We start from the raw sequence: 115,343 nt of genomic DNA on the forward strand, positions 1-115,343 counted from the left end.
CGTTTGAACAGGGGGGGCTTCGTCAATTTCCTGTGCTGTTTTAGTGTTCGTTTTTGTGCCTTGTAAAAGGGTCAAATCCACCAATCGGATAGAGATGACCATAAAGGCCATCGCCATCAAGGCGCCAGCAACAATCAATCTTGTTCGCCCGGTTTCGAGGGCCTGACGTAAACGACCATCCAGCGTAATCACTGCCTTGGGCGTTTTGGGATTGTTCAGGTTGGTCAGGCGACCTTGTTTGTTATCTTCTCGCCAATCGCTCATTCTGTCACCTCTGCACTGGCGGGGGTTGCTGAGCTTGGTAATTTGATGCTGGTACCGGGTGTCTCTTCTTGATCTTTATAAGGAATATCGGACAATGTAACGATCTGCGCCGGATCAAGCGGTTTGAGTTCTAGATATTGAGAAGACAGGCGGGCCAATCGCTCTGGGCGGTTCAAATAACTCCACTCTGCCTGCAGAATACGAATGGCTTCTTTATCTCTTTCGATCTGGGATTCTACCTGTGCCAATTGTCCTTCAAGGGCATTTACTTCCTCTTTGATTTGAAAAAGCACGATTGCACAGGCTGTGCCAACGACAATCCAGATAGTGAGACCGAGATTTTTCATGCGGCTTCTCCTTGTGTGCAAGGGGCATCCGTACGAATTGCTACGCGGAGTTTGGCTGAACGAGAACGAGGATTTTCGTTACATTCTTTATCGCTGGGTGCGATGGCTTTTTTTGTCGGCAGGGAGAAAGGGGCCTTACACAGAGCCGCGGGCTCAACCGTCGGAGAATGACGGGAGCCCTGCGGCGTCCCCCCACTGCGTTCGCGTAAGAAGTTTTTAACAATACGATCTTCGAGAGAATGAAAAGATACGATTGCCAATCGGCCGCCGGGATTTAGAAGCTGTTCTGCTGCTTCTAGCCCACGTTCCAGTTCACCCAATTCGTCATTAACGAAAATGCGCAAGGCCTGAAAAGAACGAGTTGCGGGATGGATGTTTTTGCCATCTTTTCTGGGTTTTTGCCTGATGATGCGACGAATGAGGTCTGCGAGCTGCAGTGTCGTTTCAAAAGGTTTCTCAACTCGATCGGTCACAATCGCACGTGCAATCAGACGAGATTTTTTTTCTTCGCCGTATTTATACAGAATATCCGCGATCTCTTTTTCGTCGTATGTGTTGACAATATGAGACGCTGGTGGCCGTTGATCAGAATTAGGGCCGTCCATGCGCATATCAAGCGGACCGTCTTCCTGAAAAGAAAAGCCGCGCTCTGCTTGATCCAGCTGCATGGAAGAAACACCAAGATCCAATGTTATGCCATCAACCTTGTTGATACCTGCTTGTTTTAATAACGATTGCATGTCGCCAAAACAGCCAGCAAGAGTTGATATTTGGCCAGTGATCACTTCGGGAAGATTTTTCGCATTCGCGTGTGCCGTAGGGTCCCGATCTATGCCGAAGACTTTACAATCGGCCTGTTGGGCAATTGCGCGACTATATCCGCCAGCACCAAAGGTGCCATCCACAAACACTTCGTTGTCCTGTGGGGTCAGGGCAGCGATGATTTCCGGCAACATGACAGAGTAATGTCCGTCTTGCTGGGCATTTAGGTCTGGGGCGGGTGAGGACGGGCCTTCGGAACCGAAAACAGGGTTTTTCATGGAGAGAGGGGAAAAAAGAGGAGTCATCCGTTTTCTCCTTCTCTATCAAGTGTAATCGTCAGTTTCTGGGCTTTTGCGCGATCGCGGGCTTCCTGTTTTTTCTGTTCCAGCGTGTCTGGGTTCCAGACTTGGAAAAGGTCACCTTTGCCGACAAAGGCGGCACGATCGCTGATTTGGGCATGGGCGATCAGTGCAGGCGGCAAAAGAATACGTCCATCACCATCAAATGAAAGTTGGTGAGAGTCCGCAAGAATTGCTGTGGCAAGGTCATCGTGCTCATCAGAGAACAGGTCTAGGTTGGAGCTCATGCTTTTATGGAGGCGACGCATGAAATCCATACCAGCTGCTTCTAGGGCATCAGCACGATAGGAACGGAAAATAACAATTCCTTGAAAGGGTTGGTCGGCGAGCATTTGGCGAAAGGTAGCGGGAACCGACACGCGGCCCTTTTTATCTACCTTGTTTTCAAATGTACCTATAAAAAAGGTCACTGATTCCGCCCCAAAATGAATTGACCAATATTGGTCTGTCTAGGAACGCACCCCTGCGTTCTTGACTTGCCCTGTTCCCGATTTGGTCTGAAATGGGTCGTTTCTAATCACAAATGGGATATTCTGGGATATCATGGGATAAGATGGGTGTCAATGGTTCTCCGGTATGTCAAGGTATAGTTAAAACATAGTTAATTACTTATTTTTTATAGCTAAATTTTGAAATATTTTTTATAAAAATTGAAATAATTTTTATAAAAAATAGTGTTTTGGATTGATTTTGTTAATAAATTTTTTTTCAAAAATGAGGTGAAGTATTATTCAGTGAATAGAGACTTGCTCGGGATCTTATCGTGAAGATCTGGCTGAAGAGAATATTCTGAGTTATTTATATAAAACTGGATCTGATTGTTTGTGCTTTTGTCGCTATCTGGGGCGATTCACTTGTTTTCTTTTGCTATTCTCGGATCGGTTCTTCTGATTAAATAAGTTTTTGAAAAAAACTTTTTATCTGAAATTGACGCCGCAATATTCTTAAACACTGGTATTAGCCTTATAGTACCAGCATTGGGTGAAAATAGATGAGTAAGATTGTTCTGGATGCCGCTGATATTCGTATTCTTGTGGCTGTACAACAAAATGGGCAGCTTAGTAAATCCAGACTTGCTGAAATTGTGAATCTCTCCCCAACGCCTTGCTGGATACGTTTGGCAAAGCTTAAAAAAGCTGGATTGATCAAAGGCTATTCCGCTGAGATTGCACTCGACAGTATTGTGAATCTGTCCAGGGTTATTGTGTCACTTTCATTAACAAGCCACCGCAAGCAAGATTTTGAACGCTTTGAAGCCTATATACGCGGTGAGGATTCTGTTGTGGAATGTATAGCAACGGGCGGCGGTACGGACTATGTGATGAAGGTGTTTTCCCAGGATCTCTCTTCTTTTCAAGCAATCATGGATGCAATGCTTTCTGCAGAGTTAGGTATTGATCGTTACATGACTTATATTGTTACGAGAGAGGTGAAATCTGTTTCACCAAACCTTAATCTGTTGCTTCCAGCTCAGAAATGCTGACATGACGATAAGCCGTAAAGAAGCCTGATATAATCCGATAAAAACTATAAGAGACCAAACGGTTTATATGGCCGGATAATAATGGTCTGTTTGGTCTTTTGTGCAGGAAAACTTAGCCCGTATTTTTCTGTAGTCGCTGCTAATGTCTGATAAATTCATTCAAGACGTGGCAGCCGTCAAAAGCTGCCCAAATAGAGGCAAGTAGCATGACGAACACAGATGATTTTGGTTTTGGTACACAAATTCGTAAATCCCCTTATTTTGACGCAACTGTTCGCTGGGGAGCGAAAGCATTTTCAGTATACAATCATATGTATATTCCCCGCGATTTTGGTGATCCGGAACAAAATTTTTGGAATCTGGTGAATGATGCGATCCTTTGTGATGTCGCAGTTGAACGACAGGTTGAAATCACAGGCCCCGATGCCGGGAAATTTGTCCAGCTGCTAACTCCCCGAAATTTATCAAATCTTGCGGTTGGGCAATGTAAGTATATTTTGATCACAAATGCTGATGGTGGGGTGCTGAATGATCCTATTTTGTTACGTTTGGGTGAAAATCGTTATTGGATATCTTTGGCCGATAGCGATATTTTACTTTGGGCGCAAGGCGTCGCAATTTATTCCGGCCTTAATGTCAAAATTGGTGAGCCTGATGTTTCTCCTTTGCAGTTGCAAGGGCCTAAATCTGGCGAAGTGATGAAGGCACTGTTTGGTGAAAGTATCATGGATCTTCGTTACTATTGGTTGCGCGAAATCAATCTTGATGGAATCCCGTTGATCGTTTCGCGCACTGGTTGGTCAAGCGAACTTGGGTATGAGCTTTATCTCTGCGATAGTGCGCAAGGTGATGCGTTGTGGGAAAAAATTATGGAGGTGGGCACACCTTTGGGGTTAAAGCCCGGTCATACCTCATCAATCCGACGGATAGAGGGTGGGATGCTATCTTATCACGCTGATATGGATATTATGACCAATCCTTACGAATTGGGGATGGATCGTTTGGTTGATCTGGAAATGGAGGCTGACTTTATTGGCAAGGATGCTTTGCAAGTGATTCATCAAAACGGAGTCTCTCGCAAACAGGTTGGACTTGTTATCGATGGTCAGAATTTTAAGGGTCCAAATACGACCTTTTGGAAGGTGAAGAAAGACAATAATATTGTCGGAAAAGTGACCTCTGCTGTTTATTCCCCGCGTCTTAATCAAAATATTGCTTTAGCGATGGTTTCGGTTGATGTGAGTGAGGTTGGCACTATTTTTGACATTGAAATTCAGTCAGAGATCTTACAGGCTAGAGTCGTTGAAAAGCCGTTTTTTGATCCACGGAAAAGGATCACTGTCGCTGCCTAACTACTTGATTTCCGAATTAAATATTCCGTGCCACAAATAATGGTTTTAAAATTATGTCTGAACTTTCTATCGAGCTAACTTGGCAACGTTCTGAATCTGAATTGCGTCCGGGTAAATATTCCAACGCTCACACTGTCCGTTATAATGACGATTATAAAGTACAGGTCGATGCTGCACCTGATTGGGGTGGAGATGGAGGAAATACGAACCCTGAACAGGCGTTAGGGGCAGCTTTATCAAGTTGCCATATGATGACATTTCTTGCTTTGGCGGCCAAAGCAGGGTGGCCTGTCGTTGGTTTTAAAGATCGTGCTGTTGCTTTTTTGGGTAAAAATTCTAATGGGAAAATGTCTGTTGTAAAAATTGATTTGCATCCAGTTGTTGAGTTTGATGCTAATTTTACGATTACAGCAGAAGAGCTGGATAAAATGCAACATCGTGCGCATCGTTATTGTTTTATTGCGAATACATTAGCTGATAGCGTTGAAATCAATATTTGCGCAACTTAGGGAGTAGGGACTGTGCCAGAGACTGGACTTGATCAGGGTATTTTGCTCAGTGAGAAAAATGCAGCGGGAATATTGAGGCTTACCTTGAACGATGACAAGCGACGTAATGCCCTGTCAGAAGAAATGTTGCGCAAGTTAAAAGATGTATTTTCTTCGGCTGCTGTTGACGCATCTGTGCGTGTCGTCGTTCTTGCTGCGAAAGGGCCTGTATTCAGCTCTGGACACAACCTCAAAGAAATGACGGCGGCGCGAGAGTATGATGATCGTGGTCGTGCTTACTTTGCAAAAATACTGGCGTTATGTTCCGAAGTAATGCAGAGAATGGTGGATTGCCCGAAACCGATTATTGCAGAAGTTTCAGGAATTGCTACAGCGGCAGGGTGTCAGTTGGTGGCAAGCTGTGATCTGGCCGTTGTGTCGGATACGGCACAATTCAGTACGCCGGGTGTTCATATAGGGCTTTTTTGCTCTACACCCATGGTTGCCTTGTCTCGTAATGTATCAAATAAGCATGCTATGGAAATGCTTTTGACCGGGGATATGATTTCTGCGGCACGGGCTGCTGAAATTGGCTTGGTTAATCGGGTTACTTCTGAAACAGAATTGGGCGATACTGTATTTGAGTTGGCACAGAAGATTGCATCAAAATCCAGTCTGACGCTCGCGACAGGGAAGCGTGCTTTTTATGAACAGCGTGAAATGAACTTGTCGAAAGCTTATGAATACGCATCGAATGTGATGGTTGAAAACATGCTGGCGTTTGATGCCGAAGAAGGCATTGGTGCTTTTGTTGAAAAGCGTGAGCCACAATGGCGAGATAAATAGGTCCGAAATGAGTAAGTTGGAGATGAGTAACCCTTATAACACTGGTCTTGATCGTAATCAGGCCAATTATCAGTCTTTAACGCCTTTGACTTTTCTCGAGCGTGCCGCGAGTGTTTTTCCGAATCACATTGCGATTATTCACGGAAAATTACGTCGTAATTATGCGGATTTTTACGAGCGTTCTCTGCGGTTGGCTTCTGCCTTGTCAACGCAGATTGTTGGGCAGAGCATTGGACGTGGTGATACTGTTTCAGCTCTTCTGGCCAATACGCCTGCAATGCTGGAATGTCATTATGGTGTACCTATGTGTGGGGCTGTTCTGCATTCAATAAATACAAGGCTAGATGCCGCTGTCATCGCATTTCAGCTAGATCATGCTGGTACTAAAGTGCTTATTGTTGACCGTGAGTTTATGCCATTGGCGCAACAAGCTTTGACCTTGGCAAAAGTTACTCCGACGCTTATTCAGTATGATGATCCTGAATATACAGGGCCAATAACCATAGTTGATGCGCTGGATTACGAAGAGGTCCTTTCGCAAGGAGATCCAGCGTTTAGCTGGATGATGCCCGAAGATGAGTGGGATGCGATTTCTATAAACTATACGTCGGGTACAACGGGTGACCCCAAAGGTGTTGTGTCTCATCATCGGGGGGCCTATCTCTTGGCGCAGGGAAATGCGTTGACGACCTCGATGGCGAAGCATTCTGTGTATCTTTGGACGTTACCAATGTTTCACTGTAATGGCTGGTGTTTTCCTTGGACCCTTTCGGCTGTCATCGGAACACATGTTTGTCTTAGGCAGGTGCGCGAGGATCAGATCTGGAATTCATTAGCTGATCATGGTGTGACGCATCTGTGTGGCGCCCCTATTGTCATGTCTTTGATGATTTCTGCGCCTGAGACGATAAAGCGTAATCTAAACCATACCGTACAGTTTTTAACTGCTGCGTCGCCTCCGCCCCAAAAATTGTTGGCGGATATGAAGTCTGCTGGATTCGATGTAACACATCTATATGGTCTTACGGAAACCTATGGGCCTGCTGTGGTGAATGATTGGCATCAAGAATGGTCAGATCTTCCGTCTGGGGAACAGGCCTGTCTCAAAGCCCGCCAAGGTGTGCGTTACTTACCTTTGGAGGGGTTGGATGTTATTGACCCGGAAACGATGATCCCAGTGCCTCGTGACGGGGAAACATTAGGAGAGGTTATGTTCCGGGGTAATGTTGTTATGAAGGGCTATTTTCGCAATCATAAAGCAACAAAAGAGGTCTTTGAGGGGGGCTGGTTTCACTCTGGTGATCTCGGGGTGATGCACCCAGATGGATATATAGAGCTCAAGGACAGATCAAAGGATATTATTATCTCCGGGGGAGAAAATATTTCGTCCATTGATATTGAGGAAATTCTTTATCGACATCCCGCAGTTGCTGTCGTCGCCGTCGTCGCTATGCCGCATGAAAAATGGGGAGAGACACCCTGTGCCTTTGTCGAATTGGCGTCTGATCAAGATGCTTGTTCTGAGGAGCTAAATGATTGGTGTCGAGAGCATCTGGCTTCTTACAAGGTTCCCAAAAAGTTTGTTTTCGCATCCATTCCCAGAACATCTACGGGCAAAATACAAAAGTTCTTCTTAAGAGAGCAAGCTGCTAAATTCGTTGATAAGTAGTAAGGTTGAAGTGAAAAGTGTCAGACGGTCATAAGCCGGGTTTTGTCGCTTGCCACAAAGCCGAAGCCCGTGACAACGGAAGGCTATTCATCTGGGATGCTCATCGCTGAGCACCTCTCGCAACTGACCCGGTCGACGGTGCGGAAAAACACCTGATTCCTCAAAACAAAGTTTTGTGAACCTGCCGACCCTATTTAGTTTTGCTCCCGGTGGGGTTTACCATGCCGCTTCCATTTCTGGCCGCGCGGTGTGCTCTTACCACACCCTTTCACCCTTACCTGCTTGTCACAATCCATAAAGGACTGCGCCCTACAGGTGGTTTGCTTTCTGTGGCACTTTCCCTAGGGTCGCCCCCGCCGGGCGTTACCCGGCACCGTATTCCCGTGGAGCCCGGACTTTCCTCCCTTTCCGGTTCAGGCAAAGCCTGCCAGAAAGAGCAGCCTGTCGGACCGTCTGACGCGCTACAGTTAGGCGGCTTCTCAGCTGTCGTCAAGTTGTGAATAAAGGTCTGCAAGAATTTGACAGCATTCCGGGTCAATTTCCCCGTTTAATTTACTTGGCCGAAAGTGTCTTTGGAAAGCGATAATGGCAGCTTTTGTGACTGATCCAGTTGGATTTTTCATATCCACTTGATAGCCATACTCGCTGAGTTTTAAAAGAAAATCATCTCCTGCAATGGGGGTGTTTTGTACTGTTTCATCAGGATAAGCGCCAATGCCTTGTTTTGTGAGGTATTTCCAATCAAACAATTCGCCGGGGTCTTCTTTGCGTTCAGGGGCGACGTCTGAGTGCGCCAATACTCTGTGTGAAGGAATAGAATGGCGCTCTATAATTTCCTTACTGAGGGCGGCAACAGCTTTCATTTGAGCCGTGGGAAAAGGTCTGTACCCCCATTCATGTCCGGGATTAACGATTTCTATGCCAATCGAGCAGCTATTGATGTCTGTCTCGTCATGCCAGTAGGCAAGTCCAGCGTGCCAGGCGCGATGTTCTTCTGGAACAAGCTGAAAGATCTTTCCATCTTCCTCTATTAAATAGTGGGCGCTGACCTGTGCTGCGCTATTACACAGACGCTCAAGGGCCTCCTTCCCAGTTTGCATGCCAGTATAGTGTAACAGGAGCATATTTATATCAGCAGTTTTCGGACGAGGACCGAAGTTAGGAGAGCGATAGGTATGATTAATTTTCATAGCGCACTTTCCGGTTCTGGCGTGTGCAGCCTGTTCGGGTGTGATTCCAGCTCTTTCAGGATTGGGTTGTTAGCAACGATATTTTCGGTGACAGAGAGCAGCCATTGCCTGAATTTTCTCAAGGCTGGTTTGTTGGCTTTATTATTGGGGCTGGCAATATAATAACGGCCAATAAGGGAAACGAGATCTGGAAACGGCATGACCAGTCGCCCAGAAGCCAAGTCATCCTCTATCATCATTAAATCACCTAACGCAACGCCGTATCCCATTGCTGCTGCTTGTAGGGCGCTGTCTGTGGTGTCAAAAGCCTCTCCGCTATTTGTGTTAAGTAATTTTGCTTGTGCTTCTTGCCCCCATTGAGCCCATTCCCGATATTCATTTTCAGAGGTTCCTTTTGCTTCACTTTTGGCGGTACTGCTACAGTGCAACAGCATGACTTCGTTAAGTGAATTCGGGTCTTTGGGATTAGAGAGCTTGTCTAGCAATAAAGGGGAACACACAGGTGTCATCCATTCGTTGGTAATTGCTGTCGTGTGAACGTCCGTTGGCATGCAGTGACTATGGACAATGCCTGCGTCAAAGGTTTCCCGATCAAAGTCTACGGCATGCCAGGCGGTGGTCAGGCGGATATTGATATCGGGTTCCTGTGTCTGAAATTGTGATAGTCGTGGGATAAGCCACCTTACTGCAAATGAAGGGAATACTTTGATGGTTAACTCTTCGGATGTGCCGGTAAGATCTTCGGATATTGCGTGAACGCGATCAAACACATCGCTTAAAACGGGAAGAAGTTTTTTACCGCTATCGGTTAAGGTTAACCCCCGATGTTGGCGTTCAAAAAGTTGGATTTGATAGTAATCTTCCAGTGTTTTTATTTGGCGGCTTATGGCGCCTTGCGTAACGTTCAACTCATCAGCGGCATCGGTAAAGCTCAGTCGTCGAGCTGCGGCTTCGAAAGCTTTGAGGGCATTAAGAGGGGGAAGTTGTCGTCGCATTAGTCTTCCTATGAGAAAATCTCATTCAAGTATGACAAATTCCAGTTTGAAAAACAATGCCTAGTAACCTTAACTGTTGAGAGAAATTAGGAAATTAGATTTTTGTCAGTCACGGAATTTTGTTACTATGAGAAAAAATCGACTGCTGTCTCCGTTTTTGCAATACGTCTCTATGGAAAAGAGTGACAGTAAACCCTATGATTTGGGCGGATTTCATTTCGATTTTGAAGCGGGCGGAAGAGATATCCTTGCAAAGCCTGTGCTGCCGGACACCAAAATCGATGCTTCTTTCTTAGGTGTTCAGTGTCAAAACCTTCTCGGCGATCGCCATAGAGGCGGTCAATCCCGGAGATTCAATTCCAAAAAGGTTTGTTAGGCCGAGAATACCATGCGTTTTTTTATCCTGAATGACAAAGTCAACGGCAGGATCACCCGGTGCCTGAAGCTTGGGCCGGATGCCAGAATAGTCTGGTGTTAAGGTTCCGTCTTTTAGGTCAGGCCAGTACCGCCGGATTGCCTCGTAAAAGGGTTTGGACCTGTCGGGTGATACTTCGTAGTCAAGGGTTTCAACCCATTCTACATCAGGGCCAAATCTGATTTGACCCTCCATGTCCAGGGTGACGTGAACGCCCAAACCAGCAGCTTCGGGAACAGGATATATCAGATTTGAAAAGGGTGCTTTGCCGCTAAGGCTGAAGTAGTTGCCTTTTGCATAAAAAAGAGCGGGAACACAGTCTTTTGGAAAATGGGTAAGGCTTCCAGCCAGTGCCGGGGCATGAAGCCCCGCAGCATTTATAACTGTTTTTGCCTGAAGCGTCATAGGGCTTTCGCCGCCTGTATGGAGGATAATCCCCTGATCATTGACCTCGCCACCAGTTACAGGTGTGTTAAAAGCAATCATGCCCCCGTGATTTTCCAGATCGCCTTGAAAAGCCAGAATAAGGTTATGAACGTCAATAATACCTGTCGAGGGGGAATAGAGAGCTTTGGTCGCATGAAGCTCGGGCTCTCGATCTTTTATTTCTGAAGCTGATAGATAGCATAAATCATCAACCCCGTTTCTGATCGCCCGTTGTTTGATGTCTTCCAGTGTTTTTTCTTCAGCAGCTGTCGTCGCAACAATCAGTTTGCCACAGTTGTTGTACGGTACGGCGTGGCCTTGACAATATTGATAGAGAAGTTCTTTGCCTTTGACACAGAGTTCAGCTTTTAAGCTGTTATGGGGGTAGTAAATACCAGCATGAATGACACCGCTGTTTCGGGCTGAAATCTCGGACCCGGGCATGGACTCTTTTTCGATGACGATAACTTCGCGTCCGGATAGTGCCAACGCACGTGCACAGGCCATGCCGACAACACCAGCGCCAATAACTACACAATCAACCTGTTCCATGACAGCTTTTTTATCCTTGATGATGATCCTCCTATATGGCTGGGGGACCCTAATAATTCTAAAGGTTTCCGGCCTTGAGGTTTTCTTGCTTTTCTTCCAGCTCTAACCAGCGTTCTTCGGATGCTTCCAGATCGTTTTGTGTTTTTTCCAGAAGCTTACTAGCTTCTTGAAAACGCTCGGGCTTTTTGCTGTAGAGTTCAGGGTCAGCCATTTCCGCTTGTAGCTTCTCGGATTGTTCAGTTAACTTTTCGATCAAGCTGGGCAGAGAGTCCAATTCGCGTTGCTCTTTGTATCCGAGCTTTGCTGAAGACTTTGCCCGTGAGGGGGCTTCTTTTTTGGAGGCTTTGGATTTTGCGGGTGCTGATTCTGGTGCGCCTGTCCCGCTATTACTCAATGCTTTTTGTGCACGATAGTCACTATAGCCCCCGGCATATTCGATAACGGTACCATCGCCTTCAACCGCATAAATGGCGGTGGCCAATCGGTCGAGAAAATCACGATCATGGCTTACAAGTAAAAGCGTGCCATCGTATTCATCAAGTACCTCAACCAATAGATCAAGAGTATCCATATCCAGATCGTTGGTTGGCTCATCAAGGATTAGTAAGTTACTTGCCTGGGCAAACATACGGGCAAGTAACAGGCGGTTCTTTTCACCACCCGAAAGTGTGTAAACTGGTTGGCGAACCTGGCCGTCATCAAACAGGAAGTCTTTCAGGTAGCTGACAACATGCTTTTGTTGCCCGCGTACCATGATGGAATCGCCTCCCCCGGGGGACATAGTTTCCCAAAGGGTGCTGTTCGGATCAAGATCTTCACGCTTTTGATCAAAATAGAGCATGGTCAGGTTTGTGCCCAGATCGACCTTGCCCGTATCTGGTTCTATCTTTTCAACCAGCATTTTGACGAGAGTGGATTTTCCGGCACCATTGGGGCCAACAATGCCGATCCGATCGCCGCGTTTAACTTTAGTACTAAAATCTTTGATAATTTCGCGGGTGCCGCCACCCGCTAGCGGATAGGATTTACTGATGTTTTCAGCGGTGATGACTTTGTCGCCGCCAGTATCAAGTGTTTCAACTTGAAGCTTGGCTGTGCCCGGACCTTTCATCCACTCTGCGCGTTTTTGGCGGAGATCCTGTAAATTCCGTAGGCGACCCATGTTGCGTTTGCGTCGTCCGGTCACGCCGCGCTGGAGCCAATGTTCTTCACGAACAATTTTACGTTTAAGGCGGTGGAATTCCTGTTCCTCGTTTTCGCGCATTTCTTCAGCCCAAGCTTCGTAATGTTCGAAGCCTTTGCCAAGACGGTGAATGGTGCCACGGTCCAACCAAAATGTTTGTCGGGTGAGATGGTTAAGGAAAGCCCTGTCATGGCTGATAACCATCAGGGCGCCGCGGAAGTTTTTAAGCTCTTCTTCCAGCCACTGTATCGTGGGGAGGTCGAGGTGGTTGGTTGGCTCATCCATCAAGAGGACTTCTGGATCGCTTATAAGGGCTCGCGCCAGTGCTGCGCGACGTCCTTCACCACCGGATAACCCTGTTAATTTTCTGTCACCGGGAAGTTTGACGTGATCAAGCATAGCATCGACAAGATAGTCTGCTTCCCCTACATCAGGGCGCAAGCCAGCTTTTACATGTTCAAAGACGGTTTCGTCCTGATTGAAAACCGGATCTTGTGGCAGATAAGCGACGGTTACGCCCGGCTGAATAAAACGTTGGCCTTCGTCGAGTTCTTGCTGGCCGGACATGATTTTCAGTAGTGTGGATTTACCTGTTCCGTTTCTACCAACCAAACAGGCTTTTTCACCACGGGCTAAGCCAAAGGTAAGGTCTTGAAAGAGCGTTTTTGTACCAAAACGCAATCCGGCGCTATTGAGAGCGACAAGATGAGAAGGAGGCGCCATTTTGTTTTAATTCTTAGTTTCTGAGTTGTTTGATTTGATCGTAAGCGGCATTGATCGCGGCAAGTTTTTCATTTGCGAGATCAACGAATTCCTGTGGCATACCCTGAGCAACAAGCTTGTCAGGATGGTTTTCGATAACAAGTTTGCGGTGTGCCGATTTTATATCTTGGTCACTGCTTTCGCGGGTAACGCCCAAAATTTTATAGGGATCTGATTTGTCCGCGCCAACGTTTGAGGCGTGCAAGCGATCCCATTGGGCCTCGCTAAAGCCAAAAATCTCCGCGACACGTTGAAGATAGGTGATTTCTTCGGGGGAAACATTGCCATCAGCTTTTGCAATGTGGAACAGTCCGTTCAAAAGCTCTTCCAAAACCGCCGGATTATCTTTGAAGGTCCGCCCAATCTGATTTGCGTAAGGTTCAAAACCTTCCGAATCTTGTCTGGCACGGTCAAAAAGGCGGCCAACATTTTTCATTTCTTCCGGGGGAATACGAAATACCTGTTTAAAGGCGGCAACCTCGTCTTTGGTGACAACCCCGTCGGCTTTGGCCATTTTAGCGCCGAGTACAATCACACCGATTGTAAAGGTGATTTGTTTTGTGCTGTTTGTGCCGTCTTCGTCAGTTTCCGACCGCATGCGGTCAACCGCGTGCCCAGCCATGGCACCCAGAAATGCACCGATAGGTCCACCAACTAGGAAGCCAGCTGCTCCACCAACAATCTTTCCCCAAATACTCATTGTATGCTTATTTTGCCTTTGTGTTTAGAAACGGCTTATCCTTACGCGAAGGATATCGGAAACTTACTATAATATATCTCTTTTGCACTAGCTTGCCAGTACTTGAGAGTCAATCCCCGACCCTAGGAAAGGAGACTAAAGCAGTGGCAAGCTAGTGCGAAGTGATAGCGTCTATTTCTTGGTCAGGTATTTGTAACAGGACTTTTTATCATTTTTGCGATGACGCAGCAGAGGAGCTTTCTATAAAGCCGACTTTACCGATCCCGGGCAAGCGCAGGGCGATATTATCAGGGTCTATGCCAAAGTTTAATCCCAATATGTTGATTTCTAGACCTTCCGCTTTGGCGAGTGTGATGCCGGCCATTCCGTAAAGGGAAAGCTGTAGTCCTGTATTGCTTGGTGCTGCAGCGTAGAAGTTATCATCTTCATCAAGATAATCCTTGCCGATTGCGGTTGGTGGCAGATCGACATTCAAAGCTGGAATTTGTCTGATAACATGGGCGGTAAAGGTATTGGAATTTGGCCCGGGCCAAGCTTCGTACCTATCGGGGAAACGGTATGTCTTGGCGGCTTTTTTAATTTCGGGGATAATTTCAGCGGCCTGTTTGCCGCGAAGGTCATAATAAATTTCTGGCTTGGACCCGAACCAATTTCTATCTGGCCAACCTGTTGATACAGAAGTAACAGGCATTCCCCTGTAATGACGCCAGCCGATCACTTCCAGGCGGGTGTACTCACGGGCATTTTCCTCTTTAAACGCAAGCCATGTGTGGACGGCAAATGCACCACGCCAGTTATAGGTGCGTGCGCCATAGACTTGCACGATAGCTTCCGAGGTGGAGTTGGGGTGGGGTGCTATGCCCGCTCTATCGCGATTTGCTTTGCTCCAGGGTGTGTCAAGGTCCACCTCACCTGTAAGAATAACAAGTCCGGGGCCAATAAGTAACAGCAATACGATGGCTGTAAGGCGTCGTAATGATCTTAAAAAATACTTCATGCCCCATTCCTATAGGGATAATAGGGCATTCGTGTGGCAAGTCATCCTTCTGATAACTTATCTGTGAAATTATGTCATGTACCCGCGAAGCATTGGTAAACAAGACTTGGTGATAAGAGGGGGCTTCATAGAAGAAAGTAAGGGGGTATGATTATTTTTTGAGACTTTTTATAATATCATCATATTCTGTAATGGCTTCATGGCCTTTGGGGGAAAGCTGGTATATCCCTCTTTCAACTCGCATGAACCAGCCATACACATCACGTTGTAGTATTGCAGCTGTTTTTTCGACGAGCGTATTTTTTTTGATGTCTGCGACCTTTGCTTTTTGCTGTTGATTCAGATAACTCGCGCAGCGAAGGGCATCTTGACGATAGGCTGTAATGATAGGGCGTTTGTTTGTTCCGCCTTCGTTAGGGTCGCCAACTCTGCGTTCGAATTCTTGAAGAAGTAATCCCTGTCTTCGTTTGTTTTTACGTGGTTGATAGGGGCCGGGATCAACGTGAACCTGAATGTCAGTTGGTTGATTTTCGCCCATGCGTACTGTGATAAGTCCCAACCCTAAGCGGCGACATAATTTGATGATATCTTTTTGCTGACGGAACCATGGATTGGTTCTCTTTAGCTTGTGGGGAATGGCAAAGGCCATATAGACGTCTTCACTCAAAGCTTGTCGAGCAATGCCCTGGAAAAGAAGTGTCATATTAAAGCTTGTTTTCAGCTCTACAATTACAGGTGCCTCAGTGCCGCGAACGGCGATGACATCGCATCCCTTAATTTCAGATTTTACTTCATATCCCTGATTTTCAAGGTATGACTTTATCGGTGGGTAAAGCTCGGTTTCTCGCAAGGGGGCTCTTAATCTTTCTGAACTACGCATAAATATTATTGACGGCTGGCTGGTTATTTTCATCCATGATAGGGTAGCTATCCCATAGTGTTAGTCCAGCGTGTTTATTTTTATGCTGGTACCCAAAAACTTAATTTTCATGATGTCGCAGGTGTTTGGATGAGGAATACAGTACGTCTCAACGACGGTTTGAGAGCTTCTTTAGTTGAAATATTAGGCGATCGACTAAATCTTTCAACTGCTATTTGTGAAAGGCATGGAAAAGGTGAATCTCACCATCCTGCAATGCCACCAGAGGCAGTTGCCTTCGTTCGGTCCACAGAAGAAGTCTCAGCCGTTATGAAACTCTGCTATGAGCACGAATGTCCTGTGGTGCCTTTTGGCGCGGGGACGTCTTTGGAAGGACATGTTGCTGCTGTGGCAGGTGGCGTTTGTATCGATCTTTCCGAAATGGCCAGTATTATCGATGTCAGTAACGAAGACTTGGATTGCCGTGTTCAAGCTGGCGTAACCCGCAAGAAAATTAATCATCATTTACGGGATATGGGGCTGTTTTTCCCAATTGATCCTGGTGCTGATGCGTCCTTGGGCGGAATGGCCGCAACGCGCGCGTCGGGTACGAATGCTGTGCGGTACGGTACAATGCGAGACAATGTTCTTGGGTTAACGGTTGTTTTGCCGGATGGGGAGATCATGCGCACAGGTGGGCGGGCAAGGAAGTCTTCTGCCGGGTATGATTTGACGCGGCTTATGGTTGGGTCCGAGGGAACATTAGGGATTATCACAGAATTGCAATTAAGGTTGTATGGTATACCGGAAGCAATTTCATCGGCTGTTTGCTCTTTCCCAAATCTTGAAGCGGCTGTAGACGCCGTTATGCTGATCGTTCAAACGGGAATTCCTGTGGCCCGAATAGAGCTATTAGACGATGTGCAGATGGATGCCGTTAATAAATATTCCAAATTATCCTATCCTGTGGTGCCGACGCTCTTTTTTGAATTTCACGGAACTGAAAAAGGGGTTGTAGAGCAGGCCGAGTTGGTTGGGGAAATTGTCAAAGAATATGGTGGCGGTGATTTTCAATGGGCATCCAAGCAGGAAGATCGCAACAAGTTATGGCAAGCGCGGCATGATGCTTATTATGCGGGCATTAATCTGCGGCCTGATTGTGAAGGGTGGCCAACAGACGTCTGTGTGCCTGTTTCCAAACTATCTGAATGTATACTAAGAACGCGCAAACTGATTGATGATGCAGAACTTATCGCTCCGATTATTGGGCATGTGGGGGATGGTAATTTTCACGTGCTGTTTATTGTTGATCCGGCAAGCGCAGACGAGATGGAAAAAGCTAGTCGCGTTAATCAGGTCATGGTTGATATGGCTATTTCCTTTGGTGGAACCTGTACCGGAGAGCACGGTGTTGGTCTGGGGAAAAAGAAGTATCTGGTAAAAGAACATGGTGATAACGCCGTTGCGGTGATGCGTAAAATTAAACAGGCTTTAGATCCCAAGGGACTGATGAACCCTGGTAAAGTTATCCCTGATGTTTGACGTGTTCGCAGTAATTACATAGAGGTATCTGCTTTGATTTTCCTTGCTTGTATAGACGGGTATGCAATAAATTAAATTTTGAAAATTGGCGATTTTAAAGATGATAATGTCGCATTTAGGTAAAAAATAAGTCATTATGTCTCAATCGTTCATGTTAATGTCACATCTATTCATGACAGTGATCTGTTTGTGGGTCATCGTAATTGAGGTAAGGGCATAAGCTGAATTGTTAATAATCCTCTTCAAGAAGGATGTAGCGCTGAAATACAATTTTTCAGAGCCGTTCAGTATAATAAATAAAGGCATGATGTTTATTCGTGCTGAAGATGGGAGGCATGACTTGGTCCGCAAGTCGATAAAGAAATCCAACCATAATAATTAATCAAAGTGATGTTTATTTCTTTGAACAGGCACAACTTTTTTCTGTGAGTGCTTGATTCATTTGAAATTAATGTCTCTAATGTGTGCGTATAAAAAATGCGCATACGGCGTAAAAAAATAAACAGGTAGCGAGGCAATAGGCGCTATGGCGAATCCCGCATCTAGTGAGGCGTATGTACGCTTTGATGGGGTCCAAAAGAGTTATGACGGCGTAAATTTGGTTGTTAAAGACCTCAACGTCGACATACCAAGGGGCGAATTTCTAACAATGTTGGGCCCTTCCGGGTCCGGTAAAACAACTTCTCTAATGATGCTTGCTGGGTTTGAAACAGCAACTCATGGTGATATTTATCTGAACGGACGTTCTATTAATAATGTTGCGCCGCATAAGCGTGGGATCGGCATGGTTTTCCAGAACTATGCATTGTTCCCGCATATGACCGTTGCTGAAAACTTGGCTTTTCCACTACAAGTGCGGAAAATGAGTAAGGCCGACGTCGAAGAAAAAGTTCAACGTGCATTGGATATGGTTGAGCTGGGGGAATTCGGTAATCGACGTCCTGCGCAACTATCCGGTGGTCAGCAACAGCGTGTTGCTGTGGCCCGTGCATTGGTTTTTGAACCTGATCTTGTCTTGATGGATGAGCCTCTTGGTGCGCTTGATAAAAACCTGCGTGAACAGATGCAGTATGAAATCAAGCACATTCACGAACGCTTAGGTGTTACAGTTGTTTATGTAACGCACGATCAGTCTGAAGCGCTGACAATGTCAAACCGGATCGCTGTGTTCGAAGATGGTCGTATCCAGCAACTGGCACCGCCGACAGAGCTTTATGAGAAGCCTGAAAACGCGTTTGTTGCCCAGTTTATCGGTGAGAATAACAAGCTGACAGGCCGGGTTGATGCACTTGCTGATGGTATCTGTGAGGTTGTTCTTGATAATGGGGACCGTGTGAAAGCCCTAGATATTAATACCGATGGTGCTGGAAAAGGCACGACATTGTCTCTGCGACCTGAGCGGGTTTTCTTAAACCCTGTCGAAGGGCAGTGTCAGAACATGTTCTCGGGCAAAGCCGAAGAAGTTATTTACCTTGGTGACCACATTCGCGTTCGCATGAATGTTTGTGGTCATGATGATTTTATCGTCAAAGTTCCAAATGCATCTGACAAGAAAGGTCTCGTTCAAGGAGATACCATTCCTGTGGGATGGAGCATTGACGACTGTCGGGCGCTGGACGCCTGATTTTTCAGACCATTTTCTGCTTGTCCAAGCAGAAAATTATGTAGTGTTTTTCTGACACAAGGTCACAAAGCCTTAGGGAGGCATATTAAGAATGAAGAAAACTTTGAAACTCTCCACAGCTCTCGTGCTGGGTTCTCTTGCAGCTGCAACAGCTGTACAAGCCGCGGATACACTAACTGTCGTATCTTGGGGTGGTGCTTATACTGCCAGCCAACGTGGTGCTTACAGTGATCCTTTCACTGCAAAAACAGGTATTACTATTCTCGACGAAGACAAATCCGGTAACGCTCTTGCCGGTATGCGTGCACAGGCCGAAGCTGGTAATGGCGTTTGGGATGTTGTTGACATTCTCGAAGGTGATGCGCTGACAGCGTGTGACGAAGGTCTGGTTGACGAGATCGATTACAACAAGGATCTCGACAAAGGTGCTGACGGCTCAATGCCGCTAGATGACTTTGTTGAAGGGGCTTTGAGCGGTTGCTTCGTGCCAACGATTGTTTACGCAACAATGTTTGCATACAACAATGACGCTTTTTCTGGCGACGCGCCAAAAACAATTTCTGATGTTTTTGACCTAGAGAAGTTCCCAGGAAAACGTGGTCTACAAAAAATTCCAGCAGCTAACTTGGAATGGGCTCTTGTCGCTGATGGCGTTCCTTACAACGAAGTCTATGATGTATTGGATACACCAGAGGGTGTTGATCGTGCATTTGCCAAGCTGGACACAATCAAAGATTCTGTTGTTTGGTGGGACGCTGGTGCTCAACCTCCACAGCTTCTTGCTGATGGGGAAGTATCAATCGCTTCTGCGTATAACGGTCGTATCTTCAATGCGCAGGTTGTTGAAAATCAGCCTTTCACAATTATCTGGGACGGTCAGATGTTTGAGCTTGATGGTTGGGTGATTCCTGCGAATGCACCGAACAAAAAAGCTGCCATGGATTATCTGCGTTTCTCAACAACGACACAGGCACTTGCTGATCAGGCCAAATATATCTCTTATGGTCCTGCACGTAAGTCATCTGCTCCGTTGGTTTCGAAGCATATCGAAACTGGTGTGGATATGAACCCACATATGCCTACAAACCCTGAAAACTTCAAAACTCCTATCAAAAAGGATGCTGGTTTTTGGGCTGATAATGGCGATGATCTGAAAGAGCGTTTTGACGCTTGGTTGGCTCAATAAGCCGATTTATACGAGAGGGAGCTTCGGCTCCCTCATTCGTACGCACATAATAGAACCTAAAAGCGGTGTCTAAGCCGTAGAAAACAACTTTGTGTAATCGGCTTATTATCTAGTCGAAATAAACAGGGAACATCAGGGAAAGTTTGATGTCAATATCAGTCGAGGCAACGGGTGATCTCTCCCCCGAAGAGCAAAAAAGGCTAAAAGCCGATTTGCACCGTTCACTGCGCCGGAACAAGATGAAGGCCCTGATGCTAGTGGCGCCCCTTATTATCTTTATTCTTATCACGTTTGTCGCGCCGATTGGTGACATGCTTATCCGTAGTGTGGATGACACTGTCGTCAATGAATATATGCCGCGGACAACAGAAGCACTTGATGATTGGGATGGTCAGGCTTTGCCTGATGAGGCTATATATGCCGCGCTTGCTCAGGACATTATTGAAGGGCGAAAAGAAAAAACAATCGGTAAGGCTGCGAAACGTCTTAATTATGAAAAAGGCGGTATGCGCAGCCTTTTAATGTCAACGTCGCGTAAGCATAAAAAAATTCAACCGCCATACAAAGATAGCTTAATTGATATTAAAAAGGGTTGGGGCGACATCGATAATTGGAAAGTTATCCAGCGTCTTGGTTCACCCGTAACCGCGTCTTATTATATTAATGCGTTCGATATGGAAACAAACAGTGATGGGGATGTTTCTTTTGTTCCACCCGATGAACAGATATACCTGAAGCTGTTCTGGCGTACGATTTGGATGTCAGTTCTGATTACAGCAATGACTGTTCTGTTGGGATATCCTGTTTCTTACTTCTTGGCCTCATTACCCCTCAAGCACGCAAATGTTTTGATGATTCTAGTCTTGTTACCTTTCTGGACTTCCTTGTTGGTGAGAACAACGTCCTGGATTGCGATGTTGCAAAGTCAAGGTGTGCTGAACGACCTTATGGTCTGGATGGGGGTTATCGGTGATGAAGACCGCGTGCAGTTGATTTACAATGCAATTGGTACCGTGGTGGCTATGACGCATATCCTTCTGCCGTTTATGATCTTGCCGCTTTATTCTGTGATGAAAACAGTGCCGCCAAGTTATCTACGTGCTGCCCGTTCTCTCGGGGCAACGCCTTGGACGGCTTTTTGGCAGGTGTATTTGCCGCAGACTGTTCCGGGGATATCTGCTGGTGCAATACTCGTCTTTATTCTCTCCATCGGTTACTACATTACGCCAGCGCTTGTTGGTGGGCAGTCCGGGGCATTTATCGGTAATGCGATTGCAGGGCACATGCAGCAATCCTTGAACTGGGGGCTTGCAGCCGCTCTTGGTGTCATGTTGTTGGTCTTGGTTCTGGGGATCTATGGTCTCTATAATCGTGTCGTTGGTACTAACTCGGTTAAGTTGGGATAATTATTATGGCTTTACCTTCATATGCTGGTCCTCTTGAACGTACTTGGTACTATACTTTCCGTATAATTTGTGCCGCCGTTTTCATCTTCCTGATTGCGCCGATCCTGATTATTGTTCCGCTTTCATTTAACGCAGAACCATACTTCAGTTTCACGCAGGGAATGTTGACGTTGGATCCTGACGCCTTTTCTCTTCGGTGGTATGAAACGTTTCTAACGAGTGATCGCTGGATGAATTCTATTCAGAATTCAATCATCGTTGCTTTCTTCTCTACGTTCTTTTCTGCTGTATTGGGGACACTTGCTGCACTGGGGCTCAGTCGTTCAGAGCTTCCGTTCAAAGGTGTGATTATGGGGTTGTTGATTTCCCCGATGATTGTTCCTTTGATTATCGCGGCTGCGGGAATGTTTTTCTTCTATTCCAAGCTTGGTATCTCGCAAACTTATGCAGGCCTTATCATGGCTCATACGGCTTTGGGAACGCCATTTGTAGTGATTACGGTGACCGCTACGCTCAGTAATTTTGACAATACGCTGGTCAAAGCAGGGGCAAGTCTTGGGGCAACGCCGACTTATACCTTCTTTAAGGTGACAATGCCGTTGATCATGACCGGTATTATCTCTGGTGCGTTGTTTGCAATGATGACGTCTTTTGACGAGGTTATCGTGGCAATCTTTATCGCAGGTGTTGAGCAACGAACTATTCCGTTGCAGATGTGGGCTGGTATTCGTGAACAGATCAGTCCAACCATTCTTGCGGTGGCAACAATATTGATTACCTTCTCAATCATTATGTTGTCGACTGTTGAAATTCTGCGCCGTCGTTCAGACCGTATCCGAGGGATAAGTTAAGTTCCTCTGTGTAGAATACAAAAGGCAGGTGGTCATAGATCATCTGCCTTTTTTTATGCCTATTGCGAGCTTCTTAACGGAGAGCTTTTCTATTATTGTTGGGGTAGTAGGCTTGCTAGAATCTGATTGCCTTCTTCAGGATGACTTCGAATGGTCGAAGGGGGGCGCTTAAAGGTTTTACTAAAGTGCCGTGAAAAATGTGATGCATCGGAAAAACCACAATCAGCGGCTATGTCACTAATTGCTTTGTCAGTATTGAGCAATTGCCATAACCCATGGCGAAGCCTGAGGTCACGATAACAGGCCTGTGGTGAGATACCGAGCTGTTCACTAAAGGTCCGTTCCAGTTGGCGCTTCGAAATATTAACGCGGTTGGATAGTTCCTCTATGGATAGCGGCACGGACATATTCTGTTCCATGGTTAAAACCGCTTTTCTTACACGCCCGTTGTGAGAAAGCTGTATCGTTGGTGGTTGCGGTTGCGGGGCTGATGCTGTGCGAACTTTGTCAACCTGTAGAATTCGCAGACTTTTTTGTGCGACAGCCTTTCCCAGATGTTTTTCGACAAGCCAGGCTGCAAGATCAAGTGCCCCTGCGCCACCTGCACAGGTAATACGTTTGCCATCAATGACATATACCTGATCCGCTACGGGTTTTACGTCGGCGAATTCTTCTAGAAAATCATTATAGTGATACCAACTGACGCAACATCGACGCCCGTGCATTAACCCAGCCCTGATCATGGCAAAGCTACCGGTGCATAACCCAATGATTGAGACGCCTTGCACTGCCGCTTTTTGAAGGACGGCAATGCTTTCTTGATCTGCTTGTGGGCCTTTGTGTAGCAAACCACCAACGACTATTAGGTAGTCGTATTGCGAGAGGTCATTTATGCCCTGTGAAGGGGTTATTTCAACACCACAGCTTGATTTGACAGGTTTGCCGGGCTTTGTGCTGATGATGGACCACCTGCATTTAAGGGGACGGCTATAATCTTCGTCGTCTGCGGCGAGTCTCAAAGTATCAATTACAGAAGAAAAAGGTGTAAGGGTAAAATTTGGTAGCAGTATAAATGCGACACTTAATGAAGCATTTTCTTTGGGAAGATTAGCCTCTGATTGCGCACTTCTGTAAGTCATGTGTTTCAACACCTTTGGCAGGTTTAGCTTTGGAACTCGGATTTACTTATAATGACTGAAATGTGTCGTTTCTAAACATGAAGATTATCAGAATGTCGCAAGTATACAATGATCTTGTCTTCGCCGTACATGGCAGTGTTTTGAAACTAGGCGTAGGATATGGACAACTAATAGAGGAGTGTGAACGGCTATGTCCCGTTTTTCGATTTTCAGCTTGGCAAGAAATGCCATGAGCTGGCATCAGAACTGGCCCCGCCAATGGCGTAGTCCAGATCCGAAGCCGGAATATGATGTTGTAATTATTGGTGCTGGTGGTCATGGTTTGGCAACGGCCTATTATCTGGCAAAAGAACACGGCATTACCAATGTCGCGGTTATTGAAAAAGGCTGGCTTGGTGGTGGTAACACCGGGCGCAACACAACGATTGTTCGGTCGAATTATCTGTGGGACGAGTCTGGCCTGTTTTATGAAAACGCGATGAAGCTATGGGAAAATCTTTCTCAAGAGCTGAACTACAACGTGATGTTCTCTCAGCGTGGTGTCATGAATTTGGCGCATAACCTCGGTGATGTTCGCGAATCAATTCGACGTGTGAATGCGAATAACCTGAACGGTATTGATGCTGAATGGCTCAACGCCGAACAGGTCAAAGAATTCTGTCCGATTATCAATATCTCAAAAGATAGCCGTTATCCGGTTATGGGCGCCACGCTACAGCGTCGTGGTGGTACTGCGCGTCACGATGCCGTTGCCTGGGGGTATGCCCGTGGAGCAGACGACATGGGTGTTGATGTTATCCAGAATTGTGAAGTTCAAGGACTGATGATCGATAATGGCACAGTAAAAGGTGTTCGCACGTCGCTTGGTGATATTAAAGCCAAGAAGGTTGCGATGGCCTGTGCCGGGCACACATCTGTTGTGGCTGATATGGCTGGTATTCGCCTGCCAATCGAATCACATCCGTTGCAGGCACTTGTTTCTGAGCCGATGAAACCTGTGATCGATTGTGTGGTTATGTCCAATGCTGTGCACGTTTATGTGTCTCAGTCTGACAAGGGCGAATTGGTTATGGGCGCGGGTATTGACGCCTATGTTGGTTATAGCCAACGTGGTTCGCTACACGTGATCGAAGATCAGTTGGCATCAGCGATGGAGTTGTTCCCACTGTTCTCTCGGACGCGTATGATGCGTTCTTGGGGCGGTATCGTTGATACCTGTCCTGATGCATCCCCAATTGTTGGCAAAACCCCTGTTAAAAACCTCTACGTCAATGCTGGCTGGGGAACTGGTGGTTTCAAAGCAACGCCAGGTGCAGGGTGGTGTTATGCCCACACAATCGCCAAAGACGAACCGCATGATCTTAACGCGGCGTTCTCTATTGATCGTTTTATTACCGGTGCGCTTGTGGATGAACACGGTGCTGCCGGTGTGGCCCACTAAGGAGTTAATTGGATGCTTTATATTAAATGTCCCTGGTGTGGTGAGCGCGACGAAACAGAATATCATTACGGTGGCGAGGCACACATTGTACGCCCGGAAAACCCGGATGAGTTGACGGATGCGGAATGGGCCGAATACGTTTTTATGCGGACGAATACCAAAGGTGTTCATCATGAACGTTGGGTGCATTCTGACGGATGCCGTCGTTGGTTCAATGTTGCCCGTAACACAGTAACCAATGAAATCGTCTCTGTTTATAAAACAGGTGAGAAGCCGGATTTGCCCGAAGCAGCGACGACTAAACCTACTCCAGCAAAAAAAGCTCCGGCTAAGAAAGCTCCGGTGAAAAAAGTTGCTGCTACAAAGGCCCCTGCTAAAAAGAAAGAGGGTGCGTGATGACCGAGAAGTTCCGTACGACACAGGGAACACGGGTTGACCGTTCCAATGTCATTAACTTTACCTTCAATGGTAAAAGTTACACAGGTGCCAAAGGCGATACCCTGGCATCTGCATTGGTTGCCAATGGGGTTCATCTGGTGGGCCGTAGTTTTAAAACGCACCGTCCTCGTGGTATTCTGACGGCTGGTTCTGAAGAGCCAAATGCAATTATCCAGTTAGAAACCGGACCGCGCAGCGAACCAAACGTTCGTGCGACACAGGTTGAACTTTACGAAGGTCTTAGTGCTAAGTCAGTAAACTGCTGGCCGTCAGTAAACTTTGACCTTGCGGCGGTTAACTCTGTTGCATCTCGTATCTTTGTTGCTGGTTTCTATTACAAAACCTTTATGGACCCCAAGTCCATGTGGATGACGGTGTATGAACCAATCATTCGTCGCATGGCGGGTCTGGGTGTTTTGCCGCGTGAAAAAGATCCCGATACCTATGATCACATGAACGAGTTCTGTGAAGTCATGATTGTTGGTGCTGGTCCTGCTGGTTTGAGTGCGGCGCTTGAAGCCGGACGTACTGGCGCCCGCGTTGTGCTTTGCGATGAACAGCCTGAATTTGGTGGTTCCTTGTTGAACACAAAGCAGATCATTGATGGCAAACCAGCTCAGGAATGGGTTGATACAGCTGTTGCTGAACTGGAAGCTATGGACAATGTCCGTCTGTTGAAGCGTGCAAACGCTTTCGGATATTATGACCATAACTATATCACAGTTCATGAACGCAGAACGGATCATTTTGGACCGGGTGCCAAACCGGGGCTGAGCAAACACCGTATCTGGCATTTCCGTGCCAAACAGGTTGTTCTTGCGACAGGATCACACGAACGTCCGTTGGTTTTTGCTGATAATGATCGTCCGGGCATTATGTTGGCGAATGCTGGTCAGACCTACGCTAACCGTTATGGTGCATTGCCGGGCCGTCGTGGCGTGGTTTTCACAAATAACGACAGTGCCTATTCTGTCGCGATTGATTTGGTCGATGCGGGCATGGATATTCCAACCATCATCGACTTGCGCGAAATCGTTGACGGTGATCTGCCAAACGCAGCCCGTCAAAAGGGTATCGAAGTTCTAACTGGATCAGGTATTGTTGCCACACTTGGCCGCAAGCGTGTTACCGGGGTTGAAGTTGCGACTGTGTCGTCAGATGGTAGTAAGATCACAGGCAACAAGCGTAAAATTGATTGCGATACGATCCTGACTTCTGGTGGCTGGAACCCGGCAGTACATCTTTTCTCTCAATCAATCGGTAAGCTCCGTTATGACGAAGAGAAAATCTGTTTTGTGCCGAATATTTCTTCACAGAACGAACGTACAGTTGGTGCTTGTAAAGGTGCTTTTGACCTGCAGTCTGCACTTGACGAAGGTGCTGATGCTGGGGCTGCCGCGGCCAAGGATACAGGTTTTGGCAAAGGTAAAGCTAAAGCGTCACCTAAAGCACTTGTTGTTGAAGAAAAAGCGATTAAAGCCTACTGGGTTGTTCCAACGGATCATCCTGTTGGTCAGGGAAGCCGCAAGCACTTTGTGGATTACCAGCACGATGTTACGGCCGCAGATATCATGTTGGCAGCGCGTGAAGGAATGCACTCTGTCGAACATATGAAGCGTTATACAACAACTGGTATGGCGACTGATCAAGGTAAGCTTTCCAACGTGAATGGTTTGGCAATTCTGTCTTCCCAGTTGGAAAAGGCTATTCCAAAGGTCGGTACAACAACTTTCCGTCCGCCTTACACACCGGTTAATTTTGGTGCACTGGCCGGGCGTGGTATTAATGGTGATCTTGCTGATCCCGTTCGTCGGACGTCTATGTATAGCTGGCACTTGGAAAACGGTGCTGCTTTTGAGCCCGTTGGTCAGTGGCAGCGTGCGTGGTATTACCCGAAAGCTGGCGAAGATATGGATGCCGCTGTTGCGCGTGAAACTGCGGCTCTTCGTGATGGGGTGGGGATACTTGATGCATCCACACTGGGTAAAATTGATATCCAGGGTAAAGATGCAGCACAGTTCCTTAACTTGGTTTATACCAATGCTTGGCTAAAGCTTCCTGTAGGGTCTTGTCGCTATGGTTTCATGCTTAAAGAAGACGGTATGGTCTTTGATGATGGTGTGACATCACGTCTTGGGGAAAATCATTTTCACATGACGACGACGACAGGTGGTGCAGCTGGTGTTCTTGATTGGCTAGAAGAATATCTGCAGACAGAATGGCCCGATCTCGAAGTTTACTGTACGTCCGTAACGGAAGAATGGTCGACGCTTTCAATTGGAGGCCCAAAGGCGCGTCAACTCTTGGAAGAGCTTGCACCTGAGATGGATTTCACTAACGAAGCTTTCCCGTTTATGACTTGGCGCGAAGGCGAAGTTGCCGGGGTTCCGGCGCGTGTCTTCCGGATTTCATTTACGGGTGATCTTTCTTATGAGATTAACGTCAGGAACTGGCATGGTCTTCACCTGTGGAAGAAATGTATGGAGCTTGGTGAAAAGTACGACATTACGCCGTACGGTACTGAAACCATGCACGTTCTTCGTGCGGAAAAAGGCTTTGTGATTATCGGCCAGGAAACCGATGGTACGCAAACACCACAGGATCTTGGTATGGATTGGATCGTTGCGAAGAAGAAAGGCGACTTTATCGGCCGTCGTTCCTTTGCACGTGAAGATACTGCCCGTGAAGATCGGAAGCAGCTTGTTGGTCTTGTCACTGAAAATCCAAAGGAAGTTCTGGAGGAGGGCGCACAGCTTACCTATGAGCGAGTGAACCCGACACCAGCGCCGATGGTTGGCCATGTTACATCTTCTTACTGGAGCCCGAACCTAGGGCATTCTATTGCGATGGCTTTGGTGAAGGATGGACATAATCGTATGGGACAGTGGATTTACGCGCATGATCGCGGCAAGGTGACAAAGGTGAAAATTGTCAGTCCGGTCTTCTATGATCCAAAAGGAGAACGTCGTGATGGTTGATACATTCCGTAACAGTATTATCGCGCACAAAGAACAGGCCATGATCAACGGTTCTGTTAGCGGAGATCAGGGTGTTGTCTTGTCTGAAGTCCCTTTTCTGGCGCAAGTGAATATCCGAGGAAATGCCGAAGATAAAAAGTTTGCTTCTGCGGTAAAAAAGATCGCTGGCGTTGCTGTACCTACAGATCCTAACACCTATGTAGTTAAGGGTGACCTTACGATCTTTTGGTTAGGTCCCGATGAATGGCAGGTTGTTGGTCCAGTTGATGCGCAAGATGACCTTGTGCAAAAATTACGTGATGCGTTGGATGGGCAGCATGTTGCCGTTATTGATGTTTCAGGTAACCGCACAGCACTCGATCTGACAGGTGCTCAAGCACGTAACGTGATGAAGAAAAGCTGTCGCCTGGATATGGATGCGCAATCTTTTGCTCCGGGACAGGCCGTTCAAACTCGTGTCGGGAAAGCACCTGTACTTTTACAAATGTTGGATGATACGCCGACCTATCGCATGTTTGTTCGTCCATCCTTTGCCGAATACTTGGTTGATTGGCTTTTGGATGCAATGGGTGAGTATCACCATCTTTGAGCAAAGACTCCTGATGTGTACCGAATTTGGCGGCTAGTCTAATCTCGGGACAAAAGGATAAACAAAAAGCCCGCAGATTAACTGCGGGCTTTTTGCGTGAGTAAGGAAACATATTGTTCTAAGTGTATTGTACTTGGTCAAGTCACATGTTTAGGTGTTTTTTAGGCACTATTTACGGTCTGGTTTAAAAGGGTATCGCCTTCACGACGTGGAATTACCCTAGAGGCAGGGAAAGTAATAGTCGCAATAGTTCCTTTGTTTATTTCGCTTTCTAAACCAAGCTGACCGTCGTGCTGTTCCATCAGGGATTTTACAAGTGGTAAGCCAAGGCCAGTGCCTTCAAAAGCGCGGGTCATAGGGGTATCTGCGCGAATAAAAGGTTCTAGAATGCGTTGAAGCTCGTGTTTGGGAATACCAATTCCGGTGTCCCTAATCTTTATACTAAGGCTGTTATCTTCGTTTTCGTTGGCGACGAGAATAACTTCTCCACCTTGCGGAGTGAACTTAACTGCATTTGACAGGAGGTTGAGAAGAATTTGTTTGATAGCTCTAAGGTCCGCACGAACAAAGGGTAAGTTATCTGGGATATCCAGTGTGACCGGTACGAATTCAGAAGAGCTTTGTCCAACAACCAGTTTATGAGCTGCACGGGCTGTCTGTGTAATATCAACAGTTTCGTCCTGAAGTTCAAAAGCGCCTGCTTCGATTTTGGACAGATCCAGAATGTCGTTGATTAAATCAAGAAGGTGGGTGCCTGATGAGTGGATATCCTGACAATAGGATTTATAGTGAGTTGATCCAAGCGGTCCCATCAATTCGCCCTTCATGATTTCAGAGAAACCAAGAATAGCATTGAGTGGTGTTCTAAGTTCATGGCTCATATTCGCAAGAAACTGGGACTTCGCTGTATTGGCCTGATCTGCAATTTCTTTGGCGCGTCTGATTTCCCGCTCTTGATTCTTTAACGGCGTGATATCGGTTGCCAAAACAACGATTTCTTTTGCTGGGGTACGGCGGTGGTTGAATTGTAGCCAAGTACCGTTGCTTAGGTGCAAAATCATTCGTTCTTGTAAAGATTCGTGGCTAGCACAGGTATCTTTGATGAACTCTTCTTCCCGTCCTTCTGTGCCAACAAAGTCACCTGCATAAACAAGTTCGCGCACCTGATCTTCAAAGCGGGAACCCAGCGTGATAATCCGTGCGCGTTTTGCCGAAATGTTGCGATAGTTGCTGTTACAAAGAACCAACTTATCTTCTTGGTCGTAGAGGGCAAAGCCCTCTGACATTGTTTCGATTGCCTGCGTCAGTTGTGCTTCTGAGCGCTTGGCCCGAAGTTCCGACGCCTTTACCGCAGCCTCATATGCTGATTGTTTTTGAAGCAGATCGTTATAGGCGGTTACAACTGCCCCCAATTCATCATTGGATGTCCAGTTAACAGCTATTCTAGTTTTGTGCTGCTTCTCAGATTGAATTGATTCTAATAAAAGCTTTAGGGGAACGCCTATATAGGAATTCGCTCCCAAAAATGTGAGAGCGGACAAGACTAGAATGGTGACGACCATGACCAAGCCGTCAAAGATTAAACGCTCTCTTATTTCCGCTGAAATCAATGCGTCATGGAATAAAACCCTAACAGTTCCAATCGTCTCTAAACGATCAAAGGAATTGTGTTTGATTTCTGTTTCTCTGGAAAGTGCGGCATCTACAGATTTGGCATCTTCACTGGTTAATTCTGCGAGAATAAGTCCATCTGTGTCATATACTTGGGCTGAATGAAACTCAGGGTTCCTCGACAGGGCTAATAATATGGCCTGAATTGAGTCTAAATCATAATTCCAGACTGGGGTTGATAGAGCGGTTCCTTGAATGTCGACCATCTTGTCTAAACGCGTTCCCAGCTCGGAATTCAGCTTGTGAATATTCCGGCTTTCAAGAACGGTAAAGAGAAGTAGCAAGCTGATGCTGATCAGTGGAATATAGATCGATAGCAGCTTCCCACAAATGGAGTTGCGTATATTTAAATTCAAACGGCGCTCCACACCCATACATATCAATGCAATAATAGTTTTTGCCAACCAGCTTTATATAGCAAAGACCTATCGTAAAATAACACTATCCTCTTAAGCAAAAATGAATGGCTTCTTAAGAAAAAACGAATGGATAGTGTTTCGTTGCTATTACTTATACCGAACAAAAGTTTGTTGTGGGAGTTTTTTCAACCAATAGATAAAGAATGTTGTAATTTATCCCGTATTCCACGTTGAACTCTGTCTATCTTGATAGCTCCTTGCTTATTGTTATTAATGATTAGGGGGCACTTATATCATAGCCTCTGATGATGTTATCGTGAAAATTTCGTGCAAAAATACATGTTTTTGCTTTTTGGTTAATCTCACGTTAATGGCAAGTTGTTATCAGTGTTATCTAGGTCTAACGGGAGCATGAAGTAAATGAATCCAAATCAGGGTGTTATTGAGCAAAGCATTGATAAAATTTTCGATGAAATTGCTCAACTAAGTATCGAAATTGAAAACGTAGGACAGGTTGCACAGCAAATTGATGCAATCGCCCGTCAGACGAATCTTTTGGCTTTGAATGCAACAATTGAAGCGGCACGTGCAGGAGATGCAGGTAAGGGTTTTGCTGTTGTTGCCGGTGAAGTGAAACAGCTGGCAGGTCAGACAAGCCAGGCCACAACTGAAATTGGTGGAATTGTTCAGTCATTGTCGTCTCATGTCGAGCAGCTAAAGAATATTAGCGCTAAAGCCAAGGATGGTTTACCGACGAGTGAAGCGCCTTCTGATATGGCGGTTGAGGCCTAGAAGCCGTATTCGATTTTTGGGTATTGTGGGACAGAGTGATCATCTCGCAGAATGAGATTGCCTTTGCTCTGGTTTCTTGAAACATTGGGGGTGAATTTAAAACTCCCAATGGAATCCTTTGTATGCTGTCAGATAAGCCACAGGCCCATCAATACATACTCCTCGTATTGTTAGGGGCAATCTGGGGAAGCTCTTTTTTCCTTATTAAAATTACTTTGGAAAGTATTACTCCTGTAACGCTTACAGCTTTTCGTCTGTTTTTTGCTTCAATAGTTCTTAGTGGTTTGGTGTTGATTTTGGGAAAGCGTTTCCCACGAGATCTTCAGACTTGGGGTTATTATGCGCTGATTGGCATTACAGGAAATATTTTACCATTCGTCCTGATTTCTTGGGGAGAACTTCATATAGATTCCGGCCTTGCCGCTATTTTGATGGCCATTATTCCTTTGACTGCTTTATTGATTGCTCATCTTTGGACCGAAGATGAAAGAATGTCATTACCAAAATTTATTGGGACGGTTATTGGGTTCGGCGGTGTTATTCTTCTTGTTGGCCCAGAAGCGTTAAATGGTTTGGGAGATTCCGTTCTAGGTCAGCTTGCTGTTGCGTTTGCCAGCTTTTGTTATGGTGCAAGTTCTGTTTACGCCCGTAAAGTGGGATTGGTTAAGCAAGATCCTATTGTGAATGGATCTGGGATATTGCTTTGCGCATCTTTGATGGCATTACCAATGGCATTTATCGTTGAAGACCCAATGTCACTAGAGCCAAGTTTTTTGAGTATAGGATCTCTTTTGATACTTTCAATTGTATCAACCGCAATTGCCTATATTATTCTCTATTACCTTTTGGGTGCAGTTGGGGCGACGTTTACTGCTTTGAATAACTATCTGGTACCCGTTTTTGGCATGATTTGGGGATTTTTGTTTCTATCCGAAAGCTATGAGCTAGAGGCGTTTATTGCTTTGGCTGTGATACTACTGGGAATTATTATTACGCAGATAAAGGGAAAAGTATTCCGACGATTGGGGGACAAGTTTGTTATGAATGCGAAGGGGGGAGAAGAAGCTTGAGGGATATATGCCAAAGATGGCGTTGGTTATCGGTAATACTTGCTTATAGTGTACTTACCGGATGTGCGAACGAGCCTGTCCAAGTAGAGGCTTCTCGGTCAGTGATTAACGCAGTGGCGAAGGGTGCGCAGATATACGGAAAAAACAAGTACACACCTTGGGGATTTGGTCTCTGTTATGCCAAAAGCCTTAACGATCCGGCACAAGTTCTTGCTTTTGCTCAAGAGGCATGCGGCGATGGTCGTATAGAGCTTAGAGGTGAAGATCTTCTTTGGAATGATTGCCCGATGTTTCAAGGGGCACGGGCTTCGTTTGTCTGTTATCCTCGAGGTCCAAAGCCTAGTCCTGTTGGTGGATAGTCTTTCATAAAGGGTGACGCTGCAATCTTATTGCCATTCGTCTAAAACATTGGCGTCAGGTTCGTCGCCTTTATATTCAAGCCGTAAAGCTTCGAATTCTTGCCTGTCTAGTAATCGTTTCATTGCCCAAACTGCCATTGCCCTTACATAGGGCGAAGTGTCTTTCAAAAGAGGTCTGATACGCTCTGCTATTGTTTTGTCGCCACAGTTTCCTATGCCGATAAGGACATTTCTTATGAAACGGTCCCGCCCGATACGCTTTACGGGAGAGCCAGAGAAAACCTGTCGGAATGTTGTATCATCAAGTTCAGCAAGATCGGCAAGTCTTGGTGCAGTTAGCTCGATCCTTGGAAATACGTTTTCTTCACTGGTGGCTTCTGCAAACTTGTTCCAGGGGCAAATAGCGATACAGTCATCACAGCCATAAATACGGTTGCCCATGGGGGCGCGAAATTCTTCTGCGATATGGCCGTGGTATTCAATTGTTAAGTACGAGATACAGCGTTTTGCATCCAGAACATAGGGGGAGGGAAAGGCATCCGTGGGGCAGATGGATAGGCATTTGTTGCAGCTGCCACAGTGATCTTCTTCTTGTCGATCCGTTTTAAGGTCCAGATCGGTGTAAATTTCCCCAAGGAAAAGCCAGGACCCATATTCTCTGGAAACTAGATGGGTATTTTTACCCTGCCAACCGATACCAGACTGCGCCGCAGCAACTTTTTCAAGAACGGGGGCTGTATCGACAAAAACTTTGACCTGACAATCTAGGTTTTCGACCATCCAGCGGGCAAGAGCTTTTAAACGCTTTTTGATAAAGTCGTGATAATCTTTGTTTCTGGCATAGACAGAAATATTGCCTCGATCATCGAAATCCAGATTGGCAAGGGCGGGTTCTGCTGGACCATAATTGACGCCCAGAACAATAATGCTTTTTGCATCTTCCCACATTGCTGTGGGGTCTTCGCGCCACTCTATCCGGTTTTCCATCCAAGCCATATTGCCGTGATACCCAAGATCGAGAAAAGTACGAAGATTTTGCTGGTTTTTCTCGTTAATTTTAGCTGGCGAAAACCCAACAGTATCAAATTTGAGTTCAAGGGCCTTTTGACGAATAGCTGCCGCAGGCTCGAGCCGGGAAGAGGCAATTTTCGAGGACTTTTTGCTCATGGCCTTCCTTCCCTTTCTTTATCTATTTACCGTTTATATGTCTCTATAAAGATGACGATTTGAATATGTATAGCATATGTCTGTTGCTATTTTAATCTAGGGCAGGGATGTCGCCCCCATCTTGCAATCTGTGGAATTCCTCTTGGAAAGCTTCAAATGTACCAGCGGCAATGGCGTCTCGCATGTCAGCCATAAGTTCTTGGTAGTAGGCAAGGTTATGGATCGTCAGTAAAATTGGGCCAAGCATTTCTTTTGCGACGAAGAGATGACGGAGATAGGCACGGCTGAATTGCGTACAGCACATACATTTACACTGATCATCAACCGGGCGATGATCATCTTGGTGTCTCTTATTTCGCATATTCAAGGCACCACGGCGGGTAAACGCCTGTGCATTACGACCTGATCGGGTCGGCAGGACACAATCAAACATATCAATACCGCGTGCAACGGCACCAACCAGATCTGATGGCTTTCCAACCCCCATTAAATATCGGGGTTTGTCCTCTGGCAGATGAGGCATGGTATGATCAAGAACTTCGAACATAATTTTCTGGCCTTCACCGACAGCAAGACCGCCGACAGCATAGCCTTCGAACCCGATATCGATGAGGGATTCGGCTGATTCCTTGCGCAAGCCTTCATAGGTTGATCCTTGCACAATACCAAAAAGGCCGTATCCATCTCTGTCTTTGAAAGCTTTGCGACAGCGTTCAGCCCAGCGCATGGAACGACGCATGGAATGGGCGGCTTCTTCGTGCGTAGCAGGGTATGGTGTACATTCATCCAGAACCATGGTGATGTTGGAATCTAACAGATGTTGAATTTCCATGGACCGTTCTGGTGTCAGATTGTGTTTGCTGCCGTCGATATGGGATTGAAATTTAACGCCTTCTTCCGTGATTTTCCGCAGGCCAGAAAGAGACATAACCTGATAACCACCTGAATCTGTAAGGATCGGGTGTGGCCAGTTCATGAATTTGTGCAGTCCGCCATGGCGATCAACCAGCTCTGCTGTTGGGCGCAGCATTAGGTGATAGGTGTTGCCCAATACAACTTCTGCACCTGTTGTTCTCAACTGATCCGGGGTTAGTCCCTTGACGGTTCCAGCAGTTCCAACAGTCATAAATGCAGGGGTCTGGAATGTGCCATGAGCGGTTGTAACTTCGCCGCGGCGGGCGAGCCCGTCTTTTGCTTGCAGTTCGTATCCAAATTTGGTGCCGGATTTTGGGGTATTACTCATAGTTGGTCCTTACGCTGTAACAGACTACAGTCTCCGTAGGAATAAAAACGATAGCCATTATTTATGGCGTGTTGGTAAGCATTGCGCATCCGATCAAGACCTGCAAAGGCTGAAACCAGCATAAAAAGTGTTGATCTTGGTAGATGGAAGTTGGTGAGCAAAAGATCAACAATTTTAAACTTATAGCCGGGGGTAATGAAAATATCGGTTTCACCATCAAACGGGTGGAGTATCCCATTTTGATCTGCGGCACTTTCCAGCAACCTTAGGGCTGTTGTGCCGACCGCGATGATACGTCCGCCTTTTTCCCGTGTCTGGTTGATGCGGTCTGCAGTTTCCTTATCTAGATATCCAATTTCACTGTGCATCTTGTGCTCACGAAGATCGTCAACTTTGACAGGCAGAAAGGTACCAGCACCGACGTGTAGAGTAAGGGTGATATGTTCAATGCCTTTGGCATCCAAAGCGGACATCAAACGATCAGTGTAGTGCAAACTGGCTGTTGGTGCAGCCACAGCACCACGATGTTTGGCAAAACGGGTTTGATAATCTTCTGCATCCTGCTTGTCTGACCCTGTTTCTCGTTGGATATAGGGAGGCAGAGGCATTTTGCCATACTCTTCCAGGTGGGGGTAAAGCTCTTCGGGGGTAAGATCAAAGTTCAGGAGAACTTCACCGCCATCCAGTTTGTTTTCTACCCTTGCGCTAAAGCCATCAGCAAAGTGGACGATATCTTCCGGCTTCAGCTTTTTTGCAGGCTTGGCAAATGTCCACCACCGAGCACAGCCATCTTTTGAAGCGGGCTCTTGTTTATGAAGTGTGACCTCAACGCTTGCTTCACCCCGTTTGCCTTTCAGGCGGGCCGGGATCACTTTGGTGTCATTAAAAACCAGTAAATCTCCGGGGTGAATTAAATCCGGAAGATCAATCATTCTGTGATCAGTCAGATTATTTCCAACAGAGAGAAGTTTCGCCATGTCGCGCGGGTTTTCTGGGCGCTGAGCAATGACGTCACGAGGCAGTTCAAAGTCAAAGAGATCGGTTTTCATTCATCTATTCCTGTGGCTCTTTGAGTATTTTTAATAATACCAGAGCAAATCGAGCCGATAGGTAGCAGAAGAAAGCCAAAGACGCAAAGGTCTGAGCATTGATAACAGCTATGATTTATGGGAATAGCCTGCTGAAAAGAGCTGAACTACTCGTCCCTTACGTGGCTTTTTCTACTGGCTCTTTAACATTGTACCTGAGGCCATATCCTACGCGCTCTTTTGATACGCCTTCTACATAGTGGTAAGGGCGATCTTCGATACCGGCAAAATTGCGCCCGCGCATCAGGATCATAACGCCGGGTTCAGCTGAATAACGGCGGGCATTATTTTTTTCTCTATCATCACAGATATAAAAACCTGCTTCCCCCGATAATGTTAAAATTGCTATGACTGCTTCAAAACAGAGCAGGTCTCTGTGTGGCGTAATGCCTTTTGATCCCTCTTTATAGATAAGGGCTGCTTTGTCATTAAAAGAGAAGGGCAGAGGATAGGGCGACGGTTCCATGAGAGCAAAAGCCTGATTAATTTGTTTCTCAAACGCAGCTTGATAATCATCAAGAATACTTGCGTGATCAAAATTCATGGCGATTTCAAAGTCCTGTTCAACTTCTTTCCCTTTGGGGCCAACAACCGGCGTACAGGCACGAAATGGTAGATTGTTAACAGCGGCAAGTATCTTTTGGCAGCCGTCATGATTAACCAGAGGAAAAGCTGCAACGCCTTCTGTGTGGAGAAGCTTCATAGCCTGAGCCAATGAACTGGGGGTGGTTAGTAGGTATGGATTAAAGTCAGGCATAGCAGGGGCTCTGTGATCATAAGAAAGAGGTAGCTATATATTATAGTATTGGATTGTTTTAGTGGATGCGACAGATTGCGTCACCTAATGTGTCATATCGTAAACATTCCAGCTCTTGATGGCTGTACAGGTCGGCAAAAGCTGTCTATAGATAATGCTTGTTTTTCTGCCTGTTACAAGAAATGTTGAGTACATGAATAGTCACCTTTTGCGACTGTTTTTTTTCGCTGTCCCCATAGTCAGTATTTTTAGCTCTAACGCTTTGGTTCCTTTGGTCAGTCTTGTTGGTGTCTTAACCGCAATTCTCGGCTATTCCGAAAACAGGACCTTGCCTTCTTTTACCAAAAGGCAACTGTGCTTGGCGGGCAGTTTTTTTGCTTGGGTTTCTCTTGCGTCTCTATGGTCGATTAACCCTCTGGAGGCGCTTAAACTTGATGTGCGTTTGATTGGGGTAACGATCACTGGTCTGTTGTTGTTAAATGCCGTCGAAGCACAAAGCCTTGAAACCAAACAGCGCATCGCAAAAGCTCTTTTAATAGGGCTGATCCTAGCGGGTATTCTGTTGGTTATTGAATCAACATTAAATGCACCTATTACAAAAACCATAAAGGGCAAAGATCTTGATACGGCCATGAACCTCTCGCGGTTTAACCGGGGGGCCTCGTTCCTTGGTATATCCTTATGGGTTGTCGTTGCTATTTATGCTAAAAAGTTACCGTTTGTATGGCGGCTGGTTTTCTCGGTTTTGCCACTTGGTTTATTGTATTTTGCCCCAAGCGAGAGCTCGCTTCTGGCTGTTGTTCTGGCAACGGTGTGGTATTTTATTTTTTACCTATGTCCCAAGGTGGGATTTAAGGTCTTACCCGTACTTATGATTGCTTCAGTGCTCACAATGCCTTTTGCAACCCGTTTTGTCGAACCGCTTTATGACGCTCAATCTTCGCAATCTATTCCCTTTTCTGCCAAACATCGGTTCTTTATTTGGGATTATGTTAGCAGTCAGATTTTGGATAATCCTTTAAGAGGATGGGGATTTGATTCTGCTCGGGACTATCCAAATAATGGTGTCGAGAACTATGTCCATGTTGATGTGGATGGAAACGAGCGGGCTCTTGGGGGGCGTATTATTTCGCTTCATCCTCATAATTTTGCCTTGCAGGTATGGCTAGAGCTTGGTCTTGTTGGCGCCATTCTGGTTTCTGTTATTATCTGGTCGATTTTTGGGTACCTGAAATCACTCCAACTCGCCGAGAGGATAGAAATTCAGGCAATGCTTGTTGCTACTTTTATTGTTGCGTTGCTCGGATATGGTATTTGGCAAAATCGCTGGTTTGTTATGTTCTTCATCTTTGCCGCGATGCTGCCTTTAATTCCACAAAAACGAGCACAAAATCGATTGTCAGGGTCAGATTCTTTGCCAGAAGTAGATGAATATGGGGCGTAATTTAATCAGATTTTTTATTGTATATGCCGCACTTTGGGCAGCTGCTTGCGTTGCTGTCAGTGCCTATAGTGCTCATGGGTTGTCTGGTGATGAGACAAGGGTTCTTTGGGCCAAAACGGGCAGTTTTTATGGCTTGGTTCACGTTTTAGGTCTTTTGGTTCTCGTTGTGTTGGGGCTGCTGGCTCAGGGGCGTTCATTCGTTCTTATGATCGCTTGTTCTTGTTTTTCTCTTGGACTGTTGCTTTTTAGCGGTGGCCTTTATGTCAAGGCACTGGGTGATATTTCCCTTGGTGGCCCCTTTATTCCTGTGGGCGGAAGTTTATATATTCTTGGATGGCTTTTAACAGCACTCTTTGGTGTGAGGTTTGTGGGAAAAGAAAATGACAGATCACTTTCTTGATGCAACAGGATTAAAATGTCCTATCCCTGTATTGCGTGCGCGTAAGGCAATGAAACCCTTGGTCACTGGCGATATTCTGGAAGTACATGCTACCGATCCCAGCGCAGAGATGGATTTTAAAAATTTTTGCGAAACGACGGGGTATGAACTTGTTTCTTTTGAAGAACGTGATGATATGCTTGTTATGAAAATAAAGAAATCTGAATGAAGTGACGCATTGTAAGAAAAAAGGCCTTTGGAGTTTTCCAAAGGCCTTTTTTATCAGTTCCCGTTCGTTCTGTATTGAGAGCGAATTTGTTTCAGGACTTTTATTCTGCAGCGGCTTCCGCCAATCCGGGCCGGGCTTTCAGTTCCTGATTATGGAGACGGTCTTTCTCTAGAGTACGTTCCATCAAAGCCAGCATTGGTGGGATGATCAGCAGGGTTAAAACCGCGGACAAGGATAGTCCGCCGACCACAACAGACCCCAGGCCACGGTAGAGTTCTGATCCCGCGCCGGGCACGAGAACGAGTGGTAACATACCTACAACAGAAGTAAGGGTGGACATGAAAATCGGGCGAATACGATTTCTCGTAGCCTCGAGGATCGCTTGTTGCGCGGGTAAATTTTCTACTCTCAGGTGGTAAAGAGTTTGGTGCACGACCAAAATAGCGTTGTTCACCACAATACCGACAAGAATGACAAACCCCAGAAGGGTCAGCATATCCAAAGGTTGGAATATAATCGTGTTGAGGAAAACAAGTCCGGCCACGCCACCCGCAGTAGCAAGGGGAACAGCAAGCAAGATAATTAATGGATAGAGGAAGCTTTCAAAGAGAACAGCCATGACCAGATAAACAATGGCAATCGCGAGTAACAAATTGAGGACCATAGCGTCCCAAGTTTGTGCTAGATTGTCGGCTGTTCCGCTAAGACTCATTTTAACATCACTCGGCAAACCAGCGGCTTCCATTGGCCCAATTACTTCAGCCTGAAGTATATCCAGTGCTTGTTCCAAAGGAACACCGGCAGAAGGACGTAGCTCTAGGGTAATCGTACGCATACGTTCTCGGTGACGTATTTCAGTTGGTCCTGCCGTCAGAATAATTTCAGCAAGGCTGGAGGCGGGAACGATTGTGCCATCAGATGTAACAACCGGAAGGCTTTCGATACCCTGAGTCTGGGTTACCCCCTTGTCTGGACCTTTTAGGGTTAGGTCTAGACGCTTGTTACCAACGGTTACTTCTGCCACTCTTAGTCCGTCGTTAAATACATCAATTGAAGTGCCAAGCTCATTTACGGATAATCCGTTGTCAGCTAACCTTGTCCTGTCGGGTAATACACGTATTTCAGGGGCACCTAGCTCAAGTCCTGGTCTTGGGCGGAATTGATTACCTTCGCTTGCGGGGAAAACGGATAACATTTTTCCGGTTGCCTGTCCTGCGACGGCAAGAATTTCGTTAAGGTCAGATCCTGCTATATCCAGATCTATTTTACGTCCCCCGCCTATGCCACGTCCAAACAAAGAAGGTTGATTGATAAATCCAAAGGTTCCGGGTTCTTTAAAAACAGGTTTCTGAAGGACGGGGATGAGTTCCGCAACTCGCTGTCCATCAACAGATACCGCACCAAGGAAAGTATTGGAACGGGTTGCGACAAAGAAAAACCGTTCCATTTTTGGGGGCTGGCCGGGTTCAGATTCCGGGCCTGTTTCGCTTGCCCACAGGTTACGAATAGAGTTTTCAACACCAACGGCGATTGATGTCATTGTATCCAAATTATATCCAGGGGGAGGAATGATGACCCCGAATACTAAGTTTCTGTTCCCTTCCGGTAGGTATTCAAGCTTTGGTAAGAATTTCCACGTGCCGAATGATGCAACGGCTGTCACCGCACCAACCAATGCAACGGCAACAATCTTTTTCCGGACAACGATAGTTTGGAAACCCATGACAAATTTTACAAAGCCAGAGCCAAATTGATCAATCCCGGGCAGGGGAATACGTTTTACCGTGTCACTGCCATCTGTATCGTGATCACGCAAGAAGCGTCTGGATAAAGCTGGAATAACGGTGATAGAAACGATAAGAGACAAAGTTACTGATACGGATATGGCAACCGCGATATCCCTAAATAGTTGCCCGACCTCTAGTTCCATAATCATAATGGGAATAAAGACCATTACGGTTGTCAGTGCAGAGACAAGGATCGCCCCCCAAACCTGTTGGGCACCTTCATAAGCGGCGACAGCAGGTGATTTACCCTCTTCTTTGAGGCGAAAGATATTCTCGAGAACAACAATAGCTGCATCGACCACCATACCAACGGCAAAGGCCAGACCTGCAAGAGAAATTACATTTATAGATCTTCCAAGGGCTGCCATGGCAACAAACGACCCCACAACAGATACAGGAATGGCCATGGAAATAATAACGGTTGCCCGGACGGACCTTAAAAAGATCAAAAGAATAATCGCGGCCAACACCCCGCCGAACCAGATATTCTGACGCACAAGATCAATCGCTGAATTGATATAGATCGTCTCGTCATAAACCTGTTCGAGCTTCAACCCTGCTTCTGGGATCGCCCCGGCATTTAGATCTTCAATAGCTTGATATATGCCATCCATTGTTGCAATAACATTCGCCCCGGTTTCCCGAGTGGCATTGAATGCCATTGCTGCATTACCCAACATACGAATTTTAGCACTTGGGTCTTTGTAGCTGAAATTTACGCGGGCAATATCGTTGACAGTCACACGCGCTACATTACCGCTAAAGGAATCCTGTGTACTGCGTAAAACAACGTTTCTAACGGCTTCTAAGGTATTCAACTCGCCTTCTGTTCTTACAATGTAACGTCTTTTTCCTTCCTCGACATCACCAGCTGATATTGATGAGCTGGCATCTCTTAGCGTACTGACAACAGAGCTTGCAGTTAGGCCGTATCGCGCAAGAAGTTCGGGCAGAATAACAATCTCAATCTCACGTTCACTACCGCCATAAATATTGACGCCACTTACGCCGGATACACGTTCAATTCGATCTTTGATAATGTCTTCAACAAAATCACCATAGCTATGTATCGGGGCGGTGTTGCCGTCTTTTCTGGTCAATATAAACCAAGCAATCGGGCTGTCTTCTGAACCGGCAGTATCAAGCGTGGGTTCATCTGCTTCATCTGGATAGCCACCAACTCTATCTAATCGGTTCGCAGTTAGCAGAAGGGCTTTGCCCATATCTGTGCCAACGTTAAATTCTAATGTAACACGTCCGGACCCATAAGATGAATTACTGGTCATGCTGTGCAGGTTTTCCAAACCTTTCAGTTTTTCTTCCTGCTCTGTAATAATCTGACGTTCGACTTCTGCCGGGGCTGCTCCTGCCCAGTTGGTTCTTATTGTGATAACCGGACGGTTAACGTCTGGTGTCAACTGGATGGGAATTAGCTGAAGGGCCACAGCCCCGAAAAGAACGACCATGATCACCGCAGATATGATCGCGATGGGGCGTTCAATAGAAACTTTAATAAGGTTCATTACGAGGCTCCCTCGCTTTGATCAACTTCTTTAGAAGGAGCCTGTTCTTTCGTTTGCTCTTTAGAACCATTTTCTTCGACAGGTGGTTCTGCACCGTTAATTTTAAGCTGAACCCCGGGGAAAAGTCTTTCATTCCCACGGATCACGACTTCATCCTCGGTTTTTAGGCCATAGATCACTTCTATACGTTCGCCAACCTGTTGCCCTAATTGCACAGGACGAGGTTGTGCGCGCCCTTCAGCATTAAGGAAGACCATGGGACCGTTGGGGCTTTGGATAATTGCGTCTTTGTGGACTGTCGCGACATCTCTTTGGGGGCCTGCGGGTACCAAGAGTGTAATGCTTTGGTTATTGGCAAGGTTATTCTGATTTGGCAATTGCGCTGTTAGTCGGACAGGGCGGGTACGAGTCAGGGGGTTCTCACGTGGTAAAATCGCCCGGATTTTTGCGATAAGTGGGGTGCCATCTTCCAGGCTAAGGGTGAACTCCATACCAGCTTTTAAACCAGCAAGGCGTCGTGCCGGTACATCGACTTCAATCTCCAGACTTTCTTGTGAAAGCAATGTGACAACAGGGGCACCAATAGCAACATAGGCACCAGTCTCAGTTTCCTTTGTCATTATGACACCGTCGTAGGGCGCTTTGATCTCTGTATAAGCTAGATTAATCTCGGCGCGTCGAAGGCGTGCCTGCGCTGTGCTGATATCTGCACGGGCTTGAGATACTTCTGCTTTCGCAATCGAACTGTTTTGAATGGCATCTTCATAACGGGATTTATTGAACGCTGCGGACGTTTTCAGCTTTTCCAAACGTTTCAGATTTTGGCTAGCCAGCTTAAGGCGCGCCTGAAAAGTTCCCATCTTACTTTTGGCTGCGGAAACTTCGCTGGCAGCAAGATCGCGATCTGCTTTAAGAGTCGCTGCGTTTAATTGAGCTATGATTTGGCCTTTGCTGACTTTATCGCCTACCTCAACCAACAATTCATCCACGGGGCCAGCTATGCGTGCTGCGACATTGCCGGTTTGTTGTGCAACTAAGCGGCCAATTACAGGAACCGTTTGATTCATAGATTCAATACGTACTTTATCAACACCAACCAAAGAAGGTTGTTGTGCTGAAGCAGGCATGGGGCCGATCATCAAGCTCGCGGTGATCAAAAGAAAAGAAGTGACAAACAGCTGGCGCAAACCGGCCTCCCGATATGAAACCAAACCCGATCGTCTGGTCAAAATTTGAAACGATTCAACTCAATGGTTGCTGTTAAATAGCACAACACCACTGGCGACATTATAGGAAAGTAGGCGAACATCCACTAAATACGGCACTGTTCTCTTTTTGTACTGTAGTTGATTGTTTCTGGATCTGTAAAGAGTTCCTCATAATATAAAATTATAAAATTACATTTTGGGTGTCAGGTAAAGATCTGATTACCCGTCGTTCTTTTAAACGTACAATTCTGATTTTTCCGTCGTTTCGATTAAAATAATGTTATATCTATTTAGGAAAATGGTGAATTGGTCCCTATACGCTTCTTCGGTGCATAGCATTCTTTTGAGGAAATATTTATGACGACGGCGCTTTTTTATCATCCGGTCAGCCTTCTGCACGATACGGGTATTCATCATCCTGAATCTCCGCTTAGAATTAAAGAAACCCTGAGCGTTTTATCCGAAGCAGACTTTGATGCACTGGATCGGCGTGAAGCCCCGGTTATAGATAAGGCCAAACTATTATGGGCACATACAAAAAGTCATGTAGATGGTGTTTTTCAAGCCATACCTGATACGGGGTATGTTGCCATAGATGGTGATACCGTTATTTGTAAAGATTCTGGTGAGGCGGCATTGCGGGCCGCGGGCGGTATTTGCGCAGCGATTGATGCTGTCATGAATGGCGAGGTTGATAACGCTTTTTGTCTGAGCCGGCCACCGGGACATCATGCTGAGCGTGATCGTGCTATGGGGTTTTGCCTGTTCTGTAATCCGGCTATTGGTGCCTATCAGGCCAAAAATAAACATGGGATCAAGAAGATAGCTGTGATCGATTTTGATGTTCATCATGGCAACGGCACTCAGGATGTTTTTTGGAATGATCCAGATATGTTTTATGGATCAACACACGGGTCCCCTCTTTTCCCCGGTACAGGCAGTGAGGGGGAAATTGGCGTGGCGGGTAATATTATGAACTGCCCTTTGCCGAGTGGCGCTGGTTCCTATGAGTTTCGCAAGGTGATGGAAGATAAGATTTTCCTAGGGATACAAGATTTTGGACCCGATTTTATCATTGTGTCCGCTGGATTTGATGCGCACCGAGAGGACCCTCTTGCGTCTTTGAATCTGGAAGATGAAGATTTTGGGTGGGTTAGCCGGAGAATTGTAGAATTGTCTCAAGAGCTATGTAATGGGCGCCTCGTTTCAATTCTCGAGGGGGGGTATAATACTCATGCCCTTTCAAGATCGGTTGCTTTGCATGTCCGGGCATTGATGAACGCAACAGATTAGCTCTGTATCATTTTTTGCAGGGAATTTTTGTAGAGTGTTTTTTTGGGGATTTTCTACGGAAAATTGTGCGCAAATTTTCGCTAGAAATTTAGCACAAAGAAGCGAGACTTACCCTTGTTTGCGGACATCTTAACACGTAGAGTGCAGGAGAATTTGTAATTTGAGGTTTCTCTATGGAAAATACGCAACCTGCTGAAAACTTAGTCGATATCAATGCTATGAGTTTTGAGGCTGCTCTTGCAGAGCTAAAGACAATTGTTGAGCGTCTAGAACAGGGCGAAGGCAAACTGGACGAAGCAATTGATGCTTATGATCGCGGCGCTAAGTTGAAGGCTCATTGTGAGGCTAAGCTTCGTGAAGCTCAGGAAAAAATTGAAAAAATTGCAATGGGTCCGGATGGACAACCACGTACCGAACCCTTTGATGTTTCATAATGGGTATATGTCCTTTGTCGTATCTGGATTTGTAATCGATAAGTATTCCCATGTCTGATATTTCCCTTGCTTTGACGAACTGTGCGCGTGTCGTAGAAGAAAAGCTTGATGAGCTTTTGCCAACTGTACAGACACCCGAGGGTGAAGTCGTTGATGCTATGCGATATAGCGCGCTGGGTGGTGGAAAACGGCTGCGTCCGTTTCTGGTCATGGAAACGGCCAAACTTTTTGACGTTGAAAAGACCTATGCATTACAGGTCGCCGCTGCGTTAGAGATGGTTCATTGTTACAGTCTGGTTCACGATGACCTTCCGGCAATGGATGATAGCGATCTGCGGCGTGGGCAGGTAACTGTCCATAAAAAATGGGATGATGCGACGGCTATCTTGGCTGGTGATGGATTGTTGACGGAGGCTTTTGCTGTCATCGCAGACCCAATGACGCACCCCGATATGGCTATCCGGTTGAAGCTGATATCTGGTTTGGCTGCTGCTGCAGGCGCCAAAGGTATGGTTGGGGGGCAAATGATTGACCTGTCTCCGTCACGGGCAAATCTGGATCTTGAAGGTATCACCCGCTTACAAGCACTTAAAACAGGAGCATTAATTCGCTATGCCTGTGAGGCTGGTGCGATATTGGGAAATGCTAAGCCAGAGGAACACCGTGCACTTAGCCTTTACGCGGAAGATATTGGACTGGCCTTTCAGATTATTGATGATCTACTCGACCACGAGGCAACACCAGAAGAAACGGGTAAGCCCACAGGAGTTGATAGTGATGCGGGTAAAGCGACATTTGTCGGTCAGTTAGGGGTGGAAAACGCGCGTGAAAAGGCCAATGAATTAATTGATTCTGCAAAATCTAGACTTGATATTTTCGCAGGAAAGGCGCAGTTACTTCGCGATACGGCCACATTTATAGTTGAGCGTAGGTCTTAAGGTTAAAACGTTAAGTCCTGATATGTTCCTATGGAATTGTTAACCCAAAGGGAATTATACTTTGGGGCTGGCTGTTAAGAAATATGAAATTATCTCAGATCTGTGTAACAGTTTTTGAGAAAAGATGTGATGGAGATAAGGGTGAGTCAGTTCGGGCACAATCGTCAGACCCCGTTGTTGGACACAGTTCATAATCCAGCTGATCTAAGAAAGCTGGATGAAAGCCAGCTGCCACAGCTGGCCGAAGAAGTGCGTCTGGATATGATCGATGCCGTCTCACGCACGGGAGGCCATCTGGGCGCCGGATTGGGGGTGGTTGAACTCACTGTTGCTATTCATCATGTTTTTAATACCCCGGATGACAAATTGATTTGGGATGTTGGGCATCAATGTTATCCGCATAAAATTCTGACGGAACGTCGTGATCAACTGCGTACGATCAGACAGGGTGGTGGACTATCTGGTTTTACCACACGTAAAGAATCTATTTATGATCCATTTGGCGCGGCACATAGTTCGACCTCTATTTCTGCAGGTCTTGGCTATGCCGTTGCACGTGATCTGGCGGGTAAAACCAATAACGTTATTTCGGTTATTGGTGATGGGTCCATGACCGCAGGTATGGCGTATGAGGCCATGAACAATGCCGGTGCCATGAATTCAAGACTGGTTGTGATTTTAAATGACAATGATATGTCTATTGCACCACCCGTGGGTGCTCTGAGTGCTTATCTGTCACGACTAATTTCTGCTAAGCCTTATCAATCCATGCGCCATCTGGCGAAAGAAATTATCAGTAAATTTCCGCCGCGTCTTGAGACTGCTGCCAAACGTGCAGAAGAATATGCGCGTGGATTTTTCACAGGTGGAACCTTGTTTGAAGAACTCGGGTTTTTCTATATAGGTCCTGTTGACGGGCACGATTTTTCACACCTGTTACCTGTTCTGAAAAATGTTCGGGATTGCGGCTTTGATGGTCCGGTCCTTATCCATGCTGTAACGCAAAAGGGTAAAGGGTATGAGCCTGCTGAAAAAGCTGCAGATAAATACCATGGCGTTTCCAAGTTTGATGTGGTGAGCGGCAAGCAGGAAAAAACACCGCCAAAGGCGCCTCTGTACCAAAATGTTTTTGCCAAGGCCCTGATTGCCGAAGCCAAACACGATGACAAGGTTGTTGCTATGACAGCGGCAATGCCATCAGGAACGGGGTTGAACTTGTTCCAGGAAGAGTTTCCTGATCGGACCTTTGATGTTGGTATTGCTGAACAGCATGGCGTGACCTTTTGTGCAGGTATGGCCTGTGATGGATATAAACCCTACGCAACAATCTATTCAACCTTTTTGCAACGTGCCTATGATCAGGTCGTTCATGATGTTGCCATTCAAAGCTTACCTGTACGGTTCATTATTGATCGGGCAGGCATGGTTGGTGCTGATGGTGTTACGCATCAGGGAAGTTATGATCTTGCGTATCTTGGGTGTATTCCGGATATGGTCATTATGGCACCATCAGACGAGCTGGAGCTGATGAATATGGTGGCGACCTCTACCACTATAAATGATAAGCCAAGTGCCATCAGATTCCCGCGTGGCGAAGCCACGGGTAAAGTTGAGTTGCCAGAAAGAGGTACTGTTCTGGAAATTGGTAAAGGGCGTATTCTTCGCGAAGGAAAGAATGTTGCTATTCTTGCTTTGGGGACACGCCTTGCAGATTGTCTGGAAGCTGCAGATAAACTTGCGGCTCATGGGTTTAGTGCAACTGTGGCGGATGCACGGTTTGCCAAACCACTAGATGCGGATCTCGTTAAAGACCTCGCGGCTAATCATGACGTTTTCCTGACAGTGGAAGAGGGTTCTATTGGTGGATTCTCTTCGCTTGTGTCCAATTTACTTGCAAACGAAGGTTTGTTTGATAATGGGTTGAAATTCCGTCCTGTCTGTATGCCGGATATCTTTATTGATCATGATAGTCCTGCGAAACAATTAGAGCAGGCAGGTCTGGATGCAGACGGTATCTTTAAGAAAGCGATGAGTGCCTTAGGACAGGAAGTCGCAAAGTCCTCGTCATCAATTGCCTAGGCCCCTTTGTTAGTTTTTTGGCTTTCAGGTACCGCGACTTTAAGTAACTTAACAAAAGCTCTATACAACTTTCTTTCAAGAAGCTAGGGTATCCTTCTTCGAGTCAAGCTTGCCATACCTTCTGGGGCGACGAACAACCGCATAATCGGCTGCGTGCGTTGGCAAACTTCAATTTTGGGATCCGTATCATGTCAACCGGACTTTTAGCAGGCAGAGCCCCTGAGGCTTCTGGCCAGCCATTGCCGCCTTCTATCGGGTGGACAGATGAAGTCAAAGCAAGTTTTCATCTTGCTTGGCCACTTGTGATTGCACAGGTGGCGCAGATGGCTCTCTTTACCACTGATGTAATTATGATGGGATGGTTGGGCCCTAAATTTCTGGCTGCGGGGACGCTGGCCACCAGTTTGATGAGCCCATTCCTTCTATTTGGCATCGGTCTTATTACGGCGGTTGCGCCTATGATGGCACAGGCAATTGGGGCGCGTGATTTTAAATCAGTTCGTCGAACCACGCGTCAGGGTTTTTGGGTTTCTTTGGTTATTGCCGCGTTTCTTACCGCTTTGATTTGGAATGCAGAGCTATTTTTTCTCTTACTTGATCAGACAGAGGAAAATGCCGCGTTGGCCCAGGGATATATTCGGTTTGCAGTTTGGAATTTCTTCCCGTCATTTTTGTTTCTTGTTTTAAGATGTTTGTTGTCTGCTCATGGTAAAACAACCGTGGTTTTAAACATTACCATTATTGGTATTGTGGTGAATGCAATCTGTAATTATGCCCTGATGTTTGGTCACTGGGGATTTCCCCGTTTAGAGTTGGCAGGGGCCGGGATTAGTACCACCTTTGTCAATCTGGTCATGTTCTTATTAATACTTGGCTATATCCTGACGCATAAGCGTTACAAACGATACGCGATCTTAGTTAGATTATGGAAAACTGACTGGGCGCGGTTCAAAGAAATTTTCCGCATTGGATTTCCAATAGGGTGTACCTTAACCGCCGAGACCGGTTTGTTTGCCGCGGCAACAATTTTGATGGGATGGCTTGGCACAAATGAATTGGCCGCGCATGCAATTGCCCTGCAATGTGCATCGGTTGCGTTCATGGTTCCGCTGGGGATCAGTCAGGCGGCTACAATTCGGGTTGGTCTTGCCTTGGGCAAAAATAATCCCGAGGGTATAAAAAAAGCAGGATGGGTTTCGATCGTAATCGGGACCGGTTTTATGATCACAACCTGTCTGGCATTTTGGTTGATACCAAAGTTTTTTATTGGGTTTTATCTGGACTTGGATCGGCCTGAAAATCAAATTTCCTTAGGGTTGGCTGTTTCCTATTTGGCCGTTGCTGCACTCTTCCAACTAGTTGACGGATGTCAGGTGGTTGCGGCAGGTGTTTTACGTGGACTGAGCGATACCAAGGTGCCGATGTTATGGGCAATCATGGGGTATTGGGTGTTTGGTTTACCGATTTCCTATTATTGTGGCTTTGTTCTTGGTGGAGGAGGCTCAGGTATTTGGTTGGGTCTTGCTGCGGGTCTTGCTTTTGTATCCGTTGTTTTTGTAATACGCTTTGCATGGCGAGAGCGTCTGGGATTAATGAATTACAAGAGCATGGAACGTGGCTAAAGTCGGAAAAAAAAGAGCTGATCAATTACTGGTTGATCGGGGGTTGGTCGAGAGCAAAACCAAGGCTCAGGCACGGATCATGGCAGGGCAGGTTTATACGGAAACCAAACGGATTGATAAACCTGGCCAGCCTTTGGCAGAAGATGCACCGCTAACTGTAAAGGGAGAAGATCACCCCTGGGTTAGCCGGGGAGGTCTTAAACTTGAAAAAGGTCTCAGAGAATTTAACATCGATCCGACAGGGAAAATCTGTATGGATGTTGGGGCCTCAACGGGCGGGTTTACCGATGTTTTACTGACCAATGGGGCCGAGAAGGTTTATGCTGTTGATGTTGGTCATGGACAGCTTGCGTGGAAAATACGTAAGGATGAACGGGTTGTCGTCATGGAGCGTACAAATGCACGCCATTTGACCACCGAACAAGTCCCCGAAGCTCTGGATATGATTGTTTGCGATGCCAGTTTTATTGGTCTGGAAACAGTATTACCTGCGTCTATGGCCTTGGCGGGGCCCGGTGCGCTTATGGTTGCGCTGATTAAACCTCAGTTCGAAGTTGGAAAAGGGCGTGTCGGTAAAGGCGGGGTCGTGCGTGAACCTGAATTGCATCAGGAAGTTTGTGATCGAATTGAAAACTGGCTGAACGAGGAAACCGATTGGGCAGTACTTGGCTTAACAGAAAGCCCGATTAAGGGACCAGAGGGGAATATTGAATTTTTGATTGCAGCTCGTAAATTTATTTAACCCTTGAATTTCACTCTGCCCTAATATGGTTAATTCTTCTATTTAAAATTGGTTTCACAATGAGAAAATCGTTGTGAAGCCTTTCTTTTTTTAAGGTTAATATCTTTATCCCCTGTTAACTGTCTCAGGGTATCTTTGCTACAGTACTTAGGTATAAGAATCGTCGGGTATAGTACCATTTCGGAGAGTTTTTCATCCAACAGGACATTTTTTTGGATTCTCATGATGCTATAAATTTAGGTAGTAGCTAACCCGACATAATTTGAGATGACTGCTTTGGGGGTAGGGGTGTGGAAGTAAAAAAGGCAAAGATCACAGACTTTTACCCGTCTATTGTTGATGTTACGGTGAATGATAGGCACTAGATCGATATGGCTTTTAAATCTGTCCGTACAAAATTATTGGTAATTTGCACTCTTTGCGTTTTGGTGACGGGGCTGGTGCCGTTTCTCTTTTTTGAAGCCCGTTTTTTCCAGTTAGAAGAAGAACGCATTGCCCAACGTGCACTTGATGTTGCAACGAAGGTTTCAATCCCTTTAACAAGATCCCTTTGGGATTACGATGAAAGCACTGTGATACTGGTTCTTGAAACGTTGATGAGAGATCCAGATCTTGTCAGTGTTAAAATAACCCTACCCGACGGTGCGGGAGAATTTTATCCTGCAGAAGACCCTAATGTATCCGACATTAATTTTTCTGAAGTCGAATATATTCGTATTCCCCTAATGTATTCTGTTTTTGATAACAACGAAACCTTGGGACATCTGGAAGTCGGGTATACGACCGAGCGGGCTTATTCCGATGTATGGACCCGGGTTTTTGTTGATGCTTTTATCTTTTTGCTAATTTTGACAACACTTGGTGGTGGGGCTGCCATTGCAATCAATCGTGCTGTTGGACGCCCCTTGAAACTGCTGTCCAATTCTATTGATGAAATGGCCAATCAGAAAAAACCTGTTTTGGTGAAGTGGAGATCCGACGATGAATTGGGGCAAACTGTAGAAGCTTATAACAATATGCTCATTACTATTGAGCAGCATGATAGGGCTTTGATCGAGGCGAAGGAAAAAGCTGAAATTGCAAATCGAGCAAAAACTTCTTTTCTTGCGAATATGAGCCATGAGCTCAGAACACCCCTTAACGCCATCATCGGCTTCTCTGAAATTCTGATGAAAGAAGATGACTACAAGGTCAACCAAGAGCGGCGGGAAGAATATCTGGGATATATCTTTGAAGCGGGTTCCAGCCTGATGACCATGGTGACTGATATTCAGCAAATATCCAGGCTTGAATCAGCAGAGGCGGGCTTACAGGACGAAGAGCTTGATGTCGGCGATGAAATACTCGGTTGTGTTCGGGCGTTGGACATGCGCGCTTCTGACGAAGGAGTCCAAGTCGAGTGTTCTATTCAGGATGACTTGCCCTATCTCAGGACCAATGCTCAAGGCTTTAAACAGATTATTGTCAACCTTCTGAGTAATGCGATTCATTTCACCCCTCGTGAAGGTCGAATTGATATTACGGTCCTGCACGATACCTATTCTGGTTTGAGCATTCGTTTTTCTGATACTGGGGTCGGCATTAAAGAAGAAGACTTGCCCTTCATTACAGATCCTTTCTGGAAGGCTGATGAAGAAGCTGAAGAGAGAAGTGGTTTGGGCCTGAGTATTGTGAAGGCGATTATTGAGCGCAATCAAGGCTCACTCTCTATAGAGAGCGAGCCTGATAGAGGAACATCGGTAACGATAAACTTCCCGTCAGATCGTTTGATTGATCGTGGATCCCTGCTTCAATAAACAGTTTTTAATCCTCTTGAACGGATGTTTTTCCTATTCTTGTCCGATAGGTGTAACACGTGAGTTCAAAATATTTGCCTTGGGGTTTTGAACAGATTGCTCAAAAGGCTTAAGGATCGGGGCTGTTATTTTGATTAGTGTACTCAATGATTTGAGAGCCACTGGATCGGTTAAAATCATCTGCCCCCCCATTGCACTTTCAAAAAGCTCTTCGAGTGGATCTTTTGGTTCTGGGAAATAAACAAGTTGATGATCAGTTTCTTCTTTGATCATCGCAGCGTCGCGAGCCACACGAATGGCATCCCTGAACCCACCGAGTTCGTCAACCAGTCCATTTTCTTTTGCCTGGGCTCCACTCCAGATTTGCCCCTTGGCAATTGAATGGATTTCTTGCTGGCTTTTGCCCCGGCCTTCACCAACTTTAACTGTAAAGTCTTCGTAGATACGATCCAGAGAGCCTTGCAATTGTGCCCATCCTTCATTGGTAAATGCTTTGTTGGCACTATAGAGATCGGCGTTTTCCCCGGCTTTTACGCCGTCCCATTTAACGCCGACTTTTTTCCAGAGGTCTGTGAGGACCATTTTACCTCCAGCAACACCGATTGACCCGGTGATCGTCACAGGGTTCGCTAGGATTTTGTAGGCTGGTGCGGATACAAAATACCCACCGGATGCCGCAACGTCACCCATAGAAATAATCACAGGCTTGCCAACTTCCTTGGCCCGGACGACTTCACGCCACATTACATCAGATGCAACGTAGGACCCACCGGGACTATCAATACGAAGAATAATAGCTTCGATTGAAGCGTCATCAATCGCATCAGAAATTGCTTGGGCAATTGTGTCTGAGCCCATTGTCATGCCACCGCCAAAGAAGGGGTCACCCTGGCTTTTTCCCAAGTGAATTTCGCCAATACCGTATACGACTGCGATCTTACTGGCATTCTCTGATGCCTCTGGTGTTGTGCTCATGGCATAATCAGCCAGGTGTACGAATTCGCGGTCGCCTGTTAGGGCTTCATCAGAAATTTCATCCCAGTAACCAACGCGATCAACCAAATCGGCATCAATAGCTTTTACAGCGCTTAAGGGAGATCTATCCATCAAAGAACCAATCTCGCCAGGTTTTTCGCGGCTGATGGAAATTTCTTTTTCGATCACATCAAAAATTGAATTCAGAACGCTTTGGGTGTTTCTTTTGACAGGCGCTGGCATGTGATCATCAGTGAACATATTCATGACGCCCTTGTATTCATACCGTTGACTGAACTGTGGCAGAATTCCCAATTCGTCCAAAACGGGACGCAAGTAGGGATTTTCCATGTTAAAGCCTGAAATATCGAGATCACCAGATGGTTGTATCCACACATTTTCAGTGGCGCTGGCCAGGTAATAATGCAGGGTTCCATGTCCTGCTTCACCATAGGTCTCAGCAAAAGAAGCAGACCATTTTCCGGTTTTAGTAAAGGCACGGATGGCTTTTCTAAGCTCCTGTGCCTGAGCCAGTTGAAGAGGTCCTTGTCCTGCTTTAATCAAGAGGCCTTTGACTCGATTGTCGTCCTGTGAGCGATAAAGTGCATCAATGGCGTCATGCAAGGGTAATCCTGGTTGAAAAGAGCTGCTAAAGTACGAAGCTTTTGTCGGCCCCTCGAAGAGGCCTTCGGAAAGATCAATTGTCAGGATCATTTCCTGTGGCAAGCTCTGGTTATCAACAGTTTTACCAACCTCTTCGATATTATTCAGGGTGACACCTAACAAAACCCCTAGAAGAATGACAAGTAGGCCAAGGGCTGCAAATAACCCTACGATACCTTTGAAGATAAATTTAAAAAAAGACATGAATTCAAAAACCTGAAATTTATATAGAAACAGTTGGACATAAGGATGATAGGCACAAGACGTTTTTGCAAGCACGGTATACCATATGGGCTCTATTTTGATGGAAATATAATATAGATATTCCCTTTATCATCAGCAAAAGGTAGCTCGGAAGATTGCGGCTTTTAAAAAAGCTGTTAGATTGGCGGAAAATCATCCCGCTAATATTTAGCTGGAATATAACTATAAAGTCAGGTGTCAGGAATTATGAGACGTAAGGCGCGCCGTGGTGGCGGAAAGCAAATAGAGATTCAGATTGATACTCTGGGTGCTCGCGGTGATGGTGTTGCCGATCATGAAGGGCGGCCTGTGTATGTTCCCATGACAATGCCGGGTGATAAACTTCGCGTGAAGTTGGTGGGCGAACGTTCTGGTGGTCTCAAAGCAGAGATATTGGAGCTTCAAGAATTGGGGGCGAACCATATCGATCCGCCCTGTGAACATTTTGGTCCTTGTGGGGGCTGTACAGTGCAGCACGTTGCCCCTGATTTTTATCGAACATGGAAAAGAGACGCGGTTGTACAGGCTCTCACACGTAAGGGGTTTAGCGGTGGAGAGGTAACTGAGCTTGTTCAGGTAGAAGCTGGCACTCGGCGACGGGCCGTTTTTGCAGCTGCAGCGCGCGGCAAGAAAATTGATCTCGGATTTCATGAACGTGAGAGCCACAAGGTTGTTCAAGTTGTTGACTGCAAGTTGCTCACCCCTGAATTAAACCAGCTGATTGATCCGTTAAGAGAGTTACTCAAAGTGCTTTTAGGGCCGGAACAGGCAAAAGCAGATATCACAGTTATTGGATCATCAGCAGGACCGGATATTCTGGTTGTTACAGATGCAAAGCTCGTGCTGGAAGGGCGGGAAGCGATCACGGTTTTTGCCGAGAAACATTCTATAGCGCGTTTTGCTTGGGGGCGCCCGCGGCAAGAACCTGAACCTGTTGCCATAAGGGATAATCCCTATCAAAAGTTTGGGGATGTTCAGGTGCTGCCGCCCGAAGGTGCATTTTTGCAACCAAGCCAAGAAGGGCAGGATGCGCTCACAAATTTGGTTTTGGGGTATTTGCCTGAAGAACTTGAAACGGTCGCCGATTTGTTTTCTGGGTGTGGTACCTTTACCTTTCCGCTTTCTAAACATGCACAAGTTCATGCTGTTGAAGGGGATGAACGAGCAATTACGGCACTGATATCTGCCGCACGTCGAAACGATACAACACATCGCATCACATCCGATTGTCGTGATCTTGTGAAGGATCCGGTTACGGCTGATGAATTGCAAGGTGGGGACTGTGTTGTCCTTGATCCTCCCAGAACGGGTGCGAAGGAACAATGCCATGAATTGGCGCAATCAGATATCAAGACGATTATCTATGTCTCTTGTAGTCCCAATACCTTTGCCCGGGATGCCAGAATACTTGTGGAAGGGGGCTACACCCTCAAAGAGGTCACCCCTGTTGATCAGTTTATCTGGAGTGGTCATCTAGAAGTTGTTGGTTGTTTCGAACTTGATGATTTTGAGGATGATGAAAATGACGAAGAGGGCTTGTAGAACCAAGTCCTTTTCCTAAATAATACCCATGTTTTGCATGAGGCATTATGGCGCTATTGCTAAAAGCAATGATTACTAGCTTTGCTGGTCGGTCATTTACTTATATGGTTTCCAGAGCTGTATACTGACATGATGACTTGCTGTGTTTTTCAATAATTATTTGGCCTTTGATATATCTATGAACCTGCAATTTACTCCCGAAGATCATCCGAAAATTCCCAATGAAAAAGTTGGTGTTCTGTTAATGAACTTGGGTACACCCGACGGCACTGACTATTGGTCTATGCGACGTTACCTGAGCGAATTTTTGAGTGATACCAGGGTGATCGAAGCGCCAAAGTGGCTTTGGCAGATAATCTTGCAGGGTATTATTTTGACGACCCGGCCAAGTAAGAGTGGCGAGGCTTACAAGGAAATTTGGAATAAGGAAAAGGACGAATCTCCTCTTCGTACGATTACACGTGATCAAGCTGAGAAACTGCAAGCTGCATTAGAAAAAGAGTACCCGAATGTGGTTGTCGACTGGGGGTGGCGCTATGGTAATCCCGCGGTTAAGGAGCGAATAGAGGGTTTGCAGAAGCAAGGGTGTAACCGTATTCTTCTTTTTGCGCTTTATCCGCAATATTCTGCAACCACGACGGCAACGGCTTATGACAAGTGTTTTGATGCATTGAAGACAATGCGTTGGCAGCCAGCTGTGCGGTGTGTACCAGCCTATCATGATGCCCCTGTCTATATTGATGCGCTGGCTAAATCAGTAGAACAAGGTATCGAGGGGCTTTCATGGGAACCTGATGTTACCATCGCATCTTTCCATGGTCTTCCGGTTGAATACCATGAAAAGGGTGATCCGTATTACTGTCATTGTGCCAAGACAGCACGCTTGCTGCGCGAAAAGTTGGGGTGGTCCGAAGACAAGTTGAAACTGTGTTTTCAGTCGCTTTTTGGGCCAAAGGAATGGCTCAAACCCTATACGCAGCCGACCGTCGAGGAAATGGCACGTAATGGTGTGAAGAATTTGGTCATTCTAACACCTGGGTTCTCGGTTGATTGTGTTGAGACCTTGGAAGAGATCGACATCGGTGTGCGCGAAGCCTTTTTGGAAAATGGGGGTGAGAACTTCGCCTTTATTCCTTGCTTAAATGATAGCGAGGCTGGCATGGACGTCATTAAAGAAATTACAGTGCGCGAACTCCAGGGATGGATCTAGCGCGGATCTTATTTAAGGGCAGAAAGAACATTGGAATAATCGTCGGTCCAGGGTTCGTCTGTTTCTTTAACTGAAAGCTCACTCCATCCCCTAAGTGCCTTGTTGCCAGTTTGGTTTGTTATTGGAATAAGATCATTAAGTGTTTCGACATTCTGAGCGAGGGCAACCCAAGTTGCAGAATAACGTAAAGGGTGTTCCGTAACATCCCTCTCTTGCCGCGTATAATTATACATACGTGAGGTCAACCCAGATGCTTTTGCGGTCGCGGCGACGACGTGTTCCAAATCGAAATACCGATTGGATATGTGCAAAATAATGATGCCGTTATCTTTGACTTTCTTTTTGTAAAGATCAAATGCCTCTTTTGTCATCAAATGCAAGGGAATGGCATCTGACGAGAAAGCATCAGCAATAAGTAAGTCATAGCTTGCATCAGGAATGTTTTTTAAAGAGAGGCGGGCGTCACCAATGATGACCTCTGTTTCTTGCGCACATTCTTGCATGTAGCTAAAAAATTTGGGGTTTCTGGCCATAGTTTCAACCAGCGGATCAATTTCAAAGAAAGTCCAGTTTTGTCCGGCTTGTCGATAACAGATAGCGGTGCCTGCCCCCAGACCGATTGCACCGATCGATTGGACTTTTTCATCATTGGTATTATAGGCTTCAAATAGTTTCCCCAGACCGGATTCCTGATGATAATAGCTCTGTGGTTCCAGTGATCCCTTGACCTGAATACCATGTATCGTTGTGCCGTGTTTGGCGATATGTGCAACTTGTGCGGAAGAATTTTTGTTTTCTTCATTAGTGATTGTTTCTTTTACAGCATAAACCCCAAAAAAACTGCGTTCTTGGAAAAGAATATCACGATGAGAACCCAATAAGAACGGGATGATGAATAACCCAATTGTCACGGTAAGGGCCAGACGAAGAGGTCGTCCAACACCCTCTAGCATTATCAACAGGAACAGGGTTAGTACCACGACAGAGACCAACTTGGAACCGACACTCTCTGTGCCCACTTCCCTGCCGATAAGCAGTAGCCCAATCAAACACAAAGAAAAGATTATATCAGCACGATAGCTTTGTGCTTTTGCCCCTATGCGGCTCTTTATTATAGCGACAAGCGTAGTTGTTTTAGTTGGCATCAAAAAAGCGGCCACGACCAGCAATATAACGTATTCGTAGATATCAGTGAACGCAATGGGGGCGATAAGCCCAATAAAGATTCCTCCTAAAACGCCCCCAAAAGACATCGCAATATAAAAGTTGGTTAAATATTTTGCGTGGGGACGTGTCGCGGCCAGAAGTCCGTGGAAGTAAAGGGCGAGGATGAAGAAGCAAAATAAATTCCCGAGAGCAAAGTAAAGGACAGTGTTTGCGTGGGTAACGGACACATTAAAAAAAATAATTAATATCAAACAATAGGGGGCCAGTTTTTCTGTGAAGCGATGGGGAATTATCGGACGTCTGGAAAAAACAATGACAAAGGTAAGGAGGTATAGAATTAGCGGAAAGACCCAAAGCAACGGGGTTGAGAGCAAGTCCGTTGTAATTTTATTTGTTACGCTCAGTAAAAGAGCTGAAGGAACAAAAGCCAGGATTATCCATTTGATGTAGGATTTAAGACTTGGTGTCGTGTGATCATCATTCGTCTCTTTTTGCTGTTCAGATATCTCAAGTGATTTTCTGTTTGGACGCAAGGCTATGCCACAGGTGAAAATTAAAAGCAGCAACGCTATGAACCCATAGGACCAAAGCCAGGTTTGTGTTTTTAATCCAAATTGTATTTCGATAAAAAGAGGATAGGCGACCAAAGCCGTAATGCTGCCCACATTACTGGCTGCGTAAAGAAAGTAGGGGTCATGCGCCTCTGTATCGCCAGAAGAACGAAACCAATCCTGTAAAAGAGGGGCGTTCGCAGAAACAATAAAAAAGGGGAGGCCAATAGCCAATGAAAAAAGACTTAGTAACCATAAAGATGGCCAGCCTTCAGAAGGTGTATTGTGTTCAGCAGGAATTGCAATTGGTAAAAAAAGCAGAGCCACAGCCATTAAAAGTAAATGAATGATAAGCTGATTTTTGAGCCTGAAGGTTGATGAGAGGAAATGCGCGTAGAGATAACCCGCCAATAACATTGATTGAAAAAAAATCATGGCGGTATTCCATACCGCAGGCGCGCCACCCAGTAATGGCAGCACCAGCTTGGTAAACATTGGCTGGATTAAAAATAAAAGAAAAGCACTACAACACAGGGTGAGTATGAACAGGTAACGGGTAGAGACACTGTTCGTTGAGCTCGTTGTTATTTCGTTGTTATTACGCGTGCTATTCATCGTAATCCAAATACCCTTGTTATTCAGGTATCGGATAATATTGATCACAAGTTAAAACAGCTTTAATCCATTGTTATAAAATGTATTAAAGCTGTTTGTTGAATAAGCTGACGCCGATTATCTCTTATGCGAAATTATCTGTTCTGTGCTTTGTGGCGCAGCCAATGATCCGCAAGGGTAAGAGCCATCATTGCTTCGCCAACCGGAACACCGCGAATGCCAACACAAGGATCATGACGACCTTTGGTAAAGATATCGGTTTCTTCACCATCTGTTGTTACTGTTTTCCGCGGTGTGAGGATTGAGCTGGTTGGTTTGATGGCAAAGCGCACCACCACGTCCTGACCTGTGGAAATACCGCCGAGTATACCGCCAGCATGATTGGTGATGAAGTGGGGCTTACCATCAACCATGCGAATTTCATCCGCATTTTCTTCGCCGCTGTAGGCTGCGGTTTCAAATCCATCGCCAATTTCAACACCTTTGACCGCATTGATTGACATCATCGCCTTTGCCAGATCTGAATCCAGCTTGTCATAGACTGGATCACCCAACCCGACGGGCACATTTGAAGCCACAATTTCAATAACAGCGCCCAGTGAAGAGCCAGCCTTTCGGGCTGAATCCAGGTAGGTTTCCCATTCTTTGGCTGCAACTGGGTCCGGGCACCAGAAAGGGTTATTGGACACTTCGTTCCAGTCCCATCGCGTACGATCAATTTTATGGGGGCCCATCTGAACCAGTGCCCCACGAATTTGTACGCCGCCCTCTATCTGGGTATCCAGAACTTTGCGGGCAATTGCACCTGCGGCAACGCGCATGGCTGTTTCGCGGGCAGAAGAGCGTCCACCACCACGATAGTCGCGGATGCCGTATTTTTCCCAATAGGTAAAGTCGGCATGTCCCGGGCGGAATTTCTTGACGATATCACCGTAATCTTTAGAGCGCTGATCCGTGTTCTCGATAATTAGGCCGATCGGAGTTCCTGTCGTTTTGCCTTCGAAAACGCCGGAAACGATTTTAACGCTATCTGGTTCTTTCCGCTGCGTTGTGAAGCGATTTTGGCCTGGTTTACGCGCATCCAGATACACTTGAATTTCTTCTTCGGTGATCTCTATGAGCGGTGGTGTTCCATCGACAACGCAACCAATCGATGGGCCGTGACTTTCGCCCCAGGTTGTAAAACGGAAAATTTCACCAAATGTATTACCAGCCATGATGTACTCGCAGCGTTAGATCGTTTGAATTAAAAAGGGAGCGGCAGCTCAGCCGCGCTCCCTTTTCATATATTGCTTTTCAGCAGAGATTTAAGATTGCGGGTTGAAATTACTCAGCAATTCAGAAAGCTCTTGGGCTTTGTCCACATTCATCATACCGACGACGTGATAGCCGGAATCAACATGGTGAATTTCACCCGTTACACCACCGGACATATCAGACAGAAGGTAAAGACCTGCGCCGCCAACTTGTTCAATGCTTACATTTCGTTGCATTGGTGAATTTAGCTCATTCCATTTCAGAATATGACGGAAATCACCAATACCAGAAGCAGCAAGCGTTTTGATTGGGCCTGCAGAAATGGCGTTAACACGGATGTTATCCGGGCCAAGGTCATCAGCCAGATAACGCACAGATGCTTCAAGCGCAGCTTTGGCAACGCCCATAACATTGTAATGCGGCATAACCTGTTCAGCACCATAATAGGTCAATGTGACCATGCTGCCGCCTTCGGTCATCAATGGCGCAGCATGCTGAGCAATTGAGGTAAAGGAATAGCAGGAAATATCCATGCTCTGTAGGAAATTTTCGCGGCTTGTATTAAGATACTTACCTTTGAGTTCTTCTTTATCAGCATAGGCAATCGCGTGGATCAGAAAATCCATCTTGCCCCATTTTTCTTCAATTTCTTTAAAAACAGCTTTGACGCTGGCGTCATCGGTAACGTCACACTGTAAAAGAATATCGGAATTAACTGATTCTGCGAGCGGCGCAACACGCTTTTTCAAGGCATCGCCCTGATAGGTGAAAGCCAGTTCTGCGCCTTGATCAGCAACCGCCTTGGCGATCCCCCAGGCGATAGAGCGGTCATTGGCAACGCCCATTACTAGGCCGCGTTTACCAGCCATCAACGGTTGTGGGTTGGACATCGGGTTCCTCACTGTGAGATTGTCCTAGAAAATAAAAAGTGAAGCATCCTACAACATTGCCGAGATTGGTCAAAGATTTGGCGACATGTAGAATACTTTTTCTGACTTTTAGCTGGGAATTTCGCTTTCTGCCAGCGATAGTTAACAAGAAATGTCAAAATGGTTGAATTTGAGGGCAACTTTAGATGGTAGATTCGAAAAATCGGCGTTTGTTAATGACACTGAGCGCGGTATTTCAAAAAGAGAATCTGAATAATGCTATTCTTTTTCTTGGTTACGTCTTTAAACGCTTTGGGAAAGACAACGGAACACGGGTGGCTGCATCGTTAAGCTATTCATCCCTTTTGGCAATCGTGCCCATGATGACGATTGCATTAGCTCTGCTTTCGGCCTTTCCCGGATTTGAAGATTCCAGAGGCGAATTACAAGCGACTCTCTTTAATAATCTTTTACCTTCCGCCGAAATTGAAATCAGTGAGCAGTTGAATGCCTTTGTCGATAATGCAAAGAATATGACGACAATCGGCGTTTTGGCGTTGGCTGTGACGGCAATTATGCTGCTTTATACAATCTCTAATTCCTTTAATAGTATTTGGCGTGTTCAAGAACGCCGTCCTATATTTAATCTGATTCTTGTTTATTGGGCGCTTTTAACTCTTGGGCCACTGATGCTGGGGGCGTCCTTAACAGTGTCGAGTTACGGTTTTGCGATTGCCGAACTAGCTGATCAATCGGGGCGTACGAGTTCGTTGGTTACGTTACTTGCACCAGTTGTTCTGGGCTGCATCGCTTTTACTGTTTTGTATCTTGTGGTTCCCAATCGTCCTGTTCTGTTCTCTCATGCCTTGGTTGGCGGGGTTGTTTCGACAATGTTGTTCGAGCTACTGAAACGTGGCTTTGGACTTTATTTACAATATTTTCCGTCATACCAGGTCATCTACGGCGCTCTGGCCACGATTCCAATATTCCTGATCTGGATGTATCTCTCTTGGGTTGTTGTTCTGCTTGGGGCTGAAATTACAGCCGCTTTACCGGAAAGACGTGCTGCATTGCGTAAAGATATTAAACGCGAGGGGATCGGTGACCGATTGTCTTTGGCAATTGCTTTACTTCAAAAACTGGAAGGTGCCGGAAGGGTTGGGGCAACTTTGAAAGAGACCGTCATGATGCGGGGTCTTCCTGCGGACCTACAGGCAACAGCAGAAGTTTTATCTGATTTGAAAGATATGCATATTGCGGAGCGTACAGGTCGGGGACGCTGGGTACTTTGCCGTGACCTTGAAACCATGACTCTGGGCGATCTTCTTCGGGAAATGGATCTGAACTATGACCCCAAGCGCAATTGGCCCGACGGGGTTCGGGACGTTCTTGATGTTCTGGAAGAAAACCCCAAAGACATTAGGGATAAAAGTCTTAAAGAGATTCTACAAAAAGCGGTTTAGTTGTAAGTTGTATTGTTGTGGTTTTTTACAGCTGCATTTTTTGTATGTCTTACTGATGTTTTCTGTTTATAGAAGTCTGATTATTATGCGTCATTTTTTTACATTATCGACTTTGGTCTTTATTTCTCTCTTTTCAACAAATCCTTTGAAAGCTGAAGATAAAACGCTTTGCTTTATGGGGTGGGCATCAACTGAAAAAGGACAGTATACCCAAGCCATCAATTTATTCGATGAATGTATAGAGAAAGGTGAATTATCAAAAAGTACATTAGCCTTAACTTATCGAAACCGAGGTATTACTTATCGCCGAATGAATAAGCCAGAGGAAGCTGTTGCTGATTTTGAGAGAGCTCTTGAGATGAATTTTAATGTCGAGGATTTGATTAACTTAGCAAATGCAAAATCAAGTGTCGGAGACTACGCAAGTGCTTTGAGAGATTATGATCAAGCCTTAGAAATAAAACCCAAATATAATCAAATTTATTATAATCGTGCTGTTATGTTTGAGCAGCAAAAAAAGTGGATGGCAGCCAAATCTGATTACGAATTGGCATTCCAGCTCGGGGTGCGTGGAGTTGCGATAGAACACAAGCTTGCAGAGTTAGGGGCTCTGGAATTGAGCCCTATCAAAGCTGAGGTCCCTCACTATCCTGTGCCTGAGAATTTTTTTGCAGTAGAAAACGGTAAAATTGAGGATGTTTCAATCGTAAGGCATGTGCCAAAGGGACAAAAAAAAGACCAGTGGAATTTGAGGATTACTTCTACAAGTAGAGAGATTTCCCAAGTTCCAGGAATAGCTCTTAGGGAGATATTAAACTATCGAATTGATCAGTTTTCTTCTGAGTGTAAATACTTTCAAAGAATGAATGTTGTTCTTCCAATTACACCGCCGATGAATTACCAACCAAGTACAAACTCTTTTGGAAAATCAGATTTAAAAACAATTTCAGGAACAACAGCTCTATTTTGTGACGAGAGAGATATCGGCAAAGTTGATAAGAGCATTAGTAAAAACGGATTTACGATGTTGAAAGTTATCGTTTCTGCAGACAAAGCCTATACCTATGAGTTTGAATGGCAGCATGACAAAGATAAGTCTGAATGGATTCATAACTCTGGTATGCTTCGAAATAGCCTCATTCCTCTTTTTAAGAAAGTATGGATTGAAGATATTGGGAAATGATGTGCTTTTTATTACGGTACTATGCTTTTGAATAATATGATCGAGGCGGCGGAAGAGATATCGGGGAAAACCAAAGGCGTTTCGATAGAAACGCCTTTGGTTGAGACAAATTTAAGAAAGACAAATGCGGGGTTATAGCCCCTGATTTCGAATAATATCTTCAAGATCCTGACGGGCATCTGCGGGCAATTCCTGAATAGCAGAGGCCAGAGCGCCGAGTAGTTTCCTCAGGTTATAAACCTGATCCATACTGCGAAGGATGACGGGCATTGACTCGTAATTGGCACCAATTTCGTGAATAAGTTCGCGTAAAAGCTTTACACGTAATTCATCATCATCGGTGAAAAGGAGTGTCCCGTCTTCTTGGGTTGGCATGACCCAGTTGCTTTCGATCCAGTTGGATAGTTCTGAACCACTGACGTCTTGATCAATGACGATTTCATCAAAGGTTTTCATGCTTTTGGGGTCCTTTATCCAAAGCTGTATTAGCCTTGCGTTGCTGGGCAAGTAATCTCAGCGGCACTATTTAGGCGCTACACGCTTTGAATGCAAGCTGTGTCTCTATTGCTTCGGTTAGTCAAAAGTGCGGTTAATCAAAAATGCCTGTATCTTTGCGTGGGTCATAATCTTTTGACTTTGCCCAGTTGCGCAATAAGTCTCGAAGCTCCTTATCCGTTTCTTTCGGCAAGGTCACCATCAGTCGGATCAATTGATCCCCCCGGTTGTGTCCTTTGATGTCATCAATACCTTTACCCTTTAGGCGTAAAGTGGTGCCCGTGTTTGAGTCTGCGGGAACCTTTACTTTCACTTTGCCTGTTACGGTCGGCACGGTGAGGGTTGTTCCTTCGACCGCTTCCATAAGGGTAATGGGGACATCAAGATGTACATCATAGCCCTTTCGCGTGAACATTGGGTGGGCTTCGATTTTAATTTCAACCAGTGCATCACCGTTTGGTGCACCACCCTTGCCGGGCAACCCCTGATTTTTCAGGCGCAGAACCTGTTTGTTATCAGTTCCCGGTGGAATGGTGACATTCAGTGTTTTTCCATCGGCAAGGTTAATGCGTTTCTTTGCGCCAGCTGCGGCTTCGACAAAGTTGACACTGCATTCGTATTTTACATCACTTCCTTTGCGTTTGGGTACACCACCTCTGGCACCCGTACCCGCACCGCGTGGACCTTGTCGCCGACCACCGAATAAATCGGAAAAGATATCCCCGATATCCATTTCCTGACCAAAATCAAAGCCGCCACCACCTTGGCCTGCGGCACCGCTTCTTGGGTGACCTTGGTGAGTATAGCCAGAATGGAACGGGTTTGCCTGTTGGCCGGAGGCATCAATCTCGCCCCGGTCATATTGTTGCTTTTTTTCGGCATTGCCAAGAATGCCATATGCCTGAGATACCTCTTTAAACTTTTGCTCAATAGCCTTGTCATCCGGATTAAGATCGGGATGGTATTTTTTTGCGAGCTTACGGTATGCAGATTTAATTTCCGCATCCGAAGCGGTCCTGCTGGTGCCGAGGATTTGATAGAGGTCTTTCATTGTCGAGGATGAAACCATTCAAACGTTATAAAGGTAATACATAAGCCGTGTTATACACGTTTGTGCTACGCTAATGTAATAAATTAAACATAAGTTTAAAAGGGGGAGAAAGAAATCTCTCTTAAGTTTGGTGATTGAATGGTTACAGCTAATCGTCTGGTGTCTGGATCCTTCATTGAGCTGAATACACAAAAGCCCTGCACAGAGCAGGGCTTCTGAAGTCTGTTTTGCTTTTAAGCGCGTGTCTACTGGATTTCCCAGGACCCATCTTCTTGGCGACAAGCTGTGCCATAGGCTTCCTCGGTTTTTCCACCAATAACCACCGTCTGCTGATATTCGCGGCAGTATTTACCTTCGGAAGAAGTGCCGTCACGGACAGGTGTCACGGTTCCGGAGTTTCCTGAATCAGGGTTATTCCATGCGATAGTCTGCCCAACAGGTGCCGTTTGGGCACGATTGTAAGCTGTATCTGCTTTACGCTTATCTTCGTCGTCCATATAACGGCCGACTTCGCTTCCTAAAAACCCACCAACGACAGCGCCAGCTGCGGCAGCGACGATTTGGCCAGAACCTTTACCAAATTGAGCGCCGAGTAAGCCACCAGCCAGAGCGCCACCTAAACCACCTACGGTTTGTTTAATTCCGGTATCGTTTGAACAGGCTGTCGTCGACAAGGCTATCAATAAGACTGCTATACTTGCTTTGACTTTCATCGTCTTGCTCTCTGTGTAGTTATTATCTGCATTGAATGTATAAGAACACTAACAGTATCTTGTTCTTTCACACACAGTTGCTTAAGTTTCAACATATCAGTTAAAAGATAATTGAGGCACTATTATGGCCCCAAGGTCTTTTCTGTGACATATCTGTGTTCGTGATTGTGTTTTGCCCTGATTATTTATTCGAGCAAGGTTTTAACAAAGATGTCGCACGCTATGCTGTTGTGACCTTCACCTTGTTCTGATAAAGCATTTTAATATTATTTTTGCGTATGGCTACCCTCTAAAAGGCTGTTTTTATTATGATCCGCGATAATACTCCTTCTGATCCCTATGATGTTTTTGACGTTTGGTTGAAAGAGGCCGAGGAAAAAGAACTCAATGACCCGACAGCGATGAGCTTGTCGACGGTCGATGCAACTGGAATGCCTTCGTCGCGGATGGTTTTGCTCAAAGATTGGGACCGCCAAGGTTTTGTGTTTTATACAAACTATGAAAGCCGAAAGGGTGAACAGTTGCTTGCACATCCCAAGGCTGCCTTGATGTTTCATTGGAAATCGGTACGTCGATCCGTTCGTATCGAGGGGCTTGTTGAGCAGGTAACACCCGAAGAAGCTGACGAATATTTTGCAAGCAGGCCGAAACAAAGCCAGATCGGTGCCTGGGCCAGTGATCAGTCCCGCCCACTTGAAGGGCGCTTTGAGCTTGAGAAAAGAGTTGCTAAGTACGCGGCAAAGTATGGCCTTAGTAAAGTACCGCGTCCACCACACTGGTCGGGGTTCCGCGTTTGTCCTACACGTATTGAATTTTGGCAGGATGGCCCTTTTAGATTGCACGACCGATTGGTCTATTCGACAGAGGATATAAAGCAAACTGGACAGTGGAACACTGAACGACTTTTCCCATAGGTAGGCATAGTGAACCGATTCCATGGTCGATAACGCCAAGAAGTTAAGCCCGCAAGAACACAGGCAACGAACTGCACAGTTGATGCAGCGGGCTGGCTATGCGGCTATTACCGCTGCTTTAATCTTGATTGCGGCAAAACTATCGGCTTGGGCCTATACAGGATCGGTTTCCGTTTTAACCACATTGGTTGATTCACTTCTGGATGCAGGGGCTTCTCTTTTAAACCTTCTCGCCATCAGGCACGCACTGACGCCGGCGGATAATGAACACCGTTTTGGGCATGGTAAAGCCGAGGGCTTGGCCGCCTTGGCTCAGGCCGCCTTTATTGCTGGATCGGCTATTTTCCTTATCTTGCAAGCTGGAGAAAGATTTTCAAGCCAACATGTTGTTGAGAACAGCAGCGTCGGGATTGGGGTTATGATTTTCTCTATTCTAACCACTTTTGCCCTGACCAGATATCAACATTATGTTGTCAAGGAAACAGGGTCAGTGGCTATTCAGGCTGATGCTTTGCATTATGTTGGCGACATGGTTGTGAATGGTGTTGTTATTCTGGCATTGGTTCTAGGCTTTCATTTCGATCTTCCTTGGATTGATCCGATATTTGCTCTGGCAATTTCGCTGTATATTCTTACCTATGCATGGGGTGTTTTGAAAAAGGCGCTGGATATGCTGATGGATCGGGAATTGGATGACGGTGAGCGTGCTAGGATTAAAAGTCTGATTTTGGCTCACGAAGAGGTGCTGGGTGTGCACGACATCAGGACCAGAATATCAGGGCCAGACCTTTTTATTCAGTTTCATATGGAACTGGATGGTGCCATCAGTTTGGCGCAATCCTATGATATTGCAGAAGAGGTTGATCAGGAAATCTGTCAGATATATCCGCATGCAGAGATTATCGTTCTGCAGGAACCTTACGGGATAGAAGTACACAAGAAGATACTGAAGAAAAAGAAACGCGCCACCCCTGGCGAAGAGACTGCAAATGCAGGGTGAAGGAAAATCGGACGTTATGAATAATCGGTCCAATAACAATGCTGATACTCACGGTGCTGATGCCAATAATTCAGATACCCGTAAAACCTTGATCTTGACTGGTGCAAGTCGGGGTATTGGCCATGCGACGGTTCAGTATTTTAGTCAGAGAAACTGGAAAGTGATCACTTGTTCTCGCGAAGATGTTCCTGAGCACTGTAAGCGGGACCCGAACTGGGCCGATCATATTGTCACAGACCTCAACGATACAGCGAGTACCCAGAGTTTTATCGACCGTGCGAACGAAATTCTGGATGGAGAACCTATTCATGCCTTGGTGAACAATGCCGCTGTGTCCCCTAAAACTTCTTATAAAGAAAGACTTGGTTGTCTCAATGGAGATGTCGATACTTGGCGGGAAGTCTTTGAGCTGAACTTTTTTACTCCCTTGATGCTGTGCCGCGGGTTTGCATCCGCGTTGGGTAGAGGAGAAGGGGCGGTTGTTAATATTACATCGATTGCCGGGCACGGGGTTCATCCCTTTGCTGGATCTGCTTATTCAACATCTAAATCTGCGCTTTCTGCGCTTACCCGGGAACTCGCGGTTGAGTTTGCCCAGTTTGGAGTGCGTGTTAATGCGGTCGCGCCAGGCGAAATTGAAACGGCAATGATTGGCGAGGAATACGAAGCTCTGATCCCGAGAATTCCGATGAATCGAATGGGCGAGCCAAGCGAAGTTGCATCCGCTGTTTATCAACTCTGTACACCAAATTTTGGATACGTTACAGGAACCGAAATTTTCGTAACAGGCGGTCAACATCTGTTTTAAGCACTGGTAACACTATTCAATCAACTGGGGTTAGCGGCCTTTGGTGGGGATAAGAGATAAAGACTATTTACGTGATCTGGTTAAGCGATTTGGGCACGATGAAAAAACACCTCGCCTATTATTTTTCTGTTCCTGTTCTTATCTGGGGAATAATACTTGGGATTTCGCCGGTCTGGGCCGAACGTGTTAATGTTGCTGTTGCGGCCAACTTTACGGCGACTGCAAAGGAACTTGCGCAGGACTTCAGAGAAAGTACAGGCCACGAAGCCGTTCTTTCTTTTGGCTCAACTGGCAAGCTATATGCGCAAATTCTTCATGGCGCTCCTTTTGAAATCTTTCTTGCTGCCGATCGCGCACGCCCCCGTAAATTGGAAGACGAAGGTCATGGTGTTTTATCTTCCCGGTTTACCTATGCCTATGGGCAGATTGCTCTTTGGTCGCGACATAATGAACTTTTCAATAGTAAAAAACTGAGCAACGAAGATGTTGCAAAACTGGTGACCGGGGACAAGATAACCCGTCTTGCCATTGCCAACCCCAAAACCGCACCTTACGGTCTTGCCGCAGAACAGTACCTTAAAAAGCTTGGCGTTTATGATCAGATCCAAGGCAAGACAGTTTATGGCGAGAATATCGCCCAGACCTATCAGTTCGCATACACAGGCAATGCGGAGCTAGCTGTGGTTGCCTATGCTCAGGTTTTGGGGAGTGCATCTGGCCAACATTGGCTTGTTCCTCCAGAAGATTACGAGCCTTTGGGCCAAGATGCTGTTCTTCTGAAAAGGGGACAGTTTAATGGAGCCGCCCTGGCTTTTATGGATTATCTGAAAAGTAGAGATGCAGCTGTTATCATTACAAAATTCGGGTACACTCTTGAGCCAAAGTAAAACTTAACAACACCAACGAAGCCTTTCCGGGGGAGTTTTATATATGTGGGATCCTATTTGGATCACTGTAAAGCTGGCTTTTATCACAACAGTTATCTTGCTGGTGTTGGGGACACCGGTCGCGTGGTGGTTGGCCCGGTCCAAAGCCTGGTGGAAAGAAGGTGTAGCAACGGTTGTTGCTTTGCCAATTGTCCTGCCGCCGACTGTTATGGGTTTTTATTTGTTGATTGCTTTAGGTCCGGATAGCCCCATTGGGCAGATTACAACAGAAATTTTTGGCAGAGCTTTACCTTTTACCTTTGCAGGGCTGGTTGTTGGGTCGGTTATCTATTCCATGCCATTTGTAATCCAGCCGATCCGGAATGCTTTTGAAGCAATTGGGGATCGCCCGTTGGAAGTTGCGGCGACCTTACGGGCATCTCGACTGGATAGTTTCTTTTCTGTCGCGCTACCAATGGCCAGGCCAGGTTTATTAACGGGTGCCGTCTTGGGGTTTGCACATACAGTTGGGGAATTCGGGGTTATCTTGATGATCGGGGGAAACATCCCCGGTGAGACCAAGGTGCTTTCGGTTGCTATCTATGATCATGTTGAGGCGCTGGAATGGGGACAGGCGCATATTCTCTCGGCGGGGCTTCTTGTCTTCTCGTTCCTTGTTATTCTGAGCATGATGGTTCTAGAGAAAAAACTGGGGCGCCGTTTGCGATGATTGATACTAAAGATTCTGATTTAAAAAATAATGGCATTGTTGCGCAATTTTCCGGCCCCTTGGATCAGTTTGATCTTTCGGTTGCATTCGAATTACCTGCGCGTGGGGTTACTGCCCTGTTTGGCCGATCAGGGTGTGGAAAAACAACTGTCTTGCGATGTTTAGCTGGCCTGTCAGAAACAGATGGTGGGTTTTTATCTATCAGAGGACAAGTCTGGCATGATGAAGATCATTTTTTGCCAACGTATAAAAGGCCTGTCGGTTTTGTCTTTCAGGACGCCAGCTTGTTTCCGCATTTGTCTGTGTATGAAAACTTGGTTTTTGGAAAGAAAAGGGCAAGGGGGCGATCTGATATCGTTCCCATAGATGATCTTATCGGCCTCTTAGGATTAGAAGAGCTGTTGGACCGTTCGACCCATCACCTGTCTGGGGGAGAACGTCAACGTGTTGCTATCGGTCGGGCTTTGTTATCAGGCCCAGAGCTGTTGTTGATGGATGAACCTTTGGCAGCACTGGATAAATTTAGTAAAAACGAAATTATTCCTTATCTGGATCGTCTGTTTAAGACCCTTGATATTCCCGTAATATTTGTCAGTCACGATACCGAAGAGGTTGAGAGGTTGGCGGATTACATGGTTCTTATGGATCAGGGAAAGGTTATTTCAAATGGGCCGTTAAGCGAAGTTCTGTCTGACCCGGCCCTCTTTATCGCAAAGGGATCAAAGACATCTTCGGTAATTGATGTCGAGGTTATGTCTTTCTCGGAAACTGACAGGATTACCGAGACGGTTGTTGATGGCGGGAAGATTTTGATTCCGGGTGTTTTGGGTGATGTTGGAAGTAAACATCGAATTTCGATTGCCGCAAATGACGTAAGCCTCGCCAGAGACAAACCATCTGAAACGACCATCCTCAATGTATTGCCAGCCCGTATTCTGGACATACATTTGTTGGATGGTGCCCGATGTAATTTGCTTTTGTCTGTCGGACATGGAGATCAGCATGGCGCAAAATTTTTAGCTCGTATCACACAACGGTCACTACGGAAGTTTGATTTTAAGGTGGAGCAAGATATTTATGCTCAGGTAAAATCGGTGTCCATGGTCGGTGGCATCTTAAGTTCTTGAGTCATTTACGCAGATCTTAGGTTCATGAGGAACTTATCTATTTCCGTACTGAGAACGTTTGATTGTAATGAAAGCTCACTGGTTGCGGATAAAACTTCCTGTGCATTTGTTTCTGTTTGTGACGCTCCGTTTTTGACCTCTGATATACTGTTCGAAACTTCTTGCGTGCCTTGTGATGCTTGTTGAATGTTAAGTGAAATTTCCTGAGTTGCTGCTTCTTGTTCTTGTACAACACTGGCGATTTGTTTGGTGATATCGTTCACTTTGTTGATGGTTGTGCTGATATGGCCAATGGCTTCGGCTGTATTACCAGCAACGTTCTGCATTTCTGCGATTTGTTCAGAAATCTCCTGAGTTGCTTTGGCGGTTTGATTCGCAAGATTTTTAACTTCACTGGCAACAACTGCAAAACCTTTCCCTGCTTCACCTGCGCGTGCGGCTTCGATAGTCGCATTCAATGCAAGCAGGTTAGTCTGTTCTGCAATGTCGTTGATGAGGCTGACGACAGAACCAATACGATCGGCCATCTCAGCCATACCTTGGACCGTAGAATTAGCACTCTCCCCTTCAGAAACAGCTTGTTCTGTAATCGTGGATGATTCATTTATCTGGCGCGTAATTTCCTGAACAGAATAGGAAAGCTCTTCCGTTGCTGAGGCAACAGTTTGCACATTCTGTGAAGCCTGATCAGAAGCAGAAGCGACGGCTAATGCTTGTGTGTCTGTGGATTTAGCGATTGTACTCAGAGATTCGGCAGATGAATTCATTTCTGTGGCTGCGGCTGCGACGGATTGAATGACATGCCCGACGGTGTCTTTAAGATTTTGCGCCATATCAAGTCGTGCTTGTTCTTCTGCTTTTTCTGCCCTTTCTTTTTGTGCTGCCGCTTCTATTTGAAGTTTTTCGTTCTCAGCAAGTTTTCCCCGAAAGATGTTGAGGGCTTCAGCGACTTTACCAATTTCATCGTTATTGACAATCTCTACAGGTGTTTTGGTATCGCCAGTTAGCAAGTTTTCGATGGCGACGACAACCCTTCCCAAGGGGGAGGTTATACTTTTCCGAATAAGAACGTAGGAAATTAAGGAAGAGAGTAGTAGGGTGACAATTGTTAGTATGATCAGGACACGCAGGGCAAATATTTCATGCTGTTCAGCGGTTAAAGCAGCTCGTGCAGTGAAATCTTCGACTTCGAAAAGTAGCTCTTCAAGTTCATGGACTAACAGTTCCGCTTCTTTCTCGAAATTCTCTTCGAGAACGATGGCTTTTTTGCTCTCACCTGCTTCTAACAGGTCGAATATTTCATTTGCATGTTTGTCGTAGTCATGATGTTCCTGCTCTATCTTTTTCAATATATCAAGAACATGTTGAAACTCTTTACGTTGAACTTCACCATGCGCATTGGCTATGGCCATTGCAGCAATTTCTTCGCCTTTGATAATTTCTGCATCGACGAGTGTGGTTAATTCTTGGAAGTGTTTTTTAGCTTTATCGTAAAACTTCCCCAGGTGAGGATCATTTTTATGATGTTCACCATATTTTGCCGCGCGCTCATAGCTTACAGTTTGCTCTAACTGGTGGGTCGTTATTTTTGTTAGTATGTTGGTTAGCGGAATATCCCGTTCAGCTATCCCCTCTAACTCTGTACCGATCTGTTGCATTTGATAGATCGAAAATCCAGAAACGCTGATTAGGGATATAAGGCAAAGCGTGATGACGCCCAAGATTTTTGTACTTACACTTAACTTCAGTCTGTTTATATTTTTCACTACATAACACTCCATCTTGTGCTACATGTTTTAAGCTACTATCATTTAGGAATATTTTCTTTACGCATACTATTGTATGCAGCAACTAAACTGATTTTATTAACAGACTACTAAATTTGTAGTGTTTTTAAGTGACGATGTATTTTTATGTATACGTTATCGGGTGTTTTGCTCGCCGTTTTATTGGTAACGTCCTTAAAATATAAGATCAAATTTAACTAATAAATAGAATTAATACCTTGGTAATTATAATTAGTTATGGTTTTGAAAAAACAATAATTACGTCCCGGGTAGCAGTTCTATGAAGTGGTCATCTCTAAAGACCATGCCGAAGATTTTAATTGGTGTGGCAATTCCTCTGGTTTTACTTGTTGTTATTAGTCTTGTGAGCTTTACCTCTATTGGTAATATTTCAACTGCGACTGAGAATGTTGAATCAGCTCATACGACATTAGAAGAGATGACGGATGTTATTGCCTCGGCGGTGGATATGCAGACATCGATGCGGGGATACCTTCTTGCGGGGCAAGACAGTTTTCTCGCCCCCTATGAACAGGGACAAGAAGAAACTTATGACAAGATTGCTAAGCTTAAAAATCATGTAGGTGATAATCCTGAACAGTTGGCGCTTTTAAATGAAGCCGAAGCGACTTTGCAGGAATGGCAAGATGTTGTTACAGGACCATCAATAGACCTTCGTCGTCAAATAGGTGATGCAGAAACCATGAATGACATGGCGCGGTTGGTCGCTGAGAATAAGGGCAAGGTTTATTTTGATAAGGTACAAAGCCAAATAGAAGGGCTTATTAAGCAGGTTGTTACACAGCGGGCGGAGCGACAAAAGAAAATAGACGCGGTTTTGATGTTTACGAAGTTGGATGCTGATTCCGTTGGGAAGATGTTGAAAGAAGTAAATGAAACCAATGGTGTCATTATACAGGCCAATGCCGTTTTTAAAGCTGTTGTAGATATGGAAACCGGAATGCGTGGGTATCTTTTGGCTGGGCAGGAAGATTTCTTGAAGCCTTATTCCGATGGCAGTGAAGAATTGTTTAAAATTACAACTGATCTTAAAACCGCACTTAAAGATAATAAAGATCAGGTTGAACTACTCAATCAGCTGGAAGCGACGGTGAAAGAATGGCAGGCAAACGTCGTTGAACCCATGATTTCTTTACGAAGAAAAATTGGGTCGGCTAAAACGATGGATGACATGGCGGACCTTGTTGGTGAGGCAAAGGGCGAAGAGTATTTTACGGCTTTCCGATCAACGATGACTGCCTTTGCAACGAATGAGCTTGCCCAGCTTGAAAGCCTCAAAGCGGAAACGGAAAGCACAGTAACAGCCACCAATACAGTAATCATTTCTGCAACGGTAGTTGCGATACTTCTCGGGGGAGGGCTGGGAATGCTCGTGGGACGTGGTATTGCACAGCCTATCAAACATATGACCGGTGTCATGGGACGCTTGGCGGGTGGTGAAAAGGATGTGGATGTTCCTGGACTTGAACGCGGCGATGAAGTTGGCGAAATGGCTTTGGCTGTTCAGGTGTTCAAAGACAATATCATCAAAACGGAAGAGCTGGCCAAAGAACAGGAAGAGATACAGGGAATGCGCGAAGAGCGCACAAATAAAATTTCGTCTCTAACTAAGAATTTTGATAGCGGGGTATCGGTTCTTCTGGAATCAGTGGGAACCGCGATTTCCGATATGGAAGGCACTGCAAAATCAATGTCTGATATTGCCCAGCGGACAAAAGAACGTGCAACTGTTGTATCTGGCGCTGCCCAAAACGCATCCGTCAATGTTCAATCGGTTGCCAGTGCGACCGAAGAGTTGTCTTACTCGATTAAAGAAATTAGCCAGCAGGTTAACCAGTCTTCTGAGATTACCAGTAAGGCGGTTGCCGAGGCAGGCAAGACTGACCAACAAATTCAGGGATTGGCAAATACCGCAGACCAAATTGGGGATGTGGTGAGCCTCATTTCAGATATTGCAGAACAGACTAATCTGCTTGCGCTAAACGCCACGATTGAAGCTGCACGTGCTGGTGACGCAGGTAAGGGCTTTGCCGTTGTTGCCAGCGAGGTGAAAAATCTGGCGAATCAAACAGCCAAGGCGACAGAACAGATATCGTCACAAATTGAGGCTGTACAATCGGATACCAAGAGCGCGGTAACCGCGATACAGTCTATTACCTCAACAATTAGCGAGATTAATCAAATTGCCTCTGCCATTGCTGCTGCAGTTGAAGAGCAGGGCGCGGCAACGTCTGAAATTTCTAGAAATATTGAGCTTGCTGCGAATGGTGCTGGCGAAGTCACAAACAATATTGAATCGGTAAGTCTGGCGGCAAATGATACCGGCGCAGCATCTGAGCAAGTTTCTGCAGCGACACGCGAACTTAATAGTAAAGCGGATAACTTGCGTGGTGAAGTTGAAACTTTCCTGAATGCGATTCGGTCGGCCTAAAATCATTCTAGTTTGTCAACAGGATGAGTGTTCATCTTGTGATCCCTGATTTCGTCTCTGAATTGATAACTCCTTGTTATTGGTAATGAGTGGCGACAAGAATATTTGTTTCTGTTTCCATAACATATTCATAGGGCCTCAGATCAGCATGTGTATGATCCATATTTTTAACGTGTTTTCTATCTCAAAGAATAAGCGTTAAGCTTAGTAAAAGATATGAGATCCAGTCTAGTTAATACTACATAACAAGCATGCCATAAGCTTTCAATAAGTCCGATGCTTGGGATTTAGAGATTATCGCCCCCCGAAAATTTGAAGCGTCTCTCATATCAACTAAACCAAGGTCTGCATGGCGAAGATCAGCGCCTTTGAAGTTGGCGTCTTTCATTGACGCACCTGTAAGCTTACAATCCTCAAATTCAGTATCTCGAAAGTCACAACCTCCAAGATCCGCTTCAGTAAAATTAAGGGCACTCACAATCTGATTTCTAAATGAAAATTGTCGTAAAGTAGCGGAAGTAAGGTTGCATTCCTCAAATTTTACCCCCATAGCTCGACTATCTAAAAAGTTAGCCCCTAATAGTTTGCTGGCTTTGAACTTAGTGTGGGCAAGCTTAGTGCCAAACCACTTCGATCCAGAGAAGTCACAAGATTCAATAAAATTCTCTATACAGTTCGCGTATGATAAAGAGAGCTGATGCCCTTTGCATCGTAACCAATGGCAATTATCCAAGTTTGAATGTTCTAATGTGGTGCCCCTAAAATCACAATCTTCGAAGATTGAATTTGTCATCGTTATGTTTTTTAGTATTGCACCCGAGAAATTACATTTGATGAAGTGTAAGTCGCTCAATTTACTATTATTCAGGTCATCAATATTGCCTTCACTGACTATTATATCACGTACAATGTGGTGAGCTGTCTTTGGTGTTGTAAAGTTTTTCATGATAAAATCTTTTTTATTGCGTTGAGATTTATGAAATCGCAAATCCCATTTTTTTAGCGATCAAGCAAGACTGAGACGAACTAATTCTTGCGCCTTGCCAACTATCAGCATCTTCAATTGATAGCTCTCCTATATCGGCTAATCGTAAATCTGCACTGTCCAATACCGCTCTATGAATTTTTGAATTAACCATAGTTGCACCAGAAAAATCTGCATCGCTCAGATTGCAGGTTTCAAAATTGGCATTAGATAAATCTGAGTTAGAGAACCCTATGTTTACTAGTTCTGTCCCACTGAAGTCAGAATTTTGAAGGTTACATTCTATGAAGGAGCATCCTGAATTAGATATTTTTTTGCTCACTTGTCTGACAAACTGAGAGTTGGTGAAATCACAATTGACTAGGCGGCATTTATTAAAAAAACTTCTAGATAAGATTGTCCGGTCAAACTTTATATTTGATAATTCGCATCCTATAAATTCTGCATCGCGGAAGTCTGAATTTTGAAACATAGATGTATCCCGATAGCGATCTCCTGAAAACCGACAGTGTATAAAGCGTAATCCATTGAAAGTTGCATTTAAAAATCTGCATGCTTTCAAGTGGGACCCGTAAAAAACAGTTTCTAAATATTCATCTGTAAAATCAATATGTTGAAGAGCACAATGAACGAATTTAGAGCTTTCTAATGGGCCAGAAATATGAATGTTATAACCATCGACTTCGATGTTTTCGAAGTAGCGTTCGCTCGTAAGTAAGTCTAGAAAACGTGGTATCGGCATAGTTTCCTTGGCAGAAGGAGGTGGATCACAAAAAAAACTGCCAGTTTCCATATTAAGAGAAATATTTGTTAGCAAGTTCGTTCCCTTGTGTATCAGTAGTGTATTTGAGAATTGCAGTTTTTATCTTTATAAATGTGTCAGAGACCTACTAGCTTTTGACTAATCGCTGTACGATCTGTGTTCCGTATTGTAATTACCAACTTTTCAGAACAAACAGGGAACATATTAAATGAAAACAAAAACAAAAGAAAGGTAATTATAACTTGTCTTAAGAAGGACTAAGTAACACTGGTGGATAATACTTTTCCAACGGCAACTGTAATGATGTCCGGATTGGTGTAACAGTTATGGTTCTTTGAGCATGGGAGAAACTATGTAAAGCGACAAGCACATCTTTTTTATGCACTGCGTGTGCGTGTTGTCGTTTTGGACTGTAACCCTTCTTGGGCGAGATGTGATTTAGGCGAGGCTTTTTGCCATATCTTCGGCCATATCTTCGTAAGTTTTAAGCTGTTCGGTTGTGTGTTTGATATCAAGGTCAAGCCAGTTATCAAATTGACCTTTTGCCGTGGAGTATTCTTGCTTTAGTTCCAAAAGACGATTCAGCTGTCTTTCATAGATATCAACAAGCAAACTTACCTGCATCGTTTGTGTCGCCTGGTCTGCGAGGTGGAGCAAGCGCATTTTGATGGCGATAATCAGCTTGCTCATATCTGTGACCGGTGCGCGAAGGTTCGACCCCATCAGATAAATGAACTCTTCCTGACCAGAATCTGTTAGAGAGAGGGTTTCCGCATCTGAAGTTTTATCAAGACTGACAAGTCCTTCGACCTTTAGGACTTCTAGCGGGGGGCCAATCAGATCGAGCGATGGGCCAACGACAAGACTGGTGAAACCACGTACTGTTTGGGCCAACATGGCATAACTCATGGGGCTTTCCATAAGCAAGCCAAGCGCGAGAAGGCGAGTTGCTTCTGCTGGGACCAGTGTATTATCGCGGTACATAGAGTTCTCTCATCTAACTAGAAGACGTCACTGATTAAGATACCAAACTAGAGCTAAAATATCTCGAAGTTTTTTATCTGTCCAGTTAAATGAGAACTGTTCGCAATTAAAGCGTTTTTTAGGCAGCGATTTGTAATTGCAGTTCTTGCCAAATTTCCTTTAGTGCCTTGACCAGATAATCGATATCATCATCAGTGTGGACGGGCGATGGTGTTAGCCGTAACCGTTCTGTACCCTTAGGTACCGTAGGATAATTAATAGGTTGAACATAGATACCATAGCGGGACATAAGGGTATCGGTGATCTGTCTACAAGTTTTTGGGTCCCCGACCATAACGGGAACAATATGTGTTTCCGACTCGATAACGGGTAAACCAGCTTCTTTCAGTCGTTTGCGGGTTTCATGTGCGCGATCCTGATGGCGGCTTCTCTCAAAAGCACTTTCTTTCAAATGACGAATTGATGCCAGAGCGCCAGCTGCAACAGCAGGGGGGAGAGATGTCGTAAAGATAAAGCCGGACGCGTAGCTACGGATAAAGTCAACGAGGCTTGCAGAGCCTGTAATGTAGCCACCAACGACGCCAACAGCTTTACCTAGGGTGCCTTCGATAACATCGAGGCGATGGGTCAGATTTTCTCTGTCGGTAATACCACCACCGCGTGGCCCATACAGGCCAACCGCATGGACTTCGTCCAGATAGGTCAGAGCATTATATTTATCTGCGAGGTCACAGAACGCCTCGATTGGCGCAACATCCCCATCCATAGAATAAACGGATTCAAAGGCAATAATCTTTGGACGGTCAGGGTCAATTTCTTTGAGTTTTGCTTCAAGATCTTCGGGATTGTTGTGTTCAAAGATAACCCGGTCCGCTTTACTGTGGCGGATGCCTTCGATCATAGAGGCATGGTTCATAGAATCAGATAAAACCACGCAGTTCGGCAGCTTTGATGCCAAGGTGCTCAGTGCAGCCCAGTTGGAAACGTAGCCAGAGGTAAAGAGCAGCGCGGCTTCTTTTTGATGCCAGTCGGCCAGCTCTCTTTCAAGCAATACATGATAATGGTTGTTGCCGGAAATGTTACGGGTGCCACCTGCACCTGCACCACATCTATCCAATGCTTCGTGCATTGCGGCGATGACTTTGGGGTTTTGGCCCATACCCAAATAGTCATTGGAACACCAAACTGTGACAGGGCGGGTGCCGTCGGTGCCATAGTGAGTTGCATTCGGGAACTTACCAGCCTTACGCTCCAAGTCAGCAAAAACACGATAACGACCTTCTTCTCTCAAGTCATCTATCGCCGTACTGAAATACTCTTCGTAGTTCATTTGCTCTTCTCGCCTAACGTGAGCCGCTTTAACCGGCTTGTTCTTATACTCGTATACAGGCTTTGCTGTAACAAGCTTATCAGCTGTTGAATTAATGAATAGTTTACCTGAATTCAACAACAATTCGCACTCTACTGCGCCGCTATTATATCACCAACGCGACTGAACGACGCATAAAGTTTTAGTTTCTTTATACACAACAGTGTTATCGCAACTTAATGCGGTCGTAATTGATCGATGTCAATTCGATGGGCGATATGTGATTTTAACAAAAAAACGAAACAGATTGCGCCACAGAACTGTTGCGCCACAGAGTTTATGTCATAGGCTTTTGTCGACACTTAGGGGCAGGTTCTGTGGCGCAATATGATTGTAAGGTGTCTCGGGCGCTACTTAAATTAGGTTTTTTTCTTTGGCCCAGTGCAAAGTTTTATCCAAAGCAACGCTGAAACGCTCAATTATTTGATCAATTTCATCTTCGGTAATGATCAAGGGCGGACAGAAGGCAATTGAATCCCCCATGTTTCTTAAGATCAAACCTTCGTCGATTGCACGTTCGTTCAGATAGGTGCCGACTTTGCCGATAGGATCAAAACTTTCTTTGGTTACTTTGTCCCGTACAAGTTCGACAGCAGCAATCAAGCCAACGCCACGAACTTCACCAACAAGGGGATGGTCTTTGAATTGGGCAAGACCAGCTTGCAGACGCTCTCCCGTATTTGCCGCTTGAACAAAGAGATCGCGTTCTTCGTAAATTTTCAAGGTTTCCAGAGCAACGGCGGCACACACAGGATGGCCTGAGTAGGTGTAGCCATGCCCCAGAACCCCAATTTTTGCCGAATTATCTGCGATCCCTTGGTATAACTTGTCCGTAATCATAACAGCAGAAATCGGTAGATATGATGAACTCAAAGCCTTGGCGACGCTAATAATATCAGGCTTCATACCAAATGTTTCACAGCCGAAGGCATTCCCCGTGCGGCCAAATCCGCAAATAACCTCATCCGCAATCAACAGAATGTCATATTTCTTCAGAACAGCCTGAATTTTCTCCCAATAACCTTTGGGGGGTACAATGACACCGCCGGCCCCCATGACAGGCTCGCCAATAAAGGCGGCAATGGTTTCAGGGCCTTCATCTTGAATCATTTTCTCCAATTCATCGGCCATGCGAGTTGAGAAATCTTCTTCACTTTCGCCGTCCAGCCCAAAGCGCCAATAGTGGGGACAGGACGTATGAAGAATATTGGCGATCGGCAGGTCAAAATCGGTGTGGTTTGCAGGAAGGCCTGTCATACTGGCACTGGCAACCGTCACACCATGATACCCTTTTATACGGCTGATTATTTTTTTCTTTTCCGGACGTCCTACCGCATTGTTGTAATACCAGACCAACTTGACCACCGTGTCATTGGCCTCTGATCCGGAATTTGCAAAGAAGACCTTCGACATGGGGACAGGTGCCATGGCAAGGAGCTTTTCTGATAATTCAATCGGGGGGATCGGCGTTTTGTGGGTGAAGCTGTGGTAATAGGGCAGCTGTTTCATTTGCTTGTTTGCTGCGTCTATTAATCGTTCTTCGCCAAAGCCTAGGGAAGTTGACCACAAACCGGCCATAGCTTCGATATAGGACTTTCCTTGGTCGTCGAATACATTGACGCCTTTACCGTGAGTGATAATCAACGGGCCTTTTTCTTCATGAGCACGGGCATTTGTATAAGGGTGGAGGCAATAGGCGACATCGCGTCCGGCCATGGAATTAGGTGTGCTTAAATTTGCTGAATCACTCATGTTGAATCCTGCTCAAAGGTTTTTTGTTTCTGATTGTGATTACACCTGAGAGCTATAGGGACTTCAAGTCGATAAATCATCGCGTAGAAATTTATTTTACAGAGAATTCTGTCAAAGGTGCTTTATGGGGAAAGAAGTTCATAAGCTTATAATTCTGGTAATACTTTCTGTTCTATTTTTAGGGAATACACAGTTAAAGAATATTGCGATCGAACTAATTCGACGTGAGATGCATAACCTAAAAAAGCAGGGCAGGGCAGGGGTTTGGGCAGGACGTTCAGCGTATTATTGACGTATTATCCTCGCAATTAGCTAAAATTAACCCTCGAAAACAGCTTGTTAAAATGGCTGTGACGAATACAAAACATCTTGAAAGTCTTTTGGCAGAAGACAATCGTATTAATCAAATTCTTATCCAGCGATTCCTGAATGATCAACCTTGCAATGTTACCTTGGTCGAAAATGGTGTTGACGCTGTCGAGGTTTGTAAAAAAAGTGTTTGATGTTGTTTTGATGGACGTCGTTATGCCCAAGATGGGGGGGAGGCAACAGAAGTTATCCGTGGTCTGGTGCTGTCTTGGACGGGTAATGTGCCGATTATTGCTTTGACGGCTGATTATGCTGCCGAACATCAAAGAGCGTATCAAAAAGCTGGTATGAATGAATGTGTCGGGAAGCCTATTGCGCCCGAAATTCTGTTAAATACAATTAATAAGCTGACAAATTAACCGCTCCCTGGAATTTGTATAATTGCACTAAAGTCAGGTTTTCGTCGGGGCCGCAGGACCGGAAGCGGTTGTCGTATCAACAAAAAACTGGTCTAAGAGTAAACAGTTTTTTATCCCTTTTCTATCCCTTAGGTGCAGGCCCCGATGCTGATTGTTTTCGAGAGTATCTTTCCGATATTTGCTATAATTTTACTCGGGTTTGGTTTGCGGAAAAGCAACTTTGTCCCAAAAGAGCATTGGCGGGTTTTGGAAGAACTTTGTTTCTGGATATTTTTCCCCTGTATTCTGGCGACAACTCTGATCAAGGCTGATCTATCCGCGATTGAGTTGGGACCTTATGTCTTTTCAGCTTTGGCGATGATGGTTAGCCTTGGTATTTTTACGCTGTTCCTATGGCCACTGTTGCGTAGTTTGTGGGGAACGAGCAGGGGGCAGTTTTCAACCGTTTATCAGACTGTAACGCGGTGGCATGGCTTTATTGCTTTGGCAATTGTCTTGAAGCTATATGGGCCGGAGGGTGGCGCGTTGATCGCCTTGGCGATGGCGGTCATGGTGCCTTTTTTACAAATAACCAATATTCTGGTGTTGGCGACTTTTTCTGATGATGAAAATCAGTCGGGTCCCTCTTTGTCCAAAGTTGTGAAAACCATTGTTGTAAACCCTTTGTTGTGGGGTGTTTTGTCCGGGCTAGTCCTTAATCTTTTGGATGTGAATGTCTGGGAACCCGCCATGACAATGGCAGATCTGTTGGGGCGGGCAGCGTTGAGTATGTCGCTTTTGGCTTTGGGGGCTGGGCTAAGCCTTAAGGCTGCACTCAATCCTTCGCGCGAATTGCTGGTCGGGTTGATTGGGAAGCTTCTGTTGACACCTGCTGTTATGGCAGGGTGGGCCTTATGGTTTGGTATCTCTGACCTGTCATTTTCTGTTTTGATGGTTTGTGCGTCGGTGCCGACGGCGATGAACGGTTATTTGTTAGCTAAGAAAATGGGGGGCGATGCGGACCTTTATGCAGCGACGTCAACAGTGCAGACAGTGGTATCGTTCTTTAGCATTCCCTTGGTTCTATGGCTCGCAAAGACCTATGCTAACGGGCTGTGATTCCAACTGGTTTGCGCTTTGATACGTTTTAAATCTGCACGCACAATCAACTTTTGGGCCGTGGCCACAGGGATCATATAGATACGTCCCCAAAAATTATGGGTTTTAACGGATGATGTAATGGTAAGCGTGGTTATATCTATCTTTATCACAGGTGATCACATCCTGATGCCTGCGCCGTGCCGTTAGCATCAGAACTATTGACGGAATTAATAAGCAGGCGGCCCGTCAGTACTTAATACCCCTGTCAGTACTTAATAGATGACAGCACGGCTTGAAGTCCTCTGGAAAAAGAGTACTTGTTACAATTGAAGATCAGCGGAGGTTAATGTTGTTCAATGGCGAGGTATGTATAAATGCTGGATATGGCTCACGTCTGGACAGAATATAGGGCTGTGCTAAAGGCTTTTTTGCATTCTAAGGTGTCAAACCCGACAGAAGTTGAAGATTTGCTTCAAGAAATATTGATAAAAACACATGAAAATCTTAAGAGCATAAAATCAGAAAGCTCATTGAAATCGTGGCTTTTTCAGATTGCGAACAACACGATTATCGATTTTTATCGGGAGAAGAGTAAAGCGGGCAAAGTTAGGTCTGATGACCTGTGGTATGGTCAGGAGGAGGCCGGTAATGAATTTGGTCTTGCTGGTTGTGTGAAACCGTTTATTCAGGCTTTGCCATTTGAAAGTGCAGAACTTTTAACGGCGATTGATATAAAAGGTGAGGAACAGAAGAGCTATGCTGCAAGAAAGGGTATTAAATACTCAACTCTTAAATCAAGAGTTCAAAAAAGCCGGCAGGAGCTAAAGGGGCTCTTTGAAGATTGTTGTTACCTGACTTTTGATTATTCAGGAACCGTTGTTAATTATGTCGAAAAATCAACAAATTGTAAAAAATGCTGATTTTTTTCGTCTTTTGCTTTGTTGAACCGTCTTATTAGGTAGTTTCAACATAATACGAGTAAAAACATGATTAAAATTGTTAGCTTTAAGATCTGTCCTTTTGTCCAGCGTGTCACTGGTTTGCTTGAAGCAAAAAATATTCCCTATGATATCGAATACATTGACCTGAAAAATAAACCTCAATGGTTTCTGGATGTTTCCCCAACCGGGCAAGTGCCTGTGTTAATAGCAGAAAATGGCGAAGCGCTTTTTGAATCAGATGCTATCATGGAATATCTGGATGAGATCTATGCGCCACTTGTTCTTGAATTGACACCAGAACAAAAAGCAAAAGATCGTGCTTGGAGTTACCAGGCTTCAAAGCATTATCTTGCCCAATGTAGCACGATGAGAAGTCCTGATGCAGATACCCTTTCTGAGCGTCTTGAGACGTTGAACAAGGCTTTTGAGCGGGTAGAAAAACAAATTGGCGTTGGCCCGTTTTTCAATGGTGGCACCTTGGGAAATGTAGATATTGCATGGTTACCGTTGTTACATCGTGCTGCGATTATTTCAAAACATCGGGATTTTGATTTTCTGGCTAATTACCCAAAAGTAAAACAGTGGCAGTCGAATATACTATCTACTGAGTTTGCAGAAAAATCTGTCGCGGATGATTTTGAGAAAGCATTCACAGACTTTTATCTCTCAGATAGTACATATCTTGGCGTTGGCGAGATAAGGAGTGATATTGCTGAGAATAATAAGCTCAAACCCAGAACTTGTTGTTAGGATATTCTTGATATAAGGCCCTTTGTCTTAAAAAGATGGTGGGCCTTATAGTTCAACAGGATGTCCGTGGGGTGTGCGCAAATAAGCCCTGCGCCATTCTTCTTTACGGGCGGTCATTTCTTCTGATTTTATCGCTTGCTTCTGTGTAACAATTTTCTCGAGCACATTGAGCCAATGGTTGTAATAGGTGTTCCCTAGATCCGGGTCTCCATCAGCTTGGGCAAGCTTGATTTCCTGACTAAACATATCTACCCATTCCGACCATGTGAAATGGCCTTCATCACAAAGGCGAACGGCTAAGGCAAAGGCTTGTGCTTGCCATGGCTCGGCAAAAACGGGGCCTTCTTCATCGGTTGGCAGTTGCGGTAAATTCTTACAAAAGTGTTGGGTTATATTGCTCATAGCTTTTCCATGTAACTTTGCCAGAGATCAACGTGTATGGTCGTATCGTTGCCATCGCCCCACAATTGGCTGCCGTCAAACGATACATTATAGAGGTGTTGACCTGTTTTATTTCCCTGCGCATTCTCATCTGGAAAAATAAAGCTGCCATAATAATCGCAAATGGTACCTTCGTGTCCGCGAATGTATCTAGGGGCGCGCGTGTGTCCTGCGGGATTGAACTGTATGACCTTGATTTTGTCGCCGATCTTGAATTCTTGAGGGTCATTGGTCGGAAAATCGCAAGGCCCCCCGGACGCGAGGATATCCTGAACGGCTGACGCCGGGACACATTTGTCTGTGAGTTCTTTATGGGCTGGATTAATTGCTTTTCCCATTGCGAGTTCTTCGGATGAGATAACACTTCGTTCCACCAAAAGTGTTTCCAAACCAGCCAGCCAGTTTTCATAGTAACTGTTCGAAAGATAAGCCACGGGGTGTTGGCGTTCGCGGGCAAAGCGAGAAATGTCAATGTTCCACTGTCCAAGCCATCCTGCCGTTAAGGTTAAGCCAAGAGCGCGTTTTTCCCATTCCGCGTGGAAAAGAGGCTCTTCGTGTTCAGGTTCCGGATTGATTGGTCCCAAGCCATGCATTCCACCAAGATCATGCGCGCCGTTCATAAGGTTTCTCCTGTCATGGATATCTCTGGTTCTTATCTTACAAGGATTAGGGTGTTGGGTTTGATTCTCGTGCTTGCAGTCTTTCGGGCGTTAGGGCTTGTTCAACACCGATCATGGAATTTCGTGTCACAAGTTTTTCAAGTTCTTCTGTCGTCCACCCATCAGTACCTTCCGGGCGCTGGGGCAGAACAAGGAAACGCATTTCTGATGTTGAATCCCAGACCGAGATTTTCGTATCTTTGGGAAGCGTTGTTCCAAATTCGGCCAAAACGCCTTTGGGGTCTGATACAGCCCGTGCCCGATAGGGAGCAGATTTATACCAGACAGGGGGCAAGCCAAGAACCGTCCATGGGTAACAGGAACAAAGGGTACAGACGACAAGGTTGTGGCGAGTATCGGTGTTTTCGACCACTTTCATATGTTCGCCCTGACGGCCTGTATAACCCATGGAATGAATGGCTTTGTTGGCATCCGAGAGTAAAAGAGATTTAAAGTCAGAGTCTGTCCAGGCGCGCACAACAACTTTGGCACCGTTCCGGGGGCCGACTTTTGTCTCATAAGTTTCGATAATTTCATCTATGGCAGCGGGATCAACTAACCCTTTTTCAACAAGAAGCGATTCAAGTGCTTTGACCCTGAGTGCAGGATCAGAAGGTGGATCGGTATGGTCGTGTGAATGATCGTGTCCCATGGTACGTCCAGTTTTGTATTTATTATTAATTTTGAGCTAATCAGGGTGAAAAGCAAACAAGTATTATATTAGATGACATGAAGCAGTGGTCAAAAATATAAATGAGCACTTCCAGTTATTTTTAATATCACTTTAGTTGATGGCAATTTATAAATATCGATTTGAAGTTGTGTGATCCAATGTTATTTGTGAATTCAAAATTTTATTAGTTAAAGCTTAAAAGAGACTAAGATGATAGATAATGCCGACGAAAGCCTAAAAAAATGGCAGGACAGTGTCCAAGCTTGGGCTGCTATTACTAAAGAAAACGCAGAAATTGATGTTCTTGTCGGAATGCTTACTTCTATCGCATCTGCAAGTCCAATCATTGACAAGTTTTCTACTTGGCTTTTAGCAGGAAGCGCTGGGATAGGATCATTGTTTATATTAAACTTGGATAGGCTAGTCCCAATAATTAATTCAGATCGTATTCAATGGGCACTTTTTTTCCTAATACCCTCTGCAATCTTTGGTGTTTTTTCAAAATTAAATTCTTTATCAATTCAAACGGGGGTCCATTCTACTCAAAGAATGAAGGAAATCTTGTTACCTATAATTGAAAAGCACATGGGCAATGAAGACGAGATTGGGAAGGCTGCAAAAGAGAGTAATAGCCTTATTGATATGACAATTGATTTTAAAAAAATAATGAATGAATTTATTGATTGTTACCCATTTCCTGTAAGATACTTTATAAAAAAATATCAAAAAGATGAAGATTTCAATCAGGTTTCAGCACCAAAAAAATGGGTTAGAAGTTTAATTTGGCAGAGCTTTAATACGAGTATTCAATTTATTTGTGTTCTGGTTTTTGCAATAGTTCTGATTTCTGGAATTAACATTATTTAAGGGCTGACATGGATAAGGGATGGATTTTTATATATGTAATTATGTGATTTCTATTTGGCTCTAGGTTCTTATGTAAATTTTGATGATTGATTAAAGGCCGATGCTCTTTTCCCATAAGAGCATCGGTCATGCATTTGTTGAGGTTCTTATAATCCGATCCAGACCAATCCCGCTCCGCTAAGAGCTGAGATTAGAAGAACACGAGTCAAGCTCCAATGGAGCTTCAGGATCAGAAAGCCACAGGCTGACGAGAGTAAAATAACGCGCCAGTCGAGTGAACTTAAATCAGGTATCCAGACATTGAAGGGACCGAAAGGTTCGGCTTCTACTTTGGCAAAGAAAACGTGTAAGCCAAACCAGATGGATAGATTTAAAATCACGCCAACGACTGCGGCTGCAATACCGCTCAACGCACTCCGTAATCTTGGCTGCGTCCCAATCCAGTCAATGTATGGAGCGCCAACAAAGATCCAGAGAAAACAGGGAGCAAAGGTCACCCAAAGTGTTACCAGTGCACCAAGCAGACCAAGGCTCAGGCCCCCTTCGCGGAAAGCGGCAATAAATCCGACAAACTCGGTCACCAAGATCAAGGGGCCGGGAGTGGTTTCTGCCAGTCCTAGCCCGTCCATCATTTCCCCGGCTGTTAACCAGCCAAAATGAATAACAACATCCTGTGACATATAGGCAAGAACAGCGTAAGCCCCGCCAAAGGTAACCACAGCGAGTTTGGAAAAGAAGATCCCGATATCATTGAGGATCGACTGTGGCGCGAATACGTTGAGCAAGACAAGCGGCGTTGCCCATAAGACAAGCCATAGCGCAATAGTCCCAAGAGTTTGCATGAGATTACGGGTACGTTTTGTGATTTCCTCGGGGGCGCTTATATCAGCATTGTTGCGCAGGAAGCCAAACAGGGCGGCAACGACAATGATCATGGGGAAGGGGAGGTTTAGAAAAAAAATGCCAATAAACGCCAGTCCCGCAATAATCCAATGTTCCGACAAATGCAGGACTTTCTTGGCGACGCGATGAAGGGCCTCGATAACAATAATCAAGACACAAGCTTTCACACCTAAGAACAAGGCACTTACAAGTGGAACATCGCCAAAAAGGGCATAGATCGTGGCAAAGGCCAGCACGACCAGCGCGCCGGGGATAACAAAAAGTAATCCTGACAATAAGCCTCCAACAAACCCGTGCAATCGCCACCCCGTGTAGGTGGCAAGCTGCATGGCTTCAGGTCCGGGCAATAGCATACAAAAACTAAGTGCGTTGAGATATTGTCGTTCGCTTAGCCAAGGCCGCTCTTCGACAATCATACGATGCATTAAGGCAATCTGAGCTGTTGGACCTCCGAATGACAACAGTCCAATCTTGAGCCAGACATGAAACAATTCCTTCATAGAGGGATGAGCAGAGGCAGCCGATGCTGTCTCTTGGGATGTTACTTCTGATGATACGCGACTATTTTTTGTCATATTGTTTTCTATAGAGGACATGGCTTAATCCCCTTTTGAGGGATGTTGGGAATTGGGAGCAGGCCAATCATGACTTTCGCTGGTGGCATCGCGCGCCCAGCGGTAAAAGGCATCATATAACGCGATACCCGCATCCAATTGCTGCAGATCATCACGGTACATGCGTGATAACCCCAGAGATGCAGCAAGAAGCCCCGCAGCTTCTGGTGCCAAATCATGTCGGTTGGTATCTGCACCGCGAACGATTGTTGCCAGTCGTTTAAGCGGTTCTGTTTCAAGGTTGAATTCTTCAATCATGGTATCAAAGGTGCATTTCTCGCCACGATGGCTCCAGTAAACATCTTCAACATCAAAAGGCGTTGCATTGAATTTGTCTGCAACATCCATAACCTCAGATGCTGTTACATAAAGAATTTGGGCATTGCGGTCGATAAAGCGACGGATTAACCAGGGGCAAGCCAGACGGTCAATCTTGGGGCGTAATCTGGTCACCCATACGGTTCGGCCCTCGATATTTCTATCTGGAATTCTCTCTACAGGAACCAGTGGGTTGTTTGTTTCTTCCCACCCGAGAAACCCGCCTTCCAGGCTTTCCGTTCGAACGCCATGATCACGCAAGATAGCTGCGGTTCCTTGGCTGATTTTTTTTCCCTTGTGACAGGTGACGACCACATGTTGATTTTGCAAGGATGTTGCTAGCGCAGCGATGCTTTGAAAGGGATAGCGAAAAGATTGAGGAATAAGTCTTGGATCTTTGGCAAAGTCTTCGTCAATCCGTAGGTCGATAATAACCGGAGCGTCCGGTGTACCGACGAGGCGGGATAATTGAGATACTTTAATTTCATTTGGTGATGGCATAGCGCATCCTCTCACACATTCGGTGTTCAATTAGGATGCGAAACTTGGGCTGTCGCCTCACGGGGTGTTCGCAACCCCATGTCACAATTCTACGCGGTTATTTTCTGAGGTCAATCGAGCTTTGGTGAAAGTTTAAATTTAATAGTATTATAAGGGCCTTAGATAATACTAAGGCCCTTATGAAGTTTAGGGGTTTTCCTATAAAGTTAACCAAGCTGTGAAGGCATAACCCGATACGATTGCGCCAAAAAGGCCGAGTAGAAGATAGAGGACGAAAACGGGTTTCTTGACCAGTGCATAGACACCCATTGCTGCCGGAATAGAGGAAACTGATCCCGCGAGCATAAAGGTCATGCCTGTACCAGCCCCCATACCAAGTTCAATCAAGCTGTTGATGGTTGGAATGGCGGCATAACCGTTTAGATAAGCCGGAATACCGATGAGAGCTCCAAGCGGAATAGACCACCATTGCTCGTCCCCAAAAAGCAGAGCAACTTTATCGACGGGCAAATAGGCAACCATCAGGCTTTCGAACAGGAAGGCGAGTGCGAGCCATTTGAAAAGGAACCAGCCATTGGTCATTGCTTCGGTTTTGAAGGTTTTTGTTCGTTTGGGATCGTGCCAAAATTTCCAGTAAATTGTTGTGTCAGGCTTTTGGGCGCTGTCTTTCTGATCAGTGCCACAGCTTGTGGCACAGGATGATCCGCACCCATTTTCTGTTTGCGGACGCATGATTTCCTGAAAATAACCCGCCCGGACCATCAGGTAAGCGATAATGCCTCCCGTTGTTCCCATCAAAAAGGCAGCAATGGTTTTGAAGGTTGTGAACTCCAATCCAAAAACGGCGCTGGTCAAAATAAACATTTCCGGATCCATGAGGGGAGAGGAAATCCAGAAGGCCATGACCGGGGCTAGGGGAACTCCTGCCCGTAGGAGGCCGGCAATCAACGGAATAACCCCACAGGAACAAAAGGGAGATAGCGTGCCAAATAATGCAGCAATGCCAATACTGACGATGGGATTTCCCGATGTTGTCGTATTGATTTTGCTGTCGAGATTACTCGCCTTGGTATAGGCCGCGACACCAATCGAAAGTACAATAAAGGGAAGAATGGCCACTATGTTTTTTGCACTAAAAACAATCGAAGGCCAAAGTTGATTTTGATCTAGAATGGCAATCAACACGAGGGTAAGCAAAAATGCGAGGATAACTTTATCCAGCCGCAAGTTGTTCCATTTTGTTATTTCAAGGAAAGACATAACATTACCTTATTTCTGGAATTATCGAAATATTTAAGCAAGCTTTATTCAACATGGATCTCTTCTTCTAAATTATGGTCTTATTCGTTCAGAGGTTAAATTCTCTAGGACTAAGTTCTCTTAGGTTAAGTTCTGGGTTTAAGTTCTGGGCTCAAGCCTCTTGAAGTCCATTACAGCAGTCTTCCATCAGATAATCCAACAGACTGTTTGTTAGTTGATAATCCAATCGGCACCGTAAGACCCGACCTTCACGTGACTGGATCAGAAGTCCCGATGTCATCATGTGAGAGATATGGTGTGATAGTGTGGAATGTGGCATATCCAGTTCTTTTTGAATATCGCCAACCGCAAGCCCTTCGTCCCCGGCCTTAACCAGCAGGCGGAACATTGCCAGACGTGCCGGATTACCAAGTTTTGAAAGACAGACTGCTGCTTTATCCAGTTCCATATCATCCTCAGATATTATTTCTGTATTTATCGAAATAATATCTGAGGGGCTGTTTGTCAAGCCGTCACATACAGATCATGTATGATTGAAGGTGGGTTTTATATATTAGAGCTCTGAAAAACGTTGGTTATGGAAGAGGGTGCCGCTTTGCATGGTTTGGGCTTAACAGTCAAATCGGTGGCGCATGTTTGGGAAGAGCTTAGGGATGGACGTTTGGTCGAAGTGATAAATATATAAAAGAAAGGCTAGCCTCTCGGGCTAGCCTTTCTTCTTTGGTGATAGTACTTCTTATCAGAACTAATCTGCTTTTCCGCCGTGTTTGCTGGACCATTCATTCGGGCTGCTCAGGAATGAACGAACAGTGACAAGGTTATCATTTTCGAGATAACCTTTTTCTTCGGCAACTTTTAAGGCATCCCACCAAGTGGCGAGGGCATGAAGTGTCACGCCTTCTTTGGCGAGATCAGTTACGGACTGTGGGTAGATGCCATAGTGGAAGAAAACAAAGGTATGGTCACATTTACCGCCTGCGTTGCGGATTGCTTCGACAAAGTTAAGCTTTGAGCCGCCATCGGTTGCAAGGTCTTCAACCAGAAGAACGCGGCTGCCTTCTTCCATATATCCTTCGATCTGCGCGTCACGGCCAAAACCTTTTGGTTTTTTGCGAACATAAAGCATCGGCAGACCCATGCGTTCTGCAATCATTGCCGCAAAAGGAATGCCCGCGGTTTCTCCGCCAGCAATAGCATCAATTGATTCATAGCCGATATCACGTTGGATCAGTTCAACGGCCATGTCCATCAGCTTTGCACGGGCGCGGGGGAAAGAGATAATCTTCCGGCAATCAACATAAACAGGACTGATGCGACCAGATGTAAAAGTAAATGGGTCTTCCGGACGGAAGAGAACAGCTTCGATTTCCATCAGAATTGAGGCTGTTGTTCTGGCGGTTTCGGTAATTTTGCTCATCGAGTATCCGATCCTTGGGTCAGTTGCCGATAGCTCTTTGTTCACAGCTATCCGAATAATTTTGATCTATTTACCTCTTGCGTTGCCCTGCTGCAATATTTTTCCCCCTTGGGGAACGTAAGTCAAAAAACATTCATGTAAATAATAGCATCCTAAGGTGAGACTGGTTATCTTGTTTCAAAACTGTATTTGCCAAACGAGACCTGTTCGCGAGGAAGAATGTCTGAAGGTTCTGAAAAGAGTAATAAAGAAAATAACCAAGACACTGTCTTGGTTTGGCGTGAAGATAATATTGCGACGGTTGTTTTGAACCGCCCAGAAAAACTGAATGCCTTTAATTTGGCTATGTGGCAAGACCTTGGGACTGTTATGCTTGAACTCGGGGTTGATGAGACATTGCGGTGCGTTGTCATTCGGGGCGCTGGGGGGAGAGCCTTTGCTGCAGGGGCAGATATTGCAGAGTTTCGGAAGGTTCGCTTTTCATCACAACAAGCTGCTGATTATGCCAAGCCAATGGACCGCGCGGCAGATGCCATTCGTCAATGTCCACACCCAACCCTCGCCTTTATCGAAGGGGCGTGCATGGGCGGTGGGCTGGAAATTGCCGCGCAGTGTGATCTCAGGATAGCCAATCGCTCTGCAAGGTTTGGTATTCCGGTCAACAAAATCGGGAACGTGCTGCCTTACCCGGCGATGATTGCTTTGGTGGGGCTGGTCGGGCGAAGCGTCACAATGGAACTTCTTTTAGAAGGTCGCATTTTCTCGGCCGAAGAAGCGTATATAAAAGGGTTGATTGGCCGAATTGTAGAAGATGATATTGCTGAAGCGGAAGTTTATAATTCTGCGAGACGTATTGCAGAAGGCGCGCCGTTGGTGGCGCGTTGGCATAAAAAACACGCTTCACGGGCGCAAGACGCAAAGCCTTTGACGGCGGAAGAGCTGTCTCAACCATTTCTTTGTTGTGATACTGCGGATTATAAAGAAGGAATTGCTGCGTTTCTTGAAAAGCGAAAACCAAGGTTCACAGGTGCCTAGAAATAGCGAAGATTGGTCAGAGGTATATTTGCAGTTTGATTTTATGGTGGGCTTTTCTGCGCACCCCATTTGGGATATTTAATTATGATATCTGGCGTCTATCCAAGCTTTAATCACTATCTTAATATCAATTAAAATGATTATACTTAAAGGGCTTTGTCGGAAGTTGTTCTTGCGGTGTTTTTGAATTGGCTGGTTTTGTATGTATAAAATGCTGGATCTGAATGAGATCCCAGAGAGTTCCCCGGTATTTTTTATGGCTTCCTATTATGATCGGTTGCCGAGATTAGGACCCAATGATTCGGAACAGTTACCTCTCCCTCTATGGTCAGACTTTAATCCGGTAGAAATACGAAAAATTTTAGCTTGGACAATGGTGATTCAGCGAAATGAGGCCAGTCCGTCCGGTCATCTTATCAAACTTGAGGGCGATAAAATAATAGAAGCTTCCGGTGTCAATTCCATGGGGAAAACGTTGGCTGAAGCGTTCGATCCTGAAATGGCCCAGATTAAGTGGCAAGAAATGGAAGATGTGGCGCAACAGCGGCGTACATCCTTTACCCTAAGTCCTGTCCCCCGATCAGATCGGTCTTTTATTGATCTGTATCGTGGATGTTTCCCCTTTTGTGATGCGCAGGGTGATGTTTGCCGTCTGGTGATTATCGTTGCGCCGGTGAAAGATGTTGTGCGGTAATCGTGTGCAGGCCGTTTTTAAGACCCGAAGATTAGAATAGTTTCATAACGGCTTCGCCATGACCAACGAGTTGTCCATGTTGGTTTTTGACATCACAAGTCAAAAATTTGATATGTTTGCCACCACCTTTTAAAATGCCTGTTGCTACTAATTTATCATCGACCTTAGCAGCCGAAGTAAATTGTGTGTTGAGAGAGAGGGTCACGGCACGACGACGTTTTTCTGGGTCTGGATTGTGGATCAATGTGTAGCCACAAGCTGTGTCAATTAGGGTCGCGAGAACACCACCATGCATAATTCCTGCGCTGTTTAAGTGGCAGTCAGCAATAGTCAGGGCAATGCTGGCTGATCCTTCGGTCCACTCAGCAAGGCTATAGCCCATATGTTGCCCAAAATTACTCAATTTTTTTTGTGTGGTATCCTGTGTATTTGATTTTTTCATGACGATTCCGCTAAGTACAAATTGTTATGGGTTACTGGTGTTCGTCGAAATGAGGGTGCTAAAAGTTATCTTTGATTGGAAGAATATTGGTGTTTTTGAGTTCTTCCATGACAACGTAACTATGGGTTTGGGAAACCCACGGTGTTGCCGCTAGTTTATCCCCTAGAATACCACGATATTCGGCCATGTCAGCCGCACGAACTTTGATTAGATAATCAAAGCCACCGGACACCATATGACATTCCAAAACTTCTGGGATTGCCATAATGGATTTCTTGAATTCTTCAAAGGCTGCCGAGGTGGTTCGTTCAAGCGTGATCTGGACGTAAACCAATAGATTTGCGTTTACCTTAGCTGGATTAAGCCAAGCCATATATCCCTTGATATAGTTACTTTGTTCTAGCCTTTTAACCCTTTCTAGACAGGGCGTGGGGCTAAGATTAACCCGACGAGCAAGTTCGACGTTAGAGACACGGCCATCTTCTTGCAAGACGCGCAGGATATTACGATCTATTCGATCCAGCTTTCTTTCACTCATATAGATTATATAACTAGTAAATAGGAAATTTACTAGAGATAATATTGTATATTTTGTGAATTTGGCAGCATATATCGCTAGTGTTAGTGTATATTGCTCATAGATATGAATACGAAATACGCGCCTGAACGCGGTATCTGGGATTTACTGACATGATTATCGATAAAGAACTGGCTCATGCTACGCCTTTAATGGAGGCTTTGCGTCTTGCTTATCGTATGGATGAAACGCAAGCGGTAACCGACTTGGTTAATGCACTTGATCTACCAAGTGATGCACTGGACAGGATTTCGGCTCGTGCGCGTGATCTAGTGAAGGAAGTTCGAAAATCGCGTGTAGGACAGGGGGGCATCGACGCCTTCATGCACGAATTTGAACTGTCGTCAAAAGAAGGCGTTGTTCTGATGTGCCTGGCCGAGGCATTGCTTCGGGTTCCGGATAGCGAAACAATCGATAAACTGATACGGGACAAGCTTTCTTCGGCTGATTGGGAGGCACACCTGGGTCACAGTGATTCCCTGTTCGTGAATGCGTCTACATGGGCGTTGATGCTAACGGGCCGTGTGGTGAAGATCAAAAAGGAAGAAAGCAACGATTTTTCTGGCCTGTTACAAAGAATGGTTCAAAAAAGCGGAGAGCCTGTTATTCGTAAGGCTGTTCGACAGGCAATGAAAATTTTGGGCCGTCAGTTTGTCATGGGACGCGGTATCAAAGAGGCTTTGAACCGCGCTATTGACGACGAGAAAAAAGGCTATCGCTATTCTTACGATATGCTTGGCGAAGGCGCACGTACGATGCCTGATGCCGATCGTTATTTCGAAGCCTATCGTGCTGCCATTGCTGGAATTGGAAAAGCAGCGGCAGGAAGAGGCCCTATCAATTCTCCGGGTATTTCTATCAAATTATCTGCGATCCATCCTCGGTATGAATTTTCCCATCGTAGCCGTGTCATGAGCGAAGTTGTCCCACGCCTGAAAGAGCTGGCCTTGGATGCCAAGAAATATGACATTGGTTTAACTGTTGATGCAGAAGAAGCTGATCGTCTTGAAATTTCGTTAGATGTTCTTGAGGCTGTTTCCGGCGACCCTGATCTCAAGGGTTGGAATGGGCTTGGATTGGCGGTACAGGCCTATCAGAAACGTGCCCCATTTGTGATCGACTGGCTTGCTGATATGGCACACCGTCATGGACGACGTTTGATGGTCCGCCTGGTTAAGGGCGCCTATTGGGATACCGAGATTAAAGTTGCGCAGGAAGAGGGACAAGAGGGTTACCCCGTCTATACCCGCAAGGTTTCTACGGATGTGTCTTATCTGGCTTGTGCCCGCAAGATGCTGGCCGACCCCGAAGCTTTTTATCCGCAATTTGCATCTCATAATGCGCATACCATTGCTTCCATTATGGAGATGGCGGGGCCAGAACAAGATTTTGAATTCCAACGACTGCATGGCATGGGCGAAGTACTGTATGATCAAGTGGTTGGTTCGGCTGGCAAGGGACACCCGGTCAGAATATATGCACCTGTTGGTAGCCACGAAGATCTGTTGGCTTATCTTGTTCGAAGATTATTGGAAAACGGGGCAAATTCATCTTTTGTGAACCGAATTCAGGATGAAAAGCTGCCAATAGACGAGATTATTGCAGATCCTATTCTAAAGGCGCGTGGTCTGTTTAACATTCCGCATCCACAAATTCCTTTGCCATTACATATGTTTGGCACAGAGCGTCACAATTCAAAAGGTCTTGATCTTTCTGATGCGGTCCAATTGTCCAAACTTGGAACAGAAGTCCGCAAATTTGCGAACGAAGGTTGGCAAGGTGCTCCGATTATTGGTGGTGCCGAACAGGTGGGGATAATGCACGCTGTAACATCACCAAGTGATCGTCGGAACAATGTTGGCGAAATTGCTTGGGCTGCTACTGAACAGGCCGAGAATGCTTTGGCCCGTGCCGATCGTGCTTGGTGGGGATGGGATCAGACCCCGGCAACGGTTCGGGGTGACTGCTTGGAACGTATGGCAGACTTGCTTGAAGAAAATACAGCGGAATTCATCGCCTTGTGCATGCGAGAAGCGGGCAAAACTACGGCTGATGCTATTGCCGAAATTCGCGAAGCAGTCGATTTTTGTCGTTATTATGCGGTGAAGTGCCGTCAGGATTTTGGCGATCCGCTTGTGATGCCTGGACCAACGGGCGAGCGAAACGAATTGTCCATGCATGGGCGGGGTGTTTTCCTTTGCATTAGTCCTTGGAATTTTCCTTTGGCAATCTTCTTGGGGCAGGTATCTGCGGCCTTGGCTGCGGGGAATGCGGTGATTGCAAAACCGGCTGAACAAACAAGTCTTGTGGCTGTTAAAGCTGTGAAGCTTTTTCATCAAGCAGGTGTTCCGGGTGATGTCTTGCATCTTTTGCCCGGGGATGGGCCGACTGTGGCTGGGCCGCTTTTATCAGATGATCGTATTAAAGGCGTCGCCTTTACCGGATCAACAGAAACGGCCAAGCTTATCCAGCGAGCCCTGGCTGCACGTGAAGGGGAAATCGTTCCGCTTATTGCCGAGACCGGTGGTCAGAATGCCATGATTGTGGATTCAACCGCATTACCTGAACAGATTGTGCGGGATGTGCTGGCATCTTCGTTCCAATCTGCGGGACAACGGTGTTCCGCTCTGCGTGTTCTTTTCTTACAAGAGGATGTGGCGGATAAAATCCTCGCCATGCTTGCCGGGGCAATGGATGAATTGACGATAGGGGATTCATCTCAGCTTTCGACTGATGTCGGACCTGTGATTGATGAAGACGCTGCAGCAATGCTAAATGCCCATATTTCTCGTATGAAAACGGAAGCAAAGGTTATACGCGAACTTCCTCTTCCATCCGGTATATCGAACGGGACATTTGTCGCACCAGTTGCCTTTGAAATAGAGGGGCTACATATGTTGAAAAAGGAAGTCTTCGGTCCGGTCCTACACGTTATTCGCTATAAGGCTTCGGAGCTGGATAGTATTATTGATCAGATTAATAACTCTGGCTTTGGACTGACACTGGGTATCCATAGTCGTATCGATGAAACCGTGGATTACATTGCGCGCCGTGTTCGGGTTGGGAATACCTATGTAAATCGTAACCAGATTGGGGCGATTGTCGGGGTGCAGCCCTTTGGCGGCATGGGATTGTCTGGAACAGGGCCGAAAGCGGGTGGCCCCCGGTATCTCCACCGCTTTGCAACGGAACATTCTATCTCGATTGATACAACAGCGGCAGGCGGAAATACCTCGCTCATGACACTTTGATTTTTCCGACTGAATTTTACTCATAAAAATTAGAAAACCCGGTCGTTGTCCTTATCTGGATGGCTGCCGGGTTTTTTTATTGCCTTACGTATCTTATGAACTATCTTGGTGATGCTTTTCCCATAGCGCAGCATGAAGAAACGGATACGTAATTTGCACGAAGATGACCTGACAGAGTTTGTACAAGCTGCTATTCGTGCGGATGAGAAGCCCTTCTGGTTTGCTCAACCCCGCTTTTCCCATGTTTGGCAACAGGAATATAGATCTCCGACTACAAAGCTCTTCTTGTTTGCTGCAATTCTCGCCGCTTTATTGAATGTTATGGCTTTTATTTTTTTCAGTCTGTCGACGATTTTAAACATTATTCTTATCGTTGCGATAGGGAGTGTTATCCTCAGGTTTTGTTGGATCTATTATTTGGGCCGCCGGCTGGTTTATGTTTTGACATCTAAACGTTTGGTGTTTTTCCTCGAATCATCCAAACCAATTGAATACAAATCCTTTCCTTTAGATGAGCTCGGTGAACCAAAATTAACCAGAGGAGCTGACGGATATGATGATATTTTTTTTTCGGGTGTTAATGAGTGGGTATTCGGTATATCGGAAGGTGGGAATGTCGAGACTGTGATGCTCAAAATCAGGAACATTTCAGGGGAGTAGGTCAAACAGCAATAAATCTAAATGCATCTATTCATTATTCCTAAAAGTTTATTTGGGTAAAATTATAGTAAATGAGGCATTGGTTAGGGGGAGACCTGACCACAAAAGAAGGTATTCGGCTTATGGAAAAAGCAGCTCGTGATTTACTTTATAGCGAAAGTCCAAACTGGCTTAATAGAAGTCGAATAGAGCTAATGGATTCATTGTTGAAAAATACCCCCATTGTTGAGGGACCATTACTGGAAATTGGTGCAGGCAGTGGACATGCTATTGAAAAATTATCAAAATATGGCCCGGTTGATGCGATAGATGTTGCCCCTGAATCGTGGCCTTTAATTCAGCAGAAGCCTGTAAGAAATCTGTACACATCAGCGATCCCCAACGACAAGATTGAAGAGAATTATAGCGCTATAGTTGGACTGGAAGTTCTCGAACATATCAAGGATGATAAATTGGCTTTACAATGGTTGGTTGATCACTTGATGCCAGGTGGTTTACTGCTTTTGTCTGTACCCGCATATTCGTGGCTTTGGGGCCCTCACGATATTGCTAATCATCACTTTCGACGTTACACGCGATCGCGTCTTTTAAAATTGCTTCCGTCTAATCTTGAACTTGTCAGGAGCGGTTATTTTATGACGGCTCTTTTTCCTTTAGCAGCGATCGCTCGACTTTGTTATAACGCGAAGAACAAAACCACAGAGCAGGGCTCAATGCCTATTAAACAAAAATCATCTTTACCTTATGTGGTTGACTTGACTTTTGGTAAGATTATGTCCGTCGAGGCGTACCTTGCAGGAAAAGGAATATCATGCCCTTATGGTATGACAATTTATTTATTTGCACGTAAGCCATATCATAATTAAACAAATGAAGTTTAAAGAAAATTCGTAGGAAAATTTCATATAATTATGGGGCCTAAGAGGCTTCTATACGTTTAGTCTTTTTGATTTGGGTTTAAATTCTCCAACGTCAATTCGACATGAATAAAGCTACCTCCGCAAAGGAAACTTTATTTAGGCGTATCAAAAGAATGTAGTATGGATTTCCGTTCATTTGAACAAAACAAAATCACGATAATACAGCTACCCTAACCTTAAAAATGATGGCTCAAGGCAAAACAATAATAGAATATATATGGGCACTACGACATCTAAATATGGAGAATTAAAGAATGCCTTTATGGGAGCTGTTGCAGCAGCTGTATAGTAACGAAATTATTGGTTTAATAGGTGGTGGCATTTTCTTTGGTTCTTGGGTTTTACAAGCTTGGGAAACTCGTCAGGCAGGAAAACCTGTTGTTTCGCCCTACTTTTTTCTATTACGAGCGATAGCTTCGTTGCTAATGGCTTTTGAAGCAATAAGGGTTGGTTCTTTCTCAATTTTTATTGTTATGGCAGCAACTCTGGTATTAATACTATACAATCTTAGGCTGTCTCTAAAAGAGAGGAGCAGATAAGTTTTTGAATAATTTCAACGGTATTGCCCTTTTTCAACAATGCGATCTATCACATATTTTTGTTGCTCATTAATACGTGTCGATTGAAGTAACTCAGCTACAAATCCTACACTTAAAACCTGTGTGCCCGTCACAAACAATAAAATTCCAATTAAAAGTAATGGTCGATCCCCAATCGGTCCCATACCTAAAAACCAAAGAACAGTAAGATAAATGATAAAGGATGCTCCTAAGATACAAAGGGGTAAACCAAACATAGCAAAAAAATGGAGTGGTCTTGCGTTATACGTTGTCATCATCTTGACAGTAAACATATCAAGTAACCCTTTAATTATCCTCTCTGTTCCATACTTAGAAACTCCATGTTCCCTAGGGTTATGATGAACAGAAATCTCTGTGCCCCTGTAACCCGCGGAATGAAGGATCGCAGGTGTAAAACGATGCATTTCGCCATAAAGATTAAGGTGCCCAGCTGCTCTTTTGCTATAGGCTTTAAAGCCGCAGTTAATATCATGAATTTTAATGTCGAATAACTTTGAAGTCATCCAGTTAAAAACTTTCGATGGTATCTTTTTCCCCAAAGGATCTTGGCGACTCTTTTTCCAACCAGATACATAATCATATCCTTCAGAAATTTTGTTAAGGAAATTTGGTATCTCAGCAGGATCATCTTGTAAATCAGCATCCATTGTAATGATGACTTGCCCCTTCGCTTCGAGAAATCCAGCAGAAATTGCAGCAGCCTTTCCAAAATTTCTTGTAAAGCGAATCAAACGAACACGGTCATTTTTTTTACTTAATTTCTCAATAATCTTAGCGCCGTTATCTGTACTGCCATCATCAACAAAGATAATTTCATACGAGATATCTAATATAGTAAAGGCTTTATCGACTTTTTTACTTAAAGTCTCTAGCGTATCTTGTTCGTTTAAAAAGGGAACGACAATAGATATAAGTTGGTATTGGGAGTCCATTAGTAATAACCCAGGAAAAATAATTTGCCATTAAGTCGCTTAGAGTTCCGCTATAACATATAGGATTAATTATACTTTCATAATCAACACTATATAGTTCACGCTAAGAAGATTTATGAAAAGTCTATATCAGTGCTGATTAACGGAGAATAAATTTCTTGCAGGTGAGATCAAATGATCATTCCCACATAGCGGTATGTTTATTGTCTAGTATGATTCCAATTATTATTGGTGCTTATACATTGTCCGAACCTTTTGGACGAGATCAGGGGATTCATGCAACTATTGCTTTTTCGTTACAAAGTGGTTTAACGACATACCTTGATGTTTTTAATATTAAACCACCTATGACGACAGCTATGCATTGGCTTGCGTTAGAAATCTTTGGACACTCTATTTTTTCGATTAGATATCTTGACATGTTATTCGTAATGCTTGGCATGGCGTGTTTGACTTCGTCAATTTTAAGGTTGGGGTACGAAAAAATAATAGCACTTGGTGCTTCGGTTGGTTTTTCCTCTATGTATTATTCTTTGACATATTGGGAGCATGCTCAAACAGATGAGTGGGCAATAATATGCATAATTATTTGCTTTTTTTTTCTTACTGTTAGCTGGAAATATAGCGCTAGTTATAAGAGATTTATTTTTATCTTCCTTGCTGGTGTCTTCATTGGAATAGGATTTAGCTATAAATACACAATTGCTGTTACAGGAATATTAGTTTTTACACCGCTTCTTGTTAAGGAAGATAGTATTCAATTCTATTGGAGAGATCTTTTTTGGTTTATAGTCGGGGGGGGCGTCTTTTTATGCTTCATCATTATCATACTTTTAGCCACAGATAGTTTTGTACCTTTTATTGAAATACAAAACTTTTTACGAGGTTATTTAAATTACAATGGCAGTATGGTGCACCTCTTGAGTGCTCCTGTGACGATTGCTTTAGGTCATTCAATAGTTAATGGTACCCTAGTCCTTTTTGGGGCCGGAATGGTTGTTGCAGGATTTTTTCGGCAAAAGACCAACACACTCCATGTTACTGCTATCATACTAACGCTATGTGGTGGTCTATCTGGTTATGTACAGGGGAAGGGATTCATATACCATTTTATTCCGATTTTATTTGGTTATTCATTATTCTTTGGTTACGCAGTTAATGAAGTTTTGATCATTATCAAAAAACGTTTCAATATTAATTTTAACTACCTGATATCATCTTTCGTTCTCGTCGTTATTGTTATTTTAGATACAGGTACTCTTAGAATAAATACTTTCTCTCTTCGAGATGCTTTCGAAAAAACATCCCTAGAAACTCGTTTCGATAGATATGATATAAATGCGGATTACAGCTTTCCTGACACGTTAAAATTTAGCAATATGTTGTCTGCAATTCGTCAGCCAGATGAAGATATATTTATTTGGGGCTATGAAACAGGATTGTATTTTTTACAAGAGACCCCTCCAAAATACCGTTATCCTTATATATGGCCGTTTTCGGTTAATTTTTATGATGGACGCTATACCAGTGACTTATTGGATAGATTAAAGCGATCTCCGCCAAAGTATTTTGTTGTACAAAAAAATGACGCTACGCCCTGGGTAACTGGTCATGGGTTAGATAGTCAGAAAATTTTACAAAATCATCTTGACGTAAATAGTTATCTTATTGAGAATTATGAAAAAATTCTTCAAACAGACCGCTTTAATCTCTGGGAAAATAATAACAAACAACAGTGAATCGTTAGCTTGCTCTGCACTTCAGTTCGCTTAAATTGGATTGTCTTAGGGCTGCTTTATTGTCGGCTAGCCCCATGTGAAAAATAAGATTGTTTTGCCGGACTCAAATGGGTAATTGGTTAACGATATTGGCCATGAGGATGGCATTAGCTCGTCCTTAATAGTACTAGTGGTGAGCCGTAGTTTTTTTGAATACTTTGATAGAGAGAGACTAGTGACAAAAGCAGACTATTCTTTTGGAGGTTGCGAAAGGAGATGGAGCTATTGGTATGCTTGCTGAAATGATTAGGTTGCATTTTTAGGTAAGAAATAATGCAAGAATTATGATGTTCTCTGCTTATTAATTTCTGCTGTAACATTCTCAGCGTCGTAAATTCCCTTAAAACCCTTTTTCACTTCGTGTACCGACTTGTTTCTTGATGAACGTCCATCTCGGTCATTGTTGGAAATGGTCGTTATTAATGTTTTTGTGAAATAGACATTCCCAGTGCCGTCTTTGTTTTCGGCATTTTCTACAAATTCCAATTTATCCAGATCATAACTTTCAACAGATTTGTCTTTGTAATCGTTGATAATCAATAATCGCTTGTCCGTAATCGCGTAGTAAGTTTGTTCTGCCCGCTGTCTGGCTTCAGCTGGTTTCTTCAAGAGCTTTCGGGCGATGAAAAGAAGCGGTAACGCAAAAAAGACGAGTGCGAGTGCAGGTAAATTTCCACTGGAGAAGCTTGTGTATATGACGCCTAGTATCCATAAAACGATCAAACCGATTATGACTTTTCCGGCAATTGCTGCTTTGATTTTCTTTCTGTAAAAACGCTCGCTTACTGGGCGATCCGCCCAAATCAGTTGTTCATTCTCGATAAGTTCGGAACGGACGCGCTCCAATGGATCGTTACTCAATCTAATAAATTCCGTGTTTATGGGTTACCAAAGCTCTTTTCCTAAGATCTACCTATACGTTATTTTGTTATCCATAGCTATATTGAACACGGAATAATTCTTGCTATCACAAGGGAAGGTTTCTAAATTGTGCGAAATCTTTTTTGTGGAAAAACTTTGAAATGACGCCCAAAGATATCTGGTCGAGGGTAACTGTTTTAACGGTTACTCATAATGGTGGTGAAGTCATCGGTAATATGTTGAAAACGGTACCTTCCCAGATGCCGTTAATTGTTGTCGATAATGCATCAAGCGATGACACACTTGATATCGTTCGGGCAGTCGCACCTCAGGCTCGGTTAATCCTGAATGAAGTGGGGCTGGGGTACGGTAATGGTATGAATTGCGGTTTGCACAATGTGGAAACTGAATTTGCATTGCTTGTTAACCCTGATTCAATTCTTAGTGAAGATGCAATCATTAAATTAATCGAAGCCGCAGATCAGTTCCCGGATGCAGGATTATTTGGACCAGCTATTCTAAATCCTGACGGGTCAGTTGAACTTTCGCATGATGTGAATTTGTTTAATAGAGGCGCCTTGGGTAAACGTGTTGGCGAAATCCATCCTGAAGGCCCTTTAAGCGCTGATTTTGTGACCGGGGCAGTTATGTTATTGCGCATGGATGCTGGTCGCGCGGTTAATTTTTTCGATCGGGAAATTTTCCTTTATTACGAAGATGATGATATTTGCATGCGTCTTCGTAAGGCTGGTTACGGTATCGTTCATGTGCCGGATGCGGTGATTACGCACATAGGCGGCGGGTCGGTGCGACCAAACAGGGCGTACTATTGGGAAAAGTTTTGGCACATTTCTTGGTCCAGATTTTATTTTGAAAAAAAACATCGCGGCATGTCCGCTGCGCGAAGTCTGGCGCTAAAGTATGCTTGTCGTTATGCGTTCAAAGCTTTGGGATACGCGCTGGTGTTAAAACGCAGCAAAGCGTGGCGTGATGCTGCTCGCTTTTCTGGTGCGATTGGATTTTTGTTGGGAAAACGGGCATCAGTTCTTCCGGCCGCAGTAGAATAAAGCCGCCATAGAATAAAAAGGGTATTAATAATGAAAGCAGTACTTCTCGCGGGTGGGCTCGGGAGCCGGATTTCAGAAGAAACACACCTTAAGCCAAAGCCGATGGTTGAAATCGGTGGCATGCCGATTTTGTGGCATATTATGAAAATCTATAGTAGCCACGGTATCAATGAATTCATTATCTGCCTTGGGTACAAAGGGTATGTGATCAAAGAATATTTCGCGAATTATTTCCTGCATAACGCGGACGTAACGATTGATTTGGAAAATAATCAGCTAGAATATCACGCGTCGAAAGCTGAATCGTGGAAAATAACATTGGTTGATACGGGACCCCACACGCAAACTGGTGGACGTGTCAAAAGAATTGCGCCTTACTTAAATCCTGATGAACCTTTTTGTCTGACCTATGGTGATGGTGTTGGAAATGTGGATGTTCGCGCCTCAATAGAGGCACATAAGAAAGCCGGGCGTAAAGCAACAATGACTGTTGTGTCTCCACCGGGTCGGTTTGGAGCCGCGGTAATCGAAGGGGACGGAATTTCAGCTTTCGCCGAAAAGCCACAAGGGGAGCGCGGACGGATCAACGCAGGTTATTTTGTCTGTGAACCATCGGTTATTGATCTTATTGATAACGATCAAACAATCTGGGAAAAAGAACCCCTGACGGCTTTGGCAACCAGCGGTGAATTAACCGCTTTTTCTCACGAAGATTTTTGGCAGCCTATGGATACCCTGCGCGAGAAAAATGAACTCGAAGCAATGTGGGCAAGTGGAAACGCGCCCTGGAAAACCTGGGGGTAAAACATGGGGCTAAATCATGAAGTTTGATCCTGAGTTTTGGCGTGGTCGGCGGATTTTACTGACAGGTCATACTGGTTTTAAAGGCGCGTGGCTTAATCAATGGCTCCGTACCATGGGGGCCCATGTCATCGGGTTCTCTCTTGCTTCGGAAACCGATCCGAACCTTCATACACTTTTGGCACACAATGACGAGAAGAGCGTTATTGGTGATCTGCGAAGTTACTCGGATGTACAGAAAATTGTCGAAAAGCACCAGCCACAAATCGTTCTGCACCTGGCTGCACAGGCCTTGGTTCGTCGGAGTTATCGTGACCCACTAGAAAGCTTCGAGACAAATGTTATGGGCACGGCAAACCTGTTAGACGCACTAAGACGATGCCAATCTCTTGAAGCTGTGCTGGTTGTGACCAGTGACAAGGCTTATGAAAATGATGAAAGAGGTGTTCCTTTTTCAGAAGGCGATGCGTTGGGTGGTAAGGATCCTTACAGCGCGTCTAAGGGATGTCAGGAAATTGTGACTCACAGTTTTGCGCGAAATTATTTTGCGGATAAAGGAATTCCTGTTGCGACTGCGCGGGCCGGAAATGTTATCGGTGGTGGAGACTGGTCCGAAGATCGTTTGATGACTGATCTTGTTACAGCTCTTTACGAACAAAAGGATATTGTTCTTCGTAATCCACTGGCGACGCGTCCATGGCAACATGTTCTTGAGCCTCTTGGTGGGTACTTGCTTTATGCGCAGGCTCTGGCGACGGGAAAAATGACACTGCCGGCCTTAAATTTTGGCCCGCATGGCTCTGACAATGTGCAGACTGTTGTCGAAAAAATGCTTGATCTATGGGGCGGGAAAAATTCCTGGTTGTTGGAAGGGAAAGAGCAGCCCGCGGAAGCGCATGCACTTGCCCTTGATATTTCCAGAGCAGAACAAAGCTTGAATTGGCATCCCCGCCTTGATCTGGACGAAACACTGAACTGGATCGTTTCCTGGCATAAAGAGCACGCTGTGGGTAATTGTGTTAAAAACATTACGCAGCAACAAATTGAAACTTTCCAAACTTTATTGGCGAACGAATGAGCATATTGACTTGCCGCTCTTGCGGTACGGAATTGAAGCATACCCTTCTTGATTTGGGTAAAACACCTTTGGCTAATTCCTATGTCGAAAAGGGTAAGGAAAGCATCCCTGATTCACAATACCCGCTCCACGCTCGGGTTTGTAGCGAATGCTTCTTGGTTCAGGTCGAAGATGTTGTGCCGCCTGAAGATATCTTTTCTGACTACGCTTATTTTTCCTCCTATGCATCCAGTTGGGTAGAACACGCGAAAAAGTATGCGAAGAAATCGTCCGAACGCTTTGGTTTAAATAAATCAAGCCTGGTGATTGAAGTTGCTTCCAATGATGGTTATTTGCTTCAGCACTTTGTTCAAAATGGCATCCGGGTTCTTGGTATAGAGCCTGCGGCTAATGTTGCTGAAGAAGCGCGAAAAAAATCAGTGCCGACAGAGGTTGCATTCTTTGGCCGCGAAACGGCACGTAAAGTTAAGGAACAACACGGGGCAGCAGATTTGATGGCTGCCAATAATGTACTGGCACATGTGCCGGACATTAATGATTTTGTCTCTGGATTTGAAGTTCTTCTCGCAGAAGATGGTGCGGTTAGTTTTGAGTTTCCAAGCTTGTTGAACTTAATCGAAAAAGTTCAGTTTGATACTATTTATCACGAGCATTTTTCGTACCTTTCTCTTTTTGCTATCGAGAAATGTTTTGAACGGAACGGGCTACGTGTATTTGACGTTGAAGAGCTGGAAACTCACGGTGGGTCTTATCGTGTCTGGGCCTGTAAGGAGGCAAGTGACAGAACTGAAACTGAGAATCTGCACCTTATTCGTCAAAAGGAAAAAGCGGCGCACCTAGATAGCCTCGCGGGCTATGAAAATTTTGAACCCAGAGTTCGAAAGCTCCGCGAAGAACTGTTGAATTTTCTTCACAAGGCGAAGGATGAAGGTAAATCGGTTCTTGGTTATGGAGCTGCGGCTAAGGGAAACACTTTGCTGAATTATTGTGGTGTGGGTGTGGATCTGATTTCCCATGTTGCTGATCTTAATCCCCATAAACAAAATACGTTGTTACCCGGAAGTCGTATTCCTGTTATTGCGCCAACAGAAATCGTGGAACTCAAACCGGATTATATCCTGATACTGCCGTGGAATCTGAGGGATGAAATATCATCGTCTCTATCCTATGTAAGTGAATGGGGATGTAAGTTTGTTGTACCTGTGCCGACAACAGAGGTGATTTCTTGAAATTTGAGCAGACAGATGTTGATGGGCTCTTTTTAACTGAGCTTACGACCTTTGGGGACGAAAGAGGGTTCTTTGCGCGGGCCTTTTGTGACCAACTGTTTGCCGAGAACGGAATAGAATTTTCAGTTCGACAAATTAATTTATCTGGAAACACGTCCGAAGGTACGCTTAGGGGACTTCACTATCAAACTTCCCCTAAACCCGACCCCAAAGTGGTTCGCTGTATCCGTGGTGCGGTATGGGATGTTGTCGTTGATTTGAGACAAAAATCCTCGACATATCTCAAATGGTTTGGGGCAGAACTGACCGCAGAAAATCGCAAGGCTTTGGTAATACCCGGCGGCTGCGCCCACGGATTTTTGACTTTAGAGGACGATAGTGAACTTCTCTATTTAATGGGCGAGGAGTTTGTACCCGATTTGGCTGGCGGACAGCGATGGAACGATCCGGCATTTGCGATTGAATGGCCTTTTGAACCAAAGATTATTGCCGACCGTGACGCAAATTACCCTGATTATGTTGTTTCATGAGCCGTATTCTTGTCACAGGTGGGATGGGATTTATCGGCCAACATGCAGTCAAGGCATTGGAAGATGCAGGACATGAACTTCTTCTCGTTACGCGAAAACAAATCGAGGCAAAAACGTCTGGTGCCTTCTTGTATGGTGACCTTCTAAAAGAAGGCGAGCCAGAGAGAATAGTCAAAGAAGCCCGTGCGGAGTATTTACTTCATCTGGCTTGGGAGACTGAGCACGGCCATTTTTGGAATGCAGAAAGCAATTATCTCTGGAAGAAGCAAAGCATAAATCTTGTGACATCTTTTTGGGAGCAAGGCGGGCACCGAGCTGTTTGTGCGGGCAGTTGTGCAGAGTATGATTGGTCTGCCGAAACCTCAGAAAGTCCGCTGGATGAATTTCACAGCCCTTTGCTTCCAGGGACCGTTTACGGGCAATGTAAGGTAGATTGTTTTCGTACCCTTGAGAGCTTAAGCGATCTGACGCATAGCCTTGCTTGGGGGCGTGTATTCCTCCTTTATGGTAGGGGAGAGTCAGGCACGCGATTTGTACCTTCTATTATCACTTCTTTGCTCGATGATTGTGACGCTAAGATGTCATCTGGCTCTCAAGTGAGAGATTTTCTAGATAGCAGAGACGTTGGACGTGCTTTTGCTGCTTTAACGATATCAGAAGTTCAGGGCGCTGTTAATATTTCGAGCGGTGCAGGCGTTCAGCTGATCGATGTTGCAGAAATGATTGGGGAGCTCATTGGAAAATCTGAGCTGATAAAACCTAGAGCCTTCCCTGATAGAGCCGGTGAGCCCCTTAATTTGGTCGGCGGAAATCAACGCTTAACGGATGAGGTCGGGTTTGTACCTGAGTACTCTCTGAAAAGGGGGCTGTCGGATGTGATTAAGTATTGGCAAGACACGATCACACAAAATGAGTAACCGTATTCTAAGTGTCAGTAACATTAGAAAAGGCCCGAACACTGTGTTCGGGCCTTTTGTAAATAATCTTAAATCTTAGTTCGCAGGTGGAAAGATTTTGGACGGGTTAGGTGTTCGTATGCGATTTTTGAAAGACTGCAGCCGCGACCAGAATTCTTGACACCTGTCCAGGCTAATGCTGGATCAAGATAATCACAACGGTTCATGAACCATGTCCCCGTGTTAATGTCGTCGCCGATTGCCAAGGCGGCGTCTGCATCTTCAGTCCAGATAGAAGCTGTTAGACCAAACTCGCTGTCGTTCATCAGTTTGATGGCTTCTTCGTCGGAGGAAACTTTCATCACGCCTACGACTGGGCCAAAGCTCTCTTCGTTCATCACGCGCATGGAATGATCAACGCCAACAACAAGCTGAGGCGCAAGGTATGGAGTGCCTTCTTTATCAGCTGCAAAGAAACCTGGATCAATCAACGCTTCAGCGCCGGCTTTAACCGCTTCGGCAACTTGGCCACGTACAAATTCAGCGGCGCTGGTTTTAACCACAGGGCCCATGTTTGTATTTGTGTCTGTCGGGTTGCCCAGCTTGTACTGTTTCAACAGATCGACAGCACCGGATACAAAGTCGTCATATACGGAATCGTGCACATAAATGCGCTCGATACCGCAACAGGATTGGCCAGAGTTGAACATTGCGCCATCAACGAGGCTTTCGACAGCATAGGCAACGTTTGCATCCGCACGCACATAACCAGGGTCTTTGCCGCCGAGTTCTAAGCCTGTGGCAATGAAGCGTCCAGATGCGGCTTTTTGGATGGCGTGACCAGCAGGAACAGAACCAGTGAAGTTGACAAAATCAACACCGTCAGAACCGATAAGTTTCGCAGCGCTATCATGGCCCATGTGTAAGTGCTGGAAAACACCGTCTGGCAAGCCTGCTGCTTTGAATGCTGCGCTAAAACGTTCTGCGCAAAGCGGTGTTTGAGCTGCATGCTTCAGAAGGACTGTATTGCCAGCCAAAAGGGCAGGAACAATGCAGTTAACGGCTGTCATCAATGGGAAGTTCCAAGGTGCGACAACAAAAACGACACCGAGAGCTTCTTTGCGGATAAAGCGTGTGAAGCCTTCTTTATCACCAACGTTCTGGTCGGCAAGTGATTCCGGCGCAATGTCGATCATATAGCGCGCGCGCTCTTCAAAGCCGCCGATTTCGCCGGGAGCTTGTGAAATCGGACGACCGATCTGCCACGTAATTTCTTCGGCAATGGCATCTTTGTTAGCAACAAAGTAGTCAACAGCCTTGCTCAATAAGGCCTGTTTTTCGCTGATCGGCACTTTGCGCCAGTTTTTCTGGGCTGCGACGGCTTTGTCCAGGGCTGCCTGAATATCACTATCGCTTGATAGCGGGCGTTCTACGTAAACGGACCCGTCAACGGGTGAGATACATTTTAACAATTGGCTCATGGAAGGGGCTCTCCTTGGTGTTGTGGAGTATATTTTGTGAAACCTTCTTAAAGGTAACGAGAGCCTGCGACAAGATGTGCCAGCGGAAGCCCAGATATGCAATTTATGCATGGCTGTGCGCAAAAAATGCATGGCTTGTATGTGTCTGGCTGATAATTATACTTTATATAACACTTTAGTTTTTGGTAGCCAAATTTGTATATAATCGATGTTCAATAAGCTACCAATAGAAAATAGGAAATAGATAAAGAATATAAGTAAGCTGCGTTTCTTTGGGTTTTTCTGAATCACCAATCGCATAAATCATTACTTGGTAACTCTGTAAAGTCGGCGAATTGATGGTTACTAAAGGTATAAACTTGATAGGGTTGTTTGGATAAGAGGCCGTTAACCTTTCTCATGTCAAAATTATTGGCTGCAAATGGAATTAAGAAATCGTTAACAATAAAGTTTTATACTTTAATATATCAAACATATTGTCGGAGCATGTAGCTCGATCCTCATACTTGACCATCTTGCTCAAGATTGGGGCGACCTCAGGAGGAGAAAATGGCTCTTTCCGCACTAGGCTTATTACAACAAGGTCTTGATACCCTTCGTGGTCTTCGAGGTCAGGAACTCGCTGACCAAAATAAGGCTCGGGATCTGATAGGCAAAGGCACAGATCTTCAAAATACAACAGGCCAGTCCCAGCGCCCTGTAATTGATGACCAGATTGATGTTCCGCAAAGTTTATTAAAAGATAGTAATCAGGGCGATGATGCTCAATCAGGTGCTTTAACCCCCTCAGAAGCCGTTCAGCGTACTTTGGGGGCCGCACTTGATTCTATTATCGGAACGCTTGCTGAAGTCTTCGAGCGCTTGGGTAATACAAAAGAAGCAGCTTTGGAATTTGCGCAAAATCTGGTGAATTCTATTAAAGAGTCTGCAAAAAATTCCGATGAATTCAGCTTTTCTTTTGAACAGTCCGTAGCGACAAGCTCCAGAACGGCAATTTCCTATGCCGGAGCTGATGGAACAGCATCGGGTACAAGAGAACAAAGCTATCTGGCTGTTCAATCCTTGGATATTTATGTGAACAATACAACAGGTGAGCTGTCGTTTAACTTTGCGTCGGTACAAGCAGAAGTAACGCGGACAAGAGCTGTCGCTCAGTCCGGTTCTGCCGCGGGTGTAAACGCGTTATTGGGAAAGGTTATGAATGGACTTGAAGGGGGTAACCTTCTCGAGGCCGGGGATAATCTGTTGCTTGATAACCAAGGGCAAGGACTTAGTGAATTAATCCGTAAACTGGTGACAGGTCCTGAAAAAGATAAAGAAGAAGAAAACAAAAATGTATTAGAGCCGCTTTTCAAAGATGGCCCCTTGTTAACCATTCGTGGTCGAGAAGACATTCCCGCATCAGAAAAGAGTGGAGATGACGTAACCCGCTTGAAGGCGGATTTACTGGTCCCTATAGGTCAACTTTTTAATGGAGCCCGTGGTACTGAATTTGAAGGAAAAGACGGTGTTCGACAGCTTCTTGCTGACGCTTTTGGTGGTGAGAGAAATAGAACTGATATTAATACTTGAATAAGTCAAGTTTCGGGAGAAATCCCGGGAAGCAGTGTGCATGTGTTGTGCACCTACGGGCAAATCAAGGGGCTGGTTTCAGCCCCTTGATTTTATTTTATCTCTTTTGATTATTTCTGTTAGGGTCTGGCCAACAATCCGCCATCTACAACCAGTTCAGTACCCGTTATGTAGCTGGCTTTATCTGATAAAAGAAAAAGAGCTGCATCGGTAATGTCTTGGGTTGTGCCTGCGCGCCCAAGTGGAATAACGGTTTCAGTCATCCGTTGAGTTTCCGGGTTTTCTATCCATCTTTCCTGCATTGGCGATACGGTGGGGCCAGGTAATATAGAATTTGATCTGATGCTGTCTTTGGCACCTTCAAGGGCAACTGTTTTGGAAAGGGAAATAATACCGGCCTTTGATGCCTGGTACGCCACTTGTGGTTTATCATCCCCCCGCATTGCCTGGATAGAAGCGATATGTACCATCGCCCCTGAGCCATTCTTCCGCATATGTGGCATGGCGTGGCGACAGGTAATGATCATGGATTTGAGATTAATTTCCATGATGCGATCCCATGCATCCAAGTCGGTTTCTTCTGTAGATCTATCTTTGTCAAACCATAGAACCCCAGCCGCATTTACAAGGTAATCAATCCGTCCGGTTGCCTCGAAAGCCCTATCCATAACGCCTTTTACAAATTCCGAACTTGTAACATCGCCCAGCTCAAAATTAATCAGCTCTTTATGACTGTGCGTATTAAGATTTATTGTGGTTGGCTTGATATCAACAAGAACTACATTCGCGCCTTGGCTGGCAAGATCAAGGCCGATGTTAAGTCCCATACCACCTGCGGCACCGGTAATAATTGCTGTTTTTCCTGAAAAACTCATCGGAGCCTCATTTAATGACTGTTGGTTAAAATAATACTACAGGACTGAGCAATAAGAATTTGTCCTGTACCTGTAAAGAGTTGGTGTTGATGACAGCTATTTCAGGTTCATAAGTCGTTCAATACGCAATGATGTTGCGGGATGTGTCGATGTTAAGTCGCTGGCAAATTCACTGAAAGATCTGTTTGGGTTGATGATAAAAAGATGCTCTGTTGCCGTATTCTTTTCCTTTAGGTGTGCATGTCCTTCAATCTTGCCTAACGCAGATGCCAGTCCTTTGGGATTGCGCGTTAACTGCGCGGCCGTTGCATCGGCAAGATATTCACGCTCACGAGAGATTGCCATGCGAACGAGATAAGCAACCAGCGGAGCAAGAATGGCAGCAAGAAGCCATACGACGCCAACGATAATAAGGAGTGCGCCATGCCCGCCTTTACTATCTTTTTTCGATTTTGAGGAGCCGGAATAAAAGAACAACCGACTAATCCTCGTCATTATTTCAGCAAACACAGCGATGAGCCCAGCGCCGACAGCGACCAGAACAGCATATTGAACATCTCGGTTAAGGATGTGT

The 115,343-nt window shown here is 45.3% G+C and carries 105 protein-coding genes, 1 other RNA gene and 1 pseudogene (2 of these 107 cut by a window edge); 58 read left to right on the forward strand and 49 right to left on the reverse strand.

Going from position 1 to position 115,343, the window contains the following annotated elements; translation table 11 throughout:
- The 4 genes in view from ACN0QW_RS15395 to ACN0QW_RS15410 are tightly spaced (each overlapping or abutting the next) and all read right to left on the reverse strand, a layout consistent with a single transcriptional unit that may run on beyond the window.
- Window positions 1-264, reverse strand: partial view of a peptidoglycan D,D-transpeptidase FtsI family protein gene (locus ACN0QW_RS15395; RefSeq protein ID WP_299376686.1) — the 5' end (the start) only. It extends 1,503 nt beyond the left edge of the window; 264 of the gene's 1,767 nt are visible here — the first part of the coding sequence; the start codon lies at window positions 262-264; the stop codon falls past the left edge of the window.
- The gene (gene ftsL / locus ACN0QW_RS15400) at window positions 261-611 is read right to left on the reverse strand and encodes a cell division protein FtsL (protein ID WP_299376683.1); all 351 of its coding nucleotides are present in this window, start codon (window positions 609-611) and stop codon (window positions 261-263) included. The genes ACN0QW_RS15395 and ftsL overlap by 4 nt, the downstream gene beginning before the upstream one ends.
- Window positions 608-1,678, reverse strand: a complete 1,071-nt coding sequence (rsmH, locus tag ACN0QW_RS15405; RefSeq protein ID WP_417432554.1) for a 16S rRNA (cytosine(1402)-N(4))-methyltransferase RsmH — start codon at window positions 1,676-1,678, stop codon at window positions 608-610. Before rsmH ends, ftsL begins: the two co-directional genes overlap by 4 nt.
- On the reverse strand, window positions 1,675-2,142 hold the full coding sequence (locus ACN0QW_RS15410; RefSeq protein ID WP_299376676.1) for a division/cell wall cluster transcriptional repressor MraZ: 468 nt from the start codon (window positions 2,140-2,142) through the stop codon (window positions 1,675-1,677). Before ACN0QW_RS15410 ends, rsmH begins: the two co-directional genes overlap by 4 nt.
- Before the next feature lie 581 nt (window positions 2,143-2,723).
- Between ACN0QW_RS15410 and ACN0QW_RS15415 the strand changes: the two genes are divergently transcribed.
- The 5 genes from ACN0QW_RS15415 (at window position 2,724) to ACN0QW_RS15435 (ending at window position 7,570) form a co-directional block, all read left to right on the forward strand.
- Window positions 2,724-3,215, forward strand: a complete 492-nt coding sequence (locus ACN0QW_RS15415) for an Lrp/AsnC family transcriptional regulator (RefSeq protein ID WP_299381102.1) — start codon at window positions 2,724-2,726, stop codon at window positions 3,213-3,215.
- Window positions 3,216-3,421: 206 nt separating this feature from the next.
- On the forward strand, window positions 3,422-4,567 hold the full coding sequence (locus ACN0QW_RS15420) for a glycine cleavage T C-terminal barrel domain-containing protein (RefSeq protein WP_299381104.1): 1,146 nt from the start codon (window positions 3,422-3,424) through the stop codon (window positions 4,565-4,567).
- A gap of 53 nt (window positions 4,568-4,620) precedes the next feature.
- Window positions 4,621-5,076 (forward strand): OsmC family protein, encoded by a 456-nt coding sequence (locus ACN0QW_RS15425; RefSeq protein ID WP_299381106.1) that lies wholly within the window; start codon window positions 4,621-4,623, stop codon window positions 5,074-5,076.
- A 12-nt stretch (window positions 5,077-5,088) separates the two neighbouring features.
- Window positions 5,089-5,901, forward strand: a complete 813-nt coding sequence (locus ACN0QW_RS15430) for an enoyl-CoA hydratase (protein ID WP_417432558.1) — start codon at window positions 5,089-5,091, stop codon at window positions 5,899-5,901.
- 22 nt (window positions 5,902-5,923) lie between these two features.
- A complete protein-coding gene (locus ACN0QW_RS15435; RefSeq protein ID WP_417432560.1) occupies window positions 5,924-7,570 on the forward strand; it encodes an acyl-CoA synthetase in 1,647 nt (548 codons plus the stop codon).
- A gap of 16 nt (window positions 7,571-7,586) precedes the next feature.
- Here the strand turns inward: ACN0QW_RS15435 and rnpB are convergent.
- From rnpB to ACN0QW_RS15475, 8 genes are all read right to left on the reverse strand, one after another.
- An RNA gene (gene rnpB / locus ACN0QW_RS15440) (RNase P RNA component class A) lies at window positions 7,587-8,027 on the reverse strand.
- Window positions 8,028-8,049: 22 nt separating this feature from the next.
- Window positions 8,050-8,760 carry an N-acetylmuramoyl-L-alanine amidase gene (locus tag ACN0QW_RS15445; RefSeq protein WP_417432562.1) on the reverse strand — a complete coding sequence of 237 codons (711 nt, stop codon included), beginning with the start codon at window positions 8,758-8,760 and terminating at the stop codon, window positions 8,050-8,052.
- On the reverse strand, window positions 8,757-9,755 hold the full coding sequence (gcvA, locus tag ACN0QW_RS15450) for a transcriptional regulator GcvA (RefSeq protein WP_417432564.1): 999 nt from the start codon (window positions 9,753-9,755) through the stop codon (window positions 8,757-8,759). The genes ACN0QW_RS15445 and gcvA overlap by 4 nt, the downstream gene beginning before the upstream one ends.
- Window positions 9,756-10,047: 292 nt before the next feature.
- The gene (locus ACN0QW_RS15455) at window positions 10,048-11,148 is read right to left on the reverse strand and encodes an NAD(P)/FAD-dependent oxidoreductase (protein ID WP_417432566.1); all 1,101 of its coding nucleotides are present in this window, start codon (window positions 11,146-11,148) and stop codon (window positions 10,048-10,050) included.
- A 58-nt stretch (window positions 11,149-11,206) separates the two neighbouring features.
- Window positions 11,207-13,054, reverse strand: a complete 1,848-nt coding sequence (locus ACN0QW_RS15460) for an ATP-binding cassette domain-containing protein (RefSeq protein ID WP_417432567.1) — start codon at window positions 13,052-13,054, stop codon at window positions 11,207-11,209.
- A 13-nt stretch (window positions 13,055-13,067) separates the two neighbouring features.
- Window positions 13,068-13,793 (reverse strand): TerB family tellurite resistance protein, encoded by a 726-nt coding sequence (locus tag ACN0QW_RS15465; RefSeq protein WP_417432569.1) that lies wholly within the window; start codon window positions 13,791-13,793, stop codon window positions 13,068-13,070.
- A 208-nt stretch (window positions 13,794-14,001) separates the two neighbouring features.
- Window positions 14,002-14,790: a DUF3750 domain-containing protein gene (locus ACN0QW_RS15470; RefSeq protein ID WP_417432571.1), complete on the reverse strand. Its 789-nt coding sequence runs from the start codon at window positions 14,788-14,790 to the stop codon at window positions 14,002-14,004.
- 151 nt (window positions 14,791-14,941) lie between these two features.
- Entirely contained in the window at window positions 14,942-15,670 is a 729-nt protein-coding gene (locus ACN0QW_RS15475; RefSeq protein ID WP_417432573.1) for a DUF2161 domain-containing phosphodiesterase, read from the reverse strand.
- Between the two features lie 129 nt (window positions 15,671-15,799).
- On the opposite strand from ACN0QW_RS15475, the gene ACN0QW_RS15480 reads away from it, so the two are divergent.
- From ACN0QW_RS15480 to ACN0QW_RS15500, 5 genes are all read left to right on the forward strand, one after another.
- Window positions 15,800-17,191 (forward strand): FAD-binding oxidoreductase, encoded by a 1,392-nt coding sequence (locus tag ACN0QW_RS15480; RefSeq protein ID WP_417432575.1) that lies wholly within the window; start codon window positions 15,800-15,802, stop codon window positions 17,189-17,191.
- 526 nt (window positions 17,192-17,717) lie between these two features.
- Window positions 17,718-18,815 carry an ABC transporter ATP-binding protein gene (locus ACN0QW_RS15485; protein ID WP_417432577.1) on the forward strand — a complete coding sequence of 366 codons (1,098 nt, stop codon included), beginning with the start codon at window positions 17,718-17,720 and terminating at the stop codon, window positions 18,813-18,815.
- 91 nt (window positions 18,816-18,906) lie between these two features.
- Entirely contained in the window at window positions 18,907-20,001 is a 1,095-nt protein-coding gene (locus ACN0QW_RS15490) for an ABC transporter substrate-binding protein (RefSeq protein ID WP_417432579.1), read from the forward strand.
- Between the two features lie 146 nt (window positions 20,002-20,147).
- Complete coding sequence (locus tag ACN0QW_RS15495) at window positions 20,148-21,407, forward strand: ABC transporter permease (RefSeq protein ID WP_417432583.1); 1,260 nt, start codon at window positions 20,148-20,150, stop codon at window positions 21,405-21,407.
- A 5-nt stretch (window positions 21,408-21,412) separates the two neighbouring features.
- Window positions 21,413-22,258: an ABC transporter permease gene (locus ACN0QW_RS15500; RefSeq protein WP_417432585.1), complete on the forward strand. Its 846-nt coding sequence runs from the start codon at window positions 21,413-21,415 to the stop codon at window positions 22,256-22,258.
- A 92-nt stretch (window positions 22,259-22,350) separates the two neighbouring features.
- On the opposite strand, the gene ACN0QW_RS15505 is transcribed toward ACN0QW_RS15500, so the two are convergent.
- Window positions 22,351-23,397, reverse strand: coding sequence for a GlxA family transcriptional regulator (locus tag ACN0QW_RS15505; RefSeq protein WP_417432587.1), 1,047 nt, complete (start codon window positions 23,395-23,397; stop codon window positions 22,351-22,353).
- A 190-nt stretch (window positions 23,398-23,587) separates the two neighbouring features.
- On the opposite strand from ACN0QW_RS15505, the gene ACN0QW_RS15510 reads away from it, so the two are divergent.
- The 4 genes from ACN0QW_RS15510 to ACN0QW_RS15525 are packed head-to-tail and all read left to right on the forward strand — an operon-like array spanning window position 23,588 to window position 28,843.
- The gene (locus tag ACN0QW_RS15510; RefSeq protein WP_417432589.1) at window positions 23,588-24,838 is read left to right on the forward strand and encodes a sarcosine oxidase subunit beta family protein; all 1,251 of its coding nucleotides are present in this window, start codon (window positions 23,588-23,590) and stop codon (window positions 24,836-24,838) included.
- Window positions 24,839-24,850: 12 nt separating this feature from the next.
- Window positions 24,851-25,234, forward strand: coding sequence for a sarcosine oxidase subunit delta (locus ACN0QW_RS15515; protein ID WP_417432591.1), 384 nt, complete (start codon window positions 24,851-24,853; stop codon window positions 25,232-25,234).
- Window positions 25,234-28,254 (forward strand): sarcosine oxidase subunit alpha, encoded by a 3,021-nt coding sequence (locus tag ACN0QW_RS15520; RefSeq protein WP_417432593.1) that lies wholly within the window; start codon window positions 25,234-25,236, stop codon window positions 28,252-28,254. The genes ACN0QW_RS15515 and ACN0QW_RS15520 overlap by 1 nt, the downstream gene beginning before the upstream one ends.
- Entirely contained in the window at window positions 28,247-28,843 is a 597-nt protein-coding gene (locus tag ACN0QW_RS15525) for a sarcosine oxidase subunit gamma (RefSeq protein WP_299380886.1), read from the forward strand. The genes ACN0QW_RS15520 and ACN0QW_RS15525 overlap by 8 nt, the downstream gene beginning before the upstream one ends.
- A 161-nt stretch (window positions 28,844-29,004) precedes the next feature.
- Here the strand turns inward: ACN0QW_RS15525 and ACN0QW_RS15530 are convergent, their stop codons facing one another.
- Window positions 29,005-30,870 carry an ATP-binding protein gene (locus ACN0QW_RS15530; RefSeq protein WP_417432595.1) on the reverse strand — a complete coding sequence of 622 codons (1,866 nt, stop codon included), beginning with the start codon at window positions 30,868-30,870 and terminating at the stop codon, window positions 29,005-29,007.
- 477 nt (window positions 30,871-31,347) lie between these two features.
- On the opposite strand from ACN0QW_RS15530, the pseudogene ACN0QW_RS15535 reads away from it, so the two are divergent.
- The 3 genes and pseudogenes from ACN0QW_RS15535 to ACN0QW_RS15545 all read left to right on the forward strand — a co-directional run.
- Window positions 31,348-31,569: pseudogene (locus tag ACN0QW_RS15535) on the forward strand (methyl-accepting chemotaxis protein); the annotation flags it as partial.
- Between the two features lie 218 nt (window positions 31,570-31,787).
- A complete protein-coding gene (locus tag ACN0QW_RS15540) occupies window positions 31,788-32,735 on the forward strand; it encodes a DMT family transporter (RefSeq protein ID WP_417432597.1) in 948 nt (315 codons plus the stop codon).
- A gap of 101 nt (window positions 32,736-32,836) precedes the next feature.
- On the forward strand, window positions 32,837-33,094 hold the full coding sequence (locus ACN0QW_RS15545) for a hypothetical protein (RefSeq protein WP_417432599.1): 258 nt from the start codon (window positions 32,837-32,839) through the stop codon (window positions 33,092-33,094).
- 27 nt (window positions 33,095-33,121) lie between these two features.
- Here the strand turns inward: ACN0QW_RS15545 and queG are convergent, their stop codons facing one another.
- From queG to ACN0QW_RS15565, 4 genes are all read right to left on the reverse strand, one after another.
- Window positions 33,122-34,261, reverse strand: coding sequence for a tRNA epoxyqueuosine(34) reductase QueG (gene queG, locus ACN0QW_RS15550; RefSeq protein ID WP_417432601.1), 1,140 nt, complete (start codon window positions 34,259-34,261; stop codon window positions 33,122-33,124).
- A gap of 91 nt (window positions 34,262-34,352) precedes the next feature.
- Complete coding sequence (gene tgt / locus ACN0QW_RS15555; protein ID WP_417432602.1) at window positions 34,353-35,504, reverse strand: tRNA guanosine(34) transglycosylase Tgt; 1,152 nt, start codon at window positions 35,502-35,504, stop codon at window positions 34,353-34,355.
- Window positions 35,501-36,553, reverse strand: coding sequence for a tRNA preQ1(34) S-adenosylmethionine ribosyltransferase-isomerase QueA (gene queA / locus ACN0QW_RS15560; protein WP_417432604.1), 1,053 nt, complete (start codon window positions 36,551-36,553; stop codon window positions 35,501-35,503). Before queA ends, tgt begins: the two co-directional genes overlap by 4 nt.
- Before the next feature lie 157 nt (window positions 36,554-36,710).
- Window positions 36,711-37,349, reverse strand: coding sequence for a hypothetical protein (locus ACN0QW_RS15565; protein WP_417432606.1), 639 nt, complete (start codon window positions 37,347-37,349; stop codon window positions 36,711-36,713).
- A 193-nt stretch (window positions 37,350-37,542) separates the two neighbouring features.
- Here ACN0QW_RS15565 and ACN0QW_RS15570 point away from each other — a divergent pair, with 193 nt between their 5' ends.
- From ACN0QW_RS15570 to ACN0QW_RS15580, 3 genes are read left to right on the forward strand one after another with little or no spacing between them, the layout of a single operon-like run.
- Entirely contained in the window at window positions 37,543-38,793 is a 1,251-nt protein-coding gene (locus ACN0QW_RS15570) for an O-antigen ligase family protein (protein ID WP_417432608.1), read from the forward strand.
- Window positions 38,783-39,193, forward strand: coding sequence for a DUF423 domain-containing protein (locus ACN0QW_RS15575; protein WP_417432610.1), 411 nt, complete (start codon window positions 38,783-38,785; stop codon window positions 39,191-39,193). Before ACN0QW_RS15570 ends, ACN0QW_RS15575 begins: the two co-directional genes overlap by 11 nt.
- On the forward strand, window positions 39,174-39,401 hold the full coding sequence (locus ACN0QW_RS15580) for a sulfurtransferase TusA family protein (RefSeq protein ID WP_417432612.1): 228 nt from the start codon (window positions 39,174-39,176) through the stop codon (window positions 39,399-39,401). The genes ACN0QW_RS15575 and ACN0QW_RS15580 overlap by 20 nt, the downstream gene beginning before the upstream one ends.
- A gap of 100 nt (window positions 39,402-39,501) precedes the next feature.
- Here the strand turns inward: ACN0QW_RS15580 and ACN0QW_RS15585 are convergent, their stop codons facing one another.
- Entirely contained in the window at window positions 39,502-42,711 is a 3,210-nt protein-coding gene (locus ACN0QW_RS15585) for an efflux RND transporter permease subunit (protein ID WP_417432614.1), read from the reverse strand.
- On the reverse strand, window positions 42,711-43,898 hold the full coding sequence (locus ACN0QW_RS15590; RefSeq protein ID WP_417432616.1) for an efflux RND transporter periplasmic adaptor subunit: 1,188 nt from the start codon (window positions 43,896-43,898) through the stop codon (window positions 42,711-42,713). Before ACN0QW_RS15590 ends, ACN0QW_RS15585 begins: the two co-directional genes overlap by 1 nt.
- Before the next feature lie 378 nt (window positions 43,899-44,276).
- Here ACN0QW_RS15590 and ACN0QW_RS15595 point away from each other — a divergent pair, with 378 nt between their 5' ends.
- From ACN0QW_RS15595 to ACN0QW_RS15625, 7 genes are all read left to right on the forward strand, one after another.
- Window positions 44,277-45,212, forward strand: a complete 936-nt coding sequence (locus tag ACN0QW_RS15595) for a histone deacetylase family protein (RefSeq protein ID WP_417432618.1) — start codon at window positions 44,277-44,279, stop codon at window positions 45,210-45,212.
- Window positions 45,213-45,385: 173 nt separating this feature from the next.
- Window positions 45,386-45,646, forward strand: a complete 261-nt coding sequence (locus ACN0QW_RS15600) for an exodeoxyribonuclease VII small subunit (protein ID WP_417432620.1) — start codon at window positions 45,386-45,388, stop codon at window positions 45,644-45,646.
- 50 nt (window positions 45,647-45,696) lie between these two features.
- Window positions 45,697-46,584 carry a polyprenyl synthetase family protein gene (locus tag ACN0QW_RS15605; RefSeq protein WP_417432622.1) on the forward strand — a complete coding sequence of 296 codons (888 nt, stop codon included), beginning with the start codon at window positions 45,697-45,699 and terminating at the stop codon, window positions 46,582-46,584.
- A 129-nt stretch (window positions 46,585-46,713) separates the two neighbouring features.
- A complete protein-coding gene (gene dxs / locus ACN0QW_RS15610; RefSeq protein ID WP_417432624.1) occupies window positions 46,714-48,663 on the forward strand; it encodes a 1-deoxy-D-xylulose-5-phosphate synthase in 1,950 nt (649 codons plus the stop codon).
- A gap of 188 nt (window positions 48,664-48,851) precedes the next feature.
- Window positions 48,852-50,285, forward strand: coding sequence for an MATE family efflux transporter (locus ACN0QW_RS15615; RefSeq protein WP_417432626.1), 1,434 nt, complete (start codon window positions 48,852-48,854; stop codon window positions 50,283-50,285).
- Entirely contained in the window at window positions 50,278-51,027 is a 750-nt protein-coding gene (locus ACN0QW_RS15620; RefSeq protein WP_417432628.1) for a TlyA family RNA methyltransferase, read from the forward strand. The genes ACN0QW_RS15615 and ACN0QW_RS15620 overlap by 8 nt, the downstream gene beginning before the upstream one ends.
- Before the next feature lie 371 nt (window positions 51,028-51,398).
- Complete coding sequence (locus tag ACN0QW_RS15625; protein ID WP_417432630.1) at window positions 51,399-52,823, forward strand: HAMP domain-containing sensor histidine kinase; 1,425 nt, start codon at window positions 51,399-51,401, stop codon at window positions 52,821-52,823.
- Between the two features lie 33 nt (window positions 52,824-52,856).
- Here the strand turns inward: ACN0QW_RS15625 and sppA are convergent, their stop codons facing one another.
- Window positions 52,857-54,665 carry a signal peptide peptidase SppA gene (gene sppA / locus ACN0QW_RS15630; protein WP_417432632.1) on the reverse strand — a complete coding sequence of 603 codons (1,809 nt, stop codon included), beginning with the start codon at window positions 54,663-54,665 and terminating at the stop codon, window positions 52,857-52,859.
- A gap of 246 nt (window positions 54,666-54,911) precedes the next feature.
- On the opposite strand from sppA, the gene rlmD reads away from it, so the two are divergent.
- Both rlmD and hemH read left to right on the forward strand, forming a co-directional pair.
- Window positions 54,912-56,246 carry a 23S rRNA (uracil(1939)-C(5))-methyltransferase RlmD gene (gene rlmD, locus ACN0QW_RS15635; protein WP_417432634.1) on the forward strand — a complete coding sequence of 445 codons (1,335 nt, stop codon included), beginning with the start codon at window positions 54,912-54,914 and terminating at the stop codon, window positions 56,244-56,246.
- 178 nt (window positions 56,247-56,424) lie between these two features.
- A complete protein-coding gene (hemH, locus tag ACN0QW_RS15640) occupies window positions 56,425-57,456 on the forward strand; it encodes a ferrochelatase (RefSeq protein ID WP_417432636.1) in 1,032 nt (343 codons plus the stop codon).
- Window positions 57,457-57,464: 8 nt separating this feature from the next.
- Here the strand turns inward: hemH and ACN0QW_RS15645 are convergent, their stop codons facing one another.
- The 3 genes from ACN0QW_RS15645 to fabI all read right to left on the reverse strand — a co-directional run bounded on the left by ACN0QW_RS15645 (window position 57,465) and on the right by fabI (window position 61,936).
- Window positions 57,465-59,789: a fused MFS/spermidine synthase gene (locus tag ACN0QW_RS15645; protein WP_417432638.1), complete on the reverse strand. Its 2,325-nt coding sequence runs from the start codon at window positions 59,787-59,789 to the stop codon at window positions 57,465-57,467.
- A 134-nt stretch (window positions 59,790-59,923) separates the two neighbouring features.
- Window positions 59,924-61,006, reverse strand: coding sequence for a chorismate synthase (gene aroC, locus ACN0QW_RS15650; protein WP_417432640.1), 1,083 nt, complete (start codon window positions 61,004-61,006; stop codon window positions 59,924-59,926).
- A 90-nt stretch (window positions 61,007-61,096) separates the two neighbouring features.
- Complete coding sequence (gene fabI, locus ACN0QW_RS15655; RefSeq protein ID WP_299372813.1) at window positions 61,097-61,936, reverse strand: enoyl-ACP reductase FabI; 840 nt, start codon at window positions 61,934-61,936, stop codon at window positions 61,097-61,099.
- A gap of 185 nt (window positions 61,937-62,121) precedes the next feature.
- On the opposite strand from fabI, the gene ACN0QW_RS15660 reads away from it, so the two are divergent.
- The gene (locus ACN0QW_RS15660; protein ID WP_417432642.1) at window positions 62,122-63,378 is read left to right on the forward strand and encodes a YihY family inner membrane protein; all 1,257 of its coding nucleotides are present in this window, start codon (window positions 62,122-62,124) and stop codon (window positions 63,376-63,378) included.
- An 85-nt stretch (window positions 63,379-63,463) separates the two neighbouring features.
- Window positions 63,464-64,561, forward strand: coding sequence for a tetratricopeptide repeat protein (locus ACN0QW_RS15665; protein WP_417432644.1), 1,098 nt, complete (start codon window positions 63,464-63,466; stop codon window positions 64,559-64,561).
- A 132-nt stretch (window positions 64,562-64,693) separates the two neighbouring features.
- Here ACN0QW_RS15665 and ACN0QW_RS15670 read toward each other — a convergent pair whose 3' ends face one another.
- From ACN0QW_RS15670 to ACN0QW_RS15680, 3 genes are all read right to left on the reverse strand, one after another.
- Complete coding sequence (locus ACN0QW_RS15670; protein ID WP_299372804.1) at window positions 64,694-65,017, reverse strand: hypothetical protein; 324 nt, start codon at window positions 65,015-65,017, stop codon at window positions 64,694-64,696.
- Between the two features lie 133 nt (window positions 65,018-65,150).
- Window positions 65,151-66,107 carry a DnaJ C-terminal domain-containing protein gene (locus tag ACN0QW_RS15675; protein ID WP_417432646.1) on the reverse strand — a complete coding sequence of 319 codons (957 nt, stop codon included), beginning with the start codon at window positions 66,105-66,107 and terminating at the stop codon, window positions 65,151-65,153.
- Window positions 66,108-66,352: 245 nt separating this feature from the next.
- Window positions 66,353-66,820 carry an RT0821/Lpp0805 family surface protein gene (locus ACN0QW_RS15680; protein WP_417432648.1) on the reverse strand — a complete coding sequence of 156 codons (468 nt, stop codon included), beginning with the start codon at window positions 66,818-66,820 and terminating at the stop codon, window positions 66,353-66,355.
- Between the two features lie 308 nt (window positions 66,821-67,128).
- On the opposite strand from ACN0QW_RS15680, the gene pdxH reads away from it, so the two are divergent.
- The 6 genes from pdxH (at window position 67,129) to modC (ending at window position 72,265) form a co-directional block, all read left to right on the forward strand.
- Window positions 67,129-67,734, forward strand: a complete 606-nt coding sequence (gene pdxH, locus ACN0QW_RS15685) for a pyridoxamine 5'-phosphate oxidase (protein ID WP_417432650.1) — start codon at window positions 67,129-67,131, stop codon at window positions 67,732-67,734.
- Between the two features lie 22 nt (window positions 67,735-67,756).
- Window positions 67,757-68,734 carry a cation diffusion facilitator family transporter gene (locus ACN0QW_RS15690; RefSeq protein WP_417432652.1) on the forward strand — a complete coding sequence of 326 codons (978 nt, stop codon included), beginning with the start codon at window positions 67,757-67,759 and terminating at the stop codon, window positions 68,732-68,734.
- Window positions 68,735-68,750: 16 nt separating this feature from the next.
- Window positions 68,751-69,542 (forward strand): SDR family NAD(P)-dependent oxidoreductase, encoded by a 792-nt coding sequence (locus tag ACN0QW_RS15695; RefSeq protein ID WP_299372792.1) that lies wholly within the window; start codon window positions 68,751-68,753, stop codon window positions 69,540-69,542.
- 71 nt (window positions 69,543-69,613) lie between these two features.
- Entirely contained in the window at window positions 69,614-70,429 is an 816-nt protein-coding gene (gene modA / locus ACN0QW_RS15700) for a molybdate ABC transporter substrate-binding protein (protein ID WP_417432654.1), read from the forward strand.
- A gap of 43 nt (window positions 70,430-70,472) precedes the next feature.
- A complete protein-coding gene (modB, locus tag ACN0QW_RS15705; RefSeq protein ID WP_417432656.1) occupies window positions 70,473-71,138 on the forward strand; it encodes a molybdate ABC transporter permease subunit in 666 nt (221 codons plus the stop codon).
- Window positions 71,135-72,265: a molybdenum ABC transporter ATP-binding protein gene (gene modC / locus ACN0QW_RS15710; RefSeq protein WP_417432658.1), complete on the forward strand. Its 1,131-nt coding sequence runs from the start codon at window positions 71,135-71,137 to the stop codon at window positions 72,263-72,265. The genes modB and modC overlap by 4 nt, the downstream gene beginning before the upstream one ends.
- A gap of 5 nt (window positions 72,266-72,270) precedes the next feature.
- Here the strand turns inward: modC and ACN0QW_RS15715 are convergent, their stop codons facing one another.
- Window positions 72,271-74,031, reverse strand: a complete 1,761-nt coding sequence (locus tag ACN0QW_RS15715; RefSeq protein ID WP_417432660.1) for a methyl-accepting chemotaxis protein — start codon at window positions 74,029-74,031, stop codon at window positions 72,271-72,273.
- A gap of 301 nt (window positions 74,032-74,332) precedes the next feature.
- On the opposite strand from ACN0QW_RS15715, the gene ACN0QW_RS15720 reads away from it, so the two are divergent.
- Window positions 74,333-76,504 carry a CHASE3 domain-containing protein gene (locus ACN0QW_RS15720; RefSeq protein WP_417432662.1) on the forward strand — a complete coding sequence of 724 codons (2,172 nt, stop codon included), beginning with the start codon at window positions 74,333-74,335 and terminating at the stop codon, window positions 76,502-76,504.
- 238 nt (window positions 76,505-76,742) lie between these two features.
- Here the strand turns inward: ACN0QW_RS15720 and ACN0QW_RS15725 are convergent, their stop codons facing one another.
- The 5 genes from ACN0QW_RS15725 to ACN0QW_RS15745 form a co-directional block, all read right to left on the reverse strand.
- On the reverse strand, window positions 76,743-77,450 hold the full coding sequence (locus tag ACN0QW_RS15725; RefSeq protein ID WP_417432664.1) for a pentapeptide repeat-containing protein: 708 nt from the start codon (window positions 77,448-77,450) through the stop codon (window positions 76,743-76,745).
- Between the two features lie 28 nt (window positions 77,451-77,478).
- A complete protein-coding gene (locus tag ACN0QW_RS15730) occupies window positions 77,479-78,306 on the reverse strand; it encodes a pentapeptide repeat-containing protein (protein ID WP_417432666.1) in 828 nt (275 codons plus the stop codon).
- Between the two features lie 384 nt (window positions 78,307-78,690).
- A complete protein-coding gene (locus tag ACN0QW_RS15735) occupies window positions 78,691-79,236 on the reverse strand; it encodes a hypothetical protein (RefSeq protein WP_299377838.1) in 546 nt (181 codons plus the stop codon).
- A 118-nt stretch (window positions 79,237-79,354) separates the two neighbouring features.
- Complete coding sequence (hemA, locus tag ACN0QW_RS15740) at window positions 79,355-80,566, reverse strand: 5-aminolevulinate synthase (protein ID WP_417432668.1); 1,212 nt, start codon at window positions 80,564-80,566, stop codon at window positions 79,355-79,357.
- Window positions 80,567-80,959: 393 nt separating this feature from the next.
- Entirely contained in the window at window positions 80,960-82,357 is a 1,398-nt protein-coding gene (locus ACN0QW_RS15745) for an aspartate aminotransferase family protein (protein WP_417432670.1), read from the reverse strand.
- Between the two features lie 344 nt (window positions 82,358-82,701).
- Between ACN0QW_RS15745 and ACN0QW_RS15750 the strand changes: the two genes are divergently transcribed.
- From ACN0QW_RS15750 to ACN0QW_RS15760, 3 genes are all read left to right on the forward strand, one after another.
- Window positions 82,702-82,860: a hypothetical protein gene (locus ACN0QW_RS15750; protein WP_417432672.1), complete on the forward strand. Its 159-nt coding sequence runs from the start codon at window positions 82,702-82,704 to the stop codon at window positions 82,858-82,860.
- Between the two features lie 87 nt (window positions 82,861-82,947).
- The gene (locus ACN0QW_RS15755; protein ID WP_417432674.1) at window positions 82,948-83,085 is read left to right on the forward strand and encodes a hypothetical protein; all 138 of its coding nucleotides are present in this window, start codon (window positions 82,948-82,950) and stop codon (window positions 83,083-83,085) included.
- Between the two features lie 144 nt (window positions 83,086-83,229).
- Window positions 83,230-84,183: an AEC family transporter gene (locus ACN0QW_RS15760; protein ID WP_417432676.1), complete on the forward strand. Its 954-nt coding sequence runs from the start codon at window positions 83,230-83,232 to the stop codon at window positions 84,181-84,183.
- Here the strand turns inward: ACN0QW_RS15760 and ACN0QW_RS15765 are convergent.
- Window positions 84,165-84,335 (reverse strand): hypothetical protein, encoded by a 171-nt coding sequence (locus ACN0QW_RS15765; protein WP_417432678.1) that lies wholly within the window; start codon window positions 84,333-84,335, stop codon window positions 84,165-84,167. The genes ACN0QW_RS15760 and ACN0QW_RS15765 overlap by 19 nt on opposite strands.
- Window positions 84,336-84,539: 204 nt before the next feature.
- On the opposite strand from ACN0QW_RS15765, the gene sigZ reads away from it, so the two are divergent.
- Together sigZ and ACN0QW_RS15775 are read left to right on the forward strand one after the other, a co-directional pair.
- Window positions 84,540-85,085 carry an RNA polymerase sigma factor SigZ gene (sigZ, locus tag ACN0QW_RS15770; protein WP_417432679.1) on the forward strand — a complete coding sequence of 182 codons (546 nt, stop codon included), beginning with the start codon at window positions 84,540-84,542 and terminating at the stop codon, window positions 85,083-85,085.
- 66 nt (window positions 85,086-85,151) lie between these two features.
- Window positions 85,152-85,856: a glutathione S-transferase family protein gene (locus tag ACN0QW_RS15775; protein ID WP_417432681.1), complete on the forward strand. Its 705-nt coding sequence runs from the start codon at window positions 85,152-85,154 to the stop codon at window positions 85,854-85,856.
- 45 nt (window positions 85,857-85,901) lie between these two features.
- Here ACN0QW_RS15775 and ACN0QW_RS15780 read toward each other — a convergent pair whose 3' ends face one another.
- Genes ACN0QW_RS15780 through nthA form a run of 3 tightly spaced genes read right to left on the reverse strand, consistent with a single transcriptional unit; the run spans window position 85,902 to window position 87,608 of the window.
- Window positions 85,902-86,258 (reverse strand): nitrile hydratase accessory protein, encoded by a 357-nt coding sequence (locus ACN0QW_RS15780; RefSeq protein WP_417432683.1) that lies wholly within the window; start codon window positions 86,256-86,258, stop codon window positions 85,902-85,904.
- Window positions 86,255-86,917, reverse strand: a complete 663-nt coding sequence (gene nthB / locus ACN0QW_RS15785) for a nitrile hydratase subunit beta (protein WP_417432685.1) — start codon at window positions 86,915-86,917, stop codon at window positions 86,255-86,257. The genes ACN0QW_RS15780 and nthB overlap by 4 nt, the downstream gene beginning before the upstream one ends.
- A gap of 46 nt (window positions 86,918-86,963) precedes the next feature.
- A complete protein-coding gene (nthA, locus tag ACN0QW_RS15790; protein WP_417432687.1) occupies window positions 86,964-87,608 on the reverse strand; it encodes a nitrile hydratase subunit alpha in 645 nt (214 codons plus the stop codon).
- Window positions 87,609-87,839: 231 nt separating this feature from the next.
- Between nthA and ACN0QW_RS15795 the strand changes: the two genes are divergently transcribed.
- Window positions 87,840-88,496 (forward strand): hypothetical protein, encoded by a 657-nt coding sequence (locus ACN0QW_RS15795; protein WP_417432688.1) that lies wholly within the window; start codon window positions 87,840-87,842, stop codon window positions 88,494-88,496.
- Between the two features lie 146 nt (window positions 88,497-88,642).
- Here ACN0QW_RS15795 and chrA read toward each other — a convergent pair whose 3' ends face one another.
- The 5 genes from chrA to ACN0QW_RS15820 form a co-directional block, all read right to left on the reverse strand.
- Window positions 88,643-89,974, reverse strand: a complete 1,332-nt coding sequence (chrA, locus tag ACN0QW_RS15800) for a chromate efflux transporter (protein ID WP_417432690.1) — start codon at window positions 89,972-89,974, stop codon at window positions 88,643-88,645.
- Window positions 89,975-89,998: 24 nt separating this feature from the next.
- The gene (locus ACN0QW_RS15805; RefSeq protein WP_417432692.1) at window positions 89,999-90,832 is read right to left on the reverse strand and encodes a chromate resistance protein ChrB domain-containing protein; all 834 of its coding nucleotides are present in this window, start codon (window positions 90,830-90,832) and stop codon (window positions 89,999-90,001) included.
- A 198-nt stretch (window positions 90,833-91,030) separates the two neighbouring features.
- Window positions 91,031-92,092: a permease gene (locus ACN0QW_RS15810; protein WP_417432694.1), complete on the reverse strand. Its 1,062-nt coding sequence runs from the start codon at window positions 92,090-92,092 to the stop codon at window positions 91,031-91,033.
- 151 nt (window positions 92,093-92,243) lie between these two features.
- A complete protein-coding gene (locus ACN0QW_RS15815; protein WP_299377875.1) occupies window positions 92,244-92,540 on the reverse strand; it encodes an ArsR/SmtB family transcription factor in 297 nt (98 codons plus the stop codon).
- A 297-nt stretch (window positions 92,541-92,837) separates the two neighbouring features.
- Window positions 92,838-93,509, reverse strand: coding sequence for an orotate phosphoribosyltransferase (locus ACN0QW_RS15820; RefSeq protein ID WP_417432696.1), 672 nt, complete (start codon window positions 93,507-93,509; stop codon window positions 92,838-92,840).
- A gap of 219 nt (window positions 93,510-93,728) precedes the next feature.
- Between ACN0QW_RS15820 and ACN0QW_RS15825 the strand changes: the two genes are divergently transcribed.
- Complete coding sequence (locus ACN0QW_RS15825) at window positions 93,729-94,544, forward strand: enoyl-CoA hydratase/isomerase family protein (RefSeq protein ID WP_417432698.1); 816 nt, start codon at window positions 93,729-93,731, stop codon at window positions 94,542-94,544.
- A gap of 256 nt (window positions 94,545-94,800) precedes the next feature.
- Window positions 94,801-95,238, forward strand: coding sequence for a hypothetical protein (locus ACN0QW_RS15830; protein ID WP_417432700.1), 438 nt, complete (start codon window positions 94,801-94,803; stop codon window positions 95,236-95,238).
- Window positions 95,239-95,269: 31 nt separating this feature from the next.
- Here the strand turns inward: ACN0QW_RS15830 and ACN0QW_RS15835 are convergent, their stop codons facing one another.
- A complete protein-coding gene (locus ACN0QW_RS15835) occupies window positions 95,270-95,680 on the reverse strand; it encodes a PaaI family thioesterase (protein WP_417432702.1) in 411 nt (136 codons plus the stop codon).
- A gap of 58 nt (window positions 95,681-95,738) precedes the next feature.
- The gene (locus ACN0QW_RS15840) at window positions 95,739-96,218 is read right to left on the reverse strand and encodes an Lrp/AsnC ligand binding domain-containing protein (protein ID WP_299377891.1); all 480 of its coding nucleotides are present in this window, start codon (window positions 96,216-96,218) and stop codon (window positions 95,739-95,741) included.
- Window positions 96,219-96,370: 152 nt separating this feature from the next.
- On the opposite strand from ACN0QW_RS15840, the gene putA reads away from it, so the two are divergent.
- The 4 genes from putA to ACN0QW_RS15860 all read left to right on the forward strand — a co-directional run bounded on the left by putA (window position 96,371) and on the right by ACN0QW_RS15860 (window position 101,627).
- Window positions 96,371-99,508 (forward strand): bifunctional proline dehydrogenase/L-glutamate gamma-semialdehyde dehydrogenase PutA, encoded by a 3,138-nt coding sequence (gene putA, locus ACN0QW_RS15845; RefSeq protein WP_417432704.1) that lies wholly within the window; start codon window positions 96,371-96,373, stop codon window positions 99,506-99,508.
- A 132-nt stretch (window positions 99,509-99,640) separates the two neighbouring features.
- A complete protein-coding gene (locus ACN0QW_RS15850; protein ID WP_417432706.1) occupies window positions 99,641-100,168 on the forward strand; it encodes a hypothetical protein in 528 nt (175 codons plus the stop codon).
- 122 nt (window positions 100,169-100,290) lie between these two features.
- Entirely contained in the window at window positions 100,291-101,034 is a 744-nt protein-coding gene (locus ACN0QW_RS15855; RefSeq protein ID WP_299377900.1) for a class I SAM-dependent methyltransferase, read from the forward strand.
- Window positions 101,035-101,342: 308 nt separating this feature from the next.
- Window positions 101,343-101,627, forward strand: a complete 285-nt coding sequence (locus tag ACN0QW_RS15860) for a hypothetical protein (protein WP_417432708.1) — start codon at window positions 101,343-101,345, stop codon at window positions 101,625-101,627.
- A gap of 14 nt (window positions 101,628-101,641) precedes the next feature.
- Here the strand turns inward: ACN0QW_RS15860 and ACN0QW_RS15865 are convergent, their stop codons facing one another.
- Window positions 101,642-102,601, reverse strand: a complete 960-nt coding sequence (locus ACN0QW_RS15865; protein ID WP_417432710.1) for a glycosyltransferase family 2 protein — start codon at window positions 102,599-102,601, stop codon at window positions 101,642-101,644.
- Between the two features lie 212 nt (window positions 102,602-102,813).
- On the opposite strand from ACN0QW_RS15865, the gene ACN0QW_RS15870 reads away from it, so the two are divergent.
- A complete protein-coding gene (locus ACN0QW_RS15870; RefSeq protein WP_417432769.1) occupies window positions 102,814-104,340 on the forward strand; it encodes a glycosyltransferase family 39 protein in 1,527 nt (508 codons plus the stop codon).
- Window positions 104,341-104,661: 321 nt separating this feature from the next.
- Here the strand turns inward: ACN0QW_RS15870 and ACN0QW_RS15875 are convergent, their stop codons facing one another.
- Window positions 104,662-105,240 carry a hypothetical protein gene (locus tag ACN0QW_RS15875; protein ID WP_417432712.1) on the reverse strand — a complete coding sequence of 193 codons (579 nt, stop codon included), beginning with the start codon at window positions 105,238-105,240 and terminating at the stop codon, window positions 104,662-104,664.
- Between the two features lie 161 nt (window positions 105,241-105,401).
- Between ACN0QW_RS15875 and ACN0QW_RS15880 the strand changes: the two genes are divergently transcribed.
- Genes ACN0QW_RS15880 through ACN0QW_RS15905 form a run of 6 tightly spaced genes read left to right on the forward strand, consistent with a single transcriptional unit; the run spans window position 105,402 to window position 110,862 of the window.
- Window positions 105,402-106,307 (forward strand): glycosyltransferase family 2 protein, encoded by a 906-nt coding sequence (locus ACN0QW_RS15880; RefSeq protein WP_299377908.1) that lies wholly within the window; start codon window positions 105,402-105,404, stop codon window positions 106,305-106,307.
- Window positions 106,308-106,337: 30 nt separating this feature from the next.
- Entirely contained in the window at window positions 106,338-107,111 is a 774-nt protein-coding gene (rfbF, locus tag ACN0QW_RS15885) for a glucose-1-phosphate cytidylyltransferase (RefSeq protein WP_417432714.1), read from the forward strand.
- A gap of 16 nt (window positions 107,112-107,127) precedes the next feature.
- Window positions 107,128-108,186, forward strand: coding sequence for a CDP-glucose 4,6-dehydratase (rfbG, locus tag ACN0QW_RS15890; RefSeq protein WP_417432716.1), 1,059 nt, complete (start codon window positions 107,128-107,130; stop codon window positions 108,184-108,186).
- On the forward strand, window positions 108,183-109,415 hold the full coding sequence (locus ACN0QW_RS15895; RefSeq protein WP_417432718.1) for a methyltransferase domain-containing protein: 1,233 nt from the start codon (window positions 108,183-108,185) through the stop codon (window positions 109,413-109,415). Before rfbG ends, ACN0QW_RS15895 begins: the two co-directional genes overlap by 4 nt.
- On the forward strand, window positions 109,412-109,945 hold the full coding sequence (rfbC, locus tag ACN0QW_RS15900; RefSeq protein ID WP_417432720.1) for a dTDP-4-dehydrorhamnose 3,5-epimerase: 534 nt from the start codon (window positions 109,412-109,414) through the stop codon (window positions 109,943-109,945). The genes ACN0QW_RS15895 and rfbC overlap by 4 nt, the downstream gene beginning before the upstream one ends.
- A complete protein-coding gene (locus ACN0QW_RS15905) occupies window positions 109,942-110,862 on the forward strand; it encodes an NAD-dependent epimerase/dehydratase family protein (RefSeq protein ID WP_417432722.1) in 921 nt (306 codons plus the stop codon). The genes rfbC and ACN0QW_RS15905 overlap by 4 nt, the downstream gene beginning before the upstream one ends.
- A 68-nt stretch (window positions 110,863-110,930) precedes the next feature.
- Here ACN0QW_RS15905 and ACN0QW_RS15910 read toward each other — a convergent pair whose 3' ends face one another.
- Complete coding sequence (locus tag ACN0QW_RS15910) at window positions 110,931-112,322, reverse strand: aldehyde dehydrogenase family protein (protein WP_417432724.1); 1,392 nt, start codon at window positions 112,320-112,322, stop codon at window positions 110,931-110,933.
- A gap of 549 nt (window positions 112,323-112,871) precedes the next feature.
- Between ACN0QW_RS15910 and ACN0QW_RS15915 the strand changes: the two genes are divergently transcribed.
- Complete coding sequence (locus tag ACN0QW_RS15915; protein WP_417432726.1) at window positions 112,872-113,894, forward strand: hypothetical protein; 1,023 nt, start codon at window positions 112,872-112,874, stop codon at window positions 113,892-113,894.
- A 119-nt stretch (window positions 113,895-114,013) separates the two neighbouring features.
- Here ACN0QW_RS15915 and ACN0QW_RS15920 read toward each other — a convergent pair whose 3' ends face one another.
- Both ACN0QW_RS15920 and ACN0QW_RS15925 read right to left on the reverse strand, forming a co-directional pair.
- Complete coding sequence (locus tag ACN0QW_RS15920) at window positions 114,014-114,769, reverse strand: SDR family NAD(P)-dependent oxidoreductase (RefSeq protein ID WP_417432728.1); 756 nt, start codon at window positions 114,767-114,769, stop codon at window positions 114,014-114,016.
- Between the two features lie 96 nt (window positions 114,770-114,865).
- On the reverse strand, window positions 114,866-115,343 hold the 3' portion of the coding sequence (locus ACN0QW_RS15925) for a M48 family metallopeptidase (protein ID WP_417432730.1). The gene runs 554 nt beyond the window's last position; the window shows 478 of its 1,032 coding nt (coding positions 555-1,032); its start codon lies beyond the right edge, outside the window; its stop codon occupies window positions 114,866-114,868.

This window comes from Kiloniella sp. (genome assembly GCF_048259265.1).
Classification (GTDB): Bacteria; Pseudomonadota; Alphaproteobacteria; order Kiloniellales; family Kiloniellaceae; genus Kiloniella.

What these genes read in the sequence shown, in the direction of transcription:
- ftsL (WP_299376683.1), bottom strand. Translation starts at nt 611, where the DNA reads ATGAAAAATCTCGGTCTCACTATCTGGATTGTCGTTGGCACAGCCTGT.
- rsmH (WP_417432554.1), bottom strand. Translation starts at nt 1,678, where the DNA reads ATGACTCCTCTTTTTTCCCCTCTCTCCATGAAAAACCCTGTTTTCGGT.
- ACN0QW_RS15415 (WP_299381102.1), top strand. Translation starts at nt 2,724, where the DNA reads ATGAGTAAGATTGTTCTGGATGCCGCTGATATTCGTATTCTTGTGGCT.
- ACN0QW_RS15420 (WP_299381104.1), top strand. Translation starts at nt 3,422, where the DNA reads ATGACGAACACAGATGATTTTGGTTTTGGTACACAAATTCGTAAATCC.
- ACN0QW_RS15425 (WP_299381106.1), top strand. Translation starts at nt 4,621, where the DNA reads ATGTCTGAACTTTCTATCGAGCTAACTTGGCAACGTTCTGAATCTGAA.
- ACN0QW_RS15435 (WP_417432560.1), top strand. Translation starts at nt 5,924, where the DNA reads ATGAGTAACCCTTATAACACTGGTCTTGATCGTAATCAGGCCAATTAT.
- ACN0QW_RS15445 (WP_417432562.1), bottom strand. Translation starts at nt 8,760, where the DNA reads ATGAAAATTAATCATACCTATCGCTCTCCTAACTTCGGTCCTCGTCCG.
- gcvA (WP_417432564.1), bottom strand. Translation starts at nt 9,755, where the DNA reads ATGCGACGACAACTTCCCCCTCTTAATGCCCTCAAAGCTTTCGAAGCC.
- ACN0QW_RS15455 (WP_417432566.1), bottom strand. Translation starts at nt 11,148, where the DNA reads ATGGAACAGGTTGATTGTGTAGTTATTGGCGCTGGTGTTGTCGGCATG.
- ACN0QW_RS15460 (WP_417432567.1), bottom strand. Translation starts at nt 13,054, where the DNA reads ATGGCGCCTCCTTCTCATCTTGTCGCTCTCAATAGCGCCGGATTGCGT.
- ACN0QW_RS15465 (WP_417432569.1), bottom strand. Translation starts at nt 13,793, where the DNA reads ATGAGTATTTGGGGAAAGATTGTTGGTGGAGCAGCTGGCTTCCTAGTT.
- ACN0QW_RS15470 (WP_417432571.1), bottom strand. Translation starts at nt 14,790, where the DNA reads ATGAAGTATTTTTTAAGATCATTACGACGCCTTACAGCCATCGTATTG.
- ACN0QW_RS15475 (WP_417432573.1), bottom strand. Translation starts at nt 15,670, where the DNA reads ATGCGTAGTTCAGAAAGATTAAGAGCCCCCTTGCGAGAAACCGAGCTT.
- ACN0QW_RS15480 (WP_417432575.1), top strand. Translation starts at nt 15,800, where the DNA reads ATGAGGAATACAGTACGTCTCAACGACGGTTTGAGAGCTTCTTTAGTT.
- ACN0QW_RS15485 (WP_417432577.1), top strand. Translation starts at nt 17,718, where the DNA reads ATGGCGAATCCCGCATCTAGTGAGGCGTATGTACGCTTTGATGGGGTC.
- ACN0QW_RS15490 (WP_417432579.1), top strand. Translation starts at nt 18,907, where the DNA reads ATGAAGAAAACTTTGAAACTCTCCACAGCTCTCGTGCTGGGTTCTCTT.
- ACN0QW_RS15495 (WP_417432583.1), top strand. Translation starts at nt 20,148, where the DNA reads ATGTCAATATCAGTCGAGGCAACGGGTGATCTCTCCCCCGAAGAGCAA.
- ACN0QW_RS15500 (WP_417432585.1), top strand. Translation starts at nt 21,413, where the DNA reads ATGGCTTTACCTTCATATGCTGGTCCTCTTGAACGTACTTGGTACTAT.
- ACN0QW_RS15505 (WP_417432587.1), bottom strand. Translation starts at nt 23,397, where the DNA reads ATGACTTACAGAAGTGCGCAATCAGAGGCTAATCTTCCCAAAGAAAAT.
- ACN0QW_RS15510 (WP_417432589.1), top strand. Translation starts at nt 23,588, where the DNA reads ATGTCCCGTTTTTCGATTTTCAGCTTGGCAAGAAATGCCATGAGCTGG.
- ACN0QW_RS15515 (WP_417432591.1), top strand. Translation starts at nt 24,851, where the DNA reads ATGCTTTATATTAAATGTCCCTGGTGTGGTGAGCGCGACGAAACAGAA.
- ACN0QW_RS15520 (WP_417432593.1), top strand. Translation starts at nt 25,234, where the DNA reads ATGACCGAGAAGTTCCGTACGACACAGGGAACACGGGTTGACCGTTCC.
- ACN0QW_RS15525 (WP_299380886.1), top strand. Translation starts at nt 28,247, where the DNA reads ATGGTTGATACATTCCGTAACAGTATTATCGCGCACAAAGAACAGGCC.
- ACN0QW_RS15540 (WP_417432597.1), top strand. Translation starts at nt 31,788, where the DNA reads ATGCTGTCAGATAAGCCACAGGCCCATCAATACATACTCCTCGTATTG.
- queG (WP_417432601.1), bottom strand. Translation starts at nt 34,261, where the DNA reads ATGAGCAAAAAGTCCTCGAAAATTGCCTCTTCCCGGCTCGAGCCTGCG.
- tgt (WP_417432602.1), bottom strand. Translation starts at nt 35,504, where the DNA reads ATGAGTAATACCCCAAAATCCGGCACCAAATTTGGATACGAACTGCAA.
- queA (WP_417432604.1), bottom strand. Translation starts at nt 36,553, where the DNA reads ATGAAAACCGATCTCTTTGACTTTGAACTGCCTCGTGACGTCATTGCT.
- ACN0QW_RS15565 (WP_417432606.1), bottom strand. Translation starts at nt 37,349, where the DNA reads ATGCCTGACTTTAATCCATACCTACTAACCACCCCCAGTTCATTGGCT.
- ACN0QW_RS15570 (WP_417432608.1), top strand. Translation starts at nt 37,543, where the DNA reads ATGAATAGTCACCTTTTGCGACTGTTTTTTTTCGCTGTCCCCATAGTC.
- ACN0QW_RS15575 (WP_417432610.1), top strand. Translation starts at nt 38,783, where the DNA reads ATGGGGCGTAATTTAATCAGATTTTTTATTGTATATGCCGCACTTTGG.
- ACN0QW_RS15580 (WP_417432612.1), top strand. Translation starts at nt 39,174, where the DNA reads ATGACAGATCACTTTCTTGATGCAACAGGATTAAAATGTCCTATCCCT.
- ACN0QW_RS15585 (WP_417432614.1), bottom strand. Translation starts at nt 42,711, where the DNA reads ATGAACCTTATTAAAGTTTCTATTGAACGCCCCATCGCGATCATATCT.
- ACN0QW_RS15595 (WP_417432618.1), top strand. Translation starts at nt 44,277, where the DNA reads ATGACGACGGCGCTTTTTTATCATCCGGTCAGCCTTCTGCACGATACG.
- ACN0QW_RS15600 (WP_417432620.1), top strand. Translation starts at nt 45,386, where the DNA reads ATGGAAAATACGCAACCTGCTGAAAACTTAGTCGATATCAATGCTATG.
- ACN0QW_RS15605 (WP_417432622.1), top strand. Translation starts at nt 45,697, where the DNA reads ATGTCTGATATTTCCCTTGCTTTGACGAACTGTGCGCGTGTCGTAGAA.
- dxs (WP_417432624.1), top strand. Translation starts at nt 46,714, where the DNA reads ATGGAGATAAGGGTGAGTCAGTTCGGGCACAATCGTCAGACCCCGTTG.
- ACN0QW_RS15615 (WP_417432626.1), top strand. Translation starts at nt 48,852, where the DNA reads ATGTCAACCGGACTTTTAGCAGGCAGAGCCCCTGAGGCTTCTGGCCAG.
- ACN0QW_RS15625 (WP_417432630.1), top strand. Translation starts at nt 51,399, where the DNA reads ATGGCTTTTAAATCTGTCCGTACAAAATTATTGGTAATTTGCACTCTT.
- sppA (WP_417432632.1), bottom strand. Translation starts at nt 54,665, where the DNA reads ATGTCTTTTTTTAAATTTATCTTCAAAGGTATCGTAGGGTTATTTGCA.
- rlmD (WP_417432634.1), top strand. Translation starts at nt 54,912, where the DNA reads ATGAGACGTAAGGCGCGCCGTGGTGGCGGAAAGCAAATAGAGATTCAG.
- hemH (WP_417432636.1), top strand. Translation starts at nt 56,425, where the DNA reads ATGAACCTGCAATTTACTCCCGAAGATCATCCGAAAATTCCCAATGAA.
- ACN0QW_RS15645 (WP_417432638.1), bottom strand. Translation starts at nt 59,789, where the DNA reads ATGAATAGCACGCGTAATAACAACGAAATAACAACGAGCTCAACGAAC.
- aroC (WP_417432640.1), bottom strand. Translation starts at nt 61,006, where the DNA reads ATGGCTGGTAATACATTTGGTGAAATTTTCCGTTTTACAACCTGGGGC.
- fabI (WP_299372813.1), bottom strand. Translation starts at nt 61,936, where the DNA reads ATGTCCAACCCACAACCGTTGATGGCTGGTAAACGCGGCCTAGTAATG.
- ACN0QW_RS15660 (WP_417432642.1), top strand. Translation starts at nt 62,122, where the DNA reads ATGGTAGATTCGAAAAATCGGCGTTTGTTAATGACACTGAGCGCGGTA.
- ACN0QW_RS15665 (WP_417432644.1), top strand. Translation starts at nt 63,464, where the DNA reads ATGCGTCATTTTTTTACATTATCGACTTTGGTCTTTATTTCTCTCTTT.
- ACN0QW_RS15670 (WP_299372804.1), bottom strand. Translation starts at nt 65,017, where the DNA reads ATGAAAACCTTTGATGAAATCGTCATTGATCAAGACGTCAGTGGTTCA.
- ACN0QW_RS15675 (WP_417432646.1), bottom strand. Translation starts at nt 66,107, where the DNA reads ATGAAAGACCTCTATCAAATCCTCGGCACCAGCAGGACCGCTTCGGAT.
- ACN0QW_RS15680 (WP_417432648.1), bottom strand. Translation starts at nt 66,820, where the DNA reads ATGAAAGTCAAAGCAAGTATAGCAGTCTTATTGATAGCCTTGTCGACG.
- pdxH (WP_417432650.1), top strand. Translation starts at nt 67,129, where the DNA reads ATGATCCGCGATAATACTCCTTCTGATCCCTATGATGTTTTTGACGTT.
- ACN0QW_RS15690 (WP_417432652.1), top strand. Translation starts at nt 67,757, where the DNA reads ATGGTCGATAACGCCAAGAAGTTAAGCCCGCAAGAACACAGGCAACGA.
- ACN0QW_RS15695 (WP_299372792.1), top strand. Translation starts at nt 68,751, where the DNA reads ATGAATAATCGGTCCAATAACAATGCTGATACTCACGGTGCTGATGCC.
- modB (WP_417432656.1), top strand. Translation starts at nt 70,473, where the DNA reads ATGTGGGATCCTATTTGGATCACTGTAAAGCTGGCTTTTATCACAACA.
- modC (WP_417432658.1), top strand. Translation starts at nt 71,135, where the DNA reads ATGATTGATACTAAAGATTCTGATTTAAAAAATAATGGCATTGTTGCG.
- ACN0QW_RS15720 (WP_417432662.1), top strand. Translation starts at nt 74,333, where the DNA reads ATGAAGTGGTCATCTCTAAAGACCATGCCGAAGATTTTAATTGGTGTG.
- ACN0QW_RS15725 (WP_417432664.1), bottom strand. Translation starts at nt 77,450, where the DNA reads ATGAAAAACTTTACAACACCAAAGACAGCTCACCACATTGTACGTGAT.
- ACN0QW_RS15735 (WP_299377838.1), bottom strand. Translation starts at nt 79,236, where the DNA reads ATGTACCGCGATAATACACTGGTCCCAGCAGAAGCAACTCGCCTTCTC.
- hemA (WP_417432668.1), bottom strand. Translation starts at nt 80,566, where the DNA reads ATGAACTACGAAGAGTATTTCAGTACGGCGATAGATGACTTGAGAGAA.
- ACN0QW_RS15745 (WP_417432670.1), bottom strand. Translation starts at nt 82,357, where the DNA reads ATGAGTGATTCAGCAAATTTAAGCACACCTAATTCCATGGCCGGACGC.
- ACN0QW_RS15750 (WP_417432672.1), top strand. Translation starts at nt 82,702, where the DNA reads ATGGCTGTGACGAATACAAAACATCTTGAAAGTCTTTTGGCAGAAGAC.
- ACN0QW_RS15760 (WP_417432676.1), top strand. Translation starts at nt 83,230, where the DNA reads ATGCTGATTGTTTTCGAGAGTATCTTTCCGATATTTGCTATAATTTTA.
- sigZ (WP_417432679.1), top strand. Translation starts at nt 84,540, where the DNA reads ATGCTGGATATGGCTCACGTCTGGACAGAATATAGGGCTGTGCTAAAG.
- ACN0QW_RS15775 (WP_417432681.1), top strand. Translation starts at nt 85,152, where the DNA reads ATGATTAAAATTGTTAGCTTTAAGATCTGTCCTTTTGTCCAGCGTGTC.
- ACN0QW_RS15780 (WP_417432683.1), bottom strand. Translation starts at nt 86,258, where the DNA reads ATGAGCAATATAACCCAACACTTTTGTAAGAATTTACCGCAACTGCCA.
- nthB (WP_417432685.1), bottom strand. Translation starts at nt 86,917, where the DNA reads ATGAACGGCGCGCATGATCTTGGTGGAATGCATGGCTTGGGACCAATC.
- nthA (WP_417432687.1), bottom strand. Translation starts at nt 87,608, where the DNA reads ATGGGACACGATCATTCACACGACCATACCGATCCACCTTCTGATCCT.
- ACN0QW_RS15795 (WP_417432688.1), top strand. Translation starts at nt 87,840, where the DNA reads ATGATAGATAATGCCGACGAAAGCCTAAAAAAATGGCAGGACAGTGTC.
- chrA (WP_417432690.1), bottom strand. Translation starts at nt 89,974, where the DNA reads ATGACAAAAAATAGTCGCGTATCATCAGAAGTAACATCCCAAGAGACA.
- ACN0QW_RS15805 (WP_417432692.1), bottom strand. Translation starts at nt 90,832, where the DNA reads ATGCCATCACCAAATGAAATTAAAGTATCTCAATTATCCCGCCTCGTC.
- ACN0QW_RS15810 (WP_417432694.1), bottom strand. Translation starts at nt 92,092, where the DNA reads ATGTCTTTCCTTGAAATAACAAAATGGAACAACTTGCGGCTGGATAAA.
- ACN0QW_RS15815 (WP_299377875.1), bottom strand. Translation starts at nt 92,540, where the DNA reads ATGGAACTGGATAAAGCAGCAGTCTGTCTTTCAAAACTTGGTAATCCG.
- ACN0QW_RS15820 (WP_417432696.1), bottom strand. Translation starts at nt 93,509, where the DNA reads ATGAGCAAAATTACCGAAACCGCCAGAACAACAGCCTCAATTCTGATG.
- ACN0QW_RS15825 (WP_417432698.1), top strand. Translation starts at nt 93,729, where the DNA reads ATGTCTGAAGGTTCTGAAAAGAGTAATAAAGAAAATAACCAAGACACT.
- ACN0QW_RS15830 (WP_417432700.1), top strand. Translation starts at nt 94,801, where the DNA reads ATGGCTTCCTATTATGATCGGTTGCCGAGATTAGGACCCAATGATTCG.
- ACN0QW_RS15835 (WP_417432702.1), bottom strand. Translation starts at nt 95,680, where the DNA reads ATGAAAAAATCAAATACACAGGATACCACACAAAAAAAATTGAGTAAT.
- ACN0QW_RS15840 (WP_299377891.1), bottom strand. Translation starts at nt 96,218, where the DNA reads ATGAGTGAAAGAAAGCTGGATCGAATAGATCGTAATATCCTGCGCGTC.
- putA (WP_417432704.1), top strand. Translation starts at nt 96,371, where the DNA reads ATGATTATCGATAAAGAACTGGCTCATGCTACGCCTTTAATGGAGGCT.
- ACN0QW_RS15850 (WP_417432706.1), top strand. Translation starts at nt 99,641, where the DNA reads ATGAAGAAACGGATACGTAATTTGCACGAAGATGACCTGACAGAGTTT.
- ACN0QW_RS15855 (WP_299377900.1), top strand. Translation starts at nt 100,291, where the DNA reads ATGGAAAAAGCAGCTCGTGATTTACTTTATAGCGAAAGTCCAAACTGG.
- ACN0QW_RS15860 (WP_417432708.1), top strand. Translation starts at nt 101,343, where the DNA reads ATGCCTTTATGGGAGCTGTTGCAGCAGCTGTATAGTAACGAAATTATT.
- ACN0QW_RS15865 (WP_417432710.1), bottom strand. Translation starts at nt 102,601, where the DNA reads ATGGACTCCCAATACCAACTTATATCTATTGTCGTTCCCTTTTTAAAC.
- ACN0QW_RS15870 (WP_417432769.1), top strand. Translation starts at nt 102,814, where the DNA reads ATGATTCCAATTATTATTGGTGCTTATACATTGTCCGAACCTTTTGGA.
- ACN0QW_RS15880 (WP_299377908.1), top strand. Translation starts at nt 105,402, where the DNA reads ATGACGCCCAAAGATATCTGGTCGAGGGTAACTGTTTTAACGGTTACT.
- rfbF (WP_417432714.1), top strand. Translation starts at nt 106,338, where the DNA reads ATGAAAGCAGTACTTCTCGCGGGTGGGCTCGGGAGCCGGATTTCAGAA.
- rfbG (WP_417432716.1), top strand. Translation starts at nt 107,128, where the DNA reads ATGAAGTTTGATCCTGAGTTTTGGCGTGGTCGGCGGATTTTACTGACA.
- ACN0QW_RS15895 (WP_417432718.1), top strand. Translation starts at nt 108,183, where the DNA reads ATGAGCATATTGACTTGCCGCTCTTGCGGTACGGAATTGAAGCATACC.
- ACN0QW_RS15905 (WP_417432722.1), top strand. Translation starts at nt 109,942, where the DNA reads ATGAGCCGTATTCTTGTCACAGGTGGGATGGGATTTATCGGCCAACAT.
- ACN0QW_RS15910 (WP_417432724.1), bottom strand. Translation starts at nt 112,322, where the DNA reads ATGAGCCAATTGTTAAAATGTATCTCACCCGTTGACGGGTCCGTTTAC.
- ACN0QW_RS15915 (WP_417432726.1), top strand. Translation starts at nt 112,872, where the DNA reads ATGGCTCTTTCCGCACTAGGCTTATTACAACAAGGTCTTGATACCCTT.
- ACN0QW_RS15920 (WP_417432728.1), bottom strand. Translation starts at nt 114,769, where the DNA reads ATGAGTTTTTCAGGAAAAACAGCAATTATTACCGGTGCCGCAGGTGGT.